We start from the raw sequence: 111159 nt of genomic DNA, 5'->3' as shown, positions 1-111159 counted from the left end.
CGGCTTCAAGCATGTCAGATGGTTGCTGCGATCCGAAATAGGCCGCGACATTTACAACAACATCATAGGAGGCCTGTAACTCCTCCCACGGTGTATCACGCCCGAGGTCGAGCTGGATATCCGCATTTCGACGCCCCGCGAAAGTCACCACCGCGTCTGAATTGAGCGCTTGGCCCAAGGCCAGCCCTACAGTTGATGTGCTCCCGATAATCAGGACCCGTTTCACGGGGCTCGGGCCTTCATAAGCAGACCGGCGCAAAGCTCAGGATAATCGACACCGACTTCGCACATGGCACGCGTAATTGCCTCGTCAAGATCGAGCGACAATAATTGGTTCGTGGTCAGAGGCTTGAGGAAAATACCTTCAGTTCCTTCGACAATATACCCTGCTTTCTCCATCTCTTCGCGTAACGTTTCAAGCGAGTAGACGCGGCGATGTCCCAAGGCGAGGTCAGCTTTGGTAAGGGCAAAATAGTCCGATAACAAGTTTGCCGCTCGCCCAAAGCGGCGGTGCAGCGTTTCCCCGTTCGGCACGGCGACGAAACATCGTCCGCCCGGCTTCAGAAACTGCCGGAATCGCCTCAAGATTCCCCCCGGGTCTTCCACATGCTCAAGCACAAATCCCATAACAATAAGATCATACTGCTTGCCTGGGTTGAAATTTTCGAAATAAGCTTCATGTATTGTCGCCTTGCAATCAGGAAATCGATCACGAAACCGCTCAATTACTGCCGGTGATCCATCAACAACATCATGAGCAGAAAAGAATTCTGAAAATTTATATGAAGAATATCCATGACCAACACCAAGCTCCAAAAGAGATTGATTTTTCTCAGACTCTCTTAATATCCGCTCAGGATACCAATTTAAAATGATACTGTTGTCAAACTCATATGCGAATGAAGCATCATAAGCGGATTTGTATTGATCCAAATTATCACTCATCTTCACCACCTTGATGAAAGTTACGAACAATGTAGAGCGGACGGCGTTTTACCTCTTGGAATAATTTGCTGATATAAAGCCCAATAACACCAAGGATGAGGATGATTGACCCGCCGAGAAACCAGATTGATGCCGCGAGAGATGTAAAGCCGGTTTGAATGCTATCCGGATGGATAATGCGCTGAAGGATCACATATCCACCATAAACGATCGAGCCGCTCCAAACCAGAAGCCCGAACAAGAACACCCATATCAGTGGCGCGATGCTGAAGGACGAGAATGAGTCGGCGACCTGCAACAGCTTTCGGGGCAGACTGTAGCTAGAATGATTGCGCGGGCGTTGTGATTTGTTGAGGGCAAGGGGCTTCTGCACGAAGCCCGTCCAAGCGAATGTACCCGCCAAAAAGAGTACGCGGTCCTCAACGCGAAGCAGGGCATCAACATAGGCCCGCTTCATCAGCCGGCACGTCATGGGATTGGTTGGTATTCGCACCGACGAGTACCAGTTGATAGCCCGCCAGAAGAAGCCTCCTAGATGCTTGGATGCCCCCCCTCCGGCCCGTTGCGCTTGAGCACCGAAAACCACGTCGGCATCGCTCTCGGCCATTGCAGCAACAAACAGCGCAAGCCATTCCGGCTGCTCTTCGAGATCGCAGTCCATCAGAAATATGAAGTCACCGCACGAATGCTCCAGTCCGGCCATGATCGCTGGATGATGGCCGAAATTGCGCGCTAATTCGACTATCCGAATGCGTGGGTCACTTCGCTGCAGAGTCTTGGCCTGAATCAGGCTGGCATCAGGCGAACCGTCATCAACCAGCAAAATCTCGTAGTCGGCACCCGCGAAAGCCTGCGCCATCGGCGTTATCCGGCGGCAAAACTCCGCAACAAATGCTTCGGATCGATACATGGTGGAAATGATGGAAAGCTTCATGACTTCTCTATTGCCTGAGTCCCAATTACGAGACCAGTGCTAGGTGCGATTGCACGCCAATGCGTTATTGGGTCGCTCCCGCTAGCAACCTTCCTTCAGCAGGCTCTTGAGCGAGCGATCGAGCGTTTGCCTCAAACTCGTCATATCCCTCCAAACAAGCCCAATCCCGGCTCCAAGCATGAGAAGTATCCTCTTCACAAAAATACAGTTTATCTATTCGCCAAGATGGATCAGCGACCACCTGTAGATCGGGCCACGTAACGGGCGACTAAAGCTCGCTCAACGACTATTCAGATGTCATCCCGGCTGCAACTACAGGCTTCCTAATGAAGGCCTTCATATACGGACTGAACCTGGCAGGCAGACATTGGGACAAACGGCCAACACCAAGCACGCGTAGCAGACGCGCCAAGCCCGCAATGGTCGCCTGCCGAGTACGGAATTCAGGGTCGCTGTCCAAACGCAGCAACATTCGCGCCATGACGCCGCGGTCAAAGGTCAAGTCGATACCCAGACGGTGGCATTCGCGCGATAAGGCCGGAACAGTGATGAAATTGAGCGAGTTCCAGAGTCCGTGCGCGTCAACCTCCTGCTCAACCTTTTCAATATGTCGGGCAAAAAGCTGTCGTGTCCGTACAGGTCCGCCAACAATCGGAATTCCGAAATGCGGCTCGTAAGGAATCGCATAGTTGGGGCATAGGACAATTATAGCGCCCTTGGGCGTCAACAGGGCCGTGCTGTTCGCCACCGCCTGCTTCCAATCTTCAAGGTGCTCAAAGACATTCACAGAGAAAATAAGATCGAAAGGCCCTTCTCCATCAGGCAAAGCAAAATTCTCGATCCCCGTGCGGTGAATCTTTAGATTGTCGAAAGCCGCCTCAACCCGTTCCAAAGTGGCCTCAAAGGCGGAGAACCCTTTTCCGAGAGGCTCAAGTCCGGAGAACGACAGATCTGGCCGAAGACCTGCAAGTTTTGCCAGGAGGAAGCCCGTGCCGCAGCCCACCTCGAGGACCCGTGCTCCCGCAGACAGCACATCGAGCGCTCCTCCAATTTCCGACAATCCGAATGCCGCTTCGGCAATGATGCGGGACCGTTCGCTAGGGTCAGTAAAAAGGTCAGCGGGATCAATCTGCGACATCAGTTACTTCCTCGAAGACAAAACGATCCAGAACACGAAAGAGCGGTACGATCAGCGCAACAGCAGAGAGTAAAGCCGCCAAGAGCGGTGAAACACCGAAGCCGTCGACGAGTACTGTCATAAAGGCGATATGCATGACGTAGACAAGAACATACGCCGCAAGGTAGCGCCAAAATGAACGTCTTATCGGCGCACTGCTTTGCCAGGACCATACACGGTTTTGCAGGTATCCCCAGAACATTCCGAGGACATAAGTCACAGTAGCCGCAATGCGGTACTCAACCGTGAGATAGGTAAGAAGGGCAAACAATCCGTACAGGGTGAGATTGACGACGACGCCGGTGACTATGAAACGCATGGCGGTGGAGCGGACTATCGACAAGCTTCCCACCATACAATTTGGGAGCGCATTTTCATCCTACCTAACAAAACAAATCCCCACACGCTCAACGCACCTGCTACTCTTTTTCCGCAAAAAGAGTCGGAAAAATATTTCCGCAGCCGGAAAATAACGAGTATCAGGCAAACAATCCTTCAGGTCCAAGATGGGCCAGCGCATCCAAGACAGATACCCCGGCCTCGTAACTTCCATTCATCTGTCGATAGGCCGGATAGGCGGGATACTCCATCCACTCCACGGCGATGCCCGCTGTGGTAAACTGGCCGACATCCAAATAGACCTGAGCGGAGCGACCGCTCAGGTAGTGTGTTGCGCCGAGTGCCCGACACATCGATACAAGCCTCCCAGTTCTATCGCCTTCCTGAGAAAGATCCGCAGAGTTATGCAGCGACGTTGACACGCCAAGTTCTGCCATGACAGCTTCGACAAAGAAGCGATTAATCCGCGAAAGATTTCGCTCTTCAGAGAGGGCCGTGTACCATTCTTTTAAACGCGGCCCAAGATAAGATGCATAAAGAGGCGCCTTTCCAAGCGTATTCTTCAACACGGAAACGTGCTTTTCAGCCCACCCAATGTCAGAGACAAGAGTCTCATCAATTCTCTGATACAGTCGACCGGCGGTGATTACTGGTAGCGTCAACCATAGCGGCCCTGACGCTGCGACAATGCGATTACGATTACGCCAATCCCCCTTTGTGTACTGAACAGTGTCGTAAAACACAAAATGATCCGCCCGACGGATGAGATCGAAATAGCCCCGCCAAGGTATATAGTTTGACTGAAGGATCACCACCGTCGTCACGAGACAATCCCGTCAATTATACAATGCGAATACGGCAAGCGCATCATATCGGTGCGTATAACGGTGCTGATATGCGCATATTGTGTGCCTAGAAGCGCGCGGTATGCGGGTTCCGTACGGATATTCCTGCCACTGTCCAACGCCTTGAGAAGACGCGCCACCGGATTTTGTCCGGCATGCAGAACGGGTTCAATTCCAACGTAACGCCCGCCAGACGCCAACAGGGACGCGATCCGCTTCAGCAGGTCTGCTGCGATCGCGTCGTCGAGATGGTGAAGAATTCCAATACCGACGACCGCATCCGGCGCTCCTATATCTGCAATCAGCGCCGGATCGGCGAGATCACCATGGATGAACCGAACAGAATCCCCGCCATACTTCAGCTGGGCTGTTTCGATATGGCGCGGGTTCCAGTCAATGCCGGTATAGGCCGCTGCATGGGAGAGATACGGCGCCCAACTTCCCGGACCGCACCCGACCTCCAGAACCTTCTTGCCCTCCAGCCCAGCGAAAAGAAGATCTGCAACGTGCTTGCGGCCTTCCGCGCCGCCCAGAATGTTCTGGATTGCCGCATAAATTGCGGGAACCGTGACGAGGCGATGCAGCCCGCTTGTCCGCTCTGCCATTCCAACCTCTTCGCTATGTTTCCAGAGAACCGGGCACCGTTACCATGAACCCGATTCAGGAATCCAGACGAAAACCAAGGCGAGACCGCCTCATCCCCTTCGCTCACAGGTGATCGGCAAGCAGGTATGCGCGAGCAGCAGCGATCGTCGGCTCGATGTGGGTTTCCATGCCGAAATACACCGGCAAGCGAACAAGACGCCCGGAGATATCGTCGGTCACGGCCAGCGCATCGCTTGCACGACCGTAGCGCAAACCGGCCGGCGCGCTATGCAGCGGTACGTAGTGGAAGGGCGTTGCAACGCCGCGTTCCCGCATAAAGGAAATGAAAGCGTCACGGTCCTCTATGTCCCTCAGCAGCAAATAAAACATATGCCCGTTGCTTTCGCAGTCAGGCGGGCAGTGCGGCAGCCGCACCCGTCCGCGCTCTGCAAGGTCAGCGAAGGCTTCGGCATAGAGCTGGCAAAACATCAGGCGCTGCCTGTTGAGATTTTCGACCTGTTCGAGCTGCGCGGCAAGGAAAGCCGCGATCAACTCGCCGGGCAGAAAGGAGGAGCCGATATCCACCCACGTGTACTTGTCTACCTGACCACGCAGGAAGCGAGAGCGATTGGTGCCCTTCTCGCGAATGATCTCGGCCCGCTCGATCAGGTCGGGCCGGCAGATCGTCAGCGCTCCGCCTTCGCCCGAAATGATGTTTTTCGTTTCATGGAAGCTGAAAGCGGCCATGTCGGCAAGTTGACCGGCCTTGCGACCCTTATAGGTCGAGCCGAGGGCCTGCGCGGCATCCTCCACCAGAGACAGGCCGTGCGCATCGGCCAGGGCACGTAACGCATCCATGTCCGCCGGGACACCCGCGTAGTGAACTGCCGTGATCGATTTCGTGCGCGGGGTAATGGCACGTGCAACAGCTTCCGGATCGATGTTGAGTGTTCTGGGGTCGATATCCACGAAAACAGGTGTCGCCCCGCGAAGGGCAACGGCATTTGCCGTCGAAACGAAGGTGAAGGACGGCATGATTACTTCATCGCCCTCACGCAGATCCAACAGGATCGCCGCCATCTCAAGCGCTGCCGTGCAGGAATGCGTCAGAAGAGCCGCCTGCGCGCCGGTCGCCTCGATCAACAGCCTGCTGGAAAGGCGGGTGTAATAGCCATCCCCCGAAAGCTGACCCCGGGCGATGGCGTCCTGAATATATTCAAGTTCCTTGCCAATCGACGAGGGATGATTGAAGGGATGTTGCATCTTGGCCATGCGTGGCTCCAAGCGTCCTAGCGGAGTGGGTTTCAATTTTCACAATTCAGGGTCGTCATCCCGTCGGGGCCAACGCGAAGAATACGTTTTAGCGAAAGGGTTGCGGCTTTTTCGCAAACCGCGGCATCATCGAGTATCCTCGCCGAGGAGACTTCCGGCCGGTAGTCGGCAAAGCCGTAGGTCAGCGGCAGTTCGCAATGGTCCGCGAGGGGTGGCAGCCCATCCAGCATCGGTCTTCGGGTCGTGGCCGGAATGACGAAAGATGCCGTCCAGCAAAATTCGTGTCCGTCCCAGATCTGACGCACACGGGGATCGACTTGCACCGCTTCAATCGTGGGATCAGCCTCAATCTGATCAACAATCTGGCCGAAGACAGTTCTTGCGAGTAATCCTCGTGTACCTTCTCCGTTCGAAACCTGCGCAATCGCTCCAAGAGATTCCAAGTAAGCATGCACTATTCGCTGTGGCTTTGCTCTCGTGAACACTAGAATAGCCAAAATTGCAGCTAAAAGCGCTGCTACAACGGCAATTGTGCGACGTGAGACAAAACTGCCTTTCGGCGGCCAGTCCGCCACCTGATTCTCAAATCCAATGTAAAATAATACAGCCCAGAGCGCAGGAGACACGAAATAAGCTTCCGCGAGGCCAGGCAATCTCAAAATTACCCCACAAATAAAGCCACTTAACAACATTACAAAAATTGAAATTCTAAATTTCAAAATATATTTATTACATTCTACATCAAATTTATTGAACCTATATATGACAAAAAATCCCAAAATTACCGCGATAAATATCTCCGGAACGCGCCTATACAAATAAAACAGCCCAAACATCTCTCCTCCATCCGAAACGATTCGAGAATAACTCGAAAAATATACGAACAGGAAAGGCATCGCTCCGAAAACAGCTGCCATTACAAAGCCCCATATGCCGAAAGACAATGCAAGCCAGGTACAAACACCAGACGCCAAGATCGCCCCAACAGAGATTTTCGCCTGAGACGCGAGAAAAACCAGAAGAGCGAGGCTAGCCCCTGTCGCAAAATCGACCTTTCTGGGTTCACAACAAGCCATAACAAGCAAGGCAAGCATCAGCACCCAAAGCCCGATCACGAAGCTTTCGGAGAACCAGATAGACATAAGGGCTGCAGTGTTGAGCAGTAGAGCTAAAGCCACTAACGCCATCACCGCCACGAAAGGATCAGCCGAGACGGCCGTGGCCTGCCGCGACACTGCCAAACTGGTGAGAACGAGAAATATAAGAACCGGAATCCCGACGACGGGAACGAAGAGGCTATAGGCCATCAGATCAGGAAGATCAGACCAGGTAGCAAATGCCCCGATTAAACGATGACTGAGCGTGTGGTAGTTTAATCCCACCAAACCATCGAGACCAATCGAAGCGACGTGCGAGTACTGCAACGATCCTGCAATGGAGGCCTGAAAAAGAGTATCTCTGAATTGCCGACCGAGAAGCGCATTTTCGAAGGCGAGAGGATGCGAATAGCCTTTTAGCACCATGGCCGCCATGCCGGCGCCCGCAATCACGAATCCTAAGAAGAGCATTGCCCCGAGCTGCTTGCAAGACAACAACTGCCGTTGCCTTGCCTTAGCCAGAAGGACGAGAAGGGAGAGCAATAAGGCCGCATCCGCAAAAGGAGCAACCATCGCCCCCCCCTGCACAAACAGGGAAATGAGCGCGACCGGCACCAGCGTTATGCTCGACGGTCGCGATCGCTTCTCAATCATCAAAGCGAGCGACAGGACGAATGCCAGCATCAAGCCGAAACCGCGCAAAAAATGCAGAGGGCCGATTGAAAAGGCACTCCCTCCCGCCGGAAGGCGCAGGGCTAAAAGAATGAGACCACCAGACGCAGACACCGTCATTGCCAACAGAAGAGCAAACGCAAGCGACTGCGCTCGTGACTCGTTCTGCGTTTTTACGGTGAGTGTACTTTCCGGCGCACTCATGTTTCTGGCGCAACGCTAGGCATGAAACGTCCCCACATTTGGCATCTGGTCACTGAGTGCAGGCTTTAGTCGATATGAAGCAGGCTGCCAATATTCATGCTCACTTCGCCGAGACGCCTTTCCTCGAAAAATAGCCCCGTTCCGATTGCCGACCCAGGATTGGCTGGGCACGCCAGTCAAGGGATCGCGTTGCCAGTTTATTGCGGAGTGCGGATTGCCAGAACAGTCCGTCCGACTGTAAACGAGGGCAGCAGAGAGGGAAGCGTATGAAGGGTATCATCCTTGCGGGCGGCAGCGGTACGCGGCTTCATCCCGCGACCTTGGCGGTAAACAAGCAGTTGCTGCCGATATACGACAAGCCGATGATATACTATCCGCTTTCCGTGCTGATGCTGGCACGAATTCGCGAGATACTCATTATCTCCTCCCCGGCCTATGTCGAAAACTACCGGCACCTCTTTGGCGACGGCTCCAAATGGGGAGTCGAGATTTCATATGCTCTGCAGCCGAACCCCGAGGGGCTGGCGCAGGCATTCACCATAGGCGCCGATTTTCTTGCGGGTGGCCCGGCAGCCCTCGTGCTCGGCGACAATCTCTTCTTCGGCGCCGGCCTCATCAATCTGCTGATGCGGGCGCGCGAACACAGGCACGGGGCGACAGTATTCGCCTACGAGGTTGAAGACCCGGAACGCTACGGCGTCGTGGAACTGGGACCCAATGGCCGGGCCATCGGCATCGCGGAAAAACCCGCGTCGCCGAAATCACGGTATGCCGTAACGGGCCTCTATTTCTATGACGAGACGATCGTGGAGCGAGCCCGCAACCTCAAACCGTCTCCGCGCGGCGAATACGAAATTACCGATATCAATCGGCTCTATCTCAACGAGGGATCGCTGCATGTGGAGCGTATGTCACGCGGTTATGCCTGGCTCGACACCGGCACGCATGACAGCCTTCTGGAGGCCTCGGAATTCGTGCGTACTGTTCAGAAGCGTACAGGCACGTATATCGCATGCATCGAGGAGATTGCGTGGTCAAATGGCTGGATTACGCGTGACCAGTTGATTGAGCATGGCAAAAGCTTCGCGAAGACCGGCTATGGCGCCTATCTTCTGAAACTCGCCGAGACCTGAACGAGATCGCCAGCAAGGAAACATCAGCATGCGCATTCTTGTGACCGGCGGCGCCGGCTTTATCGGCTCGGCATTGGTGCGCTATCTCGTCGGCCAGGTGGGCGCGGACGTACTCACCATCGACAAGCTGACCTATGCAGGCAACCTCGCATCGCTACGGGCCATTGAGAACGCCCCGAACCATCGCTTCCTTCAGGCCGATATCTGTGATCGGGCCGCCTTGAGCGAAGTATTCGGTACATTTCGTCCCGAGATTGTCATGCACCTTGCGGCGGAAAGCCATGTGGACCGGTCGATAAGCGGCTCGGCGGAGTTTATTCAGACCAACATCATCGGCAGCTTCACGCTTCTTGAGGAAGCCCGCCAATACTGGAACGAGCTCGAGGCCGCAGAGAAACAGGCGTTCCGCTTTCTTCATGTCTCGACCGACGAGGTCTATGGTTCGCTCGGCAGCACGGATTTGTTCATTGAATCCAGCCCATACGACCCTTCATCGCCGTACTCGGCATCGAAGGCAGCAAGCGACCACCTGGCGACCGCATGGCATCGCACCTATGGCCTGCCAATCGTCATTTCCAACTGTTCCAACAATTACGGCCCATACCACTTCCCGGAAAAACTCATCCCGCTTGTCATCCTCAACGCGCTGGAAGGAAAGCCCCTTCCCGTCTATGGCAGCGGTGCGAATATTCGGGACTGGCTGTATGTCGAGGATCACGCAGAAGCGCTCTATCTCGTCGCAACTCGGGGCCGGCCGGGAGAGAAATACAACATCGGCGGGCGCAACGAGCAGCGCAATGTCGATGTGGTGCATCGTATCTGCTCGCTGATGGACGAAGCGCGCCCCGGCGCCGCGCCTCATAGCAGCCTAATCCGCTTCGTGCCGGATCGACCGGGTCACGACGCACGCTATGCCATCGATGCGACCAAACTCGAGACCGAGCTCGGCTGGAGCGCCCGCGAGAACTTCGACACCGGCATCGCGAAGACCATAAGCTGGTATCTTGAGAATGAATGGTGGTGGCGCCCGTTGCGTGATGGCGTCTACGCTGGCGAGCGGTTGGGACTTTAAGAAGCCCTCACCCAGCGCCGGATGCACCTATTCAACTGTTTACCCTGGCACATCAAGCGAGCCGGTCGTCGGAGCGTTCGATCAGCTGGGGCATGATGAGCGCCTGCAGAGCCTCGGGCGGCTCGCCTTCCATGCGGCGCAGGATGTATTGGCCGAGCAGTTCGCTCGGCTCGTGGATCGGCAGGTAATAGGTGGTGATCGGCGGGGCGAAGTACTGGCTGACATTGAGGTCGTCGGTCGCGTTGATCACCGCGTCGCGGCCGTGGACGAGGCCGCGTTCGTGGAAGCCGGAGAAGGCGCCGAGGGCCGAGGCTTCGTTGGCGCAGATATAGGCGGTCGGCGGGTTCGGCAAGGCCGACATTGCAAGCACGTTCTCCCGGCCGAAGGCGGGCGTCAGATGGCCGTGGGCGACGAGGGCGGGGTCGAACGGGAGGCCGGCGGCTTCGAGGGCCTCTCGGTAGGCTTCCAGGCGGACGATGGCGTAGCTGAGCTCGGCCATGGGATTGACCAGGGCGATGCGGCGGTGGCCGCGTTCGGCGAGGCGGGCGACGGAGTGGCGGATCATCCGGTCGTTGTCGGCGTCGACGAAGGCATGCGGGGCATTGTGGAGCGTGATGCCGTAGGTGACGAAGGGGAAATCCGCCTCCTGCATGATGCGCACGCGCGGATCGTCCGCTCGGGTACCGGACACGATGATGCCGTCGGCTTTCTTCAAGGAGACGATCTGGCGGATGGTGGCGAGGCTCTCCTCGAAATTGCGCACGGCATAGAGCGAGACGCGGTAGGGGCTTTCCTCCAGGGCCCAGGAAATGCCGCTGAGGAGCTGGGCGTATTCGACGCCCTCCCATTCGTTCTGCTTGGGGCCAGGCGCGGTCATGATGGCGGCGACCTGGTAGGTCTTGCCGGTGCGAAGCTGCACGCCATGCATGTTGAGCTGGTAGCCGACGCGCTCAGCGGCAGCCACGACGATGGCGCGCGTTTCCGGCCGCACCTGCGGGCTGTCGTTCAGCGCCTTCGATACGGTGGCGATCGAAAGGCCCGTCTCCTGCGCGATGGTCTTGATCGTGGGTCTTGGCATCGCGTCCCGTCTGGCTCGTCTTCCCTCGCCCCGCGCGAAGGTCATCAAACGTCTATCGCACGATAAAAACGTTTAACTTCATTGTAAAGGGCGAAAAGACCGGTCTCAGCCGGCGCGGAAATGCTTGGAGAGCTTGAGACCCTGCGCCTGGTAGTTGGAGCCGAGGCCGGAGCCGTAGAGCCCTTCGGGGGCGTTCAGCATGTGCTCGTAGACGAGGCGGCCGACGATCTGGCCGTGTTCCAGGATGAAGGGCACTTCATGGCTGCGCACCTCCAGCACCGCGCGACTGCCGGAGCCGCCGGCGGGGGCGTGGCCGAAGCCGGGGTCGAAGAAGCCGGCATAGTGGACGCGGAACTCGCCGACGAGCGGGTCGAAGGGCGTCATCTCGGCGGCATAGAGCGGCGGGACATGCACGGCCTCGCGCGAGACGAGGATGTAGAACTCGTCCGGATCGAGGATCAGCTCGTTGCGGCCGCGGCTGAACAGCGGTTCCCAGAAATCGTAGATGTCGTGCTGATTCTTGCGGTCGACATCGACGACGGAGGTGTGGTGCTTGCCGCGATAGCCGATGAGGCCGTCCGGGCCGGTGCCCTTGAGGTCGATGGAAAGCGCGATGCCGCCACCGGAGACGTTCGGCGTCTCGCTGGCGACGAGCGTGTCCGAGGCGTGCAGCGCCAGCAGCTCGCTTTCGCCGAGCAGGGCGTTGCCGCTGCGGAAACGGATCTGCGACAGGCGCGAGCCACGGCGCACGACGATGGGGAAGGTGCGCGGCGAGATTTCCAGATAGAGCGGGCCGGAATAGCCGGCCGGGATCTTGTCGAATTCCTGCGCGCGGTCGGTGATGACGCGGGTGAAGATATCGAGACGGCCCGTGGAGCTCTTGGGGTTCGCCGAGGCGGCGAGGTCCGCCGGCAGGTCGAGGCTTTCCATCAGCGGCACGATATAGACGCAGCCGGTCTCCAGCACCGCGCCCTCGGAAAGGTCGATGACGTGGAGTTGCAGCCGGTCGAGCTTGTCGGCGACGAGATGGGAGGGACCGGGCAGGAAGCTGGCGCGCACGCGAAACGCCTTCGCGCCGAGGCGCAGGTCGAGGCTTGCCGGCTGGATCTGGTCGCCGTCCAGCGCCGCCTCGCTCTTCAGCCTGCCGCTCTCGAACAAGCCGCGAATGGCGTTGTCCGCCAGAATGCCCGTGCTGCGCGTCGCAGAAACCATGGTCGTACCGTCCCTCTCAGAGGGCTCGCACAAAACCAAATGCCGGCAATTGACGCAAGCGCAGGGCCGCAGTATTAGCAGATTATCCCGTGGTGATTTGGCCGGCCGGCTTGCAGCCACGTAAAACAAGTAGCTAAAAAGGCCGGGTGACAAACCGGCCTGCTTACGCGGCCGGTTTTTTTGTTTGAAGGCACGATCACATGAGCAAGTCCTGGCGCCCGGCCACCCAACTCGTTCACGGCGGAACCACCCGCTCCCAGCACGGCGAAACCGCCGAGGCGATCTTCCTGACGCAAGGCTTCGTCTACGACACCTCGGCGGCGGCCGAGGCCCGCTTCAAGGGCGAGACGGACGGCTTCATCTACGCCCGCTATGCAAGCCCCACCAACGACATGTTCGAAAAGCGTATGTGCCTGCTGGAAGGCGCGGAGGACGCCCGCGCCACCGCCTCCGGCATGGCCGCCGTCGCCGCCGCCATCCTCTGCCAGCTGAAAGCCGGCGACCATATCGTCGCGGCCCGCGCGCTCTTCGGCTCCTGCCGCTGGGTGGTCGAGACGCTGGCGCCGAAATACGGCATCGAATGCACGCTGGTCGATGGCCGCGACCTTGCCAACTGGGAAAAGGCGATCCGGAAGAATACCAAGGTGTTCTTCCTCGAAAGCCCGACCAATCCGACGCTGGAAGTCGTCGACATCGCCGGCGTGGCGAAGCTCGCCAACCAGATCGGCGCGAAGGTCGTGGTCGACAATGTCTTCGCGACCCCGCTCTTCCAGAAGCCGCTGGAGCTCGGCGCGCATATCGTCGTCTATTCGGCCACCAAGCATATCGACGGGCAGGGCCGGTGCCTCGGCGGCGTCGTGCTCTCCGACAAGGAGTGGATCGCCGAGCACCTGCAGGATTATTTCCGTCATACCGGCCCCGCCATGTCGCCGTTCAACGCCTGGACGCTGCTGAAGGGCATCGAGACGCTGCCGCTGCGCGTCAGGCAGCAGACGGAGAATGCGAGCCGCCTCGCCGACTTCCTCGCCGACCAGAGCCAGGTCGCCCGCGTCATCTATCCCGGCCGCAAGGACCATCCGCAGGCGGATATCATCGCCCGGCAGATGTCGGGCGGCTCGACGCTCGTCTGCTTCGAGCTGAAGGGCGGCAAGGATGCGGCCTTCGCGCTGCAGGATGCGCTGGAGGTGGTGAAGATCTCCAACAATCTCGGCGACGCAAAGAGCCTCATCACGCATCCCGCCACGACGACGCACAAGAACCTGACGGATGAGGCCCGCGCCGAACTCGGCATCTCGCCCGGCACCGTGCGCTTCTCCGCCGGCATCGAGGACAGCGAGGACCTGCTGGAGGATTTCGCGCGGGCGCTTGCCAAAGTCGGGGCGTAAACCGCGCCATCAAGGAAACGATGGAAAGGCACCGGCCAGGGCGGCCGGTGCCTTCTTTGCATGTTCTTGACGCAGCCACATTCCTGTAGAATAGCTGGGCCTAATAAATTCCAAGGCATTCCCATGTATCGTGCGCTGACCCGCGACATCGAAGTGACCGTAGAGCCATATTATCTGGCCGATCAGTCCGATCCCGACGACAGCCGCTATGTCTGGGGATACCGCGTCGTCATCTCCAACCATTCCGACGTCGCGGTGCGGCTGATGACGCGCTACTGGCACATCACCGACCAGAACGGACAGGTGGACGAGGTCAACGGGCCGGGCGTCATCGGCGAGCAGCCGGTGCTGCGGCCGGGCGATACCTACGAATATTCCTCCGGCTGCCCGCTGGAGACGCCGTCGGGCATCATGTTCGGGCGGTATCGCATGGAGGCGGAGACGGGGGAAGCCTTCGACGTCGCCATTCCGGCGTTCTCGCTGGATACGCCGGGACAGGCGCGCACCCTCAATTGAGTAGATAGCCCCTCATCCGGCCTGCCGGCCGCCTTCTCCTTGGCTGCGGGGCGAAGGAGACCCATGGCACCGGCTTCCTCAAATTCTCGTCGCAAGTGAAAAACGAGCCGCCGCATCCTTCCCTTCTCCCCGCTTGCGGGGAGAAGGTGCCGGCAGGCGGATGAGGGGCAGTCGCCGACCTTACTGCGGCAGGACTTCCGCCGCCTCGAAGCGGTAGGTCGTCGAGCAGAACTCGCAGGTCACCGCGATCTCGCCCTTGTCATCCGCCGTATGGGCGATCTCCTCGGCGCTGAGGCCGGCAAGGACGCCTTTCAGCTTCTCGCGCGAGCAGGAGCAGCGGTCGAAGACCTGCTGCGGCTGGTAGACGCGCACGCCGCGCTCGTGGAAGAGGCGATAGAGCAGCCGTTCGGTGCCGACATTGGGATCGGTCAACTCGTCGGCGTCGATCGTCTCGACCATGGTCTTGGCTTCAGCCCAGTTGTCGTCGTCATCGATCTTGTGGCCGGCCTCGTCGCCGTCGCCGCCGGGAAGGTCCGCCTGGCGCATACGCTCGGGCGATTGCGGCAGGAACTGCGCGACCATGCCGCCCGCGCGCCAGCGATGGCGGGCCTTGCCGGCCTCGTCGCGGTCGTAGAGCTCGGCGACGCCGAGGCGCACCTTGGTCGGGATCTGCTCGGACTGGCGGAAATAGACGCCGGCGATCTCCTCCAGCGTGTGGCCGTCGAGCGGGACGATGCCCTGGTAGCGTTGCGTATGCGCGCCCTGGTCGATCGTGAAGGCGAGAATGCCCTTGCCGAGCAGCTCATGCGGCTCCGTCCTGCCTTCGGCGACGGCGGCCTCCAGCGCCGCCTCATCGAAGCGGGCATAGGCGCGCACGTTCTCCGGCGCGGCGAAATCGGCGACGAGCAGATCGACGGGGCCGTCGCCCTTGGTCTGGACGATCAGCTTGCCCTCGAATTTCAGCGAGGTACCGAGCAGCACGGTGAGCGTGATCGCCTCGGCCAGAAGGCGGGCAACGGGCGCGGGATAATCGTGCCGGCCGAGAATGCCGTCGAGCATCGGGCCGAGCTGCACGGCCCTGCCGCGCACATCGAGGCCTTCCACCTGGAACGGCAGGACATGGTCGTCGCCGGCAAAGCCGGGCTCACCGAGTTTCAGGGCGTTTTCAGCCATCATCGTTCTGCTCCTTGCACACCGCCGCGCCGCGGGCCTTGCGCCCCGCCACGTCCGACAGCGTCTATCGTGATTTCGCGCTCCTGCCGCCCGATCATTCCATACCGGGCGGGCAAGCGCCAGAGACGACGCCTTCCGGCGCCGGGTGTCGGCACCTAGATCGTGCCTGCCCTCAGATATTTCAAGGCCGCGTCAGACGGCGCCGAAGCACCAGGCAAGGATCGACTTCTGCGCGTGCAGACGGTTCTCCGCCTCGTCGAAGACCACGGACTGAGGGCCGTCGATCACCTCGTCGGTCACTTCCTCGCCGCGATGGGCGGGCAGGCAGTGCATGAAGAGCGCATCCTTGTCGGCGCGCGCCATGAGCTGCTTGTTGACCTGATAGGGCTGGAAGATGTTGTGGCCGCGCGCGCGGTGCTCCTGGTTCATCGAGACCCAGCAATCGGTGACGATGAGATCGGAGCCATCAGCGATGGCTTCCGGGTCATGGCCGAGCAGGATATTGCCGCCGTTGTCGCGCGCCCAGTTGAGGATCTTGTCATCCGGCTCGGAGCCCATCGGCACGGCCATCTTCATGGTGTAGCCGAAACGGGCGGAGCCCTCGACGAAGGAATGCAGCACGTTGTTGCCGTCACCCATCCAGGAGAAGGTCTTGCCCTTGGCGAGGCCGCGATGCTCCTCGAAGGTCATGATGTCGGCCATGATCTGGCAGGGGTGGGTGAGGTCCGTCAGGGCGTTGATGACCGGCACGGTGGCGTGCTCGGCAAGCTCCAGCAGGCGCGCATGATCGGTGGTGCGGATCATGATGGCGTCGACATAGCGCGACAGCACCTTGGCCGTGTCGCCGATGGTCTCGGCGCGGCCGAGCTGCATTTCGGTGCCCGACAGGAACAGCGTCTCGCCGCCGAGCTGGCGCATGCCGACGTCGAAGGAGACGCGGGTTCGGGTGGAGGGCTTCTCGAAGATCATCGCCAGCATCTTGCCGGCGAGCGGCTTTCCTTCCGTGCCGGCCTTGCTGGCGGCCTTGCGGCTGTGCGCGTCATCCATGATGACGCGGAGATCGCTTTCCGAAACGGCGGAAAGATCGAGAAAATGCTTGGCCATGATATGTCCTGTCTGTCCCAGTCCCTTAAGCGGCCTTCACGGCCGCCGTCAGCTTTTCCGCCGCCCGCTCGATGCGGGCGAGCCCCTCGCGCGCCTCTTCCGCCGTGACGACCAGCGGCGGCAGCAGGCGCAGCACGTTGTCGCCGGCCGGCACGGCGAGCAGGTTTTCCGCCCGCACGGCCTTGAGGAGATCGGCGACCGGAACCTTCGCCTTGATGCCGAGCATCAGGCCCTCGCCGCGGATATCCTCGATGACCTCGGGGAAACGGTCCTTCAGCGCCGCAAGCCCCTGGCGGAAGACCAGCGCGACGTCGCGCACATGCTGGAGGAAGCCGTCCTCGAGGACGACGTCGAGCACGGCATTGCCGACCGCCATGGCGAGCGGGTTGCCGCCATAGGTCGAGCCGTGCGTGCCGGCGACCATGCCGGCGGCGGCCTCGTTCGTGGCAAGGCAGGCGCCGAGCGGGAAACCGCCGCCGATGCCCTTGGCGATGGCCATGATGTCGGGCGTGACGCCGGCGCTCTCATGGGCGAAGAGGCGGCCGGTGCGGCCGACGCCCGTCTGCACCTCGTCGAGGATGAGCAGCAGGCCGTATTCGTCGCAGAGCCGGCGCAACTCCTGCATGAATTCCTTCGGCACGGGGCGAAGGCCCCCCTCGCCCTGCACGGGCTCGATGAGGATGCCGGCCGTTTCCTCGGTGATCGCATCCTTGACGGCTGCGATGTCGCCGAAGGGCAGCTTCAGGAAGCCCGGGGCCTTGGGGCCGAAGCCCTCGATATATTTCTCCTGCCCGCCGGCCGCGATGGTGGCGATGGTGCGGCCGTGGAAGGCGCCCTCGAAGGTGAGGATATGGTACTTGCCGGGATGGCCCTTGGCGAAATGGTAGCGCCGCGCCGTCTTGATCGCGCATTCCAGCGCCTCGGCGCCCGAATTGGTGAAGAACACCTTGTCGGCGAAGGTCGCTTCCGTCAGCCGGCGGCCGAGGCTTTCCTGGCCCGGGATTTCATAGAGGTTCGACAGGTGCCAGACCTTGTCGGCCTGGTCCTTCAGCGCGGCGACGAGATGCGGATGGGCGTGGCCCAGCGAATTGACGGCGACGCCGGCGGCGAAATCGAGATAGCGCTCGCCATCCTCGGTGACGAGCCAGACGCCCTCTCCTCGCGTGAACCGCAGAGGCGCACGCATATAGGTTTCATAGAGCGGCGCGGCATCGGCCATGGCGCGGATCCTCCGAAAAGAGATGCGGAAAAAAGTTTCGTGCTTGACTTTTCCGATCGCCAGAAAAATCAAAAGCCGCCTTTCGGCGGCATGCCGCACTATCGGCATTTCCCCCCGGCCTGTCAACAAAATCGCGGGGCCGAAATGCCGCTGAACCTGCCGCAAGGTGAGGATTCACGGCACGCGCGGAAGGTGTCGCTATCGAGTCACACCCGACCAGCAAGTTGGGGAAAACTTAGAAATCGATTCGCGCCGATTCCCGCGACTCTTGTCACGGAGTCGCCCGGTCTCTAGGTTAAAGACCAATTACTAGACTGCATGCGGCGGAACTAGTCACCAAAAGAGTCAAGGCGTTCAGGTCCCGGACCAGTCCGGGGCGCGATGACGGATTCGCGCATTGCGTGCGCCGAACGGAGACGAGAGATGAACTGGACAGACGAGCGCGTCGAGAAACTCAAGAAGCTCTGGAGCGAAGGCCTGAGCGCGAGCCAGATCGCAGCCCAGCTCGGCGGCGTGAGCCGCAACGCCGTCATCGGCAAGGTGCACCGGCTGAACCTGCCGGGCCGCGCCAAGGCCGGCGGAACCCAGACCGCCTCGCGTCCGAAGCGCCCGGCAGCAGCGACCCCGCGTCCGTCGAACTTCGCCGCCCGCCCCGTCGCTGCCCGCCCGGCAGCCCGCTCCGCCGGCAACGCGCTGACCAAGGAAGAGATCGACGCCGATTTCGACATGCAGAGCGCGCAGCTCCCGGTTCCGGCCAACGGCAACAACGGGGTCGTCGTGCCGATGTCGCGCAAGCTGGAACTGACGCAGCTCACCGAGCGCACCTGCAAGTGGCCGATCGGCGACCCGCTGAACGACGACTTCCACTTCTGCGGCAACGAGTCCCCGGACAATTCGCCTTACTGCACCTATCACCAGCGCCTCGCCTACCAGCCCTCGGCCGAGCGCCGCCGGATGCGCTGATCGCGTGGATGCGAAGCGGGGCCTGGCATCGCCGGGCCGATAGATCGAAGGCCGGACCATCGTCAGATGATCCGGCCTTTTTGTTTGCGGGAAGGCTGTAGAGGCTTACCCTCTCAGGCGAGGCCGATTTCCTTTGCCCAGGGCGGGTTGGCGCCGGCTCTGGAGACGGTGACGGCGGCGGCCTTGGCGCCGAGCGCCAGCGCCTTTGCAATCTGGTCTTCGGAGAGCTTTGCCACCTGCTGCTTGGTGAGCAGGTTCTGCATCTTCAGCGAGGCGAGCACGCCCGCATCGAACGTGTCGCCGGCACCGACCGTGTCGACCACCGTCACGCGCTCGCTCGGCACCGTGACCTTGTGGTCCGCCGTATAGCCGACCGCGCCTTGCGCGCCGCGCGTCACGACGACGAGCTTCGCGCCGTGGTGCAGCCAGTGGCGGGCGAGCGCATCCTCGTCGCCTTCAAGGCCGAACCAGGCGAGATCCTCGTCGGAGAACTTCACGATGTCGGACATGGCCGCCATGCGGCGGATGCGGCCCATATGGGCGTCCTTGTCCCTGATGAAGCCGGGGCGGATGTTCGGGTCGAGCGAGATGACGCGCTTTTCGTGCTCGCGCGCCAGCAGCGCCTCGTAGGTGGAGCCGCAAGGTTCGGGAATGAGGCTGATGGCACCGAAATGCAGCGCCTCGCAATCCGCGCCGAGAACCGGGAGCTCGGCCTCGGTGATCATGCGGCCGGCGGTGTTCTCGTCGTAGAAGGCATAGGTCGCATGGCCATCGACCAGCTTGACGAAGGCGACGGTGGTCGGGCGCGACAGCGTGGCGCAATAGCTGTAGTCGACGCCGCTCTCGCCCAGCGTCTTGCGCAGGATGTCGCCCATCATGTCGTCGGAAAGGCCGGTGAAGAAGCCGGCCGGAACGCCGAGGCGGCCGAGGGCGATCGCCGTGTTGAAGATCGCGCCGCCCGCATAGGGCGCATAGGCATCCTCGCCGAGCGTCGTCGTCCGCGGCAGCATGTCGATCAGCGCTTCACCACAACACAGGATCATTCGGTATCCTCCAATCGGAATTTCAATCGATTTAAACGATCACAACCGAAAGCGCCAGCGATTTTTATGCGGTCGGCAGTTCCGCAACGCCGCCGTGCTTCGCCGACCAGGCGAGCGGCGCATCGAAGAAGGCCTCGACGGAGGCGAGCGTCGCGTCGTCGAAGAGCTTTTCCTTGCGGGCGACGGCCAGCACGTCACGCCAGGTGGCGATGTGGTGCAGCCTGACGCCGCCATTGGCATAGCGCGCCTCGGCTTCCCTGAAGATGCCGTAGTAGAACAGCGACATGCCGTGCTCCACCACGCCGCCGGCCGCGCGGATGGCGTCGATGAAGGTGAACATGGAGCCGCCGACCGTCACGAGGTCCTCGATGACGAGCACGCGCGCGCCCTCCGCCATCACGCCCTCGATCTGGGCGTTGCGGCCGTGGCCCTTCGGCTTCTTGCGCACATAGATCATCGGCAGGCCGAGGCGGTCGGCCAAGAGCGCGGCGAAGGGAATGCCCGCCGTCTCGCCGCCGGCAATCACGTCGAAGCGCTCGAAGCCGGCATTGCGGGTGACGGTCGCGGCGGCGAAATCCATGATGGCCGAGCGGATGCGCGGATAGGAGAGCAGCTTGCGGCAGTCCATGTAGACCGGCGAGGCCATGCCGGAGGCGAGCTTGTAGGGCTCTTCCGGGCGGAAATGCACCGCCTTGATCTCCCACAGCATGCGGGCCATCAGCTCCGCCATCACGTCTCGGTCCGGAAAGGAATTGGAAAACATCGGCATCTCCCGCATGACTGTCTTTGCCTGCGCATAGCAGCAAGAGCGGCGGCTTTCCAGCGGATGCACGGCCCCAGATACGGAAAAACCCTCCCCGGCGGGCCGGGAAGGGTTTCTGGAGGATCAGAATATGGCTGTCGTTCAGGCTGCGGCGCGGCGAGCGTCGAGCGAGATGGAGCCCGGGCCGAAGGCGGCGAGCACGAGGAAGCCGCCGGCGATCGTGATGTTCTTCCACATCATCAGGCCGTTGAAGACGGTGAGCAGGCCGTTTGCGCCTTCCGGGAAGTCCGGAATGTTGATCGTGCCGCTGTGGAAGACAAGAGCGGTGAAGACGCTGAAAGCAGCGAGCAGATAGGCGGCAATGCGCGTCTGGAAGCCGACGAGGATGAAGAGGCCGGAGACCAGCTCGAAGAGGCCGGCGACATAGGCGAGCGCGGTGGCGGCCGGGAGGCCCGCACCGGCGATCATGCCGGCGGTGCCCGACGGATCGATCAGCTTCGGATAGCCCGACGTGATGAACATGAGGGCGAGGAGGATGCGTCCGACGAGGACGACGGCGTTCTGCGGCATGAAAAGCTCCTGAGGCTTCGGTGTTTGCGTTGGCGGACAGATAGCAGCTTTCATTCGTCAAGGAAGCCGGGCAATCAGAAGACAGATCGTTCTCTTTTTGTGAACGATCTCCTGTTCCCCGCGGAACAGAAACGCACCGCGCCTCGTGCGAGAAGGAGGCGACCCGCATTCCCCCCTTCCCCTTCCCCTTCCCCTTCCCCTTCCAGAGACATCATGCGCCCCCTGCTTTCCATCCTTGTCCTTGCCGCCGTCACCCTCGCCTTCACCGCCTCCGGAAAAGCCGGCGGCCGTGGCGAGGGCTATTACGGTCACTACCAGCAGAACTGCATCACCAAGCGCATCCGCACGACCGACGCCTATGGCCGGATCGTCACCAAGCGGGTGCGCATCTGCCGGTAGCGCACCATCCGCTACCGGCCGCAGGACGCCGCTCTTTTCTGTTGCAAGCGCCCGGCGGCTGGGCGAAGATTTCCCCACGAGGTGCCCGCTCCGTCAGCGGCCGGGGGAAAGCGGATATGAACGAGATCAACAGGAGTGCTGCGTTCTGGCGTTCCTTTCCGATTTTCGAGGGGTTCGGCAAGGAAACGATCGGCGAGATCGCGACTATTGCGACCTACCGCAAATGGCCGGCCGGCACCGTCATCTTCCAGCGCGGCGACGAGGGCACCTATCTCATCGCGCTGGTTTCCGGCCGCATCAAGCTCTCGCTGATCACGCCGCAGGGCAAGGAACTGTCGCTGCGCCAGTTGGAGCCCGGCGCGGTGCTCGGCGAGATGGCGATCCTCGACGGCCAGCCGCGCTCGGCCGATGCCACGGCGGCCGTCGCTACGGAAGGCTATGTGATCGCCAAGCGCGACTTCCTCGACCTCATCGCGCGCCATCCGGCCGCCGCGCAGGCGATCATCCACTATCTCTGCACCAAGCTGCGCGAGACGACGGAGCAGCTCGAGACCATCGCGCTCTACGATCTCGACGCTCGCGTCGCCCGCTTCTTCCTGGCGACGCTGCGCACCATCCACGGCGAGGAACTGCCGGACAGCGCCAATCTCCAGCTTTCGCTGAGCCAGACGGAGATCGCCGGCATCCTCGGCGCCAGCCGGCCGAAGATCAACCGCTCCATCCTGATGCTGGAAGAGGCCGGCGCCATCCGCCGCAATGACGGCGTCATCCATTGCCATGTCGGCCGGCTCTACGGCATTGCCGAGCCGGATGACGCATAGGCCGCCGGCCAGATGATCGCCAAGAAATACAGGCCCCTTGCCGCCGGCCTCGTCGCCAGCCTTGCCGGCGCGCTCGCCCTTTTCGCCCTCGGCGAGACGGCGCTGGAGCGCCAGCGCGAATCCTATTTCGACGCGCTGACGCAGGCGATGCCGACGGCGCAGAGCGACCGGATCGTCGTCGTCGACATCGACCGCAAGGCCTTCCAGGGCGCGCCGAACAAGGACTGGACGCGGGCCGAGACGGCCGCTTTGGTCGACCGGCTCGCGGCGGCAAGGCCGGCGGCCGTCGCCTTCGATTTCATCTTCAGCACGGATTGCGCAGCCGACGAGCCGGCCAATGCCGCCCTTGCCGACGCTATCGGCCGGGTGCCGACGGTGCTCGGCTTCCTCATCGGCGAGACGCCGGACGGCGCGCCCCATCCCGTTCCCAAGCTCGCCCTGCAGCGGCCGGTCGGCGTGCCGGACCTCTGGTTCATTGAGGGAACGGAAAGCTCCTGCGCCTTCCTGCAGGACAGGTCCAGCGCCGCTGCCGCCGCCTTCCTCGTCGGCGACGAGGATGCGGTGGTGCGCCGCGTGCAGGCCTATGCCATCCTCGGCAATGCGGCCTATCCGGCGCTCGGCGTGGAGGCCGCGCGGCTTGCGGCCGGCGCACATACCCCCGTCCTCGGCGGCAATCCCGCCTGGCTGCGGCAGGACTCGCGCATCCTGCGGCTCGACGAGGACGGCAGCCTGCGCTTCGTGGCGAGCGGACCGGCGGTGATCGCCGCGCGCACCTTCTCCGCCGGCGACGTGGTTGCCGGGCGCGTGCCGGCCGAGCGGATCGCCGGCAAGGTGGTGCTGATCGGCAGCAGCCTGCCCAATCTCGGCGGGCTTCGCACCAGTGCCTCCATGACGCTCGAACCTTCCGTGCAGATCCATGCGGACGTGGCGAACGCCATCCTCACCGATCGCATCCCGACACGGGACCTCGGCCTCCTGCCGCTGGAGGCCGGCTTCGCCTTCGTCGTGGGAGCGGCGGCGGCGCTGGCGGCGGCGCGGCTGCGGCCGCTCGGGGCGGCGATAGCCGGCATCGGCCTCATCGGCCTCGTCTTCGGCGCGTCCGTGCTGCTCTATCTGCGAATGGCGCTGCTTTCGGATGCGGTCGGCATGTCGCTGATCGTGGCGACGGCGGCGCTCGTCACCGGCCTCCTGCAATATGCCCATGTGCGCCGCGCCGAGGCGACGGCCCGCCAGCGCTTTGCGCAATACCTGCCGCAATCCGTCGTCTCGCGCTATATCGACAATCCCGACCTCGGGCGCGTGGCGGGCGAGGAGCGGCAGGTGACGGCGCTCTTCACCGACATCGAGGGCTTTTCCGCGCTCGCCCAGAAGATCGGGCCGCATGACCTCGTCAGGCTGCTCGACATCTACTTCTCCGAGGTGAACGCCCTCGTCGCACGCCATGGCGGCATGGTGGACAAGGTGGTGGGCGATGCGGTGCATGCGCTCTTCAACGCGCCCGACGATCTCGACCGGCATGTCGACAAGGCGCTCGCCTGCGCCGACGAGATCCGCACCCTGACGGAGGAGATGCGCCGCCGCCCCGCTTTCCTCGACAAGGATTTCGGCCGCACGCGCATCGGCGTCGAGACCGGCATGGCGGTGCTGGGGGAAGTGGGGACCGGCGGCAAGCTCGACTATACGGCGCACGGCGATGCGGTGAACCTCGCCGCACGGCTGCAGGATGCCAACAAGTTTCTCGGCACGCAGATCTGCGTCGGCCCGCGCGCGGCCGGCGAGGCCGGCCGGACGCTACGCGCCATCGGCAGCCACGAGATCCGCGGCTTCGGCACGATGGCGCTCTTCACGCTGGATTAACGGATGCCGACGCTCGCATAGGCCTCGCGGATGCGGGCCTTGCCCCATTGCGTGACCGCGCCAGGTGCCTCGCCCGGCGCCCGGATCTCGACGCCCTCGCCGCGGCCGACCGCCTTCATCACGCCGCCGCCCGTCACCTCGACGCGGCCATGCTCGACGAAGACGGCGAAGACGCCACGATTGGGGCCGGCGAAGAATTTCGTGCCGCGCACGCCGATCATGCCGAAGGCGGTGCGCATGGTGAGGTCGATCTTGGCGAGGCCTTCCGGCCGGTCGAAGACCATCTGCCCGGTGCCGAGCTCGATGGTGCCGCCCTGGCCGGCGATGAAGGTATCGATCAGGAGTTCCGTCTCGCTGCCGAGCAGGAGGCTGGTATCGTCGCCGAGGGCAAGTTCCGCGAAGCTTTCCTTGCCCGTCGAGACGAAGTCGCGGTCCATCAGGCTCGCGCCGGCCTTCAGGCCCTCCAGACGGTTCGCCTGCCGGCGGCTGACATTGCCGGTGATCTCGACGGCCTTGCCGATGATGGCATTGGCCTGCGTGGCGCGGATGCCGATGCCCGTCAGCGCCAGCGCGCCGCCGGCGATGAAGAGTCTCCGGCTGAGTTGGATGGGGCTCAGGGCGTTGAGCATTCGCATCTGGGTGCCTTTCGCGGACGGGCCGGAAACGGATTGGACCTGATGGAGGCCGGCGCGTCAATCGCACGCCGCCCTCCCGGACACTCTTATGCGCCCTCGCTCCCGCCGCCTCTGTTCCCGCGGAAACAGGGCGGGCCGGAGGCCTTAGCGGATCTCTCCGGCCTGCGGGCCCCAGGTATCCGTCATGGCGAAACCTTCCGCCAGCGGATCGGTCGGATCGAGCGCGATCTGGTGCAGGCCGAAGGTCCAGCCACGACCGGTGATGGTGGGAATAATGGCCTTGCGGCCGGCGACCTCGGTCTCGGCCTGCAAGCCGACTTCGAACTCCGACCCGATGATCGAGCGCGAGCGGAACGTGTCGCCCACCTTGGCAAGGCCGCGGGCATGCAGCGTGGCAAGGTTGGCGGAATTGCCGGTGCCGCAGGGCGAGCGGTCGACGCGGCCCGGCCACATGGTCGTGGCGGTGCGCACGAGGCCGTCCGGGTCCCGGTCGCGGAACATGACATAGGCGACGCCATTGATCTCGGGGATTTCCGGATGCACGATCTTCATCGACTTGTTGATGAGGTCCTTCAGCGCCATGCCGGCATCGACGAGCGCGCGGGCATTGGCCTTCTCGATCTTCGTGCCGATCTGGTCGACATCGACCAGCGCATAGAAGATGCCGCCATAGGAGATGTCGAAGCGCACGCGGCCCCAGTGCGGCGTGTCGATCTCGACGTCCAGTTCCTGGACGAAGGACGGCACCATGGTGAGCTTTACCTTTTCGCAGCGCCCGTCGCGGCAGGTCGCCGTCGCCTTGACGAGGCCGGCGGCCGTGTCGAGCACGACGACGGTTTCCGGTTCCTTCATCTCGACGATGCCCGATTCGAGCAGCGCCGTGGTGACGCAGATCGAGTTGGAGCCCGAGGAGGCATGCGCCTGGTCGGCCTGCAGGATGATGAAGCCGGCGTCGGCCTCGGGACGCTTGGCCGGCACCAGAAGATTGACCGAGCCGGTCGCGGCCGCACGCGGCTCGAGGCACAGGAAGCGGCGCAGGCTGTCGTCGACCGTGTTGATATAGTTGAGCTGCTCGGCGATCGAATTGCCGGGGATTTTCGGCACGCCGCCGATGGCCACCTTGCCGATCTCGCCCTCGCAATGAACGTCCAGCAACTGGATCGTGCGCTTCCATCTCATGTCGATATGCTCCGTTCTCGCCGGCCGCCCGGCTGCTTTCTCTCTGATATATCAGATCGGGCCGCGTTCCAACAGCTTTTCATGCGACAGGTTCGCGCGCTACGAAGATGGGATCACGATCGTCCCGCCAGGAACTCTTCATGACCAAGCTCATCGTCTTCACCGACCTGCATATGGTGCCCGAGGGCGCGACCATCATCGGCCTCGATCCCTACCAGCGGCTTTTGACCGGCATCGAGCATGTCAACCGCTTCCACCCCGACGCAGACCGTGTGATCATCACCGGCGACCTCGCGCACCGGGCTGACACCCTGTCCTACGAGCGCCTGCACGGCCTTCTCGCGCGGGTGGTGCCGCCCGTCGCCATCACCATCGGCAACCACGACTATCGCGACCGTTTCCTCGAGACCTTCACCCATGTCCGGCCGGACGAGAACGGCTTCGTGCAGCAGTCCATCGATTTTTCCGACTGCCGGGTCGTGCTGCTCGACACGCTCTTTGCACCGCCCTACGACTATCCGATGAGCCATGCCGGCTATCTGTGCGAAAGGCGCCTCGCCTGGCTCGACCGGGCGCTTGCCGGCGCGGACGGCCGTCCCGTCCTGCTCTTCATGCATCACCCGCCGCACAAGACGGGCTTTACCGGCATGGACGCCATCCGCCTCGGCAACGAGGATGCCTTCTACGATCTGGTGCTGCGCCACGGCAATGTCCGGCACATCTTCGCCGGCCATGTCCACCGCACGATCGGCGGCTCGCATCGCGGCATTCCCTTCTCGATCTTCAAGAGCCCGGTGCACCAGCAGCCGATGCCCTTCGATATGCCGAACGCCTCGCTGTCGGTCGACGAGCCCGGTGCCTATGGCATCGTCGTGGTGACCGAGGAGGGCCTGCAGGTGCACAACGAGGACTATGAAATCGCGCGGCGCGACCCGGAAATCGCCTGAGGCCGCCGGTTAACGCGCGTTACACATCGTGATGCCTTGACCGCCTTCCGCCGGAACCGGTCCGGCCAAACGACGTTGTCTCCGCCGAAGGGGTGATAAACCCGATTTTCGAAGGAGAAGAACATGCGCAAGATTCTCATGGCCGGTGCCGCCCTGGCACTTCTCGGCGCCACCGCCGCCCATGCGGACGATCGCGACAAGGAGGCTCTCGGCGGTGCTGCCGGCGGGGCCGCAGGGGCCGCGGCGGGCGCCGTGGTCGGCGGCCCGATCGGCGCGGTCGTCGGCGGCGTGGCCGGTTTCGCCATCGGCGCGGATGCCGCCGTTCCGGACGACGCCCGGGTCTATGTCATGGAGAACCCGACACCGCCCGTCGTCCTCGAAGCTCCGGTGACGGCCGAGACGCGCTTCGACGACAGCGTGACGCTGACGCCGATCCCCGAGCATCCCGACCTTGCCTATGTCTATGTCGACAACCGCCCGGTCATCGTGCGCACGGACAGCCGTCAGGTGATCTATGCGCCGGACGTGCAGGCCACCGGCAGCATTTCGTCCGACATTCCCGAGGCGACGATCACCTATGTCGAACGGCACCCGGTCGATCCCGTCATCCTGGAAGGACCGGTCGAGGCCGGCATGGTGGTCCCCGATACGGTGCAGATCGTCGACGTGCCGGAAAACCCGAACTACGGCTACATCTATGTCGACCAGCGGCCGGTTCTCGTGGACCGCGGCTCGCGCCAGGTGATCTGGGTGCGCTAAAAGCATCCGGTAAACGATGAGGCGGTCCCTGCGGGCCGCCTCTGTTTATTCAGACCCTTTCTTCCCTCTCTATCGTCATCTTCGGGCCCGACCCGAGCATGACGTAGGAAAGGCGGGCGGCCTTGCCGTCTGCGCGAGGCGCTCCCTGCGAGGCTGCCTTTCTACTGGCCGACGGCCGTTGTCGTGGTGTCCTCGACCGAATTGCCGAGGCGGCGCCACTGGTCGTCGTAATTCCTGCGCGTCACCGGATCGAAGACCGCGATGGGCGTCGAGACCACGATGCTCGCCGCGCTGCCGACCGTCTGGGCCGTGCCGAGCGCCACGGCGCCGAGCCGCTCGCCGAGGCCGACCTCCGAATCCGTGACGGACTGGCCGTCGATCAGGCGGTTGCCGATGAGGCGCACGACCTCGGGGCTCTCAGCGAACTTGCCGTGATTGAGCCGGTCGCCGGATTTCAGCGCCGTGAGATCGATCACCGTGATGCCCTGCTTTTCCAGCATGGAGCGGTAGGGTTCGGCGGCGGGATTGATCTGGCCGAGGCGATCCACATTGCCCGAGATGCGACGCGAGAGCGTCAGCGCCCGGTCGTCGCGCGAGACGAAGAGCGTGAACTGCGGCCTGTCCGGCCCGATGGCGCGCAGCTGCTGGCCGAAGACGTCGACGTCGAGGTCGGGGGAAGCAAGGATGACCTGCTGGATCTTCTTCGGCACGCGCCCGTCGCGGATCGCCATCTGGCGCAGCGTCTCGACGGCGAGCCAGGTGCCCATGGAATGCGCCATGATGGTGATCTCGCCGACCTCGGGCGTATCGACCGCCGCCCGCAGCAGCTCCTCCAGCGCATCGCGCGAATAGTTCGTGCTTTCCTTGTCGTAGGAATAATCGAAAATGCTGGCGCGCGAGGGCCAGGTGAAGATCACCGGGGCGGCATCCGTCTTCGAATCGTGCACGATCTGCGCAAAGCGGTAGACGGCATCCTCATAACGGTTGTTGAAACCGTGCACGAAGACGAGCACGCGCCGGCTCTTCGGCAGGTTATGGTCGAGCCAGACGCGGCCGGCTTTCGCGCTTTCGACGGGCTTCACGCTGACGGTGGAGAAATCCTTCATCGGATCGGCCGGCAGCTTCTTCGGCCATTGCACCTGGCCGACCTTGCGGTTGGCATCGGGCGGGATGGAGATGGCGATGTCGCGCAGCTCCAGCTGGGAGCCACGCTCGCCGGAGAAGAGGACGCCCGGCTGGCTCGACGGCGCGCGGGTGGTCGCGACCAGCAGATCGACCTTGGACACACCCGGCGGCGTCTCGCCGCTCGGCACCAGCACGCCTTCCGGCCGGCCGGCGCAACTCGCCAGCACCAGCAACCCGGCGAAGATCACGCGACGCAATACGCGCGGCATAACGCGGCTCGTCATGTCCCGCTTCCTTCCGCTTTCCTGTTTTCGCCGGCGCCGTGCACGCACCGTTCGCACCTGCTTAGCCGAGCGGCGGGCGGTTTTGAAGAGCGACCGTGCGGACGAAGAAGGACGTGACGAACGAGAGACCATCCCGCGTGGCAGATCGGCCACGGCGGAAACCATCCGGCAGATGGCGCCGTCCGTGGCAAGCGAGAGATGGGAAGGAGGAAACGCTCCGGCCGACCTGGCGTTGTTCCTATCCGTTTGCACGCCGAAGCCGGCAGGGCAAGGATCAGTTCGTGCGGGCGAGAGCCTGCGCATCCATGCCGGCTGGGAATCGCAACGTGCCGGAGCGGTCGTTGACGGCGTTCCAGACGGCTTCGGCAACATCGCTTTCCCGCGTGGTCAGCGCCGGCCGCGCGAACTGCGCGAAGATCGGCGCGGCGAAGCCGGCATAGGACTCGGGAATGAGATTCTCGACGAGGATGGGTGTGTTCTGCGCAAACCGCGTCGTTGGCGCATATCCCGGCTCGACGAGCTTGACGCGAACATCGAAGTGCCCCAATTCATGGGCCAGCGACCCTGTGAATCCTTCGACGGCCTGCTTGCTGGCAGTATAGGCGGCCGCCAGTGGCATGGGCGCCAATGTGACGCTGGAGGTCACGTTCACGATCACGCCGGCGCGGCGTTCCCGCATCTGCGGGATCACGGCCTGCGTCATCGCCATGACGCCGAAGGTGTTCGTGTCGAAAATCTTGCGGATATGAGACATGGGCGTCGCCTCGAATGCGCCGACGACGCCGATCCCGGCATTGTTGACCAGCGCATCGATCGGGCCGGCAGCCTCGATGGCATCGGCAATGCTGCCCTCATCCGTCACATCCAGCGGAAGAATATGCAGGTTCGGCTCCTGCGAGAAAAGGTCTTGCCGGGGCGTGCGCATGGTCGCCACGACATTCCACTCGTTCGCCAGAAAGTGGCGCGCCACCTCGAGGCCGTAACCCGATGAGCACCCGGTAATCAGCACGGTTTTCACTGTTCGTCTCCTTGTTGGGATCTGGTCCCAATGTAATTCGACGAGAAAGGACGATCTACGATAGAAAGTCCGAATTTAATTCGTTATAGTCCGGAAATGATCGATCCACTCTCCGATATCGCCGGCCTGCTCCGCCCTCGCGCCGTGTTCACGAAGGGTATTAGCGGCGCGGGGCGCTGGGGGGTGCGCTACGAAGATTTCGGCCATCCCAGCTTTGCCATCGTGATCGAGGGCGCCTGTCGCCTGAATGTCGAGGGGCAAAAGGAACTGCGCCTTGAGGCAGGCGATTTCATCCTGCTTCCGCGCACGCCCAGCTTTACGATGTCAGGCTTCGAACCGATCATACCGGACCTCATCGATCCGCAAGCAGGGGCCGCTGCCGGAGACGTTCGACATGGCAGGCAGGACGGCCCACCGAGCGTCCGCATCCTCGGAGGATATTTCATCTTCGACAGCGACGATTCCAGCTTTCTCGTCTCACTGCTTCCCGAGCAAGTGCATGTACGCGGCGTCGACCGGCTGTCTATGCTGGTGGAACTCGTGATCGAAGAGGCCGCCGCCGAGCGTCCCGGGCGCGAACTGGTGCTGACCCGGCTTGTCGAAATCATGCTGGTGGAGGCCTTGCGGCTGATGCAGACACCGGATGCCCCGGCCGGATTGTTGCGCGGCCTGGGGGATGCCAGAATTGCACAGGCCCTCCGGCAGCTGCACGCCGACCCGGCGCATCCCTGGACGATGGCGGCACTGGCAAAGGAGGCGGCCCTTTCGCGCTCCGCGTTTTTCGACAGATTCGTGCGGAATGTCGGCGTGCCGCCAATGGAGTATCTGCTAGTCCTGCGCATGACGCTCGCAAGGAATCTCCTGCGCCAGCGGGATATCGGCATCGCGGAAGTCGCCGAGCGCGTTGGTTACAGCTCGGCAAGCACTTTCAGTACGGCCTTCAGCCGCTTCGTCGGCCAGCCGCCCGGGCGATATACGCGCGGAATGACAGACAAGATAACGACGAGAGCCGGTTCCCAGCCTTAGCCAAGCCTATGCAATAGAACGTAGAGGAGAAATGGCGCACCCGAAGAGATTCGAACTCCTGACCCCCAGATTCGTAGTCTGGTGCTCTATCCAGCTGAGCTACGGGTGCGCTGGCAGTGGCGGGTCGTTGTGCCCGGCTGCGAGGCGGTTCTCTAAAGGGTGCTTGGGCTTATTGCAAGCGCCTTTCGGAGAAAAAATGCACTTTTTTCATCGCGCCGTCCTGTCGCGGCGCAAAGCGCCCGGGAAATCAGGCGCGGTGGCGGAAGGCGTCGAGCGGCACGGGGCGGTCCGGCAGCTCGATGCGGAAGAGCGTTCCGGGCGTCGCCTTCTCCACCAGCGCGATCGTGCCGCCATGGGCGAGCACCAGCTCGCGCGCGATGGCAAGGCCGAGGCCGGTGCCGCCGGAGCGCACGGAGCCGCGGAAGGCGGCGAAGAGGTTTTCCCGCGCCTTGGCCGGCATGCCGGGGCCGTTGTCGTCGATGGAGATGGAAACGACGCTGCCGGTGCGAAGGCCCGTCACCAGGACCGCGCGCTCGCGCAGGGCGGCATCCTGCAGCAGCGCCTCGACGGCGTTGCGGCAGAGATTGTGGATGACGCGGAAGAGCTGCTCGCCGTCGGCATCGACCTCGAGGCCCGGCTCGATCTGCACCACGAAGTCGATATCGCCGCGCGCATCGAGCGCCAGAACCTCGGAGACCTCCTGCACCAGCGGGCGCAGCGCCACGAAGCGGCGGCGCGGCTCCGGCTCGCGCATGCGCCCGTAGGAGAGCACCTCGTTGGTATAGCCCACCGCCCGGTCGATGCTGCGCAGCAGCTTCGGAGCGACGCGCTTGACCACGGGATCGTCGACATCCGACAGGCGGTCGGACATGAGCTGGGCGGAGGAGAGGATGTTGCGCATGTCGTGGTTGATCTTCGACACGGCGAGGCCGAGATCGGCGAGGTTCTTCTGCTCCTTCAGCGTGCGCTGGAGCGTCTGCTGCATGGCGGCGAGGTGGATGCCGGCCACGGCGATCTCGTCGCGGCCGCCGGAGGGCTCCAGCACGCGGGCCGGGTTGGACGGGTCGGTGGCGAATTCGCGGATATTGGCCGTCATGCGACGCATGGGACGGATCAGCAGGCGGTTGAGCGCGAAGAAGATCGGGCTTGCCGTGGCGAGCGACATGAGCATCGAGAAGATGAAGACATTGCGCGCATAGTGCAGCATGGCGCGGCGCAGGGCGCCCTCGTCAAGCAGCAGTTCGATGCGCGTCGTCGTCTCGCCGACCGGGCCGTAGACGCGGATGACACGGTCACCGCCGAAGAGCAGCGTGTCGAAGGCATCGTAGACCGAGCCGAGCGTCGAGACGTCGGAAAGGTCGTACTGGGCGTCGACGCTCGGCGGCATGTCGACGGCGGCGACCATGCGTGAAGCGTCCTGCTTCTTCAGCACGATCGCCTTGGTGCCCGTCGCCAGCAGCGTCTCCTCCTGCACCGGGCGCGGCAATTCCTGGTCCGGCAGGCCCTCGATGACGACGGCGGCGGCGGCGGCCGTGTTCAGCCGGTCGCGCAGCCACATCAGCCGCATATTGGCGACGGAGGGCACGAAGATCAGCACTTCGGCGATGAGGACGAAGACGGCGGTGACAAGCAGGAGCTTTCCCGACAGGCCGGACAGGAACCCGACCGCCGGAACCGGCGTCTCGGTCAAGGACGGCGTCCCGTCTCTGTCCACCATGTCTCCCACTCCCGGACATGCCGCAAGGCGGCGCTCGATGCCGCGACCGACAATCGACGACACCGTCGGCCACAGCCGACAGCCCATGATAGAGAATTACGGCAATTTTTCCAACGCTGCCGCAGGAAAGACAAAGGCGCGGCGATCCTGCGACCGCCGCGCCTCATTCACTGAACCCGATGGGAGATCAGAATTCTTCCCAGCTCTCCGCCGCCGTGGCCGTGGCGGCGGCCGTCGCGCGATTGCCGCCGAAGGCGCGGGCGACGCTGCCCATCATGCGGCGGGCGGGCGATTCGACCGGGCGCGCATCGGCGCGAACCGGAGCGGGCGCGACCTGGAACGCGCCATCGCCGGTGCGGAAGCGGGCGACGAGGCCGGCAAGGCTGTCGGCCTCGCCCTTGAGCTTGTGCGTGGCGGCCGAGGTCTCCTCGACCATGGCGGCATTGTGCTGGGTGACCTGGTCCATCTGGTTGATGGCGGTGCTGACCTCCTGCAGGCCGGTCGCCTGCTCGCGGGCGGCCGTGGCGATCGAATGGATGCGGTCGTTGATGGTGACGACGCGGCTTTCGATGTCGGAAAGGGCCGTGCCGGTCTCCTGCACATAGCGCACGCCGACGGAGACCTCGTCGCCCGACTTGGTGATGAGCCCCTTGATGTCCTTGGCGGCACTGGCGGCGCGCTGGGCAAGCTCGCGCACTTCCTGCGCGACGACGGCAAAGCCCTTGCCGGCCTCGCCGGCACGGGCGGCCTCGACACCGGCATTGAGGGCAAGGAGGTTGGTCTGGAAGGCGATCTCGTCGATCACCGAGATGATCTGGCTGATCTCGCTCGACGCCTGCTCGATGCGACCCATCGCGTCGATGGCGTTGCGCACGATGGCGCCGGACTGCTTGGCGCTCTGCGTCGCCTCGCCGACCATGACGCTCGCCTCGTTGGCGCGCTCCGTCGAGTTCTTGACGGCGGCGGTGATCTCCTCCAGCGCGGCCGAGGTTTCCTCCAGCGCGGCAGCCTGCTGCTCGGTGCGCTTGGAAAGATCGTCGGAGGCGGTGCGCAGCTCGCCGGAATTGGCGTTGATCGCGTCGGTGGAGGCGCGCACCTCGCGCATGGTGCTCTGGAGCGTGGCGAGCGTCGTGTTGACGTTCTGCTGCAACTCGGCGAAGGCGCCGCGGAAGCTGCCGTCCATGGTCTGCGTCAGGTCGCCCTCGGCCAGCGCGCCGATGACGCGGCGGGTTTCGGCGATGCCCTCCTCCACGCCGGCGACGAGTTCGTTGACGCTGCGGGCGAAGCGGTTGAGGTCGTCGTTCTGGTAGTCCTTGGCGATGCGCGAGCTGAAGTCGCCCGCGGCGGCGGCATGCACGACGGCCGCGATGGAGGACTGCAGGTCGGCGCTCTTCTCGCGCAGGATCTGTTCCTGGGCGTTGAGGTCGCGCACCGTGATGGCGTTCTGGCGGAAGACTGCGACGGCGCCGGCCATTTCGCCGATCTCGTCCTGGCGCCCGGCATAGGGCACCTCGGTCTCGAGGTCGCCGCCGGCAAGGCGCTTCATCGTCTCGGTGACGTTCTGGATCGGGCGGCTGAGCTCGTTGGTCGCGATGTAGAAGGCGGTGCCGCCGCCGATCACGAGGCCCGCGCCAACCGTGCCGAGCACCAGCATCAGCATCAGCGTCTCGAAGGCCTCGATATCGCCGCGGATCGCGGTGAGGTTCTGGTTGTCCGTCTCCACGACGGCGTCGATTTCCTTCTGGAAGGCCTTGCGGTTGGCGCGGTTGCCCTCGTTGTTGCCCTGCTCGTTGGCCGCGGCGATGGAGCCTTCCTTGCCGAGGCGCGCGGTCTCGGAGCGGAAGGTGCGGAATTCGGCGGCGCGGGCGACGACGGCGTCGAAGGCGGCCTTCTGCTCGGCCGGCACCAGCGGGCGCCACTCGTTCAGCGTCTTGTCGATGCCGTCCAGTTCCTTGGCGATGCCTTCGGCGAACTTCCCGGCGCCTTCGGCATCCTTGGCGGCATAGATGCCGCGGGCTTCCATGACGACGGCGGTGACCTGACGGTTCAGGTGCTCGCCGAGGAAGGCGCGGTCGGCGGCATTCTCATACTGGCGAAGCTTGTCGCTGTATTCGGAGACGACATGGACGGCGATACCGCCGATGAGGACCGAAATGAGGCCCATCACCCCAACGATGAGATAGATCTTGCCGCGTATCTTCACGTCACACTCCCAATGGCACGGATAGCAGATCGGCAAGCGGAGAAATCCGGCTTACCTTTGGCAGGGACGGTAAAGGCTAAAGGTTAATTAGATTTTGATGCAACCCGCACAAACAAAGAGCGAGTAAATACTTGCTAATATTGCCTCGCCCCCTGCTTCCGGGGGATTTGCCCCCCGAATTCCTTCACGCAGCGTAAGGAGAAACTGGCAATCGGCAAGAAGAACACAACCATCAAGAGCAATCCCATTAACGACTGTGACAGACGCATGGCATGAACTTCGCTGCAATTGACTTTCGACCGGCTTTGCCCTTATAAGCCGCGCACGTCCGGAAAGCTCGGCTTCCCGTAAGGGCACGCCTATGCCGGACTTTCACGCTCCTTGCGTAAACGCAAACCCAAGAAGGGCCGCACACCGCGGTATTAAATAAATGTCGAAGCGTACCTACCAGCCCTCCAAGCTTGTTCGCAAGCGTCGTCACGGCTTCCGCGCCCGCATGGCAACGGCAGGCGGCCGCAAGGTCCTGTCTGCACGTCGCGCCCGCGGCCGCGCACGTCTCTCGGCCTAAGGCCGTGCCTGCCCGAACAGAGGCGACGGGCAATGACGAAAACTGTTGAGAAATCTGCTGTCGGACGGCTGAAAAGCCGTCCGCAGTTTCTTTTTGTGCGCGAGGGCGAGAGGCGCAAGGGTCCCCTGTTCCTTCTCGAAGTGCGTGACCGGCAGATGCCGGACGAACCGCCCCGCGTCGGCTTCACCGTTACCAAGAAGCACGGCAACGCCGTGGAACGCAATCGCATGCGCCGCCGCCTGAAAGAGGCCGTGCGGCTATCGGCCGGGTTTGCAATGGAGCCCGGACACGACTATGTGGTTGTCGCCAGACGGGACGTGCTCGGCGCGCCCTTCGAAACCCTGCAGGCCGGTCTGAAGGACCGGATCACCACGCGGCAGAAGAAACACAAGCAGCAGCACCCTGCTGCGCCCGGGAAAGAGTGATGGAAAAAAACCGCAATTACTTCGTGGCGATCGCGCTGTCCGTGCTGATCCTCGTCGCCTGGCAGTTCCTCTATGTGAACCCCAAGCTCGAGAAGGATCGCGCCGCGCTGGAAGCCCAGCAGGCCGCCCAGACGAGCGAGCAGACGACCACCACCACCGCAGGCGGCACCACGCCCGCCGCCACCGGGACGAACGGCACGCTGCCGGGCGCTGCCGGCGGGGCTGCCACGACCGAAACGCGTGAACAGGCCCTTGCCAAGTCCGCCCGCGTCGAAATCGACACGCCCGCGCTTGCCGGCTCCATCAACCTGACGGGCGCGCGCTTCGACGACCTGAAGCTCAAGGAATTCCACGAGACCGTCGACAAGACGAGTCCGATCATCACGCTTCTCAGCCCCGCCGAGACCGAGCATGGCTACTTCGCCGAAATCGGCTATGTCGGCAGCGAGGCGACCGGCCAGATGCCCGGCCCGCAGACCGTCTGGACGCAGGACGGCGCCGGCAAGCTGACGCAGACGACCCCGGTCAAGCTTTCCTACACCAACGACAAGGGCATCACCTTCACCCGCACGATCTCGGTCGACGAGCATTACATGTTCACCGTCACCGACAGCATCGAGAACCGCACGGAAACGCCGGTCGCGCTTTCGGCCTATGGCCGCACGACGCGTTTCTTCAAGCCGTCCACCCCGTCGGTCTACGTGCTGCACGAAGGCTTCATCGGCGAGCTCGGCGACCTCGGCCTGCACGAGGTGAAGTACAAGGACACCGAGAAGGACACGACCGTCGCGCCCGGCAAGGCGACGGGCGGCTGGCTCGGCATCACCGACAAGTACTGGGCGACAGCGCTGGTGCCGCCGCAGGCCACCCCCTACGAGACGCGCTTCTCCTATTTCCAGGACGGCCGTCCGCGCTACCAGGCCGACTATCGCCAGGATGACGTGACCATCGCGCCCGGCCAGACGATCGAAGTCAAGAACCTCTTCTTCGGCGGCGCCAAGGAAGTGCCGATCATCGACCAGTACAAGACGTCCTACGCGATCCCGCATTTCGACCTGATGATCGACTGGGGCTGGTTCTGGTTCTTCACCAAGCCGATGTTCCAGCTGATGGACTTCTTCTACCGCTACTTCGGCAATTTCGGCATCGCGATCCTCATCACGACCATCGTCGTCAAGGGCCTCTTCTTCCCGCTCGCCAGCAAGCAGTACGCTTCCATGGCCAACATGAAGAAGATGCAGCCGAAGATGGAGGAACTGAAGGCCAAGCACGGCGACGACCGCATGGCGCTGCAGCAGGCGATGATGCAGCTCTACAAGGAGGAGAAGATCAATCCGCTGGCGGGCTGCTGGCCGATCCTTCTGCAGGTTCCGGTGTTCTTCGCGCTCTACAAGGTGATCTACGTCACCATCGAGATGCGCCATGCGCCGTTCTTCGGCTGGATCCAGGACCTTTCGGCGCCCGATCCGACGTCGCTGTTCAACCTGTTCGGCCTCCTGCCCTACGACGTGCCGCATGCGCTCCTGATCGGCGTCTGGCCGATCATCATGGGCATCACCATGTTCATGCAGATGCGCATGAACCCGACGCCGCCGGATCCGACCCAGGCGATGATCTTCACCTGGATGCCGCTGGTCTTCACCTTCATGCTGGCATCCTTCCCGGCCGGCCTCGTGATCTACTGGGCCTGGAACAACACGCTGTCCATCGTGCAGCAGGCGATCATCATGAAGCGCCACGGCGTCAAGATCGAGCTCTTCGACAATCTGAAGGGCCTGTTCGGGAAGAAGACGAAGCCATCCTGACGATCCCGTCGGACGAGATACGAAACCCCGGCCATCGGCCGGGGTTTTCTTTTGCCGGATGCCCGGCGGCGGGCGCGCGCTTGACTTTCGCGGCCAAAACCGGGAAGCCGGGAGCCTGACAAGGAAGGCTGGAAGCAATGACAGAGACGAGCGCAACGGGCGACAAGCCGCTGTTCGGCAGGCCGTGGATCTTCATCCGCGGCGTGCCGGCGATGAAATTCCTGCCGCCCGAAGGCCCGCCGGAGATCGCCTTCGCCGGCCGCTCGAATGTCGGCAAGTCGTCGCTGATCAACGCGCTGGTCGGCCACAAGGGCCTTGCCCGCACCTCCAACACGCCCGGCCGCACGCAGGAACTCAACTATTTCGTGCCTGACGGCTTTTCCGGCGCCGAGGACGACTTGCCGCCGATGGCGCTCGTCGACATGCCGGGCTACGGCTATGCGCAGGCGCCGAAGGAACAGGTCGACGCCTGGACGAAGCTCGTCTTCGATTACCTGCGCGGCCGCTCGACGCTGAAGCGCGTCTATGTACTGATCGACAGCCGCCACGGCATCAAGAAGAACGATGACGAGGTCTTCTCGCTGCTCGACAAGGCGGCGGTCTCCTACCAGGTCGTGCTGACCAAGACCGACAAGATCAAGGATGCCGGCGTGCCGCGCCTTATCGAGGAGACGCTGCAGAAGATCTCCAAGCATCCGGCCGCCTATCCGGAGGTGCTCGCCACCTCGTCGGAAAAGGGCCGCGGGCTCGACGACCTGCGGGCCGCAATCCTCGGCGCCATCGATCGATAATCGGAACCGTCAGTCGAAGTGGGCCGCGCCGGTCGCCAGCACCGGACCGGTCCGCCTGCCCGTCGGCGAGCCGCCGAACGGCTCGACGCTAACGGAGATCGTCGCGCCTTCGACGATGCGGCTGCGCATTTCGCGCGGCACCGCCAGCCGCCCCTCGCCGGTCTGCGGCAGGACGCCGAGCGCGACGGGTGCCTTGCCGGCCTCGGTCAGCCAGAGTTCCAGCGACTTTTCCTTTTCGGGACCGGCGACGGGCGTCACGGCGAGCGTGCCGCTCGCATCGTCATAGCGGGCGACCAGCCCCATCGCGGCGTTCTCGCCCGTCATGCCCGCGACCAGCCGGCCGCCATTGACGGGGCGCGGCGCCAGAAGCGCGCTGAGGAGAAGGGCAAGGCCGGCGGCGACGGCGAAGGAAGCGAGCGCGAGCGCGCGCCAGAGCGCCAAAGAATGCCAGCAGCCGCCGGAGACCCTGCCGGAAAACACGGCGTCGCACGGGGTGGTGGTCAGGATATGCTGCTCGACGGGCGCACGGGCGCCGGGGGAAAGATGCAGCGGCTCGTAGCCGTCGCCGAAGGTGGCGAGGTTTTCCTCCCAGCGGCTCACCATGGCGGCGAACTGGCGGTCGCGCATCAGCCGCGCCTCGACCTTCTGGCGGTCTTCGTCGGACAGGACCCCGAGCACGTACTCGCCCGCGATCACCTGATCGCAGCACGGTTCTCTCATCTCTCGGTCGGACGCCGCCATCGGCTCATCCACTCTCTCGGTTCCAGGACTGACGCGAGGACTTGGCCTCTCTTCCACATATAGGAACGCCGATGCGCCTTTGCCTATAGGGCAGGCGCGGAGCCGCATCATATTCCCCATCGGCTTTTTGCGCCACCGACCATGGGGATCATTCCATCGTCACGAAACATGCGTTAAACAGGCCCCCACCCATTCCCAAGAGGCCGCCATGTCCCTATCCGAAAGCGAAAACCAAGCCCGCCTTCTCACCGAAGCCCTGCCCTACATGCAGCGCTACGAGAACAAGACCATCGTGGTCAAATACGGCGGCCACGCCATGGGCAATGCCGAGCTCGGCAAGGCTTTCGCCAGCGACATCGCGCTTCTCAAGCAGTCCGGCGTCAACCCCATCGTCGTGCATGGCGGCGGCCCGCAGATCGGCGCGATGCTGACCAAGATGGGCATCGAATCGAAGTTCGAAGGGGGCCTGCGCGTCACCGACCAGAAGACCGTCGAGATCGTCGAGATGGTGCTGGCCGGCTCGATCAACAAGGAGATCGTCGCGCTCATCAACCAGACGGGCGAATGGGCGATCGGCCTGTGCGGCAAGGACGGCAACATGGTCTTCGCCGAAAAGGCCAAGAAGACCGTCATCGACCCCGACAGCAATATCGAGCGCATCCTCGACCTCGGCTTCGTCGGCGAGGTGGTGGAGGTGGACCGCACGCTGATCGACCTGCTCGCCAAATCCGAGATGATCCCGGTCATCGCCCCGGTCGCGCCCGGCCGCGACGGCCATACCTACAACATCAACGCCGACACCTTCGCCGGCGCCATCGCCGGCGCGCTGAACGCGACGCGCCTGCTCTTCCTGACGGACGTCCCGGGTGTGCTCGACCGCAACGGCCAGCTCATCAAGGAGCTTTCCGTCGCCGAAGCCCGCGCGCTGATCAAGGACGGCACGATCTCCGGCGGCATGATCCCGAAGGTCGAGACCTGCATCGACGCCATCAAGGCGGGCGTGCAGGGCGTCGTCATCCTCAACGGCAAGACCGCCCATTCGGTATTGCTGGAGCTCTTCACCGAGCACGGCGCGGGCACGCTGCTGGTGCCCTGAGCCCTACAGGAAGAGAAGGCCGAAGATGCCGCAGACGATCAGCAGGCATCCGGCCGCCTCCGTGCGGTTCACCCGCTCGTGGAACAGGAACCACGACGCCATGAAGGTGAAGACCAGCTCGATCTGGCCGAGTGCGCGCACATAGGCGACCTGCTGGAGGCTCATCGCCGTGAACCAGCAGGCCGAGCCGAGCACGCCGGCAATGCCGACCAGCGAGGACGAGCGCCAGCTCTTCAGGACGTCGACGATCTCCCGCTTGTCCTTCCAGCCCATCCAGACCAGCATGAAGGCCGTCTGGAACGTGGTGACGCAGGCGAGCGTCACGGCGGCGTCCATGATCGGCCCCGGCCCGTGAAGCGACAGCGAGGCGCTGCGATAGGCGACCGCCGAGATGCCGAAGACCGCGCCCGAGGCGATGCCGATCAGCGCGGTGCGGCTTGTCAGCGCCGCGAGGATGTTGCGCCAGGAGAGCGGCGCGCGGGCAAGCGAGATCAGCATCACCCCGACGACGCCGACGATGATGGCGACGACCGCGCCGAAGGTGATGCGCTCTCCGAGCAGCACGAAGCCGAAGATCGCCGCCTGCACCGGCTCCGTCTTGGAATAGGCCGTGCCGACGGCGAAGTTCCTCAACGAAAACAGGTATACAAGCAGCATGGTCGCGAAGATCTGCGCCAGACCGCCGATCACCGCCCAGAAGGCGAAGGTCCAGTTGAGCGCCGGAAACGGCAGGCCGACCGCAAGGCGCAATACAAGCACGTAGAGGATCGCCAGCGGAAAGCCGTAGCCGAAGCGCACGAAGCTCGCCCCGCGCGTTCCGAGCGAGCCCTGAAGATGCTTCTGCAAGGCCGAGCGCAGGTTCTGCAGGAAGGCGGCGGCGATGGTGATGGGGATCCAGAGTTCCATGCCAGCCCGCTAGCATGGGGCTTGCCGCAAATCCATCGTCCGCGCGGGCCATCGCGGAAAATTCCGTTTCCCTCGCCCCGGACCCGTGCCATAAGACGGCCCATGACCGATCTTCCGAACAAAGCCGACTTTTCCCATGTGCGTGACTGGGTCTTCGACCTCGACAACACGCTCTATCCGCATCATGTCGATCTCTTCGCCCAGATCGACAAGAACATGACGGCTTACGTGTCGGCCCTGCTCGGCCTGTCGCGCGAGGACGCCCGGGCGCTGCAGAAGCAGTATTATTTCGACCACGGCACCACGCTGAAGGGGCTGATGATCCATCATCGCATCGACCCCGCCGATTTCCTCGAAAAGGCGCATGCGATCGATTACGACGTGCTGTCGCCGGACCTTCCGCTCGGCGAGGCGATCCAGGCGCTGCCCGGCCGCAAGTTCATCTTCACCAATGGCAGCGTGAAGCATGCCGAGATGGCCGCCAGGGCGCTCGGCATCTTCCACCATTTCGACGACGTCTTCGACATCGTGGCGGCGGAATATGTGCCCAAGCCGGCCGGCGAGACCTATGACAAGTTCATGGCGCTGCACCGGGTCGATACCGGCCATGCGGCGATGTTCGAGGACCTGCCGCGCAACCTCGTCGTGCCGAAGGCGCTCGGCATGAAGACCGTGCTGCTCACCCCGCGCGACATCGACCACGAGTTCACCGACGCCTGGGAAAAGCGCACGGACGAGGACAGGCATATCGACTATGCGACCTCGAACCTGACGGCCTTCCTCAACGCGCTGCTTTAAGGCCCGCCCGGCGTGCCTTCTTCCGGACACGGAAAGATCCCTTTCCGGTCATAAGGTTCAATTACCAATTTGTAACTGGCGCCGGCCGGCGTTCCCCCTATCCTGCCCCTCAAGGGACGACGATGGATGAAAGGAACGACCATGGCTAAAAAGGAACTTCTTCTCGGCGCCGTAGCGGCCAGCCTCATTTTCTCGGGCGCAGCCGCCCCCGCCTTCGCCGCCAAGGACAAGCACAAGCATGGCCACCACCATGGCGCGATGATCGAGCGCCTCGACACCGACAAGGACGGCAAGGTCTCGCTCGCCGAGTTCAAGGCGAACGCCTCCGCCGCCTTCAAGGCTTTCGACGCCGACGGCAACGGCCAGGTGACGAAGGATGAGATCAAGGCACGCCGCGAGGCCTTCAAGGACGCCCGCAAGGCCGTTCACGACGCCGCCAAGGCGGACCGGGCGAAGGCCCGCGAGGCGCTGCGCGCCGGCGGCCCCTATATGCTGCCGGGCGCCGGCCGGATGTTCGAAAAGGCCGACACCGACAAGAACGGCACGCTCTCCGAGGCCGAAGTGCTTGCCGTGGCGGAAAAGGCCTTCGAGCGCCGCGACACGAACAAGGACGGCGCCATCGACACGGCGGATGCCCGGCCCGGCAAGAAGGGCAAGGGCCATCATGGCAAGGATGGCGGAAAACGCGCCGAGCGCATGCTGAACCGGCTCGACACCGACAAGGACGGCAAGATCTCGCAGGCCGAGATGCTGGCGCGCGCCACACAGACCTTCCAGCGCCTCGATACCGACGGCAACGGCGAGGTCACCAAGGCCGAGATCGACGCGAAGCGCGAAGCCTTCCGCGATGCCCGCAAGGCTTTCCGCGCGGTGAAGGCGACCGACGGTGAGGCGAAGGACGCCGCCCGCAAGGCGATGCGCGAAGCCCGGATCGACCGCAGGGGCATGCACATGTTCGAGCGCGCCGACGCCGACAAGAACGGCACCCTGACCAAGGCCGAAATGGAAACCGCCGCCATCGCCATGTTCAAGAAGCGCGACCGCAACGGCGACGGCTTCATCACCCTCGACGAGATGGGCAAGCGCCGCGACAAGTAAGCCTTGCCGGCAGCACGTCCGGCTGAAACGCCCCGGCTCTGCCGGGGCGTCTTTTCATGAAGCAGGCGCAGCCCGTCAGCCGTGGGCCGTTGCGGGCTCGGCTTCCAGGTTTTCGTAAAACTTCACGATGATGTCCCAGGCTTCGTCCGCCGTCTCGACGAACTGCATCAGCTCGACGTCGCCGGGCGCGATGGTGCCGAAGGCGGCGAGCGCGTCGAAATCGATGATCTTGTGCCAGAATTCCTTGCCGAAGAGGATCAGCGGCACCAGCGCCATGCGGCCGGTCTGCATCAGCGTCACCGTCTCGAACAGCTCGTCCAGCGTGCCGAAGCCACCCGGGAAGACCGTGACGGCCTTGGCGCGCAGCAGGAAGTGCATCTTGCGGACGGCGAAATAGTGGAAGTTGAAGCTGAGCTCCGGCGTGACATAGGGGTTCGGCGCCTGCTCGTGCGGCAGCACGATGTTGAGGCCGATCGAGGGGGCGCCGACATCGGTCGCCCCGCGGTTGCCCGCTTCCATGACGCCCGGCCCGCCGCCGGTGACGACGACATATTCCTTGAAGCCGAGTTCGGCCGACTTCTCCGAGCACATGCGGGCGAACTTGCGCGCCTCCTCGTAATAGACCGAGGCCGCCTCGAGGTTCATGCGCTGCGTCTCGTTGCGCGCCGCCCAGGCCTCCTGACCGGGGGCGGGAATGCGCGCGCCGCCGAACATGACGACGGTCGACTTGATGCCGCGCTCGGCGAGCATCATCTCGACCTTCAGGAGCTCGAGCTGGAGGCGTACCGGGCGCAGTTCCTCGCGGCAGAGGAAGTCGTCGTCGACATAGGCGAGCCGGTAGGCGGGATTTGCCGATTGCGGCGTCTGCGGCACCACGGCGGCGCGGTGCTTGTCCTGCGCGCTGTCGGCCAACGGATCCCACACGCCATCCTTGCGGCGCAGGTTCTTCTTCTTCAGTCTCGCCATGTCACTTTCCTGCTTTCAACTCTCACGGGATTACCCGTTCGCCCGTGCGACAGTATCTGCCGGAAAGGGGCTTCATCTTTCCCGGCACTTGCTCTAGAGCATTTTGCTGATTGATGAAATCGACCTTCCGGCGTCCCGACAATCGAAAATAAGCCTCGAAGTTTAAGGAATTCCGATGAACACGTCCAACCTCGCCGCCCTTTCCCAAACCATCGACCGCGCCTTCGAGGAACGGGACGGTATCAACACCGGCACGCGCGGCGAAGTGCGCGATGCGGTGGAGACCGCGCTCAACCTGCTCGACAACGGCAAGGCACGCGTCGCCGAGCGCGGCGAGGACGGCAACTGGACGGTGAACCAGTGGCTCAAGAAGGCCGTGCTGCTCTCCTTCCGCCTCAACCCGATGGAGATCGTCAAGGGCGGCCCGGGCGAATCGGCCTGGTGGGACAAGGTGCCCTCCAAGTTCGACGGCTGGAGCGTCAACGAATTCGAGAAGGCCGGGTTCCGCGCCGTGCCGAATTGCGTGGTGCGCCGCTCGGCCTATATCGCGCCGAATGCCATCCTGATGCCCTCCTTCGTCAATCTCGGCGCCTATGTCGGCGAGGGCACGATGGTCGATACCTGGGCGACGGTCGGCTCCTGCGCGCAGATCGGCAAGCATGTGCACCTCTCGGGCGGCGTCGGCATCGGCGGCGTGCTGGAGCCCATGCAGGCCGGCCCGACGATCATCGAGGACAATTGCTTCATCGGCGCCCGCTCGGAGGTCGTCGAAGGCTGCATCGTGCGCGAGGGCTCCGTGCTCGGCATGGGCGTCTTCATCGGCAAGTCGACCAAGATCGTCGACCGCGCGACGGGCGAAGTGACCTATGGCGAAGTGCCGCCCTATTCCGTCGTCGTCGCCGGCTCGCTGCCTTCCGACAAGACCATGCCGAACGGCCTTCCGGCCCCCAGCCTCTACTGCGCCGTCATCGTCAAGCGCGTCGACGCCCAGACCCGCTCGAAGACCGGCATCAACGAACTCCTCAGGGACTGATCCATGGCGGCCGGGCAAGAGCGGGGACCGACCCTTGCCTGGCTCTTCTTCGGCTGGTCAGGCCGCCTCAGCCGCGCGCCCTTCGCGCTCGGCTGGGCCTTCTGGCTGATGCTGCTCTCGGCGGCGCTCACCCGCATCGTCGTCGTGCCGAAGGAAGACCCGGCCTTCCTGTTCTGGGCCTTCGCCTTCTTCATCGTCGCCATCGTCTCGACGGTCTCCTCGATCATGCTGACGATCAAGCGGCTGCACGACATGAACCTGCCGCTGCCGCTGATCGTCTGCCTGTTCATTCCCGCCATCTCCTTTTTCGCGCTCTTCGTCTTCCTCGTCTGGCCCGGCACGCCCGGCCCGAACGACTACGGCCGCCTGCCCGACCGGCCGAAGGGGTGAGCGCGCATCGGCCGCGCGTGACAGGCCCCGAACGATCGGCTACACCTCGATTCTCTCCCTTTCAGGTGCCGTGACGCATGCCCATGACCTCCGCCGACCCGATCGAAAACCTCGCAACCCTCATCCGCTGCCCTTCCGTGACGCCGGCCGAAGGCGGCGCGCTGACGGCGCTTGCCGCCATGCTAGAGCCGCTCGGCTTCACGGTGGAGCGCATGATCGCCAGCGAGCCCGGCATGCCCGATATCGAGAACCTCTATGCCCGCATCGGCACCGAGGGCCCGCACCTGATGTTCGCCGGCCATACGGACGTCGTGCCGGTCGGCGATGCGGCCGCCTGGACGCATGACCCGTTCGGCGCGGAGATTTCCGGCGGCGAGATGTTCGGCCGCGGCGCCGTCGACATGAAGGGCGGCATCGCCTGCTTCGTCGCCGCCGTCGCGCGCCATATCGAGAGAAACGGCCCGCCGAAGGGCTCCGTCTCCTTCCTCATCACCGGCGACGAGGAAGGCCCGGCCGTCAACGGCACCACCAAGCTGCTGCAATGGGCGGCCGAGCGCGGCGAGCGCTGGGATGCCTGCCTCGTCGGCGAGCCGACCAATCCGGACCAGCTCGGCGACATGATCAAGATCGGCCGGCGCGGCTCCGTCTCCGGCACGCTCACCGTGCGTGGCGTGCAGGGCCACGCCGCCTATCCGCACCTTGCCGACAATGCGGTGCGCGGCGTGATCGCGCTCACCGACGCGCTGATGCACCCGCCCTTCGACGCCGGCACGGAGAATTTCCAGCCGTCGAATCTCGAGGTGACGACCATCGACGTCGGCAACCGCGCCACCAACGTCGTGCCGGCCGAGGCGAGCGCCAGCTTCAACATCCGCTTCAACGACGCCTGGACCGCCGAGACCGTGATGGCCGAGATCGTGCGCCGGCTCGACGCCGCCGCGCGGGACGAGAAGCTTCGGCCCGGCCGCGCGCCCGTGCGCTACGACATCAAATGGGCCGAGCGGCCGAGCCATGTCTTCCTGACGCGCAACAACCAGCTCATCGCCTCGCTGTCCGGCGCCGTCGAGGCCGTGACCGGCCGGGCGCCGAAGCTCTCGACGACCGGCGGCACCTCCGATGCGCGCTTCATCAAGGACTATTGCCCGGTCGTGGAATTCGGCCTCGTCGGCCAGACCATGCATATGGTGGACGAGCGGGTGGCGGTCGCCGATCTCGAGACGCTGACCGTGATCTACGAGACCTTCATCGCGCGCTGGTTCGGCGATGCCCGGTCTTGACGAGGTCCTCTACTACCTCAACGGCATCTACCTGCTGCTGAAGCAGAAGCAGGAGGGGTTCGGCTGGCTGGACCTGACCTCCCGCGGGCTCGCCCGCTCCTTCTGGGCCTTCGTCTGGTGCCTGCCGGCCTTCGCCGTCATCTGGGCCTCCTGGCGGCTCTACTACCTCGCCGGCATGCCGGCGGGCACGACCGCCGGCCTCGGCTTCCTGAGCAAGGTGCTGCTGATCGAGATCACGGGCTGGCTGCTGCCGCTCGTGCTCCTTCTCGCGCTGGCGCGCCCGCTCGGCTACGGCAAGCATCTTGCGACCGTGGTGACGGCGAGCAACTGGATTTCCGTGCCCTTCGCCTATGCCATGGCGCTGCCTGTCGCGCTGTCGCTCATCCTGCCGCAAAGCGTGCTTCTTGCCGGCCTGCTTCTCTACGCCGTGTTCGGCGCGAGCGTCATGCTGCAGTTCCGCCTCGTCTGGATGTGCGTCGGCAAGCAAAACCTCCTGGCGGCGGCGATCACCGCGATCTACGTGCTGCCGCCGATGATCGTCGCGCAGGAACTGCAGAGCGTTCTCGGCACGCTACCCGGCTAGAGCAATTCCAGCAAAAGTGCGCAGCGGTTTTGCGTCCGGAATTGCGTTGAAACAAATAGCTAGAGCGATTTCGCGATTCCCGGGAAAGCGGAAACGCTCCAGACGGCTCAGTAATCCACGGCCATGAAGTAAAGCCCGTCCGGCGGCGCCACGGGGCCGCAGGCCTTGCGGTCGCGCGCTTCCAGCGCGGCGCGCACGTCCTCCACCGTCCACTTGCCCTCGCCCGCCAGCTTCAGCGTGCCGGCGAAGGAGCGGATCTGGTTATGCAGGAAGCTCTGCGCCGAGACGCGCATCTCGATCAGTTCGCCGCTGCGCGTCACCTCCAGCCGGTCGATGGTGCGCACGGGGCTGTTCGCCTGGCACTGGGCGGCGCGGAAAGTGGTGAAGTCATGCTTGCCGACGAGCATCTGTCCCGCCGCATGCATGGCCTCATGATCCAGCTCCTTTGCGACGAACCATGCCCGGTTCGCCTCCAGCGCCAGCGGCGCGCGGCGCGAGATGATGCGATAGAGATAATGCCGCTTCTTCGCGGAGAAGCGCGCGTCGAAATCGTCCGGCACTTCGGCCGCATCGAGGATCGCGACGCGCTCGCCGGCCATGCCGAGATGTGCGTTGAGCGCGTTCCTCAGCGTGTGCTCCTTCCACTGCCGCGAAAGATCGGCATGGGCGACCTGCCCCATGGCATGGACACCGGAATCCGTGCGGCCCGCGCCGCGGATCGAGACCGTCTCGCCTGTCAGCGACAGGATCGCCGCCTCGATGGCGCCCTGTACGGAATGACCGTTCTCCTGCCGCTGCCAGCCGACATAGGGCGTGCCGTCATATTCGATGCGAAGCCGGTAGCGCGGCATCAGCCCAGCACCTCGCCGGCCGAAACCGGCGTGCCGCGGAGGAAGTCCGCCGCGTCGAGCGGCTTGCCGCCGGCCTTCTGCAGGCGCACGAGGCGCACCGCGCCCTTCCCGCAGGCAATGGTCAGCCGGTCGTCGAGGACCGTGCCGGCGGGCTTCGACACGCCGTCACCCGCCCGCTCGCTCGCCAAAACCTTCACGCGCTCCGGCTTGCCGGCAATCGGCAGTTCGAACCATGCACCGGGGAAGGGCGAGAGGCCCCGGATATGATTGTGCACATCCTTAGCCGGCTTCGAAAAGTCGATACGGGTTTCGGCCTTGTCGATCTTGGCGGCGTAGAGCACGCCCTCCTCGGCCTGCGGGGTCAGCGGCAGTTCTCCGACCTCCAGCCGGCCCATGGCCTCGGCCATCAGCGCGCCGCCCGTCTGCATCAAGGCATCGTGCAACTCGCCGGCCGTCATGTTTTCGCCTATGGCAACGCGGCGGGTGAGCGCGACGGGGCCGGTATCGAGCCCCTTGTCCATCTTCATCACCATCATGCCGGTCTCGGCGTCGCCCGCCATGATCGCCCGCTGGATGGGCGCCGCTCCGCGCCAGCGCGGCAGCAGCGAGGCATGGCCGTTATAGCAGCCGAGGCGCGTGCCGGTGAGGATCGCTTCCGGCAGCAGCAGGCCATAGGCCACCACCACCGCGACATCCGCTCCGTGGGCGCGGAAGGCTTCGCGGTCCTCTTCCGCGCGGAAATTGACGGGCGTGAAGACGGGAATGCCGCGCCGCTCGGCCGCCTGGTGCACCGGCGACTTCACCAGTTCGAGGCCGCGGCGGCCGGCCGGGCGCGGCGGCTGCGAATAGACCGCGACGATCTCGTGGCCCGCATCGGCAAGCGCCTCCAGCGTCGGGACGGAGAAATCCGGCGTGCCCATGAAGATGATGCGAAGGGCCATCGGTCAGCCTCCGTGAAAAGAGTGCGGGGCGGCTCGCCGCCTCAGAGCGCCTTGCTGCCGCGCATCTTGGCCGCCTTGGTGAACTTGCGGATCACCATCTCGCGCTTCAGCTTGGAAATATGGTCGATGAACAGCACGCCGTTGAGGTGGTCGATCTCGTGCTGGAGGCAGGTCGCCAGCAGGCCCTCGGCCTCCGTCACCTGCTCCTTGCCCTCGCGGTCGAGGTGCCGGACGGTGATCGACGCCGGGCGCTCGACCTCGGCATAATAATCCGGGATCGACAGGCAACCCTCTTCATAGACCGAGCGCGCATCCGATGCGGTGACGATCTCCGGGTTGATGAAGACGAGCGGCGTCTTGTCCTCGCCGTCCTTCGAGACGTCCAGCACGAGCATGCGGCGCGCGACGCCGATCTGGATGGCGGCAAGGCCGATGCCGGGGGCATCGTACATGGTCTCCAGCATGTCGTCGGCGAGCTTCTTCACCTCGCCGTCGATGGTTTCGATAGGCCTGGAAACCTGGCGGAGGATCGGATCGGGAAGGATAATCAGCGGCTTGATGGTCATGTGCCTCCCTTAGCGCGGTTTTTTTGCGCTTTCAATCGACTTCGCCCGAGCCCTGCGCGATTTGTTCACGTTATGATCTGTTTTCCGCCGCAATCCGTGCTATGGTCGTGGCATGATCGATCCCGCCTTCGACACGCTTGTCTCCTCCTTCCTCCACCGACTCGGCGGCCCCGGCCCGGCCCTGGTGCTGCTTGCGGCCGTGCTGCTGGCGGCCTTCGGCCTCCTTTCCGCACGCCGCAGCCAGGCGCGCCAGCGGGAGGCGGCGGCGATGGCGGACTTACGCTTTTCCGAGCTCATGAAGGCGCAGACCGAGATGCAGGGGCGCGTCGCCGCCATGGCGGAGGTGTTCGGCAGCAAGCAGGCCGAGACGAACCAGGCGATCAACAGCCGGCTCGACGGGCTGACGCAGCGGCTCGGCCAGTCGATCTCCGAGCAGACCCGGGCGACGCACGAGAACCTGCGCCGCCTGCAGGAGCGGCTGGCAGTGATCGACAATGCCCAGACGAACATCCAGTCACTGGCCAAGGACGTGGTCGGACTGCAGGCCATTCTCTCCAACAAGCAGACGCGCGGCGCCTTCGGCCAGTCGCGCATGGAGACGATCATCGCCGACGCCATGCCGCCCGGCGCCTACCAGTTCCAGGCCCAGCTTTCCAACGGCGTTCGCCCCGATTGCACCATCCGCATGCCGAATGGCCAGCCGCCGCTCGTCGTCGACGCCAAGTTCCCGCTGGAGGCATGGAACGCCATGTCGGACGGGCGCTCGCCGGAAGCCGCGAAGATCGCCGCCCAGCAGTTCCGCCGCGACATGGAGGTGCATATCCGGGACATCTCGGAAAAATACCTCCTTGCCGGCGAGACGCAGGACACCGCCTTCCTCTTCGTGCCCTCGGAATCGATCTTCGCCAGCATCCACGAGAATTTCGAGCCCGTCGTGCAGCGCGCGCACCGCGCCCGCATCGTCATCGTCTCGCCCTCGCTGCTGATGCTTTCCGTGCAGGTGCTGCAGGCGCTGCTCAAGGACCAGCGGATGCGCGAGCAGGCGCATGTCATCCAGGGCGAGGTCGCGCGGCTGATGGACGATTTGACGCGGCTCGACGACCGGGTGCGCAAGCTGCATGGCCATTTCACCTCCGCGCAGAAGGACGTGGACCTGATTCTGACGTCCACGGAGAAGCTTGCACGGCGTGGGGCGCGCATCGGCGATCTCGAATTCGAGACCGTTTCGGAGCTTTCGCACGAACGGGAGAAGGCGGCGGAGAGCCGGACGGGCCAGTTGCGGCTGAGGGTAGTTGACGAGGACTGACCGCCTCGGGCAGTGTCCGGCGGAAACGACAAGGGGCAGCTCTCATGATCACCGTTCTCGGTTCCATCAACATGGACCTCATCGCAACGCCTGAACGCCTGCCGAAGCCGGGCGAGACGGTGATGGGCACCAGCTTCACCACCGCCGCCGGCGGCAAGGGCGCCAACCAGGCACTCGCCGCCCGCCGTGCCGGCTCCATGGTGCGCATGGCCGGCGCCGTCGGCGACGACCGGCTGGGCAGCCAGGCGCTCGCCCTCCTCGCCGACGCCGCCGTCGATCTCAACGCCGTGCGTTCGGCGGCGGAAGCGACCGGCACCGCCCATATCCTCGTGGCCGAGGGCGACGGCGAGAATGTCATCGTCGTCGTGCCGGGCGCCAACGGCACCGTCAGCGAGGAAGATGCACGCCGCGCGGTCGGCGCGATGACGCGCGGCGACTATCTGATGCTGCAATTCGAGATCCCCAACGCCTCCATCGAGGCCGCGCTCGCCGCCGCCAGGCAGAAGGGCGTCATCTCCATCGTCAACATCGCCCCGTTCAGCGCCGCCACCAAGACGCTCGGCGCGATGGCCGACATCCTCGTCGCCAACGAGACGGAGTTCGACCTCTTCGTCGGCAAGGGCGAGCTCTCGGACGAAGAGCGCGAGGCGACCATGCGGCGCCTGCATGCCGAGAGCGGCCAGACGATCATCGTGACGCTCGGCGCCGACGGTGTCGTCGCCATCCGCAAGAACGAGATCTTCCGCGCCATGGGCCTCAAGATCGAGCCCGTCGACACCGTCGGGGCGGGCGATACGTTCTGCGGCTATCTCGCCGCCTCGCTCGATGCGGGCCTTGCCTTCAAGGATGCGCTGCGCCGCGCAGCGGTCGCCGGCTCGCTCGCCTGCCTCAAGCCCGGCGCGCAGCCCTCCATTCCCTTCGCCTCCGCCGTCGACGCGATGGTCTGACGGGCGGCACAACCGCCGCGTCAGTCGGTTTCGCCGAGCCTATATCAGGCGTCGCATTTTGCCGCGACGCCTGAAAATTCAGCCTGTCGGCGCAGCTCGAAGCCCCGAAACTTGGCTTTTTATTAATATTCTACCGGTTACTGAAATCACCAGATGCCGCCTTCGACAGGCCGGACCGTCTCTGGCGCTGGTCGCGCGCCCCGCACTCCATGATGGAGACCCCCGCAATCGAGTGTGCCCCCTTCGCGGCCGGCGGCCGCGGACATATCCCATCGTGAGGATTTCATGTTCAAGTTCCAGGCCAAGTCGCTTGCGACGAAGCTCATCGCGGTCACGGGCGGCACGATTGCCCTCGTCATGCTCGCGTCCAATGCCGTTCTCATCAGCCAGTCCCAGAACCGCGTCGCCGATCTCGTCTATTCGGAGGCCGATACGGAGGCCAAGGCGATCGCATCCGACATCGCGACCGATATCGGCCAGCTCGCCAGCGCCGCGCGCTCCATGGCCGGCGTGATCGAGCAGGGCCATTCCGGCGGGCATTTCGACCGCAAGGAAGTCGTCGACATCATCAAAGCGAATGCGGAGAAGAACAGCTTCGCGCTCGGAAGCTGGTTCGCCGAGGAGCCGAACGCCTTCGACGGCAAGTCGCGCGAGACGGCCGAGGATCTGGCGACCGGCACCTTCAAGGACGGCTCGTTCAACCCCTACTGGACGAAGCGCAAGGATGGCTCCATCACGCTCTCCACCTTCGAGTCCGACTACAAGGCCGAGTGGTATGCCCTCGCCGCCGGCAGCGGCAAGGGCGCGATGAGCCAGCCCTACAAGGAAAGCTCCACCGGCGAAGGCTTCACCATGGCCTCGATCGCCTTCCCGGTCGTCTCCGGCGGCAAGCGCATCGGCGTCACCGGCATCGACGTCTCGCTGAAGACACTCTACGACAAGCTCAGCAAGCTCAAGCCCTTCGGCGAAGGCCGCGTGCTGCTCCTCTCCCAGACCGGCAAATGGATCGTCGCCCCCACCGAAGACCTCCTGATGAAGGAATATGACGGCGAGGGCCTCGACGTCGTCAAGAAGGCGCTCGCCAGCGGCGAGGCCGGCCGCGTCGAGAACCTTTCCTTCGGCGAGCTTTCCGCCTTCGATCGCGTCGTCTATCCCTTCGCCCTGCCGGACATCAACACGAGCTGGGTCGTCCTCGTCGACGTGCCGCGCGCGGCGATCACCGCCCCGATCCACGAACAGACCACGATGATGATCGTCGGCGGCCTCCTCGTGCTCGGCGCCGTGCTGGCCGGCCTCTATTTCGCCGTGCGCTTCTTCGTGCAGAAGCCGCTCGCCGGCCTCGTCAGCGACGTCGCGACGCTCAGCGACGGCGTCTATACGCAGCCGGTCTCCGGCCAGCAGCGCTCGGACGAGACGGGTTCGGTAGCAAAGGCCCTCGAAGGCTTCCGCCACCAGCTCGCCGATACCAAGCGTCTCGAAGCCGAAGCCACCAACCAGCGCCAGCTCACCGAAGCCGAACGCAACCGTTCGGAAGCCGAGCGCACTGAGGCAAGCGCCCTGCAACGCGACATCGTCGCCCGCCTCGGCGACGGCCTCGCCCAGCTTTCGTCCGGCAACCTGACCTTCCGTCTTTCCGGCGATTTCCCGGGCGAGTACGGCAAGCTCAAGACCGATTTCAACTCGGCCATCGCCAGCCTCGAAGAGACGATCCAGACGGTCAACGCCTCGGTCGGCAATATCGGCGGCGGCACGAGCGAGATCTCCAAGGGCGCGGCCGACCTTTCGCACCGCACCGAGCAGCAGGCGGCCAGCCTGGAGGAGACCGCCGCGGCGCTCGACGAATTGACCTCGCAGGTCAATTCCAGCGCCGAGAACGCCCGCGTCGCCGCCAAGTCCGTCGATACGGCCAGCAACGACGCCAGCAAGTCCGGCGAAGTGGTGCAGAAGGCGATCGACGCCATGCGCGGTATCGAAAGCTCCTCGCACGAGATCTCCAACATCATCGGCGTCATCGACGACATCGCCTTCCAGACCAACCTTCTTGCGCTGAATGCGGGCGTAGAGGCGGCGCGTGCCGGTGAAGCCGGCAAGGGCTTCGCGGTCGTCGCCCAGGAAGTGCGTGAACTCGCCCAGCGCTCGGCAAACGCCGCCAAGGAGATCAAGACGCTGATCAACACCTCCGAGGTGCAGGTCCGCGAGGGTGTCGATCTCGTCGGCAAGGCCGGCGGCGCGCTGGAGAACATCGCCGAGCAGGTCATCCAGATCAACGGCCTCATCCGCCAGATCTCGTCCTCGGCCTCCGAGCAGGCCGTCGGCCTCAAGGAGATCAACTCGGCCGTCAACCAGATGGACCAGGTCACGCAGCAGAACGCCGCGATGGTGGAGGAAACCACCGCCGCCTCGATGGCGCTCAACGACGAGGCGCAGACGCTGAAGGCGCTCGTCGCCCGCTTCCGCGCCGGCGCCGCGGCCATGGCCGCCCAGCAGCCGGTCCAGCAGGCCATGCGCCCGCAGGCCCAGCCGCAGCGTGCCGCCTACCAGGCCCCGCGCAGCGCGGCCCGCGCCATCCCGCAGGTCGCCGGCAACACGGCGCTCGCGCAGGATGACTGGGAAGAGTTCTGAGACCTGGCGACAGGAATGAAGAAAAAGAGGCCGGCGGAAACGCCGGCCTTTTTGTTGACGGCCCTCGCACCTCCGTCAGCGTCATCCTCGGCCTTGTGCCGAGGATCTGCCAACGCATCGGAAAACAGAAACGTTGCAGATGCTCGAGACGGGCCCGAGCGAAGGAGAGGGTTTCGGGCTTTGCCAGAAGCGCTGGCCGGAAGCTCCCTAAACGCAAACAGGCCCCGAAGGGCCCATTTCCGTCCTTGGGAGGAAGTTCGTCCGGTCAGGTTTCCAGCGAGTAGCCGGCACCGCGGACCGTGCGGATGACATCCTGCATATTGGCGAAGTTGAGCGCCTTGCGCAGGCGGCCGACATGGACGTCGACGGTACGCTCGTCGACATAAATGTCGTGGCCCCAGACGCCGTCAAGGAGCTGCGAGCGCGAGAAGACGCGGCCGGGCGACGTCATCAGGAATTCCAGGAGGCGGAATTCCGTCGGGCCGAGGCGGACTTCGCGGGTGCGGCGGTGGACGCGGTGCGTGTCGCGGTCGAGCTCGATGTCGCCGCAGCGCAGCACCGTCGAGACGACCTCGGGCTTGGCCCTGCGCAGCATGGCGCGCACGCGGGCGACCAGCTCCGGCGTCGAGAAGGGCTTCACCACATAGTCGTCCGCGCCGGTGGCAAGGCCGCGCACGCGCTCGCTCTCCTCGCCGCGCGCCGTCAGCATGATGATCGGCAGGCGCTCGGTCTCGGGCCGCTGGCGCAAGCGCCGGCAGAGCTCGATGCCGGAAACGCCGGGCAGCATCCAGTCGAGGATGAGAAGGTCCGGCATGCGCTCCTGCAGGCGCATCTCGGCCTCGTCGCCGGAGAGGATCGTGTCGACCTCGAAGCCCTCGGCTTCGAGGTTGTAGCGCAGGAGGACGCTGAGCGCCTCCTCGTCTTCGACGACGGCTATTCTGGGCACCATGTGTCGAACCCTACTCGCTTACTCGGAGGCGTCGGCAACGTCGGCGGCGACGACGGAGGTCGAGGTATCGTCCTTCGGACGCTCGCCTTCCGGCTGCGAGCCGGTCGCCATGTAATAGATGGTTTCGGCGATGTTGGTCGCGTGGTCGCCGATGCGCTCGATGTTCTTGGCGCAGAACAGGAGATGGGTGCAGGGCGTGATGTTGCGCGGGTCTTCCATCATGTAGGTCAGGAGTTCGCGGAACAGCGAGGTGTAGATCGCGTCGATCTCGTCGTCGCGCTCGCGGATGGCCTTGGCCTTGTCCACCGAGCGGGTGGCGAAGACGTCGAGCACTTCCTTGAGCTGCATCAGGGCGAGCTCGGCCAGGTGCTCCAGGCCGCGGGCGAGCTTGCGGGGCATGCCCGAGCTCTGCACGGCGATGACGCGCTTGGCGGTGTTCTTGCCGAGGTCGCCGACGCGTTCCAGCTCGGCCGCGATGCGGATCGTGCCCATGATCTCGCGCAGGTCCGCCGCCATCGGCTGGCGCTTGGCGATGGTGACGATGGCCTTCTCGTTGATCTGGCGCTCGGCATTGTCGAGGATCACGTCTTCCGAGATGACCTTCTGGGCCAGCGCCGCATCCGCGGTGACGAGGGCGCGGACGGATTCGGACACCATCTGCTCGGCGGTGCCGCCCATCTCGGAGATACGGCGGGAGAGGTACTTCAGTTCTTCGTCATAGATCGAGACGATATGGGTCGATGTCATGGCTTTATCCTTGATGCGCGCGGACATTCGGGGCTTTGGCGACGAGACCGTCAGCCGAAGCGGCCCATGATGTAGTCCTGCGTGCGCTGGTCGTCCGGGTTGGTGAACATCTTGTCGGTGTCGTTCTCCTCGACGAGGTTGCCGAGGTGGAACATGGCGGTGCGCTGCGAGACGCGGGCCGCCTGCTGCATGGAATGCGTCACGATGACGATGGTGAAGTTGGCGCGCAGCTCGTGGATCAGCTCCTCGACCTTGGCGGTCGCGATGGGGTCAAGCGCCGAGCAGGGCTCGTCCATCAGGATGACTTCCGGGCTGACGGCGACGGCGCGGGCGATGCACAGGCGCTGCTGCTGGCCGCCGGAAAGGCCGGTGCCGCTTTCATGCAGGCGATCCTTCACCTCGTTCCACAGACCCGCCTTCTGGAGGCTCTGCTCGACGATGGCGTCCATGTCGGCCTTGGCTTTCGCAAGGCCGTGGATGCGCGGGCCGTAGGCGACGTTCTCGTAGATCGACTTCGGGAACGGGTTCGGCTTCTGGAAGACCATGCCGACGCGGGCGCGCAGCTCCACCACGTCGATGTTCGGATCGTAGATATCGTCCGTGTCGAGCGTGATGCGGCCGGTGACGCGGCAGCCGTCGATGGTATCGTTCATGCGGTTCAGCGTGCGCAGGAACGTCGACTTGCCGCAGCCCGACGGGCCGATGAGAGCGGTCACGGTGTTCTCGCGGACATTGAGGTTGACGTCGTAGAGGGCGCGCTTCTCGCCGTAATAGACCGAGACGTCCTTGCCGATCATCTTGTAGGAAATGTCGTTCATTTTCTTGTCCAGCGCTTTCTCGACTGCTGCTTCTGACATCATGTTCATAGGATCGGTCCTTCTACCAGCGCCGTTCGAAGCGGCGGCGCAGCAGGATGGCGCCGACGTTCATGAGGATGAGGAAGATGAGGAGCACGATGATGGCTCCCGACGTGCGCTCCACGAAGGCGCGCTCGGCCTCGTTCGCCCACATGTAGATCTGCACCGGAAGCGCCGTCGACGGATCGAGGGGCGTTGCCGGGACGTCGGCGACGAAGGCGACCATGCCGATGAGGAGAAGCGGCGCGGTCTCGCCCAGCGCGTGGGCAAGGCCGATGATCGTGCCCGTCAGGATGCCGGGCATGGCGAGCGGCAGGACGTGGTGGAACACGGTCTGCATCTTCGAGGCGCCGAGGCCGAGGGCCGCCGAGCGAATCGACGGGGGCACGGCCTTCAGCGCCGCGCGGGTCGCGATGATGATCGTCGGCAGCGTCATCAGCGTCAGCACCAGGCCGCCGACGAGGGCCGCCGAGCGCGGGAAGCCCGCGAAGTTGACGAAGACGGCAAGGCCGAGCAGACCGTAGACGATGGACGGCACGGCCGCGAGGTTGTTGATGTTCACCTCGATGAGGTCCGTGAAGCGGTTCTTCGGGGCGAACTCTTCCAGATAGATCGAGGCGGCGACGCCGATGGGCAGCGACAGCACGAGCACGATCAGCATCATGTAGAGCGAGCCGACGAGTGCGACGCCGACGCCGGCGGCTTCCGGACGGCTCGATGCGCCGTTGACGAAGAGGCCGGTGTTGAAGTGCTTGGAGAGCGCGCCGCTTTCGGCAAGCGTGTTCATCCAGCCGACCTGCTTGTCGGAGACCTTGCGGTTGTTTTCCGGCACGGAGAGGTCGATCTGGCCCTTGAAGGCCGAGTCGAGATCGCCGTGGGCGAGGAAGGTCACGGTCTGCGTCGTGCCGATGATCGACGGATCGGCGGTGACGAGGTTGCGGAACTGGACGCGGACGCTGTCCGAGATCATGCCGTTGACGGCCTTGAGGCCGGCGCGGTCGTCCTCGCTGACGCCGAGGACCTTGGCGAGCGCATTGCGGGCGACGACCGGATAGTTGGCCGAGACCAGCTTCTGCGGGTTCCTGGCGCGCTCGTTGTTCTTGTCGATGATCTGTTCGGAGAACTCGACCGGGATCGTGATCATCGACTGCTGGAACGCCGTGTAGCCTTTGGAGACCACCGAGAACAGCAGGAGGAAGAGGAAGAGCAGGCCGAAACCGATGGCGGCCATGCCGAAGAGGCGGAAGCGGCGTTCGGCGGCATAGCGGCGACGAAGGCCGATATCGCGGCGTTCGGGCGTGGCGGAGATGCCGATGGCGGGGCTCGTGGAGGACATGGGGGAGACCTGGCTCATTCGTACTGCTCCCGGTATTTGCGCACGATGTAAAGGGCGTAGATGTTGAGGCAAAGCGTGATGACGAAGAGCGTGATGCCGAGCGCGAAGGCCACCAGCGTCTGCGGCGAGGTGAATTCGAGGTCGCCCGTCAGCTGGTTGACGATCTTGACCGTCACGGTCGTCATCGGCTCGAAGGGATTGATCTGCATGCGGGCGGCGACGCCCGCGGCGAGCACCACGATCATGGTCTCGCCGATGGCGCGCGAGGCGGTCATCAGCAGCGCGCCGACGATGCCCGGCAGGGCCGCCGGCAGGATGACGCGCTTGATCGTTTCGGAGCGCGTGGCGCCGAGGCCGAGCGAACCGTCACGCAGCGCCCGCGGTACGGCGGTGATGATGTCGTCCGACAGCGAGGAGACGTAGGGGATCAGCATGATGCCCATGACGAAGCCGGCGGTCAGGACGCTCTGCGCCTGGATGAAGTTCGAGTAATTGCCCGTGACGAGGCCGTTGAGCTGGGCGGAGATATCGCGCAGGAACGGGCCGACCGTGATGAGGGCGAAGAAGCCGTAGACGATGGTCGGGATGCCGGCGAGCACTTCAAGCAGGGGCTTTGCGACCGAGCGGACGGTGCGCGAGGCATATTCCGACATGTAGATGGCGGCGAAGAGGCCGACCGGCACGGCGACCAGCATCGCGACGAAGCCGATATAGAGCGTGCCGGCGAGCAGCGGAAGCAGGCCGAACTGGCCGGAAGAGGCCGTCGCGCCCGCCGCGGCGAAGCGCGGATCCCAGACCGTGCCGAAGAAGAACTCCCAGGCCGGGACCATGTTGAAGAAGTGGGTGGCCTCCGTCAGCATCGAGGCGACGATGCCGATCGTCGTCAGGATGGCGATGGAGGAGGCGCCGATCAGGGCCGCCAGCATCACGCCCTCGACGCGATTGCGGGCGCGGAAACGCGGCGCGATGGCGCGGTAGGAGAGGAAAGCGCCGACAAGGGCCGAAAGCATGACGAGGGCCGACAGGATGGTGCTGCTGGTCGTGGTCATGCGGTTGAGGTCGTCGGCGGACTTCAGCATGTAGGGCGCGGGATCGGCCGCCAGCGGCACGCCCTTGCCGGCGAGCACCGTGCGGGCGGTCGCGGCGTCGGCGAACACCGCCTGGCGCTCTTCCACCGAAAGCAGCCTGAAGCCGCGGGCGATGGCGCCGATCATGTTGTAGTTGAGGTTCTGCGTCGCCTGCGGCTCGGCCTTCACCTCGTCGGGGAAGCCGGCGCGGACAGTCGAGCCGATATAGATCGGGCTCGCGATGATCCAGACCAGCAGCACGATGACCGCCGGCAGCATGGACCAGATGGCGACGAAGGCGCCGTAATAGCCCGGCCGCGAATGCAGGCTGGAGGACTTGCCGCCGGCAAGCGCATTGGCGCGCCAGCTGCCCGCCAGATAGCCCGCCACGCCGATCACGGCGACGATAAGCAATAGTATGGAAATACTCATTTCGGAAATTCCCCCGGCGAGATCATCCGCGCAGTCATTCTGTGTGTCGCAAGGTTCGACAGGCGCCCCATTCCCGGTCGAAGACCATGACTGGGCGTAGCCGCCCGGAAGAGAGCGGCGGGCGCGGTCTTGAGACCGCGCCCGCTAAAGTCATTACATGATCTTGCCGTCGGCGAAGGCCTTGCGAACGGTGTCGCGCTCGGCATCGGGAGCCGGGACGAGGCCGTATTCAGCCAGCGGGGAGTCCGGGCCGATCATGTCGTCGTTCGTGAAGAACTCGACATATTCCTTCAGGCCCGGGATGACGCCGAGATGCGCCTTCTTGACGTAGAAGAACAGCGGGCGGGAAACCGGGTATTCGCCGGAAGCGATCGTCTCGGTCGAGGGAACGATGCCGCTGACGGTCGCAACCTTCAGCTTGTCGGCGTTGTTTTCGTAGAAGGACAGGCCGAAGACGCCGATGCCGGACTTGTTGGCGGCGATGCGGGCGAGCGTTTCGGTGTAGTCGCCGTCGATGTCGACAGCCAGACCGTCCTTGCGAACGGCGATGCACTTGGCGTGCTGCTCGTCCTTGTCGGCAACGGCGGCCTTGATCACTTCGGCAGCGCCGGTGGCTTCGCAGCCGGCAGCCAGCATCTTCTCGTCGAAGACTTCACGCGTGCCGTGCTTTTCGCCCGGGATGTAAGCGGCGATCTCGACGTCCGGCAGGTCCTTGTTGACTTCCGACCACTTCTTGTAGGGGTTGGCGACGAGCTTGCCGTCGACGACGACTTCGGCGGCGAGCGCCAGGTAGACGTCCTTCGGCTCGAGCTTCAGGTCGGCATTGCCGCTGTCGGTGGCGAAGACGATGCCGTCATAGCCGATCTTGACTTCCTGGATCTCGGTGACGCCGGCTGCCTTGCAGGCCTCGACTTCGCTGCCCTTCATCGGGCGCGACGCATTGGCGATGTCGATGGTGTCCGGGCCGACGCCCTTGCAGAATTCCTTGAGGCCGCCGCCGGTGCCGCCGGATTCGACGATCGGCGTCTTGAAGTCCGGATAGGTTTCGCCGAACGATTCGGCGACGATCTTGGCGTAAGGAAGAACGGTGGACGAGCCGGCGATCTGGATCTGGTCGCGCGCAACGGCAACGCCGGCGAAGGCTGCGGAGGCAACGAGCGCCGCGACAGTGAGCTTAAGAGATTTCATCTGGGTTCTCCCGAAGAGGACGTGTGTTGGAAGCGCGCGGTTCGCGCTCTCTGCCGTTGACCGGCGGCCCTTCTCTAAACCCCGATCGCCATCCCTTTTATGTCACTTTGACGAAACATTTGTGACAAGATAAATATCTGAAAATACTCGAATATCTCCGACAAAAAGACGAACGCGCCGTCCTTTGTGTCAGAATTTGACGGTAAAGACCGTTCCCTTGCCCACCTCGGACTTCACCACGAGGCGCGCCTTGTGGCGCGTGAGGATGTGCTTGACGATGGCAAGCCCGAGGCCCGTGCCCTTCTTGGAACGGCTCGCCTCCACATTGACCCGGTAGAAACGCTCGGTGATGCGCGGCACATGCTCGGGCGGGATGCCGGGGCCGTAATCGGTGACGGACAGCTCGGCGGGCGCGCCCTCCCCGCCCGACAGCGCCACGTCCACCCGCTTGCCTTCCTGGCCGTATTTGCAGGCATTTTCGAGAAGGTTCTCGAAGACCTCGACCAGTTCGTCGCGGTCGCCGGCAACGGTCACGGGATGCGCCGGCAGGTCGAGCGCGATCTCGACGCCGAGGTCGCTCGCGAGCGGCTGCAGGCTGTCGCGGACATGGCCGAGCAGCGGCACGAGGTCCACCGTCTGGTCGGGCGCGAGGTTCGAGCGCAGTTCCAGGCGGGAAAGCGAGAGCAGGTCGTCGACGAGGCGGCTCATGCGCGTCGCCTGCTCGTGCATGATGGTAAGGAAGCGCTCATGCGCCTTGAGGTCGTTCCTCGCCGGGCCCTGCAGCGTCTCGATGAAGCCGCGCAGCGAAGCGAGCGGCGTGCGCAGCTCATGGCTGGCATTGGCGATGAAGTCGGAGCGCATGCGGTCGATACGGCGAGCCTGCGAGACGTCGCGGAAGGTCAGCAGCCAGAGCGGCTCGGTGGTGGGGCCGGCAAGCGGGGCGACGCGCACGACATAGACCGTTTCGGAGGGAAGACGCTCGGCATGCTCGGTCTCGCGCGGCTGGCCGGAGCCGATGGCATCGCGCACCATATCGAGGATGCCGGGTGCGCGGATGCGGCCGGCAAGGTCGCTGCCCTGCGGAATCTGCCCGAAGATCGCCTCGGCGGCGCGGTTCTGCAGCTTCACGGTCTCGCGGGCGGAAAGGAGAAGCGCCGGCGCGTCGAGCGCGCCGAGGACGGCCGAGATGGGGGTGAGATCTTCCGCCGGCGGGGCCACCTCCACGACCGGCGCGGCCGGGGCCACCGCCATCGTGCGACGGCCTGCCTCGACGGCGCGGCGTTCCATCCGCAGCAATCCGGCGATGACGAGGAGCAGTACCGCGAAGGACACCCAGCCGAGATGCAGGCCTGCAAGCCACATCATGAAGCCGACGAAGACGGCGGAGGCAATGAGAACGCGTTCGCCCCACAGTTGCGTCGCCAGCCACCCGAGGCCCGTGCGCTGATCCGTCACGACCACCCATTCCCTTGCAAGCATCGTAGCCTCCACGCCTCCATGATTCTCCATGGATAGCGCGGCTTCATGACATGTTTTTCACGGCCGGCTTGAATTCGCAATGCGGTTGTGGCCACCTTCGCCGAAGCGGCCCCCTGCCGCGAACCGACATTCAAGGAGCAGACGATGGCGGAAAAGGCCGAAAGCCGGGCTGTGGAACTCGACATCCACGACAAGAAGCGCGTGTTCGATATCGACGATCCCGTCCTGCCCGGCTGGATCGACGACAAGGCCTTCGGCTCGGGGGACTATCCCTATGACAAGAAGCTCGACAACAAGGAATACGAGCGGCTGCTGAAGCTCCTGCAGATCGAGCTGGTCAAGGTGCAGTTCTGGCAGCAGAAGACCGGCAAGCGCATCATGGCCGTCTTCGAGGGGCGGGACGCGGCCGGCAAGGGCGGCGTCATCCACGCCACCACCTCCTACATGAACCCGCGCTCGGCGCGCGTCGTGGCGCTGACCAAGCCGACCGGCACCGAGCAGGGCCAGTGGTACTATCAGCGCTATGTGGCGACCTTCCCGACGACCGGCGAATTCGTGCTCTTCGACCGCTCCTGGTACAACCGGGCGGGCGTCGAGCCGGTCATGGGCTTCTGCACGCGCGAGCAGTACGAGAAATTCCTCAAGGAGACGCCGCGCTTCGAGAAGATGATCGTCTCGGAGGGCATCCATCTCTTCAAGTTCTGGCTGGATATCGGCCGCGAGATGCAGCTCAAGCGCTTCCACGACCGCCGGCACGACCCGCTGAAGATCTGGAAGCTGTCGCCGATGGACATCGCCGCGCTCAACAAATGGGGCGACTATTCGGAAAAGCGCGACCGCATGCTGAAGGAAACGCACACGGACAACGCGCCCTGGACCGTGATCCGCGCCAACGACAAGCGCCGCGCGCGCATCAACCTCATCCGCCACATCCTGAAATCGCTCGACTATGACGGCAAGGACAAGCAGGCGATCGGCGAGATCGACGACAGGATCGTCGGCTCCGGCCCGGGCTTCCTCAAGTAGCCCGGCGCCTGCGCCGGAACTGCCCTATTCGCCCGGCTGGATGCGCACGCCGAAGAGGTTGACGCCGGCACTGCCGCCGGAAATGTCGCTGTTCAGCAGGATATGGCCCGGCTCGCTCGGCGAGAGCGAGCGGTCGAACTCCACCTGGAACAGGATGTCGGTGCGCTCCGAGACGGTGAAGCGGTGGCGGCCGCAATTGCCCATGCTGGCGAAATCGCATTCGACGGCGACCTGCACCGGCTTGTCGCCGGCCGCCTGCACGGTGAGCGCGACCGTGGAGGCCTTGCCGCTCATTTCGCCGAGCACCTCCGGAGAGACCTCGATGCGCACCGCGCCGTCGCGGTCCGGATTGATGGAGGTGACGCGCACGGCCGGCCCCTCGCTGGTGCTGACCGATTCGAAGCGGCCCGCGAGGCCGGCGGAGATCTTTGCCGTATCGGCCGGCGTGAAGACCTTGCGCCAGTCGGAGGAGAAGTGGTTCTGCGTGTCGAGCGCCTTCTTGAGCGGATCCTCGCCCGAGAAATCCTCGCCCGAAACGCGGGCCGGCGGCCGGGAGCCGTCCGCGCCGCTGCGCAGGTCGTCGAGAAGCCCGCTCGTCTGGACCCACCAGGCGAGCGCGCCGAGGGCGGCGATCAGCGTGGCGAGGACGAGCAGGAAGGAAAACAGGCGTCCGCGCCGCTTGCGGGCCTTGGCCACCCGCTCGGGGCGGAAATCTGGGGCCTTTGCCGTCTTGGTTGGCGTCGTCGCCGCGCCGCCGGCAGCAAAGCCGTCCTGGCGGTCGGGGCGGATGGCGCCGATATCGGCGGCGCCGGCAGCGGGCTTTTCCGCCTCCAGGCGCGGCTCGGCGTCGAGTTTCGGCTCGGGCCGCACGTCGCGCTCGGCGCGCAGCACCGGCTCCAGCCGCGCATCGACCGCCGGCTCGACGCGGACATTGCGCGCGGCGGCGGAGGCGATCTCAGCGCGCTCCTCGGCCTCGATCTGGTGAATGGTGGCTTCCAGCCGGTGGCGCTGTGCGGCGACGGTGCCAGGGTCGTTGACCTCCTGCTTGCGCAGGCCCGCTTCGAGCGCGTTGCGCGCCGACTGGTAGATGCGCGCGCGCACCTCGGCATTGCCGCGCTCCGAGCGCGCCAGCGCGTTCCTGATTGCCGTTTCCAGTCCGCTCACATCCGACCCTTCTGCGGGAGCCGCGCGACGGCGCGGTACGATCCATCTGTGGAAAGAGCCCTACTTTCCGGCTTTTGTTAGTTTTTGCGTAACGTTTGACGGAAATTTTCGCAAGCCTTGCCGCCGAAACTGCCCGTTCTTCTGCGGGGATAAGCCGGGGCGAATCATGTCGGTCCGGCCTTGGTGGCGCCGCTGCCCGCATCCGATGGCCGGATGTCCCGCTTGCCATGCATCGCCGCGGCCCGAGCGCGGCATTTCCTGCTCGCTGCCCGTTGCCAAGTGCACCCGGATGGCCGCTGCCCAATGGCGTCACCAGCGGCCCGAGATGTAGAACGTCCAATCGCCTGCAGCTCTGCGGCATGCGCCCGATGGCCAAGCAACCCAATCACCGTGCTCGCCCGATACATGGCGTGCGCGACCTCCGCCTGCCTGAACCGTTGCCGCCCACGCCCGATGCCTCGCCATCTCATAGCTAAGTTTCGACCAACGCCCGGAATGTAGCACCTCCATTCGGCCGCCTCTGGGATTTTCGCCCAGTGGCCCTGCGCCCCGCCAGCCATGCCCGCTCGACACTTGGGGCGCGTTAACGCCTCTCGCCCACGCCATTGCCACCTGCCCCGATGCCTCGCCAGCCAAGCTCGCCTGCTTCCCCGGAATGCCGTATCTCCCCTCGCCTGCGCCCTTGTCGCGCGCAGCCGCCAAGCCGCCCTGACGGCCATCTTCGCCCGATGCTCGAAGCGCTGCATCGCCCCTCGCTCGCACCACCTCCGTCTGCACCCGGCGGGCCGACGCCCCGACAGCCGTGCTCGCCCAACGTCTGAAGCATAACGCCGCCCCTCGCTTTCGCCGCCACCATCTGCAACGCGGCGCCCGACGCCCCCATCCCGATGGCAGTGCTCTCCGATGCCCAGAACGGGCCAACGTGCAGCGCCACTCGCAGGAAAACGCGTCTTGTCGTTCCGTCACGATGACCACGCCGTGATGCACCGACACCCCTTTTCAGAGACAATTCCCGCTGGTATGGTTTTGACGTTTTCGTAAACGTCAAAATGTCAGGACTTCCGCCATGGCCCTGCCCGCGATCCTCAAGGACAAGCTGCGCCTGCCCGTCGTCGGCGCGCCGCTCTTCATCGTCTCGCATCCCGCGCTGACCCTTGCACAATGCAAGGCGGGTGTCATCGGCGCTTTCCCGGCGCTGAACGCCCGCCCGGAATCGCAGCTCGACGAATGGCTGGCGGAGATCACCGAGGGCCTTGCCGCGCACGATGCGAAGCACCCCGACCGCCCCGCCGCCCCCTTCGCCGTCAACCAGATCGTCCACCGTTCCAACAAGCGGCTGGAACACGACCTGGCGATGTGCGTGAAATACAAGGTGCCGGTCGTCATCTCCTCGCTCGGCGCGGTGCCGGAGGTTAATGCGGCAATCCATTCCTATGGCGGCATCGTGCTGCACGACGTCATCAACAACCGCCATGCCAATTCGGCGATCCGCAAGGGCGCGGACGGGCTGATCGCGGTGGCGGCCGGCGCGGGCGGCCATGCCGGCATGCTTTCCCCCTTCGCCCTCGTCCAGGAAATCCGCGAATGGTTCGACGGCCCGCTCCTGCTTTCCGGCGCGATCGCGACGGGCGGAGCGATCCTGGCCGCCGAGGCGATGAGCGCGGACATGGCCTATATCGGTTCGCCCTTCATCGCCACCACCGAGGCGCGGGCGAGCGACGCCTACAAGCAGACGATCGTCGACAGCAATGCCGCCGACATCGTCTATTCCAACTATTTCACGGGCATTCACGGCAACTACCTGAAGCCTTCCATCGCGGCCGCGGGGATGGACCCCGACCACCTGCCGGAAGCCGACCCCTCGAAGATGGATTTCGACAAGGCCACGACCGGCGCCAAGGCCTGGAAGGACATCTGGGGCTGCGGCCAGGGCATCGGCGCCGTCAAGGCCATCGAGCCGGTCGAAGCGCTCGTCGCCCGCCTTGCCCGCGAATACGCCGCCGCCAGGGCCCGCATCGCGGCCTGACCCCGTCATTTCGCTGCGCCGCGCGGGAAAAATGCGGAAGTTGAAACTCCCCGCTTGAAATCTCCGTCCAATGCGGTTATCAGCGCACCCATTCCGGTCCCGACACGCTTCGGGACCGCTGAAGGGCCGCTTTAGCTCAGTCGGTAGAGCACATCATTCGTAATGATGGGGTCAGGTGTTCGAGTCACCTAAGCGGCACCATTTTCTTCAAGCATCCAGGTAAAGTCAAAGCCCAGCGGTCCTCTGCGGTTACCCGTCAGTCTGCGCGAGGTGGATGGCAGGGCTGCTTGGTCTCGTCGCAGATGCTCCCTGTTGCCAAGATAGTGCCGATGGCGACATGCTTGAAAGCGGTCTGGAGGCACTCTTGTCGAAGCTCAGTATCTACCGCACGATCCTGCTCATTTGCCTGGCGGTCGTCGCCTATGTCTGGCCCACACTCTGGCTGATCTACGGACTGTGGGCGGGGAGTGCACTCATGGGTGCGGCCACCCTGGCCTTTTTCCCTGAGGAACGACAAGACACCGGCATCGAAATCATGCTTTCAGGCGCCTTGGCCCCGTTGCGCGTTTGGCTCGGCCTGTGGAACGGCTTCTATGTCTGGACGGATCTGGATCACGATTACTGGAACCGCACGGACGAATGAGGGAATGGCAATCCATCGGAAGCCAGCGCATTCACCCAGCGTAGAAGAAATACACCTTTCCCTTGTTCGGATCGACGATCGTAACGCTGCCGCCCGGCCCATAATGGTAAAGCGATCCTCCGGACTGTATCGCTTCGTTGGCTTCGCGCTCGAACCGTGCATCGATGGAGATTTCAAAGCCATACTTGCCCAGGAACTCCGATACGTTTGGAGGATCGCGGGCAATGCGTTCAGCTCCCCGAACCGGCGGGTTGTCGTAGGGATGCCACTGGCTGACGGCTTGCTCGGTGCTCCTGTCATCGACTGGCGTCACGAGCCATGTGCCTTCGGTTCCTTCGAGCGCTTCACCCAGGCGGCGCCCTTGGTCCCGCGCCCATAATGCGCTGGCGTCGGTCAATCGATAAACGACAAAGCCGGTTTCGTTGTCGCCGGGCATGAAACCCGTGCCGTAGAGTTCCTCCACCCTGAATTCGATCTCTGCAACGTCGAGAGGCTGGGGAACGTGTGCCAGAATCCAGCGTCGTTCTTCAAACTTGAATGCCATGTAGGGCGCCACAACGAACCCCACGCCCAACACGACGATGAGGCCGCGCAGAACGAGCTGATCGGATCTCGTCCGTCGCCAGATTCGGCGAAGGCCGAGAAAGACAAGCACAACGATGCCTATGATCACGAGTGCAAAAGCGATTAGAAAACAAAGCATTGCCAAGGCGAAATCCATATGATCTCACAGTTATCGAGGGATGGGTATTCGACGAAGCCGGTCGGTTGAGCGCATGGCCCTGCAATTGCAGATTGGCCAGGTTCGTCATATGTTTCAACCAGAATCCCTGGAGAGGCCTCATGCGCGACGCAGTTTTCGCACTATGCCTGTTACTCGGCTACACGACCTCGTCCGCATCCGCTGAGGAAGAATACCCATTCCCTCAGCTTCAGACCGAAGTTTTTTGCAAGGGCTTGGTCGCAAGGATGCTGGACGCAAACGAACAGGCGGCCGAATTGAAAAAATGCCTCGTCCAGGAAATGTTCCTGAAGGGGAAGCTGGAGCCCTGGTGGCCATTTCTGGGGCGCAAGACGCAAAGGATGATCGTAAAGGCCCATTACAGGCTGCCGGAGCATCAAACATACATCACGCTTCTGTCATATACATCGTCCGCCATAGGCGATGCATGCTTGTCCGGGCGGATAAAATGCCAAAACCCTAAAGCCCCGTGATGCCGCCTTCCTCGCCTGACTCGCCGTGCCTCCCTTGTCGCCATGCCTCCCATCGCGGCGACGACATGCTCGGGCAGTTGCGCACCGTGCTTGCGACGGTCAGCGGGCGGTTCAGCGCGGATATTTTCCTGCGCTTTTCCCTGATGGCGCTTTCGCCGGACGACATCGGCGAGCGGCTGCGCGCCGCGGATGCCGTCGAGACGATGCGTGCCTATCTTGCGGATTTCGCCCGGTTCTGCGGCGAGGGAGACAGCTAAGCGGCGGGCTTCAGCCGACGTTGCGTTCCTTGTCAGGCAAGGGGGGCGGCTCGGCGTGGGGGTCGAGCAGGATCGTCGAGGCGGGCTCGGTCGCTTCGACCTCGCGGATCCATTCGCGCCAGATGGCGACCAGCAGGGCCATCAGGACGGGGCCGATGAAGAGGCCGAGGAAGCCCATGGTCTTCACCCCGCCGATGAGGCCGAAGAAGGTGGGCAGGAAGGGCAGCTTGATCGGGCCGCCGACGAGGCGCGGGCGCAGCGTCTTATCGACGATGAAGAGCTCCACCGAGCCCCAGGCGAAGAGCGCAAGGCCCGCCACGGGCGAGCCGCTGGAAACGAGATAGACCGAGACCAGCGTGAAGGAGAGCGGCGCACCGCCCGGGAACAGCGCCATGACGCCCGTCAGCACGCCGAGCGTGACGGCCGAGGGCACGCCGGCGATCCAGTAGGCGACGCCGAGAACGATGCCCTCGCCGATGGCGATCAGCGTCATCCCGGTGACGGTCGAGCTGATCGTCGCGGGCACGATGCGGGAGATGCGCTCCCAGCGCATCGGCAGGATGCGCTCGCCGAGCCGGTCGACCTGGCCGGCGAAGGCCTGGCCGTCGCGGTAGATGAAGAACAGCGCGATCAGCATGAAGAGCATGGCGAGCAGCAGGTTGAACGCCTTGCCGCCAGCCGCGAGCGCCACGCGGTAGATATTGCCGATATTGGCGCCGCTGACGATCTGCGTCAGTTCGCCGATCGCGCCCGGATGATCGAGGAAGCGCGCCCATTGCATATCGAGCCAGCCGCCCACCACGGGCAGCGCGCCGATCCATTCCGGCGTCGGCGCGCCGGTGCGGTTCGTCTCGACGGCCCAGCCGATCCAGTCGCGAATCTCGTGCAGCGCATAGGTCGAGGCGATCACGATCGGCCCGACGATGAAGGCGAGGATGAGGAGGATGGCGATGGAAGCGGCGAGCGTGCGGTTGCCGTTCACCTGCGCCAGCAGGCGCGAATAGAGCGGCCAGCTCGCAAAGGCGATGACCAGCGCGGCGAGTACCGGCACGACGAAGCCGTGGAAGAAATAGATGCCGGCGAAGACGATGAGGACGAGAAGCCACCGCGCCGCCGAGATCGGGGAGATGAGCGCAGCGCCGCCCTGGCGTGCCGCGCCGAGAAACCGGGGCTCACTTCTGCGATGTTCCGAATGCAACAAACTCGTCCACTCCATGGCTCCGGCGTCCGCGCCGGACCACCAAGATAAGGTGTAGCGGAAGAATGTTAAACATATACGTGGTTTTTTCGGCGGCGGCGCGCGGAGACGCCGCAGGCGGCGGCCCGAAGGGGTAAGTCGAGGGCGTCGATGCAGATCGTTGACGTTTACGTTAATGTAAGATAGCAGTATACCTTGATGGCGCCCGCCAAAAGCATCATCTTGTCGGCATCGGACGGTTGGAGGACCTTTCGCTGCGTCGGGACGGACGATGCCCGCGCCCAACGAGGAGGAGCACATATGTCGGTCTCACAGATGCACCCGCCCACCGCGCCGTCCGGCCGTTTCTGGCTCTCCTCCTATCCGGACGGCATGGCGGGAGAGATCGCCCCGCTCACCCACGATTCCATCGGCGCGCTGGTGGAAAGCTGCTGCGCGCGCTTTGCCGACCGCCCGGCCTTCACCAGCATGGGCAGGACGCTGACCTTCCGCGACTTCGATGCCGCCTCCCGGATGGTCGTCGCCTGGCTGCAGGCGCGGGGACTGGAAAAGGGCGACCGCGTCGCCGTCATGATGCCGAACATCCTGCAGAACCCGGTGATCATCTTCGGCATCCTGCGCGCCGGGCTCGTGGTGGTGAACGTCAACCCGCTCTATACGCCGCGCGAGCTCGAGCACCAGCTCAAGGATGCCGGCGCCAAGGCGCTGTTCGTGCTGGAGAATTTCGCGAGTACCGTGGCGCAGGTCGTCGCGCGCACGGACGTGCGCCACGTTGTGGTCGCGACGATGGGCGACATGCTCGGCCTCAAGGGCCTCATCGTCAATCTCGTCGTGCGCAAGGTGAAGAAGCTCGTGCCGGAATGGTCGCTGCCGGGGCATGTGCCGTTCAGGCAGGTGATGGCGGAAGGCGCGCGCGGCGCGGTGAAGCCGGTCGCGATCGCGCCGGGCGACATGGCCTTCCTGCAATATACCGGCGGCACGACGGGCGTTTCCAAGGGCGCGATCCTCACCCATGCGAACCTGCTCTCCAACATGGAGCAGATCAAGCTGTGGATCGAGCCGACCTTCACGATCAAGAAGCGGCCGGAGCAGCTCACCTTCATCTGCGCGCTGCCGCTCTATCATATCTTCGCGCTGACGGTGAACGGACTGATGGGAATCGCGCTCGGCGGCCATAACGTGCTGATCGCCAATCCGCGCGACATCCCCGCCTTCGTCAAGGAACTGGCGAAATACCGAACCCACATCTTCCCGGGCCTCAACACGCTGTTCAACGCGCTGATGAACAATCCGGATTTCTCCAAACTCGATTTCTCCGAACTCGTCCTGACGCTCGGCGGCGGCATGGCGGTGCAGCGGCCGGTCGCAGAACGCTGGCAAAAGATGACGGGCTGCGCGATCACCGAGGGCTATGGCCTTTCCGAAACCTCGCCGGTGGCGACGGCCAACCGCTTCGACCGGCCGGAATTCACCGGCACGATCGGCCTGCCGCTGCCCTCCACCGAGATCGAGATCCGCGACGACGACGGCCGCACGCTGGCGCTCGGCGAGGTCGGCGAGATCTGCATCCGCGGCCCGCAGGTCATGGCCGGCTACTGGCAGCGCCCGGACGAGACGGCCAAGGTGATGACGCCGGACGGCTTCTTCCGCTCCGGCGATATCGGCTTCATGACGGCGGAGGGCTATACCAAGATCGTCGACCGCAAGAAGGACATGATCCTCGTCTCCGGCTTCAACGTCTTCCCCAACGAGGTGGAGGAAGTGGCGATGTCGCATCCCGGCATCCTCGAATGCGCGGCCATCGGCGTGCCGGACGAGCATTCCGGCGAGGCGGTGAAGCTCTTCGTCGTGAAGAAGGACCCGGCGCTGACGGAAGCCGACGTGAAGGCCCATTGCGCGGCGAACCTCACCAATTACAAGCGGCCGAAATTCGTCGAATTCCGCACCGAGCTGCCCAAGTCCAATGTCGGCAAGATTCTGCGCAAGGACCTGCGCGGCTGACGGGCGGTCGCGGTTAAACCGATTTAATTTTTTCGGGCAAGCGGCCTTTCCGGTCTTGATTTGACCATATCAAAGCGACTAGCTAGCGGCATCGTCCAAAGCCAGGGAAGACGCCGATGAACCCGCTTGTCGAAAAGCTGAAATCCATCGTCCGCGATACCAATGCCACAGACATCCGGGCCGCCTTCGCGGCCGACCCGCAGCGGTTCTCCCGCTACAGCACCACGCTCGGCGACTTTCTCTTCGACTATTCCAAATGCGCGGTGAACGACGCGGTGCTCGACGCGCTGGAGGCGCTGGCGAAGGATGCCGGCGTCGAGAAGAAGCGCGACGCCATGTTCGCCGGTGAGATCATCAACATCACGGAAGAGCGCGCGGTGCTGCACACGGCGCTGCGCAATCGCTCCAACACGCCCGTCCTCGTCGAAGGCAAGGACGTCATGCCGGATGTCAATGCCGTGCTCGACGCCATGGGCGCCTTCGCCGAGGCCATCCGCTCCGGTGCGTTCAAGGGCGCGACGGGCAGGAAGATCACCGATGTCGTCAATATCGGCATCGGCGGCTCGGACTTGGGCCCGGTCATGGCGACGCTGGCGCTCGCGCCCTACCATGACGGCCCGCGCCTGCACTTCGTCTCCAATATCGACGGCGCGCATATCGCCGACACGCTGAAGCTGCTGGAGGCCGAGACGACGCTCTTCATCGTCGCCTCCAAGACCTTCACCACCATCGAGACGATGACCAATGCCGCGACGGCGCGCAGGTTCATCGCCGACAAGCTGGGCGAGGCCGCCGTCGGCCATCATTTCTGCGCCGTCTCCACGGCGCTCGACAAGGTCGCGGCCTTCGGCATCGACGAAGCGCGCGTCTTCGGCTTCTGGGACTGGGTCGGCGGGCGCTATTCGATCTGGTCGGCCATCGGCCTGCCGCTGATGATCGCCATCGGGAAGGAGGACTTCGCGCAGTTCCTCGCCGGCGGCCATGCCATTGACAATCACTTCCGCGAGGCGCCGATCCGCGAAAACATCCCGATGCTGCTCGGCCTCATCGGCTTCTACCATCGCAACGTGCTGAACTATCCCTCGCGCGCCATCCTGCCCTATGATCAGCGCCTGTCGCGCTTCCCGGCCTATCTCCAGCAGCTCGACATGGAATCGAACGGCAAGTCGGTGACGGTGGATTCGACGCCCGTCGAATGCAAGACCGGCCCGGTCGTCTGGGGCGAGCCCGGCACCAACGGCCAGCACGCCTTCTACCAGCTCATCCACCAGGGCACCTCGATCATCCCGACCGAGTTCATGATCGCGGCCAACGGCCATGAGGAGAACCTGCGCCACCAGCACCAGCTCCTCATCGCCAATTGCCTGGCGCAGTCGGAAGCGCTGATGAAGGGCCGCTCGCTCGAAGAGGCCAAGGCGCAGCTCACCTCGAAGGGCATGGACGAGGCGAAGGCCGACAGGATCGCGCCGCACCGCGTCTTCTCCGGCAACCGCCCGTCGATCACCATGGTCTATGACAGCCTGACGCCCTTCGCACTCGGCCGGCTGATCGCGCTCTACGAGCACCGCGTCTTCGTGGAAGGCGCGCTCTTCAACATCAATTCCTTCGACCAGTGGGGCGTGGAGCTCGGCAAGGAGCTGGCGACGGGCCTGCTGCCGGTCGTGGAAGGCAAGGAGAGCGCTGCAGGGCACGATTCCTCGACGGCCGGGCTGGTCGCGGCGCTGCTGAAGGCTGCAAACTAGACTATTTCCGCATTTCCGAACGCAAAACCGCTTCGCACTTTTGCTGGAAATGCTACCGCAGGCTCAAACGGCGTGCCGCGAAAGCACCGCGCGGCACGCGGGCGAGGTTCCCGAGGAATTCGCGGGCGCAGGCGCGCCAGCTATAGGTGGCCGCGCGGGCAAGCGCGACCTCCTTCGGGATATCGAGCGCGGCAAGGGCTGCTTCCCGCAGGTCTTCCGACAGGGCCCCCGCCTCACCCAGCACATCGCGCGGGGCCGTAACCGGGAAAGCGGCGACGGGAACGCCGCTCGCCAAAGCCTCCAGCATGACATTGCCGAACGTATCCGTGCGGCTCGGGAAGACGAAGACGTCGGCCGAGGCGTAGACGGCCGCAAGCTCCTCGCCGGTCTTGCGGCCGAGGAAATGCACGTCGGGATAACGCTGGCGCAGCGCCGCAAGGTCCGGCCCATCGCCGACGACGACCTTGCTGCCCGGTAAATCGAGGCCGAGGAAGGCGGGCAGGTTCTTTTCCACCGCCACGCGCCCGACATTGAGGAAGACCGGCCGCGGCAGGCCGAGATCGCGGCGCCTTGCCGGGTCGAACAGCTTGGTATCCACCCCGCGCGACCAGCGCTTGATGCGCACGAAGCCCCGCGCCGCCATTTCCGCACCCAGCGACCTGGTGGCCACCATCATGCCCGCGCCGGAATTGTGGAAGCGGCGCAGCCACCAGTAGCTCCAGCTTTCCGGTATGGGTAGGCGCGCGCTGATGAATTCGGGAAAGCGCGTGTGGTAGGCGGTGGTGAAGGGCAGCCGGCGCTGCAGGCAGGCGCGCCGCGCCGCCATGCCGAGCGGGCCCTCGGTCGCGATATGGATGTAATCCGGCGCGACGGCTTCGATCTCGGCCAGCACCTGACGGCTCGAGGCGATGGCGAGCCGGATCTCGGGATAGGACGGCAGCGGGATGGTCGTGAATTTCTCGGGCGTCAGGAAGACGACGTCGACCCCCTCCTCCGCCGCCGAGCGGGCCAGCTCCTCCAGCGTGTGCACCACGCCGTTGAGCTGCGGCCGCCAGGCATCCGTCACGACGAGGACGGTGGGCGCCCGGTCATCGGACGCGGCGGGGAAGGACGAATCTGGAGCGATGTCTTCGAGCATGGCCTCTTTGACCATGCCGCGATGACAGGCGAATGAACGTGCGCCGCGCCCGCGGGCCGGTTACTTGCGTTCCGTCGGCTGGGGCTGGAGGCGGCCGCGGGAGCGGCCGGGCGCGGCATTGGCGAGGCGGCGGGCGGCCTCCTTCAGCTCCAGCTCGGTGAAGAGGCCCCGGTATTCGGGGCGCAGCATCAGCGCTTCCATGGAAAGCTCCGGCTTGCCGGCGTCGAGAAGGCGTTCGAGGCCGGCCGCGCCGGGCGTGAAGACGAACTCCTTCGCCGCCGCCACGCCGCCATTGAGCGTGACGCAGCGGCGCAGCAGGACCGGGCGGAAGCCGAGTTCGGCGAAGCGGTCGTAGAGGCCCGCCATCTCCTTGTGGAAGCGGGCCTCGGTCCCCGGAGCGGGGCCGCGCATCAAAGGCGTCCGACGCGCTCGGTGAGGAGCGCGAAGAAGCCGTCCGCATCGACATCCTTCATGACGCGCGCATTGTGCTTGCGGTCGGTCACCTGCCACCAGTCGACGACGGTCATGCCGACGGTGAGCGGCGAAGCCGTCTCGACCTCGACACTGCAGTCGCGCCCGCCGAAAAGCTCCGGCTTCAGCAGATAGGCGATGACGGTCGGATCGTGCAGCGGGCCGCCGTCGGAACCGTATTTCTCGATGTCGAAGCGCTCGAAGAATTCCAGCATCTGGACGAGCGCGAGCGCCGGGCGGTTGCCGATCGCGCGCAGCTTCTCGACGCGGCTCTTCAGCGTCAGTACCTTGTGGGTGACGTCAAGCGGCATCATGACGATCGGGATGCCGGAGTTGAAGACGGCGGCGGCCGCCTCCGGGTCGACATAGACGTTGAATTCGGCGGCCGGCGTGATGTTGCCGCCCTCGAAGAAGCCGCCGCCCATCATGACCAGCTCGCGCACGCGGCCGGCGATCTCGGGCGCCTTTTCCAGCGCGAGCGCGATGTTGGTCAGCGGGCCGAGCGTGCAGAGCGTGACGGTGCCGGCCGGCTCGCGCTTCAGCGTCTCGACGATGAAGTCGACGGCGTGCTGCGCTTCGAGCGGCATCTTCGGCTCGTGCAGCTCCGGGCCGTCGAGGCCGGTCTTGCCGTGGACGTGCTCGGCCGTCACCAGCGGGCGGGCGATCGGCCTGTCGGCGCCGGCGAAGACCCTGACGTCCGGCCGGGAGCAGAATTCCAGGATGATGCGGGCATTGGTGGAGGTGCGCGACAGCGGCACGTTGCCGGCGACCGTGGTGATGCCGAGGATTTCCAGCTCCGGGCTGCCGAGCGCCAGCATGATGGCGGCGGCGTCGTCCTGGCCGGGATCGGTGTCGATGATGATTTTCCTTGGCTCGGACATGCCGCTTCATTCCTGTTTTCTGATTGCGCCGGACCGGCGGGGAAGCGGCGACTATATTTGCCGGGCCGCCTTTCGCAAGCGTCTTGCGCCGGCATCGCGCAATCACCATATTGCAGCCGTCGGGGCGCCGCAGCCGGGCCTCGCCAAAGTCGCTTGAAGCCAAGGACTGGACGATGACACGCATGACCCCTTTCACGAGCCCGCTGCTGCTGGGCTTCGACGCCATGGAAAAGACCCTCGAGCGCATCGCCAAGGGCAACGATGGCTATCCGCCGTACAATATCGAGCGGCTTCGGCCGGATGGCGAGACGGGCGCCCCGGAGCGCCTGCGCATCACGCTTGCCGTGGCGGGCTTCTCCGAGGAGGAGCTGGACGTGACGACGGAGGAAAACCAGCTCGTCATCCGCGGCCGGCAGACCGACCCCGGCGAAAGGGATTATCTTTACCGCGGCATCGCCGCCCGCCAGTTCCAGCGTACCTTCGTGCTTGCCGACGGCATGCATGTTTCGGGCGCCGAACTGAAGAACGGCCTGCTCTCGGTGGACCTCGTCCGGCCGGAGCCCGTGCGTATGGTAAAGAAAATTAACATTTCCGTACCAGACTAGAACGTGAGCCGTTCCTGCGGGAACACCCGCCGGACCGTTTCGCGCATAACCTGATTGCCGAACGACCGATGGGCCATGGTGGCCATCAGCGTCCGGTGGCCGGCAAGTCCGGCATTGCCATGGAGGCAAAAATGGGCCTGAAAACCGTTACCCCCACCACCGTATCGAAGGCGGACCTTGCGCATCTGGGCGCCGGCGAAGTCGGCTACATCCGCAAGATGAAGGCCGAGGAAGTCTCCCGCGTCTTCCCGGAAGCGCCCGAAATCGACCCGAGCCTCGACCTGTGGGCGCTGTTCGGCGCGGACGGCACGCCGATCCTGCTCACCGACAACCGTTCCAGCACCTTCTACAAGGCCGCCGAGGACGATCTGCGCACGGTCAGCCTTCACTGACGATAATGCCCTGAAAAACGCTTTCCGTCAGAGACGGCGGAAGGTGAGATAGGCCGACTTGCGGCCCTCGCGCCTGGCCTTGGCCTCGTAGCGCGTGCCCGGCCAGCCGGCATAGGGCGTCAGCCAATCGGCCGCGTTTTCCGCGGTCCAGACGAAGGCGGGATGCGCCCCGCAATGCATCAGCGTCCAGTTGACATAGGTGTCGATGTCGGACGCGAAGCAGAAGATGCCGCCCGGCTTCAGCACGCGGGCGAAGCGATCCAGATTGACCTTCGACACGAAGCGCCTCTTCCAATGCTTCCGCTTGGGCCAGGGATCGGGATAGAGCAGGTCGATCTGGTCGAGCGAGGCCGCCGGTAGCCAGTCCAAGAGTTCCGTCGCATCGTCGTCGTAAAGGCGGATATTCCCCGCGCCCTTCTCCTCCACGCTGCCGATCAGCTTCGCCATGGAATTGACGAAGGGCTCAACGCCGATGAAGGCGGTGTCCGGGCTTTCCACCGCGCGGTGGATCAGGTGCTCGCCGCCGCCGAAACCGATCTCAAGGCGGGTGCGGGCCGGCGTGAAATCGTAGAGCGTTGCGAGATCCGCCGGAGCCGGGGCCGACAGGTCGACCTTCAGCACCGGCAGCAGCGTTTCGAGATGCTGCGCCTGCCGCTCGCGCAGCGGCTTTCCCTTGCGGCGACCGAAGAAGGCTTCGGTCGCGCGGCTGCGGCGCTCTGCATCGGTCATGTCGGCCTCAGTTCTTTATGGCGTCCTTGAGGGCCTTGACGAGGTCGAGGCGCTCCCAGGAGAACGAGCCGTCACGACCGGCCTTGCGGCCGAAATGGCCATAGGCGGACGTTTTGGCATAGATCGGCTTGTTGAGGTCGAGATGGCGGCGGATGCCCGACGGCGACAGGTCCATGACCTTGCGGATCGCCGCTTCCACCGCCTCTTCGCTCACCTTGCCAGTGCCGTGCAGGTCGACATAGATCGACAGCGGCTGGGCAACGCCGATGGCGTAGGAGAGCTGGATCGTGCAGCGGTCGGCAAGGCCGGCGGCAACGACGTTCTTGGCGAGGTAGCGCGCGGCATAGGCGGCCGAACGGTCGACCTTGGTCGTGTCCTTGCCGGAGAAGGCGCCGCCGCCATGCGGGGCCGCGCCGCCATAGGTGTCGACGATGATCTTGCGGCCGGTGAGGCCGGCGTCGCCGTCCGGGCCGCCGATGACGAACTTGCCCGTCGGGTTGATGTACCAGGAGCAATCGTCGGCGATCTTCAGGTCGGCCAGCGCCTCGCGGATATAGGGCTCGACGACCTGGCGCACCTTCTTGGAATCCCAGCTCGCATCGAGATGCTGCGTGGACAGCACGATGGAGGTGACGTCGGCCGGCTTGCCGTCGACATAGCGCACGGTCACCTGGCTCTTGGCGTCCGGGCCGAGCTTGCCGGCATCGCCCTCGCCCGTCTTGCGGGCGGCGGCGAGAAGCTGGAGGATGCGGTGCGAATAGTAGATCGGGGCCGGCATCAGTTCCGGGGTTTCGCGGCAGGCATAGCCGAACATGATGCCCTGGTCGCCCGCGCCCTCGTCGCCCTGCTTGTCGGCGGCGTTGTCGACGCCCTGTGCGATGTCGGCGGACTGCGAGTGCAGCAGCACGTCGATCTTCACGGTCTTCCAGTTGAAGCCGTCCTGCTCGTAGCCGATATCGCGGATCGCCTTGCGGGCGGCGGACTTGAACTTGGACGGATTGATGACGTCGGCGCCGTTCTTGTCTTTCTTGAGAAGGCTCGGCGGCAGGCGGACCTCACCGGCGATGACGACGCGATTGGTCGTTGCAAGCGTCTCGCAGGCGATGCGGACCGACCAGGGATCGATCTTCGACTTCACGGCTTCACGGTAGACCAGATCGACGATTTCGTCGGAGATACGGTCGCACACCTTGTCCGGATGGCCTTCGGCGACGGACTCGCTGGTGAAGAGGTAACTGCTGCGCATGCGGGAATTCCCCTCAAAGAAATGGACTACGACCGTAGTTATTCAGTTCGCGCGGCAAAGACAAGGACATAAGTATATCTTTATGTCCCAAATTCCCGGGTGATTTGCCGCATCCGCCGCGCAGAAGCGGCCGGCAGGCATGAAAAACGGCCCCGCAGGGCCGTTCCTTCATGCGTTCCGGCAGGGACAGGTCACTCGACCTCGGCCTCGGCGGCCAGCGCCTTGACCAGATCGACCAGCTTGCGGCGCACCTTGGGATCGCCGATCTTCACGAAGGCGCGGTTGAGCTGCAGGCCTTCGGAGGAGGAGAGGAAGTCGACGACATAGTTGGAGCTGGAGGCTTCGGCGAAGCCGGCCTGGGCATCCGCTTGCTCGCCCGGGGCATCCTCGAAGAAGAAGGAGACCGGCACGTTGAGAATGCTCGAAATGTTCTGCAGGCGGCTGGCGCCGACGCGGTTCGTGCCCTTCTCGTATTTCTGAATCTGCTGGAAGGTGATGCCGAGGCTTTCGCCCAGCTTCTCCTGGCTCATGCCGAGCATGGTCCTGCGAAGCCGGATCCGGCTGCCGACATGTATATCGATCGGATTCGGCTTCTTCTTGTTTTCCATCATCACTTTCGTCCTAACGCGGAATGGCCCCTACCCACCGGCAGCCTTAACGAAAACTTAACGTCACGTTGTATGCGCAGACTCTGAAGGTCGCTACAATACAGGAGAACGGCCGGCGGCGTGCACTATGCTATTTTAGGGGTTTTGGGTCAATTCATCCGATTTCTAAAACCCATGCGAGAAATAAGCGCCGTCCCGAGGAGAATGGACAGGGCAATCAGAAACGCCCGGTTCTGCCGTGTTGCCCGTTCCGTCGGCGCGAATTTACCCGGAAGGGTTGCATCCACAAAACCGGGGACATCGTAGGCAAGGCCGGAAACGACCTGCCCCTTCGCATCCACCACGGCCGAAATGCCGTTGTTGGCAGCGCGAATCAGCGGCATGCCGCGCTCGACCGCGCGCAGTCGCGCCTGCAGGAAATGCTGGTAGGGACCGGGCGTATTGCCGAACCAGGCGTCGTTGGTGACGTTCAGCAGCGCGGCGGCCGTCTTCCCCGCGCCATTGATCTCGGAGGGGAAGATCGCCTCGTAGCAGACCAGCGGATAGAGCCCCTTGCCGCGGACCGTCAGGAGCTGGTGCTCGCGCGCGGCGGAAAAGCCGCCCGGCATGGCGACGGCGCTGACGCCGAAGCTCTCGAAGACCTCGGCGAAGGGCATGTATTCGCCGAAGGGCACGAGATGCACCTTGTCGGCCGCGCCGATGATCTGGCCCTTGCCGTCGATGGCGTAGATGGAATTGTAGTAGCGCGGCGCCTTGCCGGACCCGGCGCTCTCGGTGCGCACCGCGCCGGCGATCAGTATCTGGTCGTCGTCGAGAACGGCGGCGATGCGCACGAGGGCATCGGGATTGTCGGTCAGGATGAAGGGGATGGAGGTTTCCGGCCAGACGATGATGTCCGGCCGCCTGCCGCCGCCCTCGGGCTTTGCGACGCTCAGCGCCAGATGCCGCTCGAAGATCTCGGCCCTTGCGGTGTCGTCGAGCTTCATCGCCTGGTCGATCACCGGCTGGACGAGGCGGACGACGGTGCTGTCGTCGTCCGGCGCGGGCAGGTTGAGCGCATAGTAGCCGTAGCCGACATGGGCGGCGAAGAGCAGCACGGCAAGCGAAAGGCCGATCCCCCTGCCCCGCCGCGTGCCGAGAAGGGCGGGCGCGGCGAAGACGAAGACGGCGAGCGCGTTCATCGCGGCGATGCCGACGATGCCGGACGACTGCATGAGGAGCGGCACGGGCATGATGCCGTAGCCGACGGCGTTCCAGGGAAAGCCGGTGAAGAGCGTGCCGCGCAGCCATTCCCCCACCCCGAAGGCGAAGGCGAGCGCGGCGATGCGGCCCATGCCGTCCGACCAGAGGAGCCGGGCGAGCGCGGCGGCGATGCCGTAATAGATGGCGAGGAAGGCCGGTAGGCCGAAGACGGCGAGCGGCAGCGCCCAGGCGAAAGCATCCGCCTCGACCAGCAGCGCATTGCCCAGCCACCAGAGCCCGCCGACGAAATAGCCGAAGCCGAAGAACCAGCCGATGCGGAAGGCAGGCGCCAAGCGCCGGAGGAAGCCGGCTTCCGGGGCACCGCTCGCCCCGTCGAGCAGCCAGACTAGCAGGGTGAAGGACACGAAGAGCGCCGCGAAGAAGCCGAAGGGCGGCAGCGCCAGCACGCCGGCGACCCCCGCAAGAAATGCCGTCAGCGCCCGTCTCGTCCCAGACAGGAGCATGACCTTGCCCGCCAGCCGCTCCATGCCGTCCCCTTCACATGTCCCCGAATCAGCCGCGCCAGTGTTCCAAAAAAGCAGCGTCTTGTCCTGTGTCATGAGGGGGGATGTCGGGATGGCGCTTTCTGGAGGGTAGTGGGGATGCCTTGCCCCTCATCCGGCCTGCCGGCCACCTTCTCCCCGCAAGCGGGGAGAAGGTGATATGCCGCGCCATTTTCCCCAATCAGCAACCATTCGTGGGGCACGTCCCCTCTCCCCGCTTGCGGGGAGAGGGTTAGGGTGAGGGGGCAAAGCAATGCCCTGTTCCGTAAAGAAGGGAGCCCTACTCCGCCCCGGCCTCGTCGCTGCGCCGCTCGGCCGGATTGGCGCGGTCGGCGGGAAGGCTCTCGCCGGGCCGGCGCTCGCGGCGGCGGACGGAGCTGGCGCGTTTGCGGGTGACGCGCACGCGCTTGACGCGGCGCGGGTCCGCGTCGAGGACGTGGAATTCGAAGCCGGGCACGGCCTGCACCACCTCGCCGCGCACCGGAATGCGGCCGAGCGAGGCGAAGATCAGGCCGCCGAGCGTATCGGCGTCTTCAAGCTGTTCGCGGATATCGAAATCGGAACCGATGGCTTCGGCCAGCTCCTCAAGCTCGACGCGGGCATCGGCGATGAAGACGTCGTCGCTGACGCGCTGGATCATCGCCTCGTCGTCGTCGTGCTCGTCCTCGATGTCGCCGACGACCATCTCGACGATGTCTTCCAGCGAGGCGAGGCCGTCCGTGCCGCCATATTCGTCGATGACGAGGGCCATCTGGGTGCGGTCGGCCTGCATGCGCGCCATGAGGTCGGCGGCCAGCATCGATGGCGGGACGAAGAGGACCTGGCGGATGATGCCGGCTTCGGCAACGGTCTTGGAAAGATCGACGCGGCCGAGGTCGAATTCTGCCTTTGGCGTACGCGCCGGCTTTTCGCCGGTAGCGGCTGCGGCGCTGCCGTTCTTCGCGCCGGTGCGGCGCTTGTTGCGGGCCTGCTTGGTGACATAGGCGAGCAGGTCGCGGATGTGGACCATGCCGCGCGGGTCATCGAGGCTCTCGTTATAGACCGGCATGCGCGAGCGGCCGGAATCCTCGAAGATCACCATCAGCTCGGCAATGGTGATGTCCTGGTCGACGGCCTCGATATCGGCGCGCGGGACCATGACGTCCTCAACGCGCACCTCGCGGAAGCGGAGAATATTGTGCAGCATCGCCCGTTCTTCGGGCAGGAAGGCCGGCTCGCCGCCGGTATCTTCCGTCATCAGGGCCTCTGCGAGGTCCTTGCGCAGCGTGGAGGCGCCCGTCATGCGCCAAAGCCGTGTCGCACGGGACCAGAAGGATGACCGGCCCCCGCTTTCCTGCTTCGGCGCGCTGCTACTACTGCCCGCCTCGTCCTGACTTGAGGCGTCCGCCTCGTTCTTTTCCGCCGCTGCCGGCTGATTTCTAAAGTCGCTCATTGGTCCAAACTATTCTTCGGGGCCATCCCCGTAGGGGTCAGATAGGCCAAGCTCGGCAAGAATGCGAGTCTCCAGCCCCTCCATTTTTTCAGCCTCTTCGTCTTCCATATGATCATAACCGAAGAGATGCAGAAATCCATGCACCATGAGATGCGTGAGATGATCGTCGAAAGACTTGCCGAGATCGGCCGCTTCGCGGGTCAATGTCTCCTCGGCGAAGATGATGTCGCCGAGCATCGGACCCGGCATTTTTCCGGGCGTCACCGGGAAGGCGGGGAAGGACAGAACGTTGGTGGGCTTGTCCTGGCTGCGCCATTCCGCGTTGATGGCGCGGATGCTCTCGTCATTCGTGAAGACGAGGGAGACTTCCGGCGCGCCGGTCTTCGGGAAGGGCTGCTTTTCCTGCTTTCGCAGGTAATCCGCCGCTGCGCCGAGCACGCGCCCGCTCATTTCGAAAAGGTGTTCCTCGGAGGGCCATGCGCCCTCCTCTATGGAGATCTGGATATCGAGTTCGCTCATCAGGTATCCGGACCTCAGCGGTCCGGCAGCTCGCTTTCGTCCTGCACGGCCGTCTGCGCCTCGTAGGCGCGCACGATACGGGCGACCATCGGATGGCGCACGACGTCGACATCCTTGAAGCGGACGACCGAGACGCCCTCGACGCCCTTGAGGATTTGCAGGGCTTCCACGAGGCCGGACTTCACGCCGCGCGGCAGGTCGACCTGGCTCGGATCGCCCGTGACGATCATGCGGCCGTTCTCGCCGAGACGCGTCAGGAACATCTTCATCTGCATCGAGGTCGTGTTCTGCGCCTCGTCGAGGATGACGGCAGCGTTGGCGAGCGTGCGGCCGCGCATGAAGGCGAGCGGCGCGATCTCGATGACGCCGGCGGTGATGGCGCGTTCGACCTTGTCGCCCGGCATCATGTCGTAGAGCGCGTCATAGAGCGGGCGCAGATACGGATCGACCTTCTCCTTCATGTCGCCGGGCAGGAAGCCGAGGCGCTCGCCGGCCTCAACGGCCGGGCGGGAGAGGATGATGCGGTCCACCGCGCCGCGCTCCAGAAGCTGGGCGGCATAGGCGACGGCGAGATAGGTCTTGCCCGTGCCGGCCGGGCCGACGCCGAAGACGAGCTCGGACCGCTCCAGCGCGCGGATATAGGTATCCTGCGTCGGCGTACGGGCGGCGATGGTCTTCTTGCGGGTGGAGATCTGCGACATGGTGAGCTTGGCTTTACGCTCCATCGTCGGCAGGGACAACTGGTCGTCCGCCGCGATCGCCATGCGGATGGCGCCCTCGACGTCGGAAAGCTCGATCGAGCCGCCCTTCTGGAGCCGGTCGTAGAGATAATCCAGCGCGCGGCGGGCCTGGTTGGTGGCCATGACTTCGCCGGAGATGGAAACGGAATTGCCGCGTGCCCGCGCATCGATGTTGAGGCGCTGTTCCAGAAGCTTCAGGTTCTGGTCGAACTGGCCGAAAAGCTCGCTTGCGTATCGATTGTTCTCGAAAGTGAGCACGAATTGATTGGCGTCGGTCTGGCTTTTCGACTGGCGCGGCGATGACGTCGTCAGTTCGTGTCCGTTCAAGCGGTCAAGCTCCTTGAAATCCGCCCGTCAACCGATCGCTTGCGCGAAGAGGCTGTTGGGCCCGGCATCGGTGATTCGTACCCGGATAATGTCACCGATTTCCGAACCTTTTGCATCAATATTCACAGGCTGCAGCCACGGCGAGCGGCCGACGAGCTGGCCGGGCTTGCGTCCGGGCTTCTCCAGAAGCAGGTCGATCTCCTTCCCGACGCAGCCGAGGGCGAATTCGCCCTGCTGGCGAAAGAGCAAAGCCTGCAATCTTTCAAGGCGTTCGGCCTTCACGGCCTCTTCGACATGGCCGTCCATCTCCGCGCCGGGCGTACCGGGGCGGGTGGAATACTTGAACGAAAATGCCTGTGCATAACCGACGGTCTCGACGAGGAGCATCGTGTCCTCGAAGTCCTGATCGGTCTCGCCGGGAAAGCCGACGATGAAATCGCCGGATATGGCGAGCTCCGGCTGAACGGCGCGGATGCGCTCAATGAGGGCGATGTATTCGGCTGCCGTATGGCGGCGGTTCATGGCCTTCAGGATGCGGTCGGAGCCGGCCTGCACCGGCAGATGCAGGTAGGGCATCAGCTTGGGCAGGTCGCGATGCGCCTCGATGAGGCTGTCGTCCATGTCGCGTGGGTGGCTAGTCGTGTAGCGCAGGCGCGCGAGGCCTTCGATTTCGGCCAGGCGATAGAGAAGATCGCCGAGGCCCCATTCCCGGCCATCGGGGCCGAGGCCGTGCCAGGCGTTGACGTTCTGGCCGAGCAGGGTGATTTCGCGCACGCCCGCCTCGGCGAGGCGCTCGGCCTCGGCGACGATCTGCATGACCGGGCGGGAGACTTCCGAGCCGCGGGTATAGGGCACCACGCAGAAGGTACAGAACTTGTCGCAGCCTTCCTGCACGGTGAGGAAGGCGGTGACGCCGCGCGCGCGGGTCTTTGCCTTTTCCGGAGCGGGCAGGTGCTCGAACTTGTCTTCCAGCGCATAATCCGTCTCGACCACGCGCTCGCCGCCCTTGGCACGGCGCAGCGCTTCCGGCAGGCGGTGATAGGTCTGCGGGCCGACGACGAGATCGACGGCGGGGGCGCGGCGCAGGATTTCCTTGCCCTCGGCCTGGGCGACGCAGCCGGTGACGCCGATCACCATCTCGCGGCCGCCCTTGGCGCGGGCCTTCTTCATCTCGCGCAGGCGGCCGAGCTCGGAATAGACCTTCTCGGCGGCCTTCTCGCGGATATGACAGGTGTTGAGGAGAACGAGATCGGCCTCTTCCAACACGTCCGTCGCCTGATAGCCGTCCTTCGACAGCGCGTCCGTCATGCGCTCGCTGTCATAGACATTCATCTGACAGCCGTAGGTCTTGACGAAGACCTTGCGGGTGTTCGGCTTGGCATCGGCCGGGGAAGGGATGACGGACTGTTCGCTCATGGCCGTTCCATAGTGGAAAAAGGCCGGAAATTGAAGCCCCGCCGCATCTCGCCTCTACCGGCCGCGCAGCCGAGCGCCGAGCATGGCGCGGATGCGCGCGCCGACCGTGCGGCTCACGTCCTTGCGGTTGCTTGCCCGCGTGTAGTCGACGCGCTCGCCGAAATCAACGTCGACATCGACCGCCCCTTCCCGCGCAATGCCGAGGAGATGCGGCAGGAGTTCGATATCGCCGGGCCAGGCGGCGATGGGGCGGTGGTAGCGGCCCATCGCCATGCCGTGGAGGCCCGTATAGGCGATGGAGACGGGCTGGATATGGACGACGCCCTGCGGCGCATGCGGCACGGCGGAGGCGGCGGCGCCGAAGAGGGAGGACTTGATCTCCAGAAGCTGGTTGCCGTCCGAGGTAGTGCCCTCCGGAAAGAGCACGACGATCTCGCCGTCCGCCAGCCGCCGTGCGATCTCGTCCACCTGGTCGCCGGTTTTCTGGCGCTGCTCACGCTCGACGAAGATCGTCGCCTGCAGGCGGGCGAGAATGCCGAAGACCGGCCAGCCTCGCACCTCGGACTTGGCGATATAGACGACATCGGCGACGGAGCCGAGCACCATGATGTCCTTCCAGGAGGCATGGTTGGCGGCGATCAGGAGGGGGCGGTTTTTCTCCAGCGCGCCGTGCACGCGCACCTTGAGGCCGAGCACGCGGCAGGCGACGCGATGCCAGAGGCGCGGCAGGTAGCGGCGGATCTTCAGGTTGAAGCGCAGGCCGACAAGCTGGGCGGGCAGCAGGACGAGGGTGACCGTGGCGAGGATGACGAGGCCGAGGGCGATGCGCAGCCAGGTGATCACGGGGTCACCGGGGTATGGGGGAAGGCTTCCGCTCGCGTTCCGCAGCTACCCCCCTCTGCCCTGCCGGGCATCTCCCCCACAAGGGGGGAGATCGGCAAGACGCGCAAACCTTGCTCAATCAGCAACGACAGAGATGGGCGAGACAGCGTCCCATCCAATCTCCCCCCTTGTGGGGGAGATGCCCGGCAGGGCAGAGGGGGGTGCTGCGACCTCGTCCGCCTCACTCGCCCTCCTTGAGCGGAACGCCGTAGAGCTCCAGCCGGTGGTCGACGAGCCGGAAGCCGTGCTCGCGGGCGATGCGCTCCTGCAGCGCCTCGATCTCGGGCGAATGGAATTCGATGACCTCGCCGCTCTTCAGGTCGATCAGGTGGTCGTGGTGCTCGTCCGGCACGGTCTCGTAGCGCGAGCGGCCGTCGCGGAAATCGTGGCGCTCGATGATGCCGGCGTCCTCGAAGAGCTTGACCGTACGGTAGACCGTGGAGATGGAGATGCGCGCGTCGACGGCGGAGGAACGGCGGTAGAGTTCCTCGACATCCGGGTGATCGTCGGAGGCTTCCAGCACGCGCGCGATGACGCGGCGCTGCTCGGTCATGCGCATGCCGCGCTCGACACAAAGCTCTTCCAGCGATTTTTCCGCGTCCACCATGCGACCAGCCCTTCTCGTTATGCCCCCCGCAAGGGGACTAGCGAAGATCGCGCCGCATGACAAGCGCCGTGGACCGGCTGCCATCGGCGGCGGCATAGTAGGCCTTGCGCTCGCCGACCTTGGAAAAGCCGAGCTTGGCATAGAGCCCGCGGGCCGCGACATTGCCCTCGTCGACCTCGAGGAAGATGGCCTCCGCGCCGCGCATCTTCGCCTCGCGCAGCGCCGCCAGCATCAGCCGCCAGCCGAGGCCGGCGCGGCCGAATCGCTCGTCGACGCCGATGGTAAGTATCTCCGCCTCGCCCGCCGCCGCGCGCGCCAGCACGAAGCCGCCGGCGGTCCGGCCGAGCGCGCCCTCCTTCAGGGCGAGGAAGCCGAAGACGGGATCCTGCGAGAGCAGCGAATGAAATTCGCCGTCGTTCCACGGCTGGGGAAAGCGGGTTCGGTGGAGGGCCGCGGCAATGCCGGCATCGTCCGTTTCGAGCGGGAATATCTCGAAGACGGGCTTGCGGGTGAAATAGTCGCCGAGGGACATTCAGGCTCTCCGGATCGCGAAACCCGCCTGCGGCTTGGCATCGGGACCGCGCAGATAGAGCGGCTTCGGCTGGTGGCTCGAAGGGTCGAGCCGGGCGCCGAGGCGGGCAACGGTGACAATCGAAACGCCATCGGCCGCGGGCGCCGCATCGTCGCGCAGAAGGGCGGCCGCGGAGCCCGCGAACGCGCCCTCGTGCCCGGCGGCGATATCGCGCGCCTCGGAAAGCGCGGCGAGCGCCGGCGGCGACGCCTCCGCGCCGTCCGCGGCGAAACGCTGCCAGTAGACCTCATCGCGCTTGGCATCCATCGCCACCAGAAGCGGCGCTCCGGCGCCGTGCTCGGCGGCGAGCGCCGAAAGGGTGGAGACGCCGACGGCCGGAACGCCGAGGGCGAGGGCAAGGCCGCGGGCAGTGGCGACGCCGACGCGGATGCCGGTGAAGGAGCCGGGGCCGACGGTAACGGCGATGCGGCCGACGGCCGCAATATCCATGCCGGCCGCATCGAGCGCCGCGTCGACGAATTCCATCAGCCGCTCGGCATGGCCGCGGCCGATCTCGGCGCCGGCGGCGCCGAGGACTGCATCCTGATCGGAATCGTAGAGCGCCGCGTAGCAGCCGGCGCCCGCCGTATCGATGGCCAGAACGATCATGCGGGGCACTCCGGCGTCCCGCGGCGGGCCTTACATGACGGCTTCAACTTCCTGCACTTCCGGTACGAAATGGCGAAGAAGGTTCTGGACGCCGTGCTTGAGCGTCGCCGTCGAGGAGGGGCAGCCCGAGCAGGCGCCCTTCATGTTGAGATAGACGACGCCGTCGCGGAAACCCTTGAAGGTGATGTCGCCGCCGTCCTGCGCCACGGCGGGGCGCACGCGCGTATCGAGCAGTTCCTTGATGGTGGCGACGATGGTCTCGTCACCCTCGTCGAAGAACTCGCCTTCCATGTCGTCGCTGCCGCCGAGCGCACCGCCGGCAAGCACCGGCTGGCCGGACATGAAGTGCTCCATGATGTTACCGAGAATGGCCGGCTTCATGTGCTGCCAGTCGGCATCGTCCTTGGTGACGGTGATGAAGTCGTAGCCGAGGAAGACGCCGGTGACGCCCGGAATGCCGAAGAGGCGGGCGGCGAGCGGCGAGGCGGCGCGCGCCTCCGTCTCGTCGCGGAACTCGGCCGTGCCGGTCTCCAGCACCACCTTGCCCGGCAGGAACTTCAGGGTCGACGGGTTCGGCGTCGCTTCGGTCTGGATGAACATCTTTCTCTCCGTGCGGCCGGGCGCTTGGGTCGGCCCCATACATTTAGAACAATTCAAAAGAAGATAGGCGCTTCAGCGCCGCTCTTCAAGTCGCCACTCTTCAAGTCGAAGGTCAGCTCATCGCGTCCAGCTCTTCGTCGGTGAGCTGGTCCGGAATGACCGTCACCGGGATCGGGAAGGCCTGCGCCCGGCTCGCCAGCGAGGAGACCAGTGGCCCCGGCCCTTCCTTGGCGGAGCCGGCGGCCAGGACGAGGATCGCGATGTCGCGGTCCTCCTCGATGAGGCCGTTGATCTCTTCGCTGGCCACGCCCTCGCGGATCACCGTCTCCGGCTCGATGCCGATCGCCTCGCGCAGCGCCTGCGCCGCCTTGGCGAGCACGGCCTCCGCCTCCTCGCGGGCTTCCGCCCGCATGATCTCCTCGACGCCGAGCCATTGCTGGAAATCGGCATTGGCGATCACGTAGAGCAGGACGACGCCGCCGTTGGAGTTCTTCGCACGCATTCCCGCGAAATGGACGGCACGCTGGCATTCCGGCGTATCGTCGATGACCGCGAGGAACTTGCGGCGGTGACCTTCAAGGCGGGAAAGTCGTCGAGAAACCATGCGCGCTCCTGATATACGGTCTTTTCGCGGCGACCTTACTGCACAAAGCCGATGATGTCGCGAACTTCCTTCATGGTTTTTTCCGCCCGCGCCCGCGCCCTTTCGCCGCCGTCCCGGAGGATCGCGTCGATATGGCTGGTATCGTCCATCAGGCGGCGCATCTCGTCGGTGATCGGCGAGAGCACGTTGACGGCAAGGTCGACCAGCGCCGGCTTGAAGACCGAGAATTGCTGACCGCCGAACTCGGCCAGGATATCGGCCTTGGACTTGTCGGAGAGCGCGGCATAGATGCCGACGAGGTTTTCCGCCTCGGGGCGGCCCTTCAGGCCTTCGGCTTCGCTCGGCAAGGCATCCGGATCGGTCTTGGCCTTGCGGATTTTCTTGGAGATGGTGTCGGCGTCGTCGAGCAGGTTGATGCGCGACAGGTCCGAGGCATCCGACTTCGACATCTTCTTCGTGCCGTCGCGAAGGCTCATGACGCGGGGCGCCGGGCCGCCGATCAGCGGCTCGACCATCGGGAAATAAGCATGCACCGGCTCCTCGCCGACGACGATGTCGACGCCCGTGCCGGCCTTGCGGATATGGCTGCCGAAATCGATGTTGAACTTCTGCGCGATGTCGCGCGTCAGCTCGAGGTGCTGCTTCTGGTCGTCGCCGACCGGTACGTGGGTCGCGCGGTAGACGAGGATGTCGGCGGCCATCAGGCTCGGATAGGCGAGGAGGCCAAGCGAGACCTGTTCGGCATTCTTGCCGCCGGCCTTGTCCTTGAACTGCGTCATGCGCTCCATCCAGCCGATGCGCGCCACGCAATTGAAGATCCAGGCGAGTTCCGAATGCTGCGGCACGGCGGACTGGTTGAAGACGATGTGCTTCTTCGGGTCGATGCCGGAGGCGATGAAAGCGGCGGCGATCGAGCGGATCTGGTTCCGCATGTCCTCATGCACCAGCTGCGCGGTGAGCGCATGCAGGTCGACGACGCAATAGATGCAGTCGTTGTCCTCCTGCAGGGCGACGAATTTGCGGATCGCGCCGAGATAATTGCCGAGGTGGAGATTGCCGGTCGGCTGGACGCCGGAGAAGACGAGAGGCTTGAATGCGCTCATGACGGTGTTTCCTTCAGGCGGGTGGAGGGCCTGGTCCCTGTTACACGAGCAATTCCGGGGAATTTTTCAGCCGGAACTGCGTAAAAAATACGTCGCGCTTATGCACGGCGCCGAAGCCCCGATCAAGTGGGCGCCTCGCGCATGAGGGGGTCCTTATAAAAGACATTTTCCGGTCGTCCCTTCCCGGCGGGGATTGGGGGGAAGGCCGGTCCCGATCGGCCGTTTTGTGACGAAGGGGCACAGAACGGAGATGACCCGTGCGAAAGAACGGTTCCATCCTGCTTGCCTGCGTCGTCGCGCTGACATCGCTCCTGGCGACCGAGACCAGCGCAGGCCGCAGCCACAGGCATGCCTCCCGCACTGAAAAGGCGAGCGTGGCGAAGATCTATTCCATCCAGACGCCGCGCGTGCGGCACCGATGCTTTCCGGGCCGGCTGCGGGCGGTGCTCGCCCATATCGCGCGGCAGGTCGGCCGGCGGCCGCTCGTCACCTCCGGCCGCCGCTCGAACGGGCGGCGCGGCTCCTATCACCGCAAATGCCTTGCCGCCGATATTCGCGTTCCGGGCGTTGCCGTGCAGAGGATCCTCGCGGCGGCGCGCTCTGCACCGGCCATCGGCGGTGTCGGTACCTATTGCAACGGCATCGTGCATGTCGATGTGGGGCCGAGGCGGAGCTGGAGCCATTGCGGCGGGCTCGCGCGCCTGACGAAGCGGGCGCGCTTCGCCGCCCGCTGACGCGGCGGGCGCCTACCCGCCGGACCTATTCCGACGGTGCCGCTTCGGCCTTGCCACCGCGCTTGAGATTGCGGCGGATCATGCCAAGGTCGGCGCCGCCGATAAGGAAGGCGACGGAGAAATAGACGACCATGGCAAGCGCGATGAGCATGCCGAGCGCCGAGACCTGCTCGTAGAGCCGCGCAGTGGAGGAGAGGCGGTCGGCGAGGTAGCCGGAGGCATATTCGATCGTGGCCGCCATGACGACCGTCGCGACCAGCAGCCGCGCGACGCGCCAGGCGAGCGCCTTTTCCAGCGGCCAGTGGCCACGGCGCACCAGCGTGACGAAGAGCATCAGCGCCGTCAGCCAGCCGGAGACGGCCTCGGCGGTGGCGATGCCGCGCTCGTAGAAGAGCGGGAAGAGCGAGACGGCCAGCACGCAGTTGACGACCACCGAAAAGAGGGTGATGCGCATCGGCGTCTTTGTATCCTCGCGGGCGAAGAAGCCGGGATTGAGCGCCTTGATCATCACGAAGCCGGGCAGGCCGAGACCGTAGATGGCGAGCGTGCCCGCCACGACGGACGTGGTTTGGGGGCTGAAGGCGCCGCGTTCGTAGAGGACGCGGACGATCTCGTCAGACATCACCCAGAGGGCGCCGGCGGCCGGCAGCGTCAGGAACAGCACGAATTCCATCGAGCGGTTCTGCAGGTTGCCGGCCTCGCGCTCGTGGCCGCCCTTCAGCGCCCGCGCCAGCTCCGGCAGCAGCACCACGCCGACGGCGATGCCGACGACACCGAGCGGAAGCTGGTAGACGCGGTCGGCATATTGCAGGGCGGCAATGGCGCCGTCCTTGGTGGAGGCAATCATCTGGCCGATGAGCTGGTTGATCTGGGTGATGCCGCCCGTCACGGCGGCCGGAAGCGCCAGCCACAAAAGCCGCTTGACGTTCGGCGTCATGCGCGGGCGGCGGAAGCCGATGCGCATGCCGGCATGGCGCACGCCCGCATAGAGCACGGCCATCTGCAGAAGGCCGGCGGCGAGCACGCCCCAGGAGAGATACCAGGCCGTATCGAGCGGCGAGGCGCCCTGCCAGAGCCCGTAGGCGAGCGCGCCGATCAGCACGAAATTGAGGAAGACGGGGGCGACGGCGGCGGCGAAATAGTGATGCAGCGAGTTCAGCATGCCCGACAGCATCGCCGTCAGCGACATGCACATGAGATAGGGGAACATGACGATGGCGAGCTTCACCGTCACATCGAATTTTTCCGTATCGCCGACGAAGCCCGGCGCGATGATCCAGGAGACGATGAGCGGCATCATCAGTTCCATCGCGATCGTCAGCATCAGGAGCACGGTGAAGAGGACGCCGAAGACCTCCTCGGAAAAACGCTTGGCTCCGTCTATGCCGCCCTCCTCGATCTCCTTGGCGAAGAGCGGCACGAAGGCGGCGTTGAACGCGCCCTCGGCGAAGAGCCGGCGGAAGAGGTTGGGGAAGCGGAAGGCGGCGTAGAAGGCGTCGGCCATCGGCCCGGTGCCGAGGGCCGCGGCCATCAGCGTTTCACGCGCGAAGCCGAGCACGCGGCTGCCGAGCGTCGCGCCGCCCACGGTCGCGAATTTCCTGACAAGACTCATTGTTCTGCCCTGATCCTTTTCGCCATGGCGGCAACGGGCGCGATCATGCCGGGCGGCATGCGATCGCGCAGTTCATCCGCCTCGTCGGCCATCACGGCCTTCAGCCGCGCGACGATATTGGCCTGCCGGTTTTCGTTGGTGACCTTCTGGCCGACAAGGTCGGTGACGTAGAAGGTATCGATGACCTTCTCGCCGAAGGTGGTGATATGCGCCGAGGCGATGTCGAGCGAGAGGTCGGAAAGCACGGCCGTCACCTCGGAGAGAAGGCCGGGACGGTCGAGGCACTCGATCTCGATGACGGTGAACTTGTTCGACAGCGTGTTGGAGATGGTGACGGCCGGCGAGACCGTGAAGGTGCGGCTGCGCCTGCGGCCCCTGGCGCGCGTCGCGATCACCTCCGGCAGGCGCTTGCGGCCGGACAGCACGTCCTCGATCATCCGCCCGATCGTGCCGGCGCGGCGCATCTCGTCGGCATCGTCGGGGAATTCGCGGTTGACGAGGATCGTATCCAGCGCCCGCCCGTCGGAGGTCGTGAAGATCTGCGCATCGACGATGTTCGCCCCCGCCGCCGCGCAGGCCCCGGCGATGACCGTCAGCAGGCGCGGATGGTCGGGCGAGAGCACCGTGATCTCGGTGATGGCGTGGAAGGAATGGGTGCGCACCGTGGTGGCGAGCGTCTGCCTCGCCCTGTCCGCCTCGCGAATGAAGGCGGCATGGCGCACCTGGTCCTCCAGCGAGACGGTCAGCAGGTAGGGCTCGTAATGGAGGCGCGCATAGGTGTTGCGGTCCTTCTGGCTCCAGTCGGCCGGCAGCGCCTCCGACAGCATTTCGCGGGCGGCCTGCGCCCGCTCCTTGCGCGACAGCTCGGAAAAGCCGCCGGAGATGAGCAATTCGGTCTCGTAGTAGAGTGTGCGCAGGAGCTGGCCCTTCCAGCCGTTCCAGACGCCCGGGCCGACCGCGCGGATATCGCAGACCGTCAGCACCAGCAGCATCTTCAGCCGCTCCATCGACTGCACCTTGTCGGCGAAGTCGACGATGGTCTTGCGGTCGTTGAGGTCGCGGGTCTGCGCGACCATGGACATGGTCAGGTGCTCCTCGATCAGCCAGACGACCAGCTCCGTCTGCTTGGGCGAGAGCCCGAAGCGCGGGCAGAGTTTTCGCGCGACCTTCGCGCCCGCCGAGGAATGGTCCTCCGGGCGGCCCTTGGCGATATCGTGCAGCAGCACCGCGACATAGAGCGGGATGCGGTCCTCGATGCTCGGCATCACCTGGTAGCTGAGGGGGTGGGCCTCCTTCTCGCGGCCCTGGTCGATATCCGCCAACACGCCGACGGAGCGGATCAGGTGCTCATCGACCGTGTAGTGATGATACATGTTGAACTGCATCATCGCGACGATCTTGCCGAAATCCGGAATGAAGCGGCCGAGCACGCCCGCCTCGTTCATGCGGCGTAGGATGAGGGCCGGATCGCGCGGCGAGGTGAGGATGGAGAGGAAGAGGCGGTTCGCCTCCTCGTCCTCGCGCAGCGCGGCGTTGATGAGCTTCAGCGAGCGCGTGACCTCTTTCAGCGCGTCGGGATGAAATTCCAGCCCGTTGATGTCGGCGATGTGGAAGAGGCGGATGAGATTGACCGGATCGCGCTTGAAGACGTCCGGATCGGCGATGGTGATGCGTCCGCGATCCTCCAGGAAATCCAGCGTGCCGGCGATCTTGCGCGCGCGCCGCGTGAAGCGGCTGATGGCGGCGGTGATGCCGGGCGCTTCCTTGGCCTGCTGGTCCTCCAGCGTGGCGCAGAAGATACGGGTCAGGTCGCCGACGTCCTTGGCCACGAGGAAATAGTGCTTCATGAAGCGCTCGACGGCGGAAAGGCCGGGATGCGGCTGATAGCCGAGGCATTCGGCGATCTCGCGCTGGATGTCGAAGGACAGCCGCTCCTCCGCCTTGCCCGTCAGGAAATGCATGTGGCAGCGCACCGCCCAGAGGAAATCGTCCGCCTTGCGGAACAGCTTGTATTCCTGCCGCGAGAGGACGCCGAGCTTCACCAGCTCGGCAGGGTCCTTGATGTGGTAGAAATATTTGGCGATCCAGAACAGCGTGTGCAGGTCGCGAAGCCCGCCCTTGCCTTCCTTGACGTTGGGCTCGACGAGATAGCGCGTGTCGCCGGCCTTGCGGTGGCGCTCGTCGCGCTCGGCGAGCTTCGCCGCGATGAATTCCGGGCCGGTGCCGCGCACGATCTCGCGGTCGAAGCGCACCGCCATCTCCTCGAACAGCGCCGCCGAGCCGCAGATGTAACGTGCCTCGAGGATCGCCGTGCGGATGGTCATGTCGCCCTTGGAGAGCTGGATGCATTCCTCCAGATTGCGCGTGGCATGGCCGACCTTGAAGCCGAGGTCCCACAGGATATAGAGCATGAACTCGATGGCCGGCTCACTCCAGGCGGCCGGCCTTGCCGGCAGCAGGAAGAGCAGGTCGATGTCCGAGCCCGGCGCCAGCGTGCCGCGCCCGTAGCCGCCGACGGCCGTGACCGTGATGCGCGCGGCGGGCGGAGCCTGCCCCGCGCTGAAGACATGGTTGAGCGCGAAATCGTGCAGCACCGCGATGAGCTGGTCCTGCAGCCAGGAGATGCGCGCGGCGCATTGCAGGCCGCTGCCGTCCTCGAAAAGCAGTTCGCGCGCCCGCTCGCGGCCCGCCGCATTGGCCTTCTTGAACTCGGCCAGAAGCGCGCCACGCATGCGGTCGCGGTAATCGGCATTGGTGCTGGCGATGAACTCGCAGCGGGCGCGCAGCGCCGGAACGTCGAGGAGGCCGGATTCGGCCGGCGCCAGAAGCTTCTTTTCCATCGGATGCCGGCCCGGGTCCCGCTTATCGTCCATCGCCCGTTCGATTCGCATGCCTATAGACCCTTTCAGCATGCAAGGACAATGATCCGAGCCGCTAGGCTTTGCCAAGTTCTTTCTTCAGCGCGTAGAGCGCATCGAGCGCTTCGCGCGGCGTCATATCGTCCGGGTTGAGGCCCTTGACCAGCTCTTCCACCTTCGACGGCCCGCTGCGCCTCTCCTCCTCGCGGCGCACCGCGACCTGGAACAGCGGCAGGTCGTCGATGAGCTGGCTTGCCGGGTTCTTGCGGTCGGCATCCTCCAGCTTCGCGAGCACGTCCCGCGCCCGCGCCACCACCGAGGGCGGCAGGCCCGCAAGGCGGGCCACCTGGATGCCGTAGGAGCGGTCCGCCGCGCCCGGGCCGACCTCGTGCAGGAAGATGACGTCGCCGTCCCATTCCTTGACGCGCATCGTGGCATTGGAAAGGCGGGCGAGCTTTTCCGACAGCACCGTCAGCTCGTGGAAATGGGTGGCGAAGAGACCGCGGCAGCGGTTCGCCTCGTGCAGGTGCTCGACGGCGGCCCAGGCGATGGAGAGGCCGTCGAAGGTGGCGGTGCCACGGCCGATCTCGTCGAGGATGACCAGCGAGCGCTCGGTCGCCTGGTTGAGGATCGCCGCCGTCTCGACCATCTCGACCATGAAAGTGGAGCGGCCGCGCGCCAGATCGTCCGAGGCGCCGACGCGCGAGAAGAGGCGGTCGACGGTGCCGATATGGGCGCTTTCGGCCGGAACGTAGGCGCCCATCTGCGCGAGGATGGCGATGAGGGCGTTCTGGCGCAGGAAGGTCGACTTACCGCCCATGTTGGGGCCGGTCAGCAGCCAGATCGCGCCATGGCCCTTGCCGTCCGTCGGCGAGAGGTCGCAGGAATTGGCGACGAAGGCGGCGGCCTGCTGGCGGCGCAGCGCCTGCTCCACCACCGGATGGCGGCCGCCAACGATGGCGAACATGGTGGAATTGTCGACCACCGGCCGGCAATAGGCCTGTTCCTCGGCAAGCGCCGCAAGGCTGACGGAGACGTCGACGACGGCAAGCGCCCGCGCCGCCGCCTTGATGGCCTCGGCCTCCGCGACGACCGCCTCGACCAGCCCGTCGAAGGCGGCAAGCTCGATGGCGAGCGCCCGGTCGGCGGCATTGGCGATCTTGGTTTCGAGCTCGGAGAGCACCGTGGTCGTGAAGCGCATGGCGCCGGCCATGGTCTGGCGGTGGATGAAGCGGGCCTTGGCCTCGTCGCCGTCCGTCAGCGCCGAGGCATTGCCGGCGGAGACCTCGATGAAATAGCCGAGCACGTTGTTGTGCTTGATCTTCAGCGACTTGACGCCCGTCTCCTCGGCATATTGCAGTTGCAGGCCGGCGATGACCCGGCGGGACTGGTCGCGCAACGCACGCATCTCGTCCAGTTCGCCATCCGCCGCCTCGCGGATGAAACCGCCGTCGCGCTTGAGGAGCGGCAGCTCGTCGGCCAGCATCACGGCGAGGCGGTGCGACAGGTCGACAGGCAGCTCGGCTATGGCGGTGCGGGCGCCGGCAAGCTCGCCTTCCAGCTCTTCCGCCACCATCAATCGGGCGATGTCGGCGGATGTCGAAAGGCCCTGGAGGATCGCGCCGAGATCGCGCGGGCCGCCGCGGCCGAGCGCGATGCGCGAGAGGGCGCGCGGCATGTCGGGCAGTTGCTTCAGCGTCCGGCGCAGGTCCTCGCAGAAGGAGGGGCGGTCGGCGAGCGTCGAAATGGAATCGAGGCGGATGTTGATCGCCTCGGGATCGGTCAGCGGCGACATCAGCCGTTCGGCGAGAAGGCGCGCGCCGCCGCTGGTGACGGTGCGGTCGATGGCCTTCAGCAACGTACCGGCGCGGTCGCCGGACTGGGTGCGCACCAGTTCGAGATTGCCGCGCGTCGCCGGGTCGATGAAGAGCGTGGAGGCCGAGCTTTCGCGCTCCGGCCTTCCGAGCGGCGGGCGCTCGGCGATCTGCGTCTTCTCGACATAGGAGATCGCCGCCGAGGCGGCAGCCAGCTCCGCGCGCGAGAACGTGCCGAAGCCGTCGAGCGTCGAGACGCCGAAATAGCGGGCGATACGGCCCTCAGCCGTCGCGCTGTCGAAGAGCACGGCCGGCTGCGGGACGGCGACGCGCCCGACGACATCCAGAACGGGGCGGAATTCCGGGTCGTGGAACAAAGTGTCCGGCACGATCAATTCGCGCGGGTCGATGCGCAGGATATCGGCGAGAAGCTGGCCCTGCGCCGTCTCGGACAGGCGGAAGATGCCGGTGGAAATGTCGATCCAGGCGAGCGCCATGGCGGGCTCGCCGCCGCCGCGAATGCGCGCGACGGCCATCAGGTAGTTGGCGTCGGACGGCGAGAGGAGCTTTTCCTCGGTCAGCGTGCCGGGCGTGACGAGGCGCACGACATCGCGGCGCACGACGGACTTCGAGCCGCGCTTCCTGGCCTCCGCCGGGTCCTCGACCTGCTCGCAGACGGCGACGCGGAAACCGACGGCGATGAGCTTCTGGAGATAATCGTCCGCCGCATGGACCGGCACGCCGCACATCGGGATATCGAGGCCCATATGCTGGCCGCGCTTGGTGAGCGTGATGCCGAGCGCGCGGGAGGCGTCCACCGCGTCCTGGAAGAACAGCTCGTAGAAGTCGCCCATGCGGTAGAACAGCATGCTGTCCGGATTGGCAGCCTTGATCTCGATATACTGTTCCATCATCGGCGTTGCCGATGCGCGGCTTTCGTCGCTGGCGAGCTCGGCCGTCGACAGGATATCGTTCGGTCGCACGATCTGATCGTTCACGGAGATTCTGTTTCTTCTAAAATGAAGGGTCTGTTCTTCCCAAAAAAGAGGTGCCACCCTAGCCGCGCAGCGATATAGAAAACAACAGCTGTCAGCAGCTACGGGCCTATCGCCCACAGGAGTGTGAAGGGGGGAGCATGCCGGGTACCGACAAATCAGATCGCCAGAGGGCAACCGTCACGGACCAGGAGGCGCTGGATTTCCACGCGAACGGCCGTCCCGGCAAGCTCGAGATCACGCCGACCAAGCCGATGGCGACGCAGCGCGACCTCTCGCTCGCCTATTCGCCGGGCGTCGCCGTGCCCGTGAAGGCCATCGCCGATGATCCCGGCCTTGCCTACGACTACACGACGCGCGGCAACATGGTCGCCGTCATCTCCAACGGCACCGCCATCCTCGGCCTCGGCAATCTCGGCGCGCTCGCCTCCAAGCCGGTGATGGAAGGCAAGTCCGTCCTCTTCAAGCGCTTCGCCGACGTCGATTCCATCGACCTCGAGGTCGACACCGAGAATGTCGACGAGTTCATCAACTGCGTGCGCTATCTCGGCCCCTCCTTCGGCGGCATCAACCTGGAAGACATCAAGGCGCCCGACTGCTTCATCATCGAGCAGCGCCTGCGCGAGCTGATGGACATCCCGGTCTTCCACGACGACCAGCACGGCACCGCCATCATCGCCGCCGCCGGCCTCATCAACGCGCTGGCGCTGACGGGCCGCGACTTCAAGACGACCAAGCTCGTGTGCAACGGCGCGGGCGCGGCGGCCATCGCCTGCATCGAGCTGATCAAGTCGATGGGTTTTTCGCCCGAGAACGTCATCCTCTGCGACACCAAGGGCGTCATCTACCAGGGCCGCGAAGACGGCATGAACCAATGGAAGTCGGCGCATGCCGTCAAGACGGATCGCCGCACGCTGGCCGAGGCCATGAATGGCGCCGACGTCGTCTTCGGCCTTTCGGCCAAGGGCGCGCTTTCGGAGGAGATGATCCGCTCCATGGCGCCGAAGCCGATCATCTTCGCCATGGCCAATCCCGATCCGGAAATCACACCGGAGGAAGTCGCCCGCATCCGTGACGACGCCATCGTGGCGACCGGCCGTTCGGACTATCCGAACCAGGTCAACAACGTCCTCGGCTTCCCCTATATCTTCCGCGGCGCACTCGACGTGCGCGCCTCCACCATCAACGACGCGATGAAGATCGCCGCTGCCGAGGCGCTGGCGCATCTTGCCAAGGAAGACGTGCCGGACGACGTCGCCGCCGCCTATCAGGGCGTGCGCCCGCGCTTCGGGCCGCAATACATCATCCCCGTGCCCTTCGATCCGCGCCTCATCTCGGCGATCCCCGTCGCCGTCGCCAAGGCGGCGATGGAAACCGGCGTCGCGCGCAAGGACATTCCCGACCTCGACGCCTATGCCCGCGACCTGCGCGCCCGCCGCGACCCGATCGCCTCGACGCTCCAGCAGATCTATGCCCGCGTCCGGCGCCAGCCGAAGCGCGTCGTCTTCGCCGAGGGCGAGGAGGAGCAGATGATGCGCGCGGCCGTCTCCTACGCCAACCAGCAGCTCGGCACCGCCATCCTGCTCGGCCGCGAGGAGCATATCCGCGAAACGGCGGAACGGGCCGGCATCGACCTCGACCGCCCCGGCATCGAGCTGGTGAACGCCCGCATCTCGACCCGCAACAATGTCTATATCGACTATCTCTATGCCCGCCTGCAGCGGAAGGGCTATCTCTTCCGCGATGCCCAGCGCCTGATCCACAACGACCGCAACCACTTCGCGGCCTGCATGGTGGCGCTCGGCGATGCCGATGCGATGGTGACGGGCCTGACCCGCAACTATTCCACGGCGCTGGAGGACGTGCGCCGCTGCATCGACGCCAAGCCGGGCCACCGGGTCATCGGCGCCTCGCTGGCGCTCTGCCGCGGTCGCGCCGTGCTCGTCGCCGATACGGCCGTGCACGACATGCCCTCCTCGGAGGAGCTGGCGGATATCGCGGAGGAAGCGGCCGGCCTCGCCCGCCGCCTCGGCTACGAGCCGCGCGTCGCCATGCTCGCCTATTCGACCTTCGGCCATCCGTCGGGCGAACGCTCCGAGCGGGTGCGCGAGGCGGTGAAGATCCTCGACCGCCGCCGCGTCGATTTCGAATATGACGGCGAGATGGCCGCGGACGTGGCGCTCAACCCGCGCATGATGGAGCAATATCCGTTCTGCCGCCTCTCCGCCCCCGGCAACGTGCTGGTCATGCCGGCGTTCCACTCGGCGTCGATCTCAACCAAGATGCTGCAGGAACTCGGCGGCTCGACCGTCATCGGCCCGCTGCTCGTCGGCCTCGACAAGTCGGTGCAGATCGTCACCATGGGCGCCAAGGACAGCGACATCGTCAACATGGCGACGCTGGCCGCCTATAATTCCGGCACCTGACGCATAAAAAACCGCCCGTCCCGGAGGTCACGGGGCGGGCGGCAAACAATTCCGAGCTTTTCCCTAGAGCAATTCCAGCAAAAGTGCGCAGCGGTTTTGCGTCCGGAATTGTGTAGAAACAAAAGGATAGAGCGTTTTCGCGATTCGGAGAAAAGCGGAAATGCTCTAGCTGGCGAAACGCCCCGCATCCGCACCGTAATAATTGAGGTAGCGGCCGGAAATCTTGCCGATCGGCAGGACGATCAGCACGTCAGTCGTGTTGAAGCCGTGATCGACGACGGCGCCCTCGCCGATGGCCGCGCCGAGGCGCAGATAGCCCTTGATCAGCGGCGGCATGGCGGAAAGCGCCTTGCGCGCATCGACGCCCTCGGGCGGCATCAGGTCCATCGTGCGGAAAAGCTCCGGGCGGGCCGAGACGTGCCACTCGTCTTTCGCCAGCACATTGTGGTGCAGGAAGGAAAGCGCCAGCGCATGCTCCTCCGGCACGATGCCGTGGAACGAGGCACAGCCGAACATCACGTCGATGCCGTGTTTCAGCGAATAGGCCCAGGCGCCCTGCCAGAGCAGTTCCACCGTGCGCTTGGTGCGGTAGGCCGGCAGCACGCAGGAGCGGCCGAGTTCCATGAAGCGCTTGTCCGCATGCCGGGCGATCAGCGTATCGACGTCGAATTCCGACTGGGAATAGAAGCCGCCGGAGACCGTGGCAATGTCCTGCCGCAGCAGGCGGTAGGTGCCGACGATCTGCTCCTCGGCATCGCCCTCGATGGCGGTGTCGAGCACGAGGAGATGGTCGCAGACCATGTCCCAGGCATCGATATCGCGCTTGCGGCGCACGGCGTCCGGCGAGAGCTGCGCATTCATCTCCTCGGCGAAGACGCGGTAGCGCACGGCCTGCGCAGCATCGATCTCCGAGACGGAGCGGGCGACGCGCGTTTCGAGATTGCCGATGCGGCCGAGCACGTCGGTAGCCGTGCGGCCCGCGACCGGAGCCGGCTGCTTGGCGATGTCCGCCGGGGCGATGGTCTGTGCGAGGTCGAGCGTCATGGCAATGTACCTGTCAAGCGAAGCTTCGTGGGTTTAACCACGATTCTGCAACAGGATAATGACGCAACGCAGGCTTGAACACCCCAAAGCGTCTGCGCCTATGCGCTGTCGCGCCGCGCAAGCCGGGCGATCTCGGCGATGAGCCGCGCGGGGTCGGCAGGCTTTGCCAGCACCGCGTCGGCGCCGACAGCCAGAAGCTCCTCGCGCAGGCCGACGCGGCTGTCGGCCGTCAGGACCAGCACCGGCAGGCCGGCATTGCCATAGTCGCGCCGGACGATGCGTGCGATCATCTCCCTGCCATCGCCGCCCGGCATGCCGAGATCGGTGACAATGAGGTCGGCCGCGAAGGGCCCCGCCGCCGTCGCGCCGGCAAGCGCGGCAACGAGCGCCGGATAATCCGGCACGTGGCGCACCGTATGGCCCGCCCGCTCCAGCACGGAGCGCACCAGCATGGCGTTCACCGGATCGTCCTCGGCCAAGAGGATGCGGATGCCGGCGGGCTCGGCGGGGATCGGAAACATTGTCTGCTGCGGCAGGTCCTTGAGGATCGGGCGGTTGTCGTTGATCGCGTCGCGAACCTCCACGCCCTTCATGCGGCCGCGCAGCACCTCGACCAGCGAGCGCTCGCGCAGCGGCCGGATGAGCCAGGAATCGAAACCCTCGCCATTGCCGAGCGCCCGGCCGCCGCGCTCCTCCGGATTGACGAGGTAGATGCGGCGCGCTTTGCTGTCGCGCAGGAAGGCGAGATCCGCAAGGTCGCGGCGATAGGCGCCGGCAAGGCGGTTGTCGACGATGATGTCGGTGAGCTTCGCCTTTCGGCCGGAAAGATGCTGCACGAGGTCGAGCGCCTCGTCGGCGGAGGTGGCGAGGTGGCAAGCGCCGCCGAGGGCCTCCACGGTGCGGGCGAGCGCCGCCGACGCCGGGCCGGCGGGGGCCAGCAGGAAGACGAGGCTGCCGGCAAGGATGCCCTTGCGCGCGCCGCGCGCAGGCTTCGGCGTGCGGATATCGACGGGCATGCGGATGGTGAAGGTGCTGCCCTTGCCGGGCGTGCTTTCGAGCGTCAGCGCGCCGCCGGCCTCCTTCAGGATGCGGGCGGAGATGGCAAGGCCGAGACCGGTGCCGCCGCTGCGCTGGGCCGGGCTGCCGGTCTGCTCGAATTCCTCGAAGATGCGGGCCTGCTCCTCCGCATTCATGCCGGGGCCGGTATCGGTGACGCGGATGACGACGGCGCCGTGGTCCAGCGTGGTGTCGAGTGAGACGCCGCCGGCATGGGTGAACTTCACGGCATTGCCGACGACGTTGTAGAGCACCTGGCGCAGGCGCGGCGCATCGTAGATCAGGAGACCCGGCACGTCCGGCGCCACGAAGGAGCCGATCTCGATGCCCTTTTCATGCGCCCGGTGGGAGAGCATCTCCACGACGCTTTCCAGCATCGGGCGCACCGGCTCCTCCGAGGGGCGGAGCTGGAAGCGGCCGGCCTCGATGGTCGAGAAGTCGAGGAGGTCGTCGACGAGCTGCACCAGCGCATGGCCGGACTGGCGCATGCCGGCGAGATAGTTCTTCTGCTCGGCGGTCAGCCGCGTCTGGCCGATGAGGTGCGACATGCCGAGAATGCCGGAGAGCGGCGTGCGGATCTCGTGGCTGACGGTGGCGAGCAGGCGCGACTTGGCGGCGCTCGCCTCCTCCGCGCGCTGGCGGGCGCGTTCGCGCTCGCCCTCGGCAAGGCGTTCCTCCGTCACGTCGCGGGCGATGGAATGGACGACCAGTTCGCCGGAGGCGGGATCGCGCACGGTGACGTCGTGCCAGGAATAGACGCGCCGGCAGGCGGGGCCGACCACATCGACGTCGTAGCGATGGGGGATCGCCTGCGAGCGGAAGGTGAGGCCGAGCGCCTCGCATGTCCTGCCCTCGACGTCGGCCATGCCCGTCAGCTCGCCGAGCACGGCGTTGGCGCTGAGGATGCGGCCGTCGAGCGCGCGCACGACGACGATGTCGCCCAGCACGTCATGGATGGCCGAGAGGATCTGCGAGGTTTCGCTGCGCTCCCAGGAGCGGTCGTGCGCGTGCTCGACGCCGGTGGCGGCGCCGCGCGTGAAGAAGAGGAAGGCGGCGCTCGCAACACCGGCAAGGCCAAGGGCCGTGGCGGCGATAGGGAAGCCGGACGACAGGCCCGTCGCCAGCGCCAGGCCGGAAAGGAACAGGATGAGGCCGGAAAGAATGGCCCGGAATGGAAGATTTTTGTCCGGCACCGGCGCGCTGGCGGGCGCCTCCACGGCGCGGTCATCCGGCGTCGCCGCCCTTTCGGAACGGGTGCGGGGGGCACGGGGCGACGCCTCGGCAAATTCGGCCTTGAGCCGGTTCTGTAGCTTGACAGGTTCGCTCATGAGGCCCGCATAGCATGCGGACCGTTCAGAACGGCTTCAGCAAGTCGTTCGAATTTTAACGTTTCGCGCGGCGCATCGACAGGAGTTCGTCAAGGATGACGAGGCCAGCGCCGATGGTGATGAAGCTGTCGGCGAGGTTGAAGACGGCGAAGGACCAGGTCTCGGTATAGAAGAGCACATAGTCGATCACGTAACCGAAGAGCGCGCGGTCGATGAGGTTGCCGAAGGCGCCGGCGATGATGAAGGCATAGCCGGCATGGGCAAGGCCCCGCGCCTTGGGCGTCTGCCGCCAGAGCCAGACGACGAAGGCGACGACGAAGAGCCTGAGCGTGACGATGAACCAGCCCTCCATGCCCGACAGCATGGAGAAGGCGACGCCGTAATTGTAGGTGCGGTAGAACGCCAGCATGGGCACGACATGCACCGCCTCCTGGAAGGGAAGCCAGGTCTCCACGGCGAATTTCACCGCCTGATCGAGCAGCAGCGCGAGCAGGATGAAGACGACGACCGGCAGCGGCCGGGAGAACAGCGGAATGCGTTCGTTCATGCCCGCTCTTCCAGCGTCAGGAGGTGGCGGCGCGCCTCGAAGAGCATGATGCCGGTGGCGATGGCGAGGTTCAGCGAATCGGCAAGGCCGGCCTGCGGGATGCGGGCAAGCGCATCGGCTTCGCTGGCGAGCGCGTCCGGCAGGCCCGCCTGCTCGTTGCCCATGAGGAGGACGACGGGCTTCTTCCGGTAATCGATGGTGCGGTAGTCGACCGCGCCGGCAAGGTGCGTGGCGACGACGGAAACGCCGGCGCCCTTCTTCCAGGCGAGGAAGTCGGCAGGGCTCGCCTTGACCAGCGGCAGCGCGAAGACCGAACCCATGGTGGCGCGCACGGTCTCCATCGAATAGGGATCCGTCGTCTCGCCGAGGAGGATGACGCCGCTCGCGCCCGCCGCGTCCGCCGTGCGGATGATCGTGCCGAGATTGCCGGGGTCGCGCACGCGGTCGAGCGCCACATAGGTCTCGTCCGCCTTCGGCTTCAGGTCCCGCAGGCTCGTCCAGCGCTGGGTGAAGATGCCGACGACCATCTGCGGATTGTCGCGCCTTGTGATCGACGAGAGCACCTTCTCGCTGACCTCCAGCACCAGCCCGCCGCGCGCCACGGTCTTCGTCGCGGCCTGCACGACCTGCGGCTTGTCCTTGACGTTCTTGGCGTAGACCAGCGTCCTGATCTCGAAGCCGAGTTCCAGCGCGTCGATGACGAGCTTCAGGCCCTCGGCCATAAAGCTCTTCGTCTCGTCACGGTGCTTCTTGTCGGACAGCGCCTTGATATCCTTGACGATCGGGTTCGAAAGGCTCGTGACCTCCTTCACCTGACCGACGCGGCGGGTTCCGTGGTGGTCATGGCTCATGCGCTGATCCATCGGCTGAAGAGGGAGGTGGAGAGCGCGCGGCCGGCTTCCCCGCCGTCCGGGCCGCTCTCGCGAATGACGAGCTCGCCCGATTCCACCGTGCCGCCGGCCCCGCGCATGGTCTCGCGCATCAGCTCGTGAATGGAATAGAAGCTCGCGCGGATCGAATAGGCCGTCAGCACGAGGCCGATGGCCTTCGGCGACAGGATCTCGCGGCAGATGTCGAGCATCAAGGGCAGGTGGTCGAAGAGGTGCCAGACCTCGCCGTTCGGCCCGCGGCCGAATTTCGGCGGGTCGGTGAGGATGATGTCGTATTTGCTGCCGCGGCGCTCCTCGCGCTGGATGAACTTCATGGCATCCTCGCAGATCCAGCGGATCGGCAGCTTCTCCATGCGGCCGAGCGCCTGGTTCTCGCGCGCCCAGCCGATGGCCTTCTTCGAGGCATCGACATGGGTGACTTCCGCCCCGGCGGCGGCAGCGACCAGCGAAGCGACGCCGGTATAGCCGAAGAGGTTCAGCACCTTTACGGGGCGACCGGCGGTCTCGACCTTCTCCTTCATCCAGCGCCAGTGGGCGAGCTGTTCAGGGAAGACGCCGACATGGCGGAAGGCGGTGAAGCGGCCATGGAAATCAACGCCGAGGAGCTGCATCGGCCAGGTTTCGCCGAGCGCCGCCTTGGGGAACTTCCAGCGCCCCATGCCGTCCTCGTCCGTATCGCCGGTGAAGAGGGCGTCGGCCTTGTCCCAGAGGGACGGCAGGCTTCGCTGCCAGAGCGCCTGCGCCTCGGGGCGCACGATGCGGTAGGGGCCATATTGCTCCAGCTTCTCGCCGGCACCGCTGTCGATGAGGCGGTACTGGTCGGAGCCGGCGGTCTCGAGGATGACCGGCACGCGCTCGGCGGGCTTTTCCCCCTCGCGGCGGATCAGCGGGCGCGCGGGGGCCTCGGGCGCGGGGCGCGGTTCCCTGCTCGGGGCCGGCGGCCTGGGTGCCGCGGCCCTTGGAGCCTCAGCCTTCACGGCCGGCCGCGTATGGGCCTTCGCCCTGGCGGGCGCGGCGGGGCCGCTCTTCGGCCGGCGGTGCTTGTCCTTCACGATCGATCGTCCGTCGTCGGTTGAAACCTTGCCGGCAAAGCCGGAAAACAAGCGGCTCCCATACCATCCCTCCCCCACTTGGCAAAGCGCTTTCCGATTGCGATAAATCTGGAACCGTTCCGGGAGGAGGATCGACCATGGACATGTCCGGCGAAGAACGCATTGCCGCCCCGCGCGAGGCCGTCTGGGCGGCGCTCAACGATCCAGAGATCCTGAAAGCGTGCATTCCGGGCTGTCAGTCGCTGACCATGAAATCGCCGACCGAGCTGGAGGCCACCGTGAAGATCAAGATCGGCCCGGTCTCGGCGACCTTCAACGGCGAGGTGACGCTCTCCAACCTCAACCCGCCGGAAAGCTACACGATATCCGGCGAGGGCAAGGGCGGCATCGCCGGTTTTGCGCAGGGCGGCGCGGATGTCCGCCTCATCGAGGACGGCGGCGAGACGATCCTTGCCTATGACGTGAAGGCGCAGATCGGCGGCAAGCTCGCCCAGCTCGGCTCGCGCCTCATCGATTCGACGTCGAAGAAACTGGCGACGCAGTTCTTCTCCGATCTCGGCGCGAAGCTGAACGGAACCTGAGACGCTACAATCCGGTCTTTTGCGGCCAGGCCGAGCGAAATGCTCCCCAGAAACTGCGCAACATTAAAAGAAGCTCGCCGCCCCGCAGCAAGCTCCCCACATCGTCTTGCCTCTCTTCGCCGGCTTTGGGGCTTGGGGCTTGCTCATCGCGTTCCATCGGCCTGGCCAGATCACTTTCCAGAAGCGGGCAGAATCGCCTGCGAGGCCAGCGCCTCGGCGCGGCCGCGGTGCCTTTCGGCCTCCGTGTGCCACTTGACCGCCTCGCTCGCCTCGATGCGGGCGCGCTTGCGGTGCTTGCCCTGTGCGAACCAGGTGATGAGCGCGCCGAGCACGAGGCCGAGGATCGTCGCGAGGAAGAGATAGACGAAGAAGGGCGCGGTGACGGAGAGCACGCTGTCCTCCGGCCGGAACGGATTGAGCGCCAGCGTCACCGACTGCCGGTTCGCCACCGACAGCACGATCAGCACGATGGCGATCGGGATCAGGATGAGGACGTTGACTATTCTCTTGACCATTGCGTCACCTTTCTTGCGCGCGGCGCCGGCGGGAAGCCCCGCCCTGCCCCTGGCAATCCCCGCAAGGCCGTTTCACGCTGCCCGCCGGAATTGCTTCAATCGTCCTGATCGGCCTGGCCGGGATTAAGGCGCTCGCGCAGTTCCTTGCCCGTCTTGAAGAACGGGACCCATTTCTCCTCGACGAAGACCGCATCGCCCGTGCGCGGGTTGCGGCCCGAGCGCGAGGGGCGGTTCTTGACGGAGAAGGCGCCGAAGCCGCGCAGCTCCACGCGGTTGCCGCCGGCCAGCGCATCCGTGATCTCGTCCAGCACCGCGTTGACGATGTTCTCGACATCGCGGTGATAGAGATGGGGATTACGGGCTGCGACGATCTGGACCAGTTCCGACTTGATCACGGTATCCCCCTTAAAAATTCTTGTTTTTCAATCGCGATCAACCTGCCAAACCGAAACAAGACCGTCAAGAAACAACTTTTCGCCGGCCAGCTTTTCGATCGTCGGTTGAAGGTCGAGCGACAGGCCGAACACCGAGCGGGCCAGTTCCCGGATGCTGCCGCCGATGAAGGGAATGCCCGACCGGTTCGTCGGCTCGTAATCGACGAAGGGCAGGTCCTTGGCCACCTTGCGGGTGTCGAGATAGGCGCGGATCGCCTCCGGCCCGCCGAGCGTATCGACCAGCTTGGCGGCGAGCGCCTGCCGGCCGGTGAAGATGCTGCCGTCGGCAAGGCGCAGCACATCGGTGCGCGGCAGCTTGCGGCGCTCGGCGACGAGGTCGACGAACCAGTCGTAGCTGTCCATCACCATGGCGCGGATCATCGTCTTGGCGTCCTCGCTGGCCGGATGGAAGGGCGAGGGCTCGGCCTTCAGCGGCGCGGACTTGATCTCCTCCAGCGAGACGCCGATCTTGTCCATCAGTTCCTTCATCTGCGGATACTGGAAGAGCACGCCGATGGAGCCGGTGATCGAGCTTTCGCCGGCGACGATCGTGTCACCCGCCGTCGCGATCATGTAGCCGGCGGAGGCGGCGAGCGTGCGCACGTCCGAGACGACCGGCTTCTTTTCCGCCACCTTGCGCAGCGCCTTGAAGATCACCTCGCCGCCATAGGTCGTGCCGCCGGGGGACGAGATCGTCACGACGAGCGCCTTGGCCCGGTCGTTCTTCGCGATGCGGTCGAGGCGCTCCAGGAGGTCCTTGTCGTCCTGGATGATGCCGGAGATGCTGACGCGGGCGATATGGTCGCCCGAGCCGATGTCGGGCGCGCGCCAGGCGACGGCGGCCCAGATCGCGGCCAGCGCGATCAGCACGGCCGCGACGCGCCAGAAGGTGAGCTTGCGGCGCAGTTGCCGGCGGTCGGCGATGGCGGATTGTTCCATGTCCTGTCCTCGGTGCTGATGGCCGCCTTGCATCAAGGTGGCTTGCAGAAGGCCCTATCGATATGGCATTCCCCGCTCAAATGGCAATTCGTCGCCGAACTTTCTTGGACATCCATTGTTTGTTCAGGAATAATCGCCATATGGGGCCCGTTATAGTTGCGGCCCCTCATGCGCGGCGAGGGCCGAAACCGAACCATTCAAGCAGGCACTATGCTGAACAGCGTGACAGAAGCACCGACCGGTGCACAGGGCATGGGCATTTCCGCCGAGGCTTATCGCCTGGCGACGCGCCATTCCGCGCGCGTGCGGATCCTCAAGATCGCCCTGCCGGTCGCAGCCCTGATCATCGCCGCGGTCTTCGCCGTCGTCTCCATCGTGCGCACCTACCTGCCCTCCGACCTCCATGTGGAGAGCGCCACCATCGAGGACGGCAAGATCGTCATGCGCTATCCGGCGATCGCCGGCCGCAACAAGGACGGCATCAGCTATTCGATGAAGGCCGAGCGGGCGCTGCAGGACATGAAGACGCCCGACGTCATCACGCTCGAGAACATCACGGCGAAGATGCCGGTCAACGACAAGACCACCGCGGAAGTGACGGCCGAGACCGGTGTCTACGACCGCGGCAAGAACCTGCTCGACATGACCCGACCCTTCACCATCAACCTCAATACCGGCCTTGCCGCCGCCTTCCGTTCGGCCCATCTCGACATCAACGGCGGAACGATGGAAACGAAGGACCCCGTTTCCATCCATTCGCCCGGCGCATCCATTGTTGCGCAGTCGCTGCGAATGACGGAT

At 64.8% G+C, this 111159-nt stretch carries 106 protein-coding genes, 2 tRNA genes and 1 riboswitch (2 of these 109 cut by a window edge); of the genes, 39 read left to right on the top strand and 69 right to left on the bottom strand.

Annotated elements, in window-relative coordinates; genetic code table 11:
- The 9 genes from ACZ48C_RS01115 to ACZ48C_RS01075 all read right to left on the bottom strand — a co-directional run.
- Positions 1-226: the 5' portion of an NAD-dependent epimerase/dehydratase family protein gene (locus tag ACZ48C_RS01115; protein ID WP_464781921.1), read on the bottom strand. 626 nt of this gene lie to the left of the window's left edge; 226 of the gene's 852 nt are visible here — the first part of the coding sequence; its start codon is at positions 224-226; the stop codon falls past the left edge of the window.
- Positions 223-945, bottom strand: coding sequence for a class I SAM-dependent methyltransferase (locus ACZ48C_RS01110; protein ID WP_464781920.1), 723 nt, complete (start codon positions 943-945; stop codon positions 223-225). The genes ACZ48C_RS01115 and ACZ48C_RS01110 overlap by 4 nt, the downstream gene beginning before the upstream one ends.
- Complete coding sequence (locus ACZ48C_RS01105) at positions 938-1879, bottom strand: glycosyltransferase family 2 protein (protein WP_464781919.1); 942 nt, start codon at positions 1877-1879, stop codon at positions 938-940. Before ACZ48C_RS01105 ends, ACZ48C_RS01110 begins: the two co-directional genes overlap by 8 nt.
- A gap of 286 nt (positions 1880-2165) precedes the next feature.
- Complete coding sequence (locus tag ACZ48C_RS01100; protein WP_464781918.1) at positions 2166-3017, bottom strand: class I SAM-dependent methyltransferase; 852 nt, start codon at positions 3015-3017, stop codon at positions 2166-2168.
- Entirely contained in the window at positions 3004-3399 is a 396-nt protein-coding gene (locus ACZ48C_RS01095; protein WP_464781917.1) for a GtrA family protein, read from the bottom strand. Before ACZ48C_RS01095 ends, ACZ48C_RS01100 begins: the two co-directional genes overlap by 14 nt.
- 136 nt (positions 3400-3535) lie before the next feature.
- Positions 3536-4219 carry a WbqC family protein gene (locus tag ACZ48C_RS01090; protein ID WP_464781916.1) on the bottom strand — a complete coding sequence of 228 codons (684 nt, stop codon included), beginning with the start codon at positions 4217-4219 and terminating at the stop codon, positions 3536-3538.
- Complete coding sequence (locus ACZ48C_RS01085; protein WP_464781915.1) at positions 4216-4845, bottom strand: class I SAM-dependent methyltransferase; 630 nt, start codon at positions 4843-4845, stop codon at positions 4216-4218. Before ACZ48C_RS01085 ends, ACZ48C_RS01090 begins: the two co-directional genes overlap by 4 nt.
- A gap of 103 nt (positions 4846-4948) precedes the next feature.
- Positions 4949-6097, bottom strand: coding sequence for a dTDP-4-amino-4,6-dideoxygalactose transaminase (rffA, locus tag ACZ48C_RS01080; protein ID WP_464781914.1), 1149 nt, complete (start codon positions 6095-6097; stop codon positions 4949-4951).
- Between the two features lie 32 nt (positions 6098-6129).
- Entirely contained in the window at positions 6130-8070 is a 1941-nt protein-coding gene (locus ACZ48C_RS01075; protein ID WP_464781913.1) for a hypothetical protein, read from the bottom strand.
- A gap of 266 nt (positions 8071-8336) precedes the next feature.
- Between ACZ48C_RS01075 and rfbA the strand changes: the two genes are divergently transcribed.
- Together rfbA and rfbB are read left to right on the top strand one after the other, a co-directional pair.
- Positions 8337-9203 carry a glucose-1-phosphate thymidylyltransferase RfbA gene (rfbA, locus tag ACZ48C_RS01070; protein WP_464781912.1) on the top strand — a complete coding sequence of 289 codons (867 nt, stop codon included), beginning with the start codon at positions 8337-8339 and terminating at the stop codon, positions 9201-9203.
- Between the two features lie 28 nt (positions 9204-9231).
- Positions 9232-10275, top strand: coding sequence for a dTDP-glucose 4,6-dehydratase (gene rfbB, locus ACZ48C_RS01065; RefSeq protein WP_464781911.1), 1044 nt, complete (start codon positions 9232-9234; stop codon positions 10273-10275).
- A gap of 52 nt (positions 10276-10327) precedes the next feature.
- On the opposite strand, the gene ACZ48C_RS01060 is transcribed toward rfbB, so the two are convergent.
- Positions 10328-11353 carry a LacI family DNA-binding transcriptional regulator gene (locus tag ACZ48C_RS01060; protein ID WP_464781910.1) on the bottom strand — a complete coding sequence of 342 codons (1026 nt, stop codon included), beginning with the start codon at positions 11351-11353 and terminating at the stop codon, positions 10328-10330.
- Between the two features lie 105 nt (positions 11354-11458).
- Positions 11459-12565 (bottom strand): 2'-deoxycytidine 5'-triphosphate deaminase, encoded by a 1107-nt coding sequence (locus ACZ48C_RS01055; RefSeq protein ID WP_464781909.1) that lies wholly within the window; start codon positions 12563-12565, stop codon positions 11459-11461.
- 79 nt (positions 12566-12644) lie between these two features.
- A riboswitch (SAM riboswitch) is annotated at positions 12645-12723 on the top strand.
- Positions 12724-12765: 42 nt separating this feature from the next.
- On the opposite strand from ACZ48C_RS01055, the gene ACZ48C_RS01050 reads away from it, so the two are divergent.
- Entirely contained in the window at positions 12766-13950 is a 1185-nt protein-coding gene (locus tag ACZ48C_RS01050) for an O-succinylhomoserine sulfhydrylase (RefSeq protein ID WP_119257515.1), read from the top strand.
- A 123-nt stretch (positions 13951-14073) separates the two neighbouring features.
- Positions 14074-14466 carry a Co2+/Mg2+ efflux protein ApaG gene (apaG, locus tag ACZ48C_RS01045; protein ID WP_119257514.1) on the top strand — a complete coding sequence of 131 codons (393 nt, stop codon included), beginning with the start codon at positions 14074-14076 and terminating at the stop codon, positions 14464-14466.
- A gap of 180 nt (positions 14467-14646) precedes the next feature.
- Here the strand turns inward: apaG and ACZ48C_RS01040 are convergent, their stop codons facing one another.
- The 3 genes from ACZ48C_RS01040 to ACZ48C_RS01030 form a co-directional block, all read right to left on the bottom strand.
- Positions 14647-15639: an Hsp33 family molecular chaperone gene (locus ACZ48C_RS01040; protein WP_119257767.1), complete on the bottom strand. Its 993-nt coding sequence runs from the start codon at positions 15637-15639 to the stop codon at positions 14647-14649.
- 192 nt (positions 15640-15831) lie between these two features.
- Positions 15832-16743, bottom strand: a complete 912-nt coding sequence (gene argF, locus ACZ48C_RS01035; RefSeq protein WP_464781908.1) for an ornithine carbamoyltransferase — start codon at positions 16741-16743, stop codon at positions 15832-15834.
- A 25-nt stretch (positions 16744-16768) separates the two neighbouring features.
- Positions 16769-17962, bottom strand: coding sequence for an aspartate aminotransferase family protein (locus ACZ48C_RS01030; RefSeq protein ID WP_318910784.1), 1194 nt, complete (start codon positions 17960-17962; stop codon positions 16769-16771).
- 423 nt (positions 17963-18385) lie between these two features.
- Here ACZ48C_RS01030 and ACZ48C_RS01025 point away from each other — a divergent pair, with 423 nt between their 5' ends.
- On the top strand, positions 18386-18925 hold the full coding sequence (locus ACZ48C_RS01025) for a GcrA family cell cycle regulator (protein ID WP_119257512.1): 540 nt from the start codon (positions 18386-18388) through the stop codon (positions 18923-18925).
- A 113-nt stretch (positions 18926-19038) separates the two neighbouring features.
- On the opposite strand, the gene ACZ48C_RS01020 is transcribed toward ACZ48C_RS01025, so the two are convergent.
- From ACZ48C_RS01020 to ACZ48C_RS01010, 3 genes are all read right to left on the bottom strand, one after another.
- Entirely contained in the window at positions 19039-19968 is a 930-nt protein-coding gene (locus ACZ48C_RS01020) for a carbohydrate kinase family protein (RefSeq protein ID WP_464781907.1), read from the bottom strand.
- 64 nt (positions 19969-20032) lie between these two features.
- Positions 20033-20731, bottom strand: coding sequence for an orotate phosphoribosyltransferase (locus ACZ48C_RS01015; RefSeq protein ID WP_318910781.1), 699 nt, complete (start codon positions 20729-20731; stop codon positions 20033-20035).
- A gap of 141 nt (positions 20732-20872) precedes the next feature.
- On the bottom strand, positions 20873-21301 hold the full coding sequence (locus ACZ48C_RS01010) for a DoxX family protein (protein WP_245424857.1): 429 nt from the start codon (positions 21299-21301) through the stop codon (positions 20873-20875).
- Positions 21302-21514: 213 nt separating this feature from the next.
- Between ACZ48C_RS01010 and ACZ48C_RS01005 the strand changes: the two genes are divergently transcribed.
- From ACZ48C_RS01005 to ACZ48C_RS00995, 3 genes are all read left to right on the top strand, one after another.
- The gene (locus ACZ48C_RS01005; RefSeq protein ID WP_119257482.1) at positions 21515-21700 is read left to right on the top strand and encodes a hypothetical protein; all 186 of its coding nucleotides are present in this window, start codon (positions 21515-21517) and stop codon (positions 21698-21700) included.
- A 116-nt stretch (positions 21701-21816) separates the two neighbouring features.
- Positions 21817-22521, top strand: coding sequence for a Crp/Fnr family transcriptional regulator (locus tag ACZ48C_RS01000; protein ID WP_464781906.1), 705 nt, complete (start codon positions 21817-21819; stop codon positions 22519-22521).
- A 15-nt stretch (positions 22522-22536) separates the two neighbouring features.
- On the top strand, positions 22537-24378 hold the full coding sequence (locus tag ACZ48C_RS00995) for a CHASE2 domain-containing protein (protein WP_464782754.1): 1842 nt from the start codon (positions 22537-22539) through the stop codon (positions 24376-24378).
- On the opposite strand, the gene ACZ48C_RS00990 is transcribed toward ACZ48C_RS00995, so the two are convergent.
- Positions 24375-24995, bottom strand: a complete 621-nt coding sequence (locus ACZ48C_RS00990; RefSeq protein ID WP_464782753.1) for a FecR family protein — start codon at positions 24993-24995, stop codon at positions 24375-24377. The genes ACZ48C_RS00995 and ACZ48C_RS00990 overlap by 4 nt on opposite strands.
- Positions 24996-25157: 162 nt before the next feature.
- Positions 25158-26192: a proline racemase family protein gene (locus ACZ48C_RS00985; protein ID WP_119257479.1), complete on the bottom strand. Its 1035-nt coding sequence runs from the start codon at positions 26190-26192 to the stop codon at positions 25158-25160.
- Positions 26193-26332: 140 nt separating this feature from the next.
- Here ACZ48C_RS00985 and spdA point away from each other — a divergent pair, with 140 nt between their 5' ends.
- Together spdA and ACZ48C_RS00975 are read left to right on the top strand one after the other, a co-directional pair.
- On the top strand, positions 26333-27139 hold the full coding sequence (gene spdA, locus ACZ48C_RS00980; RefSeq protein ID WP_464781905.1) for a 2', 3'cyclic nucleotide phosphodiesterase SpdA: 807 nt from the start codon (positions 26333-26335) through the stop codon (positions 27137-27139).
- A gap of 123 nt (positions 27140-27262) precedes the next feature.
- Positions 27263-27898, top strand: coding sequence for a DUF1236 domain-containing protein (locus ACZ48C_RS00975; RefSeq protein ID WP_318910773.1), 636 nt, complete (start codon positions 27263-27265; stop codon positions 27896-27898).
- 161 nt (positions 27899-28059) lie between these two features.
- Here ACZ48C_RS00975 and ACZ48C_RS00970 read toward each other — a convergent pair whose 3' ends face one another.
- Both ACZ48C_RS00970 and ACZ48C_RS00965 read right to left on the bottom strand, forming a co-directional pair.
- A complete protein-coding gene (locus ACZ48C_RS00970) occupies positions 28060-29307 on the bottom strand; it encodes an alpha/beta hydrolase (RefSeq protein ID WP_119257476.1) in 1248 nt (415 codons plus the stop codon).
- 274 nt (positions 29308-29581) lie between these two features.
- A complete protein-coding gene (locus tag ACZ48C_RS00965) occupies positions 29582-30325 on the bottom strand; it encodes an SDR family oxidoreductase (protein ID WP_318910771.1) in 744 nt (247 codons plus the stop codon).
- Positions 30326-30421: 96 nt separating this feature from the next.
- Between ACZ48C_RS00965 and ACZ48C_RS00960 the strand changes: the two genes are divergently transcribed.
- Entirely contained in the window at positions 30422-31351 is a 930-nt protein-coding gene (locus ACZ48C_RS00960) for an AraC family transcriptional regulator (RefSeq protein ID WP_464781904.1), read from the top strand.
- 32 nt (positions 31352-31383) lie between these two features.
- Here ACZ48C_RS00960 and ACZ48C_RS00955 read toward each other — a convergent pair.
- The 3 genes from ACZ48C_RS00955 to ACZ48C_RS00945 form a co-directional block, all read right to left on the bottom strand.
- Positions 31384-31460: transfer RNA gene (locus ACZ48C_RS00955), tRNA-Arg, on the bottom strand.
- 138 nt (positions 31461-31598) lie between these two features.
- A complete protein-coding gene (locus tag ACZ48C_RS00950) occupies positions 31599-33068 on the bottom strand; it encodes a sensor histidine kinase (RefSeq protein WP_119257475.1) in 1470 nt (489 codons plus the stop codon).
- 187 nt (positions 33069-33255) lie between these two features.
- Positions 33256-35271, bottom strand: a complete 2016-nt coding sequence (locus tag ACZ48C_RS00945; RefSeq protein ID WP_464781903.1) for a HAMP domain-containing methyl-accepting chemotaxis protein — start codon at positions 35269-35271, stop codon at positions 33256-33258.
- Between the two features lie 430 nt (positions 35272-35701).
- Between ACZ48C_RS00945 and rpmH the strand changes: the two genes are divergently transcribed.
- From rpmH to yihA, 4 genes are all read left to right on the top strand, one after another.
- Complete coding sequence (gene rpmH / locus ACZ48C_RS00940; protein WP_119257473.1) at positions 35702-35839, top strand: 50S ribosomal protein L34; 138 nt, start codon at positions 35702-35704, stop codon at positions 35837-35839.
- 32 nt (positions 35840-35871) lie between these two features.
- Complete coding sequence (gene rnpA / locus ACZ48C_RS00935; RefSeq protein ID WP_119257472.1) at positions 35872-36264, top strand: ribonuclease P protein component; 393 nt, start codon at positions 35872-35874, stop codon at positions 36262-36264.
- Complete coding sequence (gene yidC / locus ACZ48C_RS00930; protein ID WP_162911423.1) at positions 36264-38069, top strand: membrane protein insertase YidC; 1806 nt, start codon at positions 36264-36266, stop codon at positions 38067-38069. The genes rnpA and yidC overlap by 1 nt, the downstream gene beginning before the upstream one ends.
- 137 nt (positions 38070-38206) lie before the next feature.
- Positions 38207-38860: a ribosome biogenesis GTP-binding protein YihA/YsxC gene (gene yihA / locus ACZ48C_RS00925; protein ID WP_464781902.1), complete on the top strand. Its 654-nt coding sequence runs from the start codon at positions 38207-38209 to the stop codon at positions 38858-38860.
- A 9-nt stretch (positions 38861-38869) separates the two neighbouring features.
- Here yihA and ACZ48C_RS00920 read toward each other — a convergent pair whose 3' ends face one another.
- Positions 38870-39601 (bottom strand): anti-sigma factor, encoded by a 732-nt coding sequence (locus tag ACZ48C_RS00920; protein WP_464781901.1) that lies wholly within the window; start codon positions 39599-39601, stop codon positions 38870-38872.
- Positions 39602-39809: 208 nt separating this feature from the next.
- Here ACZ48C_RS00920 and argB point away from each other — a divergent pair, with 208 nt between their 5' ends.
- On the top strand, positions 39810-40697 hold the full coding sequence (argB, locus tag ACZ48C_RS00915; protein WP_119257468.1) for an acetylglutamate kinase: 888 nt from the start codon (positions 39810-39812) through the stop codon (positions 40695-40697).
- Positions 40698-40700: 3 nt separating this feature from the next.
- On the opposite strand, the gene ACZ48C_RS00910 is transcribed toward argB, so the two are convergent.
- Entirely contained in the window at positions 40701-41603 is a 903-nt protein-coding gene (locus ACZ48C_RS00910; protein WP_464781900.1) for an EamA family transporter, read from the bottom strand.
- Positions 41604-41705: 102 nt separating this feature from the next.
- Here ACZ48C_RS00910 and ACZ48C_RS00905 point away from each other — a divergent pair, with 102 nt between their 5' ends.
- Together ACZ48C_RS00905 and ACZ48C_RS00900 are read left to right on the top strand one after the other, a co-directional pair.
- Positions 41706-42401, top strand: coding sequence for a pyrimidine 5'-nucleotidase (locus ACZ48C_RS00905; protein ID WP_119257466.1), 696 nt, complete (start codon positions 41706-41708; stop codon positions 42399-42401).
- Positions 42402-42542: 141 nt separating this feature from the next.
- Positions 42543-43499 carry an EF-hand domain-containing protein gene (locus ACZ48C_RS00900; protein ID WP_464781899.1) on the top strand — a complete coding sequence of 319 codons (957 nt, stop codon included), beginning with the start codon at positions 42543-42545 and terminating at the stop codon, positions 43497-43499.
- 75 nt (positions 43500-43574) lie between these two features.
- Here ACZ48C_RS00900 and ACZ48C_RS00895 read toward each other — a convergent pair whose 3' ends face one another.
- Positions 43575-44465, bottom strand: coding sequence for an LOG family protein (locus tag ACZ48C_RS00895; protein ID WP_119257464.1), 891 nt, complete (start codon positions 44463-44465; stop codon positions 43575-43577).
- Between the two features lie 175 nt (positions 44466-44640).
- Here ACZ48C_RS00895 and dapD point away from each other — a divergent pair, with 175 nt between their 5' ends.
- From dapD to ACZ48C_RS00875, 4 genes are all read left to right on the top strand, one after another.
- Entirely contained in the window at positions 44641-45498 is an 858-nt protein-coding gene (gene dapD, locus ACZ48C_RS00890) for a 2,3,4,5-tetrahydropyridine-2,6-dicarboxylate N-succinyltransferase (RefSeq protein ID WP_119257463.1), read from the top strand.
- A 3-nt stretch (positions 45499-45501) separates the two neighbouring features.
- Positions 45502-45888 carry a DUF805 domain-containing protein gene (locus ACZ48C_RS00885; RefSeq protein ID WP_464781898.1) on the top strand — a complete coding sequence of 129 codons (387 nt, stop codon included), beginning with the start codon at positions 45502-45504 and terminating at the stop codon, positions 45886-45888.
- Between the two features lie 83 nt (positions 45889-45971).
- Positions 45972-47165, top strand: coding sequence for a succinyl-diaminopimelate desuccinylase (dapE, locus tag ACZ48C_RS00880; RefSeq protein ID WP_464782752.1), 1194 nt, complete (start codon positions 45972-45974; stop codon positions 47163-47165).
- Positions 47152-47748 (top strand): hypothetical protein, encoded by a 597-nt coding sequence (locus ACZ48C_RS00875; protein ID WP_464781897.1) that lies wholly within the window; start codon positions 47152-47154, stop codon positions 47746-47748. Before dapE ends, ACZ48C_RS00875 begins: the two co-directional genes overlap by 14 nt.
- Positions 47749-47855: 107 nt before the next feature.
- Here the strand turns inward: ACZ48C_RS00875 and truA are convergent, their stop codons facing one another.
- From truA to def, 3 genes are read right to left on the bottom strand one after another with little or no spacing between them, the layout of a single operon-like run.
- Positions 47856-48599 carry a tRNA pseudouridine(38-40) synthase TruA gene (gene truA, locus ACZ48C_RS00870; protein ID WP_464781896.1) on the bottom strand — a complete coding sequence of 248 codons (744 nt, stop codon included), beginning with the start codon at positions 48597-48599 and terminating at the stop codon, positions 47856-47858.
- A complete protein-coding gene (fmt, locus tag ACZ48C_RS00865; RefSeq protein WP_464781895.1) occupies positions 48599-49540 on the bottom strand; it encodes a methionyl-tRNA formyltransferase in 942 nt (313 codons plus the stop codon). The genes truA and fmt overlap by 1 nt, the downstream gene beginning before the upstream one ends.
- Positions 49541-49581: 41 nt before the next feature.
- Complete coding sequence (def, locus tag ACZ48C_RS00860) at positions 49582-50106, bottom strand: peptide deformylase (protein ID WP_464781894.1); 525 nt, start codon at positions 50104-50106, stop codon at positions 49582-49584.
- 112 nt (positions 50107-50218) lie between these two features.
- Here def and ACZ48C_RS00855 point away from each other — a divergent pair, with 112 nt between their 5' ends.
- The 3 genes from ACZ48C_RS00855 to ACZ48C_RS00845 all read left to right on the top strand — a co-directional run bounded on the left by ACZ48C_RS00855 (position 50219) and on the right by ACZ48C_RS00845 (position 54981).
- A complete protein-coding gene (locus ACZ48C_RS00855; protein ID WP_119257457.1) occupies positions 50219-51412 on the top strand; it encodes a DNA recombination protein RmuC in 1194 nt (397 codons plus the stop codon).
- 44 nt (positions 51413-51456) lie between these two features.
- Entirely contained in the window at positions 51457-52359 is a 903-nt protein-coding gene (locus ACZ48C_RS00850; protein WP_464781893.1) for a ribokinase, read from the top strand.
- A gap of 285 nt (positions 52360-52644) precedes the next feature.
- Positions 52645-54981: a methyl-accepting chemotaxis protein gene (locus ACZ48C_RS00845; protein WP_464781892.1), complete on the top strand. Its 2337-nt coding sequence runs from the start codon at positions 52645-52647 to the stop codon at positions 54979-54981.
- Between the two features lie 265 nt (positions 54982-55246).
- On the opposite strand, the gene phoB is transcribed toward ACZ48C_RS00845, so the two are convergent.
- From phoB to phoR, 7 genes are all read right to left on the bottom strand, one after another.
- Complete coding sequence (phoB, locus tag ACZ48C_RS00840; RefSeq protein WP_119257454.1) at positions 55247-55930, bottom strand: phosphate regulon transcriptional regulator PhoB; 684 nt, start codon at positions 55928-55930, stop codon at positions 55247-55249.
- 18 nt (positions 55931-55948) lie between these two features.
- Positions 55949-56677 (bottom strand): phosphate signaling complex protein PhoU, encoded by a 729-nt coding sequence (gene phoU, locus ACZ48C_RS00835; protein WP_119257508.1) that lies wholly within the window; start codon positions 56675-56677, stop codon positions 55949-55951.
- Positions 56678-56727: 50 nt separating this feature from the next.
- On the bottom strand, positions 56728-57543 hold the full coding sequence (gene pstB, locus ACZ48C_RS00830; RefSeq protein ID WP_119257453.1) for a phosphate ABC transporter ATP-binding protein PstB: 816 nt from the start codon (positions 57541-57543) through the stop codon (positions 56728-56730).
- Positions 57544-57556: 13 nt separating this feature from the next.
- Positions 57557-58870, bottom strand: coding sequence for a phosphate ABC transporter permease PstA (gene pstA / locus ACZ48C_RS00825; RefSeq protein ID WP_464782751.1), 1314 nt, complete (start codon positions 58868-58870; stop codon positions 57557-57559).
- Positions 58871-58884: 14 nt separating this feature from the next.
- Positions 58885-60369 (bottom strand): phosphate ABC transporter permease subunit PstC, encoded by a 1485-nt coding sequence (pstC, locus tag ACZ48C_RS00820; RefSeq protein ID WP_119257451.1) that lies wholly within the window; start codon positions 60367-60369, stop codon positions 58885-58887.
- 153 nt (positions 60370-60522) lie between these two features.
- Positions 60523-61557, bottom strand: a complete 1035-nt coding sequence (locus ACZ48C_RS00815; protein ID WP_318910755.1) for a substrate-binding domain-containing protein — start codon at positions 61555-61557, stop codon at positions 60523-60525.
- 189 nt (positions 61558-61746) lie between these two features.
- The gene (gene phoR / locus ACZ48C_RS00810) at positions 61747-63036 is read right to left on the bottom strand and encodes a phosphate regulon sensor histidine kinase PhoR (RefSeq protein WP_464781891.1); all 1290 of its coding nucleotides are present in this window, start codon (positions 63034-63036) and stop codon (positions 61747-61749) included.
- Positions 63037-63180: 144 nt separating this feature from the next.
- Here phoR and ppk2 point away from each other — a divergent pair, with 144 nt between their 5' ends.
- Complete coding sequence (gene ppk2 / locus ACZ48C_RS00805; protein ID WP_464781890.1) at positions 63181-64062, top strand: polyphosphate kinase 2; 882 nt, start codon at positions 63181-63183, stop codon at positions 64060-64062.
- A 24-nt stretch (positions 64063-64086) separates the two neighbouring features.
- Here the strand turns inward: ppk2 and ACZ48C_RS00800 are convergent, their stop codons facing one another.
- Positions 64087-65226, bottom strand: coding sequence for a biotin transporter BioY (locus tag ACZ48C_RS00800; protein WP_464781889.1), 1140 nt, complete (start codon positions 65224-65226; stop codon positions 64087-64089).
- A 1066-nt stretch (positions 65227-66292) separates the two neighbouring features.
- Here ACZ48C_RS00800 and ACZ48C_RS00795 point away from each other — a divergent pair.
- From ACZ48C_RS00795 to ACZ48C_RS00785, 3 genes are all read left to right on the top strand, one after another.
- The gene (locus ACZ48C_RS00795) at positions 66293-67252 is read left to right on the top strand and encodes an NAD(P)H-dependent flavin oxidoreductase (protein ID WP_464781888.1); all 960 of its coding nucleotides are present in this window, start codon (positions 66293-66295) and stop codon (positions 67250-67252) included.
- Positions 67253-67377: 125 nt separating this feature from the next.
- Positions 67378-67453: transfer RNA gene (locus tag ACZ48C_RS00790), tRNA-Thr, on the top strand.
- Positions 67454-67589: 136 nt separating this feature from the next.
- Complete coding sequence (locus tag ACZ48C_RS00785) at positions 67590-67895, top strand: hypothetical protein (protein ID WP_464781887.1); 306 nt, start codon at positions 67590-67592, stop codon at positions 67893-67895.
- A gap of 31 nt (positions 67896-67926) precedes the next feature.
- Here ACZ48C_RS00785 and ACZ48C_RS00780 read toward each other — a convergent pair whose 3' ends face one another.
- Positions 67927-68616, bottom strand: a complete 690-nt coding sequence (locus ACZ48C_RS00780; RefSeq protein WP_464781886.1) for a hypothetical protein — start codon at positions 68614-68616, stop codon at positions 67927-67929.
- 122 nt (positions 68617-68738) lie between these two features.
- On the opposite strand from ACZ48C_RS00780, the gene ACZ48C_RS00775 reads away from it, so the two are divergent.
- Positions 68739-69110 (top strand): hypothetical protein, encoded by a 372-nt coding sequence (locus ACZ48C_RS00775; protein ID WP_464781885.1) that lies wholly within the window; start codon positions 68739-68741, stop codon positions 69108-69110.
- Between the two features lie 65 nt (positions 69111-69175).
- Positions 69176-69367 carry a hypothetical protein gene (locus ACZ48C_RS00770; RefSeq protein WP_464781884.1) on the top strand — a complete coding sequence of 64 codons (192 nt, stop codon included), beginning with the start codon at positions 69176-69178 and terminating at the stop codon, positions 69365-69367.
- Positions 69368-69377: 10 nt separating this feature from the next.
- Here the strand turns inward: ACZ48C_RS00770 and ACZ48C_RS00765 are convergent, their stop codons facing one another.
- Positions 69378-70496, bottom strand: coding sequence for an AI-2E family transporter (locus ACZ48C_RS00765; RefSeq protein ID WP_464782750.1), 1119 nt, complete (start codon positions 70494-70496; stop codon positions 69378-69380).
- Between the two features lie 369 nt (positions 70497-70865).
- Here ACZ48C_RS00765 and ACZ48C_RS00760 point away from each other — a divergent pair, with 369 nt between their 5' ends.
- Together ACZ48C_RS00760 and pgi are read left to right on the top strand one after the other, a co-directional pair.
- Positions 70866-72566, top strand: coding sequence for a long-chain-fatty-acid--CoA ligase (locus ACZ48C_RS00760; RefSeq protein ID WP_464781883.1), 1701 nt, complete (start codon positions 70866-70868; stop codon positions 72564-72566).
- Between the two features lie 116 nt (positions 72567-72682).
- The gene (gene pgi / locus ACZ48C_RS00755) at positions 72683-74308 is read left to right on the top strand and encodes a glucose-6-phosphate isomerase (RefSeq protein WP_464781882.1); all 1626 of its coding nucleotides are present in this window, start codon (positions 72683-72685) and stop codon (positions 74306-74308) included.
- Between the two features lie 52 nt (positions 74309-74360).
- Here pgi and ACZ48C_RS00750 read toward each other — a convergent pair whose 3' ends face one another.
- From ACZ48C_RS00750 to ACZ48C_RS00740, 3 genes are read right to left on the bottom strand one after another with little or no spacing between them, the layout of a single operon-like run.
- Positions 74361-75446, bottom strand: a complete 1086-nt coding sequence (locus ACZ48C_RS00750; RefSeq protein WP_464781881.1) for a glycosyltransferase family 4 protein — start codon at positions 75444-75446, stop codon at positions 74361-74363.
- Between the two features lie 60 nt (positions 75447-75506).
- Positions 75507-75857 carry a hypothetical protein gene (locus ACZ48C_RS00745; protein ID WP_464781880.1) on the bottom strand — a complete coding sequence of 117 codons (351 nt, stop codon included), beginning with the start codon at positions 75855-75857 and terminating at the stop codon, positions 75507-75509.
- Positions 75857-76798, bottom strand: a complete 942-nt coding sequence (locus ACZ48C_RS00740) for a nucleoside hydrolase (RefSeq protein WP_464781879.1) — start codon at positions 76796-76798, stop codon at positions 75857-75859. The genes ACZ48C_RS00745 and ACZ48C_RS00740 overlap by 1 nt, the downstream gene beginning before the upstream one ends.
- Before the next feature lie 173 nt (positions 76799-76971).
- Between ACZ48C_RS00740 and ACZ48C_RS00735 the strand changes: the two genes are divergently transcribed.
- Together ACZ48C_RS00735 and ACZ48C_RS00730 are read left to right on the top strand one after the other, a co-directional pair.
- Positions 76972-77403, top strand: coding sequence for an Hsp20 family protein (locus ACZ48C_RS00735; protein WP_119257439.1), 432 nt, complete (start codon positions 76972-76974; stop codon positions 77401-77403).
- 131 nt (positions 77404-77534) lie between these two features.
- The gene (locus tag ACZ48C_RS00730; RefSeq protein ID WP_119257505.1) at positions 77535-77795 is read left to right on the top strand and encodes a BQ00720 family protein; all 261 of its coding nucleotides are present in this window, start codon (positions 77535-77537) and stop codon (positions 77793-77795) included.
- A gap of 27 nt (positions 77796-77822) precedes the next feature.
- On the opposite strand, the gene trmB is transcribed toward ACZ48C_RS00730, so the two are convergent.
- From trmB to trpS, 15 genes are all read right to left on the bottom strand, one after another.
- A complete protein-coding gene (trmB, locus tag ACZ48C_RS00725; protein ID WP_464781878.1) occupies positions 77823-78524 on the bottom strand; it encodes a tRNA (guanosine(46)-N7)-methyltransferase TrmB in 702 nt (233 codons plus the stop codon).
- A gap of 7 nt (positions 78525-78531) precedes the next feature.
- Positions 78532-79770: a methionine adenosyltransferase gene (metK, locus tag ACZ48C_RS00720; RefSeq protein WP_464781877.1), complete on the bottom strand. Its 1239-nt coding sequence runs from the start codon at positions 79768-79770 to the stop codon at positions 78532-78534.
- A gap of 191 nt (positions 79771-79961) precedes the next feature.
- On the bottom strand, positions 79962-80381 hold the full coding sequence (locus ACZ48C_RS00715) for a helix-turn-helix domain-containing protein (protein ID WP_119257436.1): 420 nt from the start codon (positions 80379-80381) through the stop codon (positions 79962-79964).
- A 146-nt stretch (positions 80382-80527) separates the two neighbouring features.
- On the bottom strand, positions 80528-82108 hold the full coding sequence (gene lnt / locus ACZ48C_RS00710) for an apolipoprotein N-acyltransferase (RefSeq protein WP_464781876.1): 1581 nt from the start codon (positions 82106-82108) through the stop codon (positions 80528-80530).
- A 295-nt stretch (positions 82109-82403) separates the two neighbouring features.
- Complete coding sequence (locus tag ACZ48C_RS00705) at positions 82404-83555, bottom strand: hemolysin family protein (RefSeq protein WP_464781875.1); 1152 nt, start codon at positions 83553-83555, stop codon at positions 82404-82406.
- 9 nt (positions 83556-83564) lie between these two features.
- On the bottom strand, positions 83565-84074 hold the full coding sequence (ybeY, locus tag ACZ48C_RS00700) for an rRNA maturation RNase YbeY (RefSeq protein ID WP_318910731.1): 510 nt from the start codon (positions 84072-84074) through the stop codon (positions 83565-83567).
- A 14-nt stretch (positions 84075-84088) separates the two neighbouring features.
- A complete protein-coding gene (locus ACZ48C_RS00695) occupies positions 84089-85141 on the bottom strand; it encodes a PhoH family protein (RefSeq protein WP_119257432.1) in 1053 nt (350 codons plus the stop codon).
- Between the two features lie 27 nt (positions 85142-85168).
- On the bottom strand, positions 85169-86557 hold the full coding sequence (gene miaB, locus ACZ48C_RS00690) for a tRNA (N6-isopentenyl adenosine(37)-C2)-methylthiotransferase MiaB (protein ID WP_464781874.1): 1389 nt from the start codon (positions 86555-86557) through the stop codon (positions 85169-85171).
- 54 nt (positions 86558-86611) lie between these two features.
- Positions 86612-87400, bottom strand: coding sequence for a lyso-ornithine lipid O-acyltransferase (gene olsA, locus ACZ48C_RS00685; RefSeq protein ID WP_464781873.1), 789 nt, complete (start codon positions 87398-87400; stop codon positions 86612-86614).
- Between the two features lie 220 nt (positions 87401-87620).
- Positions 87621-88046: a Fur family transcriptional regulator gene (locus tag ACZ48C_RS00680; protein WP_464781872.1), complete on the bottom strand. Its 426-nt coding sequence runs from the start codon at positions 88044-88046 to the stop codon at positions 87621-87623.
- Between the two features lie 37 nt (positions 88047-88083).
- Entirely contained in the window at positions 88084-88578 is a 495-nt protein-coding gene (locus ACZ48C_RS00675; RefSeq protein WP_464781871.1) for a GNAT family N-acetyltransferase, read from the bottom strand.
- Complete coding sequence (gene tsaB / locus ACZ48C_RS00670; RefSeq protein WP_464781870.1) at positions 88579-89226, bottom strand: tRNA (adenosine(37)-N6)-threonylcarbamoyltransferase complex dimerization subunit type 1 TsaB; 648 nt, start codon at positions 89224-89226, stop codon at positions 88579-88581. It lies immediately after the preceding gene.
- Between the two features lie 30 nt (positions 89227-89256).
- Positions 89257-89826 (bottom strand): NifU family protein, encoded by a 570-nt coding sequence (locus ACZ48C_RS00665; protein ID WP_313195602.1) that lies wholly within the window; start codon positions 89824-89826, stop codon positions 89257-89259.
- A gap of 112 nt (positions 89827-89938) precedes the next feature.
- On the bottom strand, positions 89939-90430 hold the full coding sequence (locus tag ACZ48C_RS00660; protein ID WP_313195601.1) for a universal stress protein: 492 nt from the start codon (positions 90428-90430) through the stop codon (positions 89939-89941).
- Between the two features lie 35 nt (positions 90431-90465).
- The gene (gene trpS, locus ACZ48C_RS00655) at positions 90466-91533 is read right to left on the bottom strand and encodes a tryptophan--tRNA ligase (RefSeq protein ID WP_119257424.1); all 1068 of its coding nucleotides are present in this window, start codon (positions 91531-91533) and stop codon (positions 90466-90468) included.
- 257 nt (positions 91534-91790) lie between these two features.
- Here trpS and ACZ48C_RS00650 point away from each other — a divergent pair, with 257 nt between their 5' ends.
- On the top strand, positions 91791-92267 hold the full coding sequence (locus tag ACZ48C_RS00650; RefSeq protein WP_464781869.1) for a YcbK family protein: 477 nt from the start codon (positions 91791-91793) through the stop codon (positions 92265-92267).
- Between the two features lie 25 nt (positions 92268-92292).
- Here the strand turns inward: ACZ48C_RS00650 and murJ are convergent, their stop codons facing one another.
- The 3 genes from murJ to mutS form a co-directional block, all read right to left on the bottom strand.
- A complete protein-coding gene (gene murJ / locus ACZ48C_RS00645) occupies positions 92293-93879 on the bottom strand; it encodes a murein biosynthesis integral membrane protein MurJ (RefSeq protein WP_424547034.1) in 1587 nt (528 codons plus the stop codon).
- On the bottom strand, positions 93876-96719 hold the full coding sequence (locus tag ACZ48C_RS00640) for a [protein-PII] uridylyltransferase (RefSeq protein WP_119257503.1): 2844 nt from the start codon (positions 96717-96719) through the stop codon (positions 93876-93878). The genes murJ and ACZ48C_RS00640 overlap by 4 nt, the downstream gene beginning before the upstream one ends.
- Before the next feature lie 94 nt (positions 96720-96813).
- Positions 96814-99549 carry a DNA mismatch repair protein MutS gene (gene mutS, locus ACZ48C_RS00635; RefSeq protein ID WP_464781868.1) on the bottom strand — a complete coding sequence of 912 codons (2736 nt, stop codon included), beginning with the start codon at positions 99547-99549 and terminating at the stop codon, positions 96814-96816.
- Between the two features lie 137 nt (positions 99550-99686).
- Here mutS and ACZ48C_RS00630 point away from each other — a divergent pair, with 137 nt between their 5' ends.
- Positions 99687-101972, top strand: coding sequence for an NADP-dependent malic enzyme (locus ACZ48C_RS00630; RefSeq protein WP_318910718.1), 2286 nt, complete (start codon positions 99687-99689; stop codon positions 101970-101972).
- Between the two features lie 165 nt (positions 101973-102137).
- On the opposite strand, the gene olsB is transcribed toward ACZ48C_RS00630, so the two are convergent.
- From olsB to ACZ48C_RS00605, 5 genes are all read right to left on the bottom strand, one after another.
- A complete protein-coding gene (gene olsB, locus ACZ48C_RS00625; RefSeq protein WP_119257420.1) occupies positions 102138-103016 on the bottom strand; it encodes a l-ornithine N(alpha)-acyltransferase in 879 nt (292 codons plus the stop codon).
- Between the two features lie 98 nt (positions 103017-103114).
- Positions 103115-105400, bottom strand: coding sequence for a hybrid sensor histidine kinase/response regulator (locus tag ACZ48C_RS00620; RefSeq protein WP_464781867.1), 2286 nt, complete (start codon positions 105398-105400; stop codon positions 103115-103117).
- A 55-nt stretch (positions 105401-105455) separates the two neighbouring features.
- Positions 105456-105947 (bottom strand): signal peptidase II, encoded by a 492-nt coding sequence (lspA, locus tag ACZ48C_RS00615; protein WP_464781866.1) that lies wholly within the window; start codon positions 105945-105947, stop codon positions 105456-105458.
- A complete protein-coding gene (locus tag ACZ48C_RS00610) occupies positions 105944-106798 on the bottom strand; it encodes a TrmH family RNA methyltransferase (RefSeq protein WP_464781865.1) in 855 nt (284 codons plus the stop codon). Before ACZ48C_RS00610 ends, lspA begins: the two co-directional genes overlap by 4 nt.
- Positions 106795-107889 (bottom strand): class I SAM-dependent methyltransferase, encoded by a 1095-nt coding sequence (locus ACZ48C_RS00605; RefSeq protein WP_464781864.1) that lies wholly within the window; start codon positions 107887-107889, stop codon positions 106795-106797. Before ACZ48C_RS00605 ends, ACZ48C_RS00610 begins: the two co-directional genes overlap by 4 nt.
- Positions 107890-108026: 137 nt before the next feature.
- Between ACZ48C_RS00605 and ACZ48C_RS00600 the strand changes: the two genes are divergently transcribed.
- Positions 108027-108470: an SRPBCC family protein gene (locus tag ACZ48C_RS00600; RefSeq protein ID WP_424548744.1), complete on the top strand. Its 444-nt coding sequence runs from the start codon at positions 108027-108029 to the stop codon at positions 108468-108470.
- A gap of 170 nt (positions 108471-108640) precedes the next feature.
- Here ACZ48C_RS00600 and ACZ48C_RS00595 read toward each other — a convergent pair whose 3' ends face one another.
- The 3 genes from ACZ48C_RS00595 to sppA all read right to left on the bottom strand — a co-directional run bounded on the left by ACZ48C_RS00595 (position 108641) and on the right by sppA (position 110358).
- Entirely contained in the window at positions 108641-108985 is a 345-nt protein-coding gene (locus ACZ48C_RS00595; RefSeq protein WP_424548743.1) for a DUF1049 domain-containing protein, read from the bottom strand.
- Between the two features lie 95 nt (positions 108986-109080).
- On the bottom strand, positions 109081-109398 hold the full coding sequence (locus tag ACZ48C_RS00590; RefSeq protein WP_162911428.1) for an integration host factor subunit beta: 318 nt from the start codon (positions 109396-109398) through the stop codon (positions 109081-109083).
- 9 nt (positions 109399-109407) lie between these two features.
- The gene (gene sppA, locus ACZ48C_RS00585; RefSeq protein WP_464781863.1) at positions 109408-110358 is read right to left on the bottom strand and encodes a signal peptide peptidase SppA; all 951 of its coding nucleotides are present in this window, start codon (positions 110356-110358) and stop codon (positions 109408-109410) included.
- A 210-nt stretch (positions 110359-110568) separates the two neighbouring features.
- Between sppA and lptC the strand changes: the two genes are divergently transcribed.
- Positions 110569-111159: the 5' portion of an LPS export ABC transporter periplasmic protein LptC gene (gene lptC / locus ACZ48C_RS00580; RefSeq protein WP_318910708.1), read on the top strand. The gene runs 78 nt beyond the window's last position; only the first 591 of its 669 coding nucleotides appear in the window; its start codon is at positions 110569-110571; the stop codon falls past the right edge of the window.

The organism is Shinella sp. 1A1 (assembly GCF_055379515.1).
This window is presented reverse-complemented; position numbering and strand designations above follow the sequence as displayed.

Excerpts from the sequence above, each read along its gene's own strand:
- ppk2 (WP_464781890.1), top strand. The coding sequence starts at position 63,181 with ATGGCGGAAAAGGCCGAAAGCCGGGCTGTGGAACTCGACATCCACGAC.
- ACZ48C_RS01105 (WP_464781919.1), bottom strand. The coding sequence starts at position 1,879 with ATGAAGCTTTCCATCATTTCCACCATGTATCGATCCGAAGCATTTGTT.
- phoB (WP_119257454.1), bottom strand. The coding sequence starts at position 55,930 with ATGGTGCCCAGAATAGCCGTCGTCGAAGACGAGGAGGCGCTCAGCGTC.
- pstB (WP_119257453.1), bottom strand. The coding sequence starts at position 57,543 with ATGAACATGATGTCAGAAGCAGCAGTCGAGAAAGCGCTGGACAAGAAA.
- argF (WP_464781908.1), bottom strand. The coding sequence starts at position 16,743 with ATGGCCAAGCATTTTCTCGATCTTTCCGCCGTTTCGGAAAGCGATCTC.
- phoR (WP_464781891.1), bottom strand. The coding sequence starts at position 63,036 with ATGCTTGCAAGGGAATGGGTGGTCGTGACGGATCAGCGCACGGGCCTC.
- ACZ48C_RS00975 (WP_318910773.1), top strand. The coding sequence starts at position 27,263 with ATGCGCAAGATTCTCATGGCCGGTGCCGCCCTGGCACTTCTCGGCGCC.
- sppA (WP_464781863.1), bottom strand. The coding sequence starts at position 110,358 with ATGGAACAATCCGCCATCGCCGACCGCCGGCAACTGCGCCGCAAGCTC.
- ACZ48C_RS01050 (WP_119257515.1), top strand. The coding sequence starts at position 12,766 with ATGAGCAAGTCCTGGCGCCCGGCCACCCAACTCGTTCACGGCGGAACC.
- ACZ48C_RS00750 (WP_464781881.1), bottom strand. The coding sequence starts at position 75,446 with ATGCTCGAAGACATCGCTCCAGATTCGTCCTTCCCCGCCGCGTCCGAT.
- murJ (WP_424547034.1), bottom strand. The coding sequence starts at position 93,879 with ATGAGTCTTGTCAGGAAATTCGCGACCGTGGGCGGCGCGACGCTCGGC.
- ACZ48C_RS00640 (WP_119257503.1), bottom strand. The coding sequence starts at position 96,719 with ATGGAAAAGAAGCTTCTGGCGCCGGCCGAATCCGGCCTCCTCGACGTT.
- ACZ48C_RS01025 (WP_119257512.1), top strand. The coding sequence starts at position 18,386 with ATGAACTGGACAGACGAGCGCGTCGAGAAACTCAAGAAGCTCTGGAGC.
- ACZ48C_RS01040 (WP_119257767.1), bottom strand. The coding sequence starts at position 15,639 with ATGGCTGAAAACGCCCTGAAACTCGGTGAGCCCGGCTTTGCCGGCGAC.
- phoU (WP_119257508.1), bottom strand. The coding sequence starts at position 56,677 with ATGACATCGACCCATATCGTCTCGATCTATGACGAAGAACTGAAGTAC.
- ACZ48C_RS00960 (WP_464781904.1), top strand. The coding sequence starts at position 30,422 with ATGATCGATCCACTCTCCGATATCGCCGGCCTGCTCCGCCCTCGCGCC.
- ACZ48C_RS00680 (WP_464781872.1), bottom strand. The coding sequence starts at position 88,046 with ATGGTGGACGCGGAAAAATCGCTGGAAGAGCTTTGTGTCGAGCGCGGC.
- ACZ48C_RS00775 (WP_464781885.1), top strand. The coding sequence starts at position 68,739 with ATGCGCGACGCAGTTTTCGCACTATGCCTGTTACTCGGCTACACGACC.
- truA (WP_464781896.1), bottom strand. The coding sequence starts at position 48,599 with ATGCCGCGCTACCGGCTTCGCATCGAATATGACGGCACGCCCTATGTC.
- lnt (WP_464781876.1), bottom strand. The coding sequence starts at position 82,108 with ATGGAGCGGCTGGCGGGCAAGGTCATGCTCCTGTCTGGGACGAGACGG.
- spdA (WP_464781905.1), top strand. The coding sequence starts at position 26,333 with ATGACCAAGCTCATCGTCTTCACCGACCTGCATATGGTGCCCGAGGGC.
- ACZ48C_RS01100 (WP_464781918.1), bottom strand. The coding sequence starts at position 3,017 with ATGTCGCAGATTGATCCCGCTGACCTTTTTACTGACCCTAGCGAACGG.
- ACZ48C_RS00855 (WP_119257457.1), top strand. The coding sequence starts at position 50,219 with ATGATCGATCCCGCCTTCGACACGCTTGTCTCCTCCTTCCTCCACCGA.
- rnpA (WP_119257472.1), top strand. The coding sequence starts at position 35,872 with ATGACGAAAACTGTTGAGAAATCTGCTGTCGGACGGCTGAAAAGCCGT.
- pgi (WP_464781882.1), top strand. The coding sequence starts at position 72,683 with ATGAACCCGCTTGTCGAAAAGCTGAAATCCATCGTCCGCGATACCAAT.
- ACZ48C_RS00735 (WP_119257439.1), top strand. The coding sequence starts at position 76,972 with ATGACACGCATGACCCCTTTCACGAGCCCGCTGCTGCTGGGCTTCGAC.
- ACZ48C_RS01030 (WP_318910784.1), bottom strand. The coding sequence starts at position 17,962 with ATGGCCGATGCCGCGCCGCTCTATGAAACCTATATGCGTGCGCCTCTG.
- ACZ48C_RS00740 (WP_464781879.1), bottom strand. The coding sequence starts at position 76,798 with ATGTCCGAGCCAAGGAAAATCATCATCGACACCGATCCCGGCCAGGAC.
- ACZ48C_RS00610 (WP_464781865.1), bottom strand. The coding sequence starts at position 106,798 with ATGAGCCATGACCACCACGGAACCCGCCGCGTCGGTCAGGTGAAGGAG.
- ACZ48C_RS01060 (WP_464781910.1), bottom strand. The coding sequence starts at position 11,353 with ATGCCAAGACCCACGATCAAGACCATCGCGCAGGAGACGGGCCTTTCG.
- ACZ48C_RS01110 (WP_464781920.1), bottom strand. The coding sequence starts at position 945 with ATGAGTGATAATTTGGATCAATACAAATCCGCTTATGATGCTTCATTC.
- ACZ48C_RS00885 (WP_464781898.1), top strand. The coding sequence starts at position 45,502 with ATGGCGGCCGGGCAAGAGCGGGGACCGACCCTTGCCTGGCTCTTCTTC.
- pstA (WP_464782751.1), bottom strand. The coding sequence starts at position 58,870 with ATGTCCTCCACGAGCCCCGCCATCGGCATCTCCGCCACGCCCGAACGC.
- ACZ48C_RS00920 (WP_464781901.1), bottom strand. The coding sequence starts at position 39,601 with ATGGCGGCGTCCGACCGAGAGATGAGAGAACCGTGCTGCGATCAGGTG.
- ACZ48C_RS00660 (WP_313195601.1), bottom strand. The coding sequence starts at position 90,430 with ATGGTTTCTCGACGACTTTCCCGCCTTGAAGGTCACCGCCGCAAGTTC.
- yihA (WP_464781902.1), top strand. The coding sequence starts at position 38,207 with ATGACAGAGACGAGCGCAACGGGCGACAAGCCGCTGTTCGGCAGGCCG.
- yidC (WP_162911423.1), top strand. The coding sequence starts at position 36,264 with ATGGAAAAAAACCGCAATTACTTCGTGGCGATCGCGCTGTCCGTGCTG.
- def (WP_464781894.1), bottom strand. The coding sequence starts at position 50,106 with ATGACCATCAAGCCGCTGATTATCCTTCCCGATCCGATCCTCCGCCAG.
- ACZ48C_RS00815 (WP_318910755.1), bottom strand. The coding sequence starts at position 61,557 with ATGAAATCTCTTAAGCTCACTGTCGCGGCGCTCGTTGCCTCCGCAGCC.
- ACZ48C_RS00785 (WP_464781887.1), top strand. The coding sequence starts at position 67,590 with ATGCTTGAAAGCGGTCTGGAGGCACTCTTGTCGAAGCTCAGTATCTAC.
- ACZ48C_RS01005 (WP_119257482.1), top strand. The coding sequence starts at position 21,515 with ATGCGCCCCCTGCTTTCCATCCTTGTCCTTGCCGCCGTCACCCTCGCC.
- ACZ48C_RS00770 (WP_464781884.1), top strand. The coding sequence starts at position 69,176 with ATGCTCGGGCAGTTGCGCACCGTGCTTGCGACGGTCAGCGGGCGGTTC.
- ACZ48C_RS00895 (WP_119257464.1), bottom strand. The coding sequence starts at position 44,465 with ATGGCGAGACTGAAGAAGAAGAACCTGCGCCGCAAGGATGGCGTGTGG.
- tsaB (WP_464781870.1), bottom strand. The coding sequence starts at position 89,226 with ATGATCGTTCTGGCCATCGATACGGCGGGCGCCGGCTGCTACGCGGCG.
- ACZ48C_RS00795 (WP_464781888.1), top strand. The coding sequence starts at position 66,293 with ATGGCCCTGCCCGCGATCCTCAAGGACAAGCTGCGCCTGCCCGTCGTC.
- ACZ48C_RS00845 (WP_464781892.1), top strand. The coding sequence starts at position 52,645 with ATGTTCAAGTTCCAGGCCAAGTCGCTTGCGACGAAGCTCATCGCGGTC.
- apaG (WP_119257514.1), top strand. The coding sequence starts at position 14,074 with ATGTATCGTGCGCTGACCCGCGACATCGAAGTGACCGTAGAGCCATAT.
- ACZ48C_RS00665 (WP_313195602.1), bottom strand. The coding sequence starts at position 89,826 with ATGTTCATCCAGACCGAAGCGACGCCGAACCCGTCGACCCTGAAGTTC.
- ACZ48C_RS00780 (WP_464781886.1), bottom strand. The coding sequence starts at position 68,616 with ATGGATTTCGCCTTGGCAATGCTTTGTTTTCTAATCGCTTTTGCACTC.
- ACZ48C_RS00985 (WP_119257479.1), bottom strand. The coding sequence starts at position 26,192 with ATGAGATGGAAGCGCACGATCCAGTTGCTGGACGTTCATTGCGAGGGC.
- argB (WP_119257468.1), top strand. The coding sequence starts at position 39,810 with ATGTCCCTATCCGAAAGCGAAAACCAAGCCCGCCTTCTCACCGAAGCC.
- ybeY (WP_318910731.1), bottom strand. The coding sequence starts at position 84,074 with ATGAGCGAACTCGATATCCAGATCTCCATAGAGGAGGGCGCATGGCCC.
- ACZ48C_RS00970 (WP_119257476.1), bottom strand. The coding sequence starts at position 29,307 with ATGACGAGCCGCGTTATGCCGCGCGTATTGCGTCGCGTGATCTTCGCC.
- rfbB (WP_464781911.1), top strand. The coding sequence starts at position 9,232 with ATGCGCATTCTTGTGACCGGCGGCGCCGGCTTTATCGGCTCGGCATTG.
- lspA (WP_464781866.1), bottom strand. The coding sequence starts at position 105,947 with ATGAACGAACGCATTCCGCTGTTCTCCCGGCCGCTGCCGGTCGTCGTC.
- rfbA (WP_464781912.1), top strand. The coding sequence starts at position 8,337 with ATGAAGGGTATCATCCTTGCGGGCGGCAGCGGTACGCGGCTTCATCCC.
- ACZ48C_RS00600 (WP_424548744.1), top strand. The coding sequence starts at position 108,027 with ATGGACATGTCCGGCGAAGAACGCATTGCCGCCCCGCGCGAGGCCGTC.
- ACZ48C_RS00760 (WP_464781883.1), top strand. The coding sequence starts at position 70,866 with ATGTCGGTCTCACAGATGCACCCGCCCACCGCGCCGTCCGGCCGTTTC.
- ACZ48C_RS00910 (WP_464781900.1), bottom strand. The coding sequence starts at position 41,603 with ATGGAACTCTGGATCCCCATCACCATCGCCGCCGCCTTCCTGCAGAAC.
- ACZ48C_RS01085 (WP_464781915.1), bottom strand. The coding sequence starts at position 4,845 with ATGGCAGAGCGGACAAGCGGGCTGCATCGCCTCGTCACGGTTCCCGCA.
- ACZ48C_RS00730 (WP_119257505.1), top strand. The coding sequence starts at position 77,535 with ATGGGCCTGAAAACCGTTACCCCCACCACCGTATCGAAGGCGGACCTT.
- ACZ48C_RS00715 (WP_119257436.1), bottom strand. The coding sequence starts at position 80,381 with ATGATGGAAAACAAGAAGAAGCCGAATCCGATCGATATACATGTCGGC.
- ACZ48C_RS00675 (WP_464781871.1), bottom strand. The coding sequence starts at position 88,578 with ATGTCCCTCGGCGACTATTTCACCCGCAAGCCCGTCTTCGAGATATTC.
- ACZ48C_RS01015 (WP_318910781.1), bottom strand. The coding sequence starts at position 20,731 with ATGTTTTCCAATTCCTTTCCGGACCGAGACGTGATGGCGGAGCTGATG.
- ACZ48C_RS00900 (WP_464781899.1), top strand. The coding sequence starts at position 42,543 with ATGGCTAAAAAGGAACTTCTTCTCGGCGCCGTAGCGGCCAGCCTCATT.
- ACZ48C_RS00705 (WP_464781875.1), bottom strand. The coding sequence starts at position 83,555 with ATGAGCGACTTTAGAAATCAGCCGGCAGCGGCGGAAAAGAACGAGGCG.
- ACZ48C_RS00850 (WP_464781893.1), top strand. The coding sequence starts at position 51,457 with ATGATCACCGTTCTCGGTTCCATCAACATGGACCTCATCGCAACGCCT.
- ACZ48C_RS01000 (WP_464781906.1), top strand. The coding sequence starts at position 21,817 with ATGAACGAGATCAACAGGAGTGCTGCGTTCTGGCGTTCCTTTCCGATT.
- ACZ48C_RS00620 (WP_464781867.1), bottom strand. The coding sequence starts at position 105,400 with ATGAGCGAACCTGTCAAGCTACAGAACCGGCTCAAGGCCGAATTTGCC.
- ACZ48C_RS01020 (WP_464781907.1), bottom strand. The coding sequence starts at position 19,968 with ATGATCCTGTGTTGTGGTGAAGCGCTGATCGACATGCTGCCGCGGACG.
- rpmH (WP_119257473.1), top strand. The coding sequence starts at position 35,702 with ATGTCGAAGCGTACCTACCAGCCCTCCAAGCTTGTTCGCAAGCGTCGT.
- pstC (WP_119257451.1), bottom strand. The coding sequence starts at position 60,369 with ATGAGTATTTCCATACTATTGCTTATCGTCGCCGTGATCGGCGTGGCG.
- rffA (WP_464781914.1), bottom strand. The coding sequence starts at position 6,097 with ATGGCCAAGATGCAACATCCCTTCAATCATCCCTCGTCGATTGGCAAG.
- ACZ48C_RS01075 (WP_464781913.1), bottom strand. The coding sequence starts at position 8,070 with ATGAGTGCGCCGGAAAGTACACTCACCGTAAAAACGCAGAACGAGTCA.
- ACZ48C_RS01010 (WP_245424857.1), bottom strand. The coding sequence starts at position 21,301 with ATGCCGCAGAACGCCGTCGTCCTCGTCGGACGCATCCTCCTCGCCCTC.
- ACZ48C_RS00630 (WP_318910718.1), top strand. The coding sequence starts at position 99,687 with ATGCCGGGTACCGACAAATCAGATCGCCAGAGGGCAACCGTCACGGAC.
- dapE (WP_464782752.1), top strand. The coding sequence starts at position 45,972 with ATGACCTCCGCCGACCCGATCGAAAACCTCGCAACCCTCATCCGCTGC.
- trmB (WP_464781878.1), bottom strand. The coding sequence starts at position 78,524 with ATGACCGATGCAGAGCGCCGCAGCCGCGCGACCGAAGCCTTCTTCGGT.
- ACZ48C_RS00950 (WP_119257475.1), bottom strand. The coding sequence starts at position 33,068 with ATGGTGGACAGAGACGGGACGCCGTCCTTGACCGAGACGCCGGTTCCG.
- olsB (WP_119257420.1), bottom strand. The coding sequence starts at position 103,016 with ATGACGCTCGACCTCGCACAGACCATCGCCCCGGCGGACATCGCCAAG.
- ACZ48C_RS01055 (WP_464781909.1), bottom strand. The coding sequence starts at position 12,565 with ATGGTTTCTGCGACGCGCAGCACGGGCATTCTGGCGGACAACGCCATT.
- dapD (WP_119257463.1), top strand. The coding sequence starts at position 44,641 with ATGAACACGTCCAACCTCGCCGCCCTTTCCCAAACCATCGACCGCGCC.
- metK (WP_464781877.1), bottom strand. The coding sequence starts at position 79,770 with ATGCGCAGCAGTTACCTCTTCACCAGCGAGTCCGTCGCCGAAGGCCAT.
- miaB (WP_464781874.1), bottom strand. The coding sequence starts at position 86,557 with ATGAGCGAACAGTCCGTCATCCCTTCCCCGGCCGATGCCAAGCCGAAC.
- ACZ48C_RS00875 (WP_464781897.1), top strand. The coding sequence starts at position 47,152 with ATGCCCGGTCTTGACGAGGTCCTCTACTACCTCAACGGCATCTACCTG.
- ACZ48C_RS00595 (WP_424548743.1), bottom strand. The coding sequence starts at position 108,985 with ATGGTCAAGAGAATAGTCAACGTCCTCATCCTGATCCCGATCGCCATC.
- fmt (WP_464781895.1), bottom strand. The coding sequence starts at position 49,540 with ATGGCCCTTCGCATCATCTTCATGGGCACGCCGGATTTCTCCGTCCCG.
- trpS (WP_119257424.1), bottom strand. The coding sequence starts at position 91,533 with ATGAGCGCATTCAAGCCTCTCGTCTTCTCCGGCGTCCAGCCGACCGGC.
- ACZ48C_RS00905 (WP_119257466.1), top strand. The coding sequence starts at position 41,706 with ATGACCGATCTTCCGAACAAAGCCGACTTTTCCCATGTGCGTGACTGG.
- ACZ48C_RS00745 (WP_464781880.1), bottom strand. The coding sequence starts at position 75,857 with ATGCGCGGCCCCGCTCCGGGGACCGAGGCCCGCTTCCACAAGGAGATG.